Consider the following 112491-nt stretch of genomic DNA (forward strand, 5'->3'; position numbering starts at 1 on the left):
AAACACCGCCCGCATGCTCAACGTCAGTTACGAGACCTCCCTGCTGCCGCAGTCCGATGCCCAGGCGCAGGAGGGCTGGCGCGGGCTGCTGTCGATCAGTGAGCTGATTCCCGCCTACACCGCGCGGCAGGGCGCGATCACGGCCACGGGTGTGCTGCGGTTCATGGTGTGCGACGAGGGCAACCCGTCGTCCATCGCAGCGTGCCTGCGCGCCGCGCGCGAGAACGCGCGTGCTGTGCGCGGTGCCCTCACCACCGAGGTGTGGGAGACGTTGAACCAGACCTGGCTGGAGCTGTCACGCCAGCTGCGCGAGGGGGCCTTCGAGCGCGACCCTGGGCAGTTCTTCGAATGGGTCAAGTACCGCTCGCACCTGTCGCGCGGGGTCACGCTGGGCACCATGCTGCAGGATGAGGCGTTTCACTTCCTGCGCCTGGGTACCTTCCTGGAGCGCGCCGACAACACGGCGCGGCTGCTGGACGTGAAGTTCCATGCGGTGCAGAGCGATTTTCATGGGTTGGCGGGCGATGCCCGCCGTTCCACGCCCGAGGCCGACTTCTACCACTGGAGCGCCATCCTGCGCAGCGTTTCGGCGTTTGAGGTCTACCGCAAGGTATACCGCGACGTGATCACGCCCGAACGCGTGGCCGACCTGCTCATGCTGCGGCGGGACATGCCGCGTTCGCTGCATGCCAGCATGCACGAGGTGGTGGACAACCTGGCTGCCGTCGCGCATGAGCATTCGGGGGAGACCGAGCGGCGGGCCGGGCGCCTGCTGTCCGATCTGCGTTACGGCCGCATCGACGAGATCCTGGCCACCGGCCTGCATGCTTACCTCACGCAGTTCCTGGACCGCGTGAACGAACTCGGCGGCTGCATCAGCAGGGACTTTCTCGCGCCCGCGGCGGACTGACCGGCACTTCCGGGCCCGGGCTCGGGGGGTGTTTATTGGCCCTGTGCCATCTGGCGGCTCTGGGCATCGTGCGCGCAGTTCGCGCGCGCGCCTTGGCGGGCAGGGGGCACCAGGCCGTACTGGGCCAGCACGCTGGCCTCCAGCTCGCCCGACTCGCGCGCGCATTGCAGTTCGGCAATCACTTCAGCGCGTGTGCGACCGACAGCGTTGGTACGGTCGTGGGTGGAATGGGGCATGGCGGCCACCTGCGTCTGTGCCGCCGAGGGCGCGGGGGTGTGCTGCGGCACCTGGGCCAGCGCGCCCGTGGTGGCGGTGCCGGCCAGCGCCAGTACGGCACTGGCGATGGCGCCGCGCAGCAAGGGGCGGCGCGTGGAAGGGACCTGCGAGGTCAGCGTATGCAAGGCGTTCATGAGGGCTCCTGTGGGGACACTGCCGGCGGCACCATGCCGTCCGTGGAGCCACTGTGCCGGCCCGCCCGTCGGCGTTCCAGCGCATTGCGACGAACCGCGCGCCGGCGTGCGCCAGCTGCCGTGCACGTTCGCCAGTGCGGCCGTCCCCGCGGTCAACGCGATGCGTTGCGCCGCTGCTCGCGCAGCATGAACAGGTACAGGCCCTCGACCTTTTCGCGCGCCCATGGCGTCTTGCGCAGGAACTTGAGGCTGGAGGCGACGCTGGGGTCGCTCTGGAAGCAGCGCACGGGAATGCGGCTGGCCAGACCCTCCCAGCCGAAATACTGCTGCAGCGCCACGACCATCGCCTCCAGCGTGATGCCGTGCAGCGGATTGCGGGGCTGTGCGGGTGGTTGTGGGGCGGGCGCTGCAGGTTGGTCGGTCATGGACGGCGAGCATACGCGCTTGCCGCTCACGAACGTTGGTTTGAAAGAAATTGCCCTATAGCGCTTATTTGGTAAGCGCCAACAGCTATTAAAAATATAGCAATTGCCTCTACTGGTGTTGCAGCAGCGGCTCGTTGGCAAACAGCTCCGCAGCCCAGTCGACGAAGGCGCGTACCTTGGCGCTCAGATGGCGGTTGGGCGGATACACCACGTACACGGGCAGCACGGGGTGGGACCAGTCGGGCAGCACGCGCACGAGCTCGCCGCGCTCGAAGTGCTGCTGGGCCTGGAAGGTGGTGATCTGCCCCACGCCCTGGCCGGCGACGAGGGCATTCAGATAGGCGTTGCTCTCGTTCACGGCCAGGTGAGAGGGGCCCGAGGTTTCGATCACCTCGCCGTCCTTGTGAAACTCCAGCGGGTAGCGGCGCGCCGAGACGGGCGAGAAGTAGATCACGCTGCGGTGGCTGCGCTCCAGGTCCAGTGGGTGCGCGGGCATGCCAAAGCGCTCCAGGTAGGCGGGCGCGGCCACGGTGATGAATTCCAGGTTGCCGATGCGCCGCGCCACCAGGGACTGGTCGGCCAGCTCGCCGCCGCGGATCACACAGTCGACGTTGTCGCCGATGAGGTCCACGGTGCGGTCGCTGACGCCCAGGTCGATCTGGATGTCGGGGTAGCGCTCCTGGAACTGCGCCAGGTTTGGCACGATGAGCAGCCGCGCCACCGACGATCCCACGTCCACGCGCAGACGTCCGCGCGGGTTGGCGCGCGCCTGGCTCATGCTGGCTTCGATGTCGTCGAAGTCGGCCAACAGGCGCACGGTGCGGTCGTAGAACGCGGCGCCATCGGCCGTCACGGTGACGCGGCGCGTGGTGCGGTTGAGCAGCTTCACGCGCAGGCGCTCTTCCAGCGCCTGGACGTGCTTGGTCACGGTGCCCTTGGGCAGCTGCAGTGAATCGGCGGCGCGCGTGAAGGTGCCAGCTTCGACCACCCGCGCGAATATGCGCATGGCCTGTATCTGGTCCATGTGCTTCTCCTTCTCTTGTCCCTTGTGAGGCCGACGGATTTTCACACGCACCGTGCGCGCCGATTGTTCGGCATTCGGAAACAGTGCGGTGAAAGATGCACCATTTATCGGCGCTGCCCGCCTCGCTACATTTCCCATCAACCGGACTTGCCGGCCAACCCAACCATGATCCAGAGCACCCGTCCTTCATCGCCCTCCCTCTGCACCGACACCACCATTGAGGTGGCCACGGAGCAGCAGGTGGCCGTGCGCATGTACGGACGCAAGAAAGCTGGCGAGACGTCGCCGCTGGTAGTGCATTTCCATGGTGGCGCATTCGTGTCGGGTGACCTCGACAACGGTTGCACCGTGGGTGGGCTGCTGGAGGCCGCGGGCGCGCGGGTGGTGTCGGTGGCGTACCCGCTGGCACCGGCGCATCCGTTTCCCCAGCCGCTGGAGACTGGCTACGCCGTGCTCAAGTGGGCGTTCAAGCACCGCTCGCGCCTGGCGGGGCCGGGTGCGCTCGTGTATCTGGCGGGCGAGGAGGCGGGGGGCAACCTGGCGGCGGGCATCAGCATGATGGCGCGCGACCAGTCGCACCCACCGCTGGCCGGCCAGATCCTGCTGTCGCCCATGCTGGACCCGTGCGTGGGTACTCCGTCGCTGCGCGCCGCCACGGGCGAAGCGACGGCGTGCAAGTGGGCCGATGGCTGGCTGAAGTTTTTCCGCTGCGCGCGCGATGCCGAGCATCCCTACGCCGTGCCCGGTACCGCGCAGCGGCTGGCGGGGCTGCCGCCCACGCTGGTGCTGGTGGGCGACACCGACCCCCTGCGCGACGAGGCGCTGGCCTACGCCGCGCGCCTGGAAGCGGCGGGGCTTGCGGTCAAGCGGCATGTCTTCACCCAGGCGGCGCAGTGGCCCGACGCCCTGCTGCAACCCGGAACGAATCCCTGCCCCTGCGCGGTGCAGGTGCAGGAGCAGTTCCGGCTTTTCTTTGAGGCCACGCGATGTCCGGCATCGACCTGAGCCTTGTGATCCAGCCCCTGTACGGGCTTTAGGGAGGGGCGAGGCGCCTGATCCTCACCTGCGGTGAGTTTCCGCGCGCCGAGCCCGCTCCAGCGCCAACCCGGCGTTCCCGCCGCCCCTGTTGTTCCGGCTTTGCGTGCCGGAGGAGAAAGCCTTGCCTGAATCTGCCGCCGCGCACTGCGAGCGGCCTGTCGTTGATTGCCGAAAGGCCTGGAGGAATCACCATGAATTCACCATTTTTCTCGTCGTCCCGTCGCCGCTGGTGGACTGCCGCCGGCGTGTCCCTTGCCGTGGCCGTAGCCGGGGGAACCGTGCTGGGCCTGCAAAGTTCGCATGCCGAGGCGCCCGCCACCGGAACGGCCCCGCAGGCCATGCCGGTCTCTGTGGCGGCCGTGCTGCAGCAGGACATTGCGCTGTGGGACGAGTTCTCCGGCCGGCTGGAAGCCGTGCAGCGCGTGGACATTCGCCCCCGTGTGGCGGGCGCCGTGCAGGCGGTGCATTTCCGCGAGGGCGCACTGGTGAAGCAGGGCGACCTGCTCTTCACCGTGGACCCTGCGCCCTACGCGGCCGAGGTGGACCGGGCGGAGGCCCAGGTCGTCGCCGCGCAGGCCCGCGTGTCCTACACCCGCAGCGAGATGGAGCGCGCCACGCGCCTGTGGGAAGAGCGCGCCATTGCCCAGCGCGAGCACGACGAGCGTGCCAACGCCCAGCGCGAGGCCGAGGCCAACCTGCGCGCGGCCCAGGCGGCGCTGCAGACCGCGCGGCTGAACTTGGGCTACACGCAGGTGCGCGCGCCCGTCGCGGGGCGGGTGGGCCGCATCGAGGTCACGGTGGGCAACTTGGTGGCGGCGGGGGCCGGCGCGCCGGTGCTTACCACGCTGGTCTCGGTGAGCCCGATCTATGCGAGCTTCGACACTGACGAGCAGGTGGTTGCGCGTGCGCTGGAAGACCTGCGCACCAGCACGCGCTCCAGTGGCAACGCACGTGCCGCGGTGGACCGCATACCGGTGCAGATGGGCACGGGCACCACGGGTGGCACGCCGCACGTGGGGCACCTGCAACTCATCGACAACCAGGTGGACGCCCGCAGCGGCACGGTGCGCGTGCGCGCGGTGTTCGACAACGCCGACGGCACGCTCATGCCGGGCCAGTTCGCACGCATCCGCATGGGCCAGGCGCACCGCTCCTCGGCCGTGCTCATCAACGAGCGCGCCGTGGGCACGGACCAGAACAAGAAGTTCGTGATGGTGGTGGGCGAGGGCGACAAGGCCGAATACCGCGAAGTGCACCTGGGGGTGCACGTGGATGGGCTGCGCGTCGTCACCTCGGGCCTCAAGGCTGGCGAGCGCATTGTCGTGAATGGCCTGCAGCGCGTGCGCCCCGGCGTGCAGGTGGCGCCGCAGGAGGTGCCCATGGCCGCCAAGGCCGAACTGGACGGCAACGGCGCGCAGGCGCGCGCCACGCCCAAGCAGCCCGCTGCCTGAGGGGGCGGCGCAACGAAGGACCTTCACCATGAACCTGTCCCGTTTCTTCATCGACCGCCCGATCTTCGCGGGCGTACTGTCGGTGCTCATCTTTCTTGCCGGGCTGATCGCGCTGCGCGCGCTGCCGATCTCGGAATACCCCGAGGTCGCGCCGCCCTCCGTGGTGGTGCGCGCCACCTACCCTGGCGCCAACCCCAAGGTGATCGCCGAGACCGTGGCCATGCCGCTGGAGGAATCCATCAACGGCGTGGAGGGCATGCTCTACATGGGCAGCCAGGCCACGACCGACGGCGTGATGACGCTCACCGTGACCTTTGCCCTGGGCACCGACCCGGATAAGGCGCAGCAACTGGTGCAGAACCGCGTCTCGCAGGCCGAGCCGCGGCTGCCGGAGGAGGTGCGCCGCTTGGGGCTGACCACGGTCAAGAGTGCACCCGACCTGACGATGGTCGTGCACATGGTCTCGCCCAATGGCCGCTACGACATCGACTATCTGCGCAACTACGCCGTGCTCAATGTGAAGGACCGCCTCGCGCGCATCCAGGGCGTGGGGCAGGTGCAGATCTTTGGCGGCGGCGACTACTCCATGCGCGTGTGGCTCGACCCGCAGAAGGTCGCGCAGCGCGGCCTCTCGGCCAGTGATGTGGTGGCCGCCATCCGCGGTCAGAACGTGCAGGCCGCGGCCGGCGTGGTGGGCGCATCGCCGGGCCTGCCGGGCGTGGACCTGCAGCTGTCCATCAACGCGCAGGGGCGTCTCACGACCGAGGAAGAGTTCGGCGACATCATCGTCAAGACCGGCGAGGATGGCGCGGTGACCCGTCTGCGCGACGTGGCCCGGCTGGAGCTGGGCGCGGCCGACTACGCGCTGCGCTCGCTGCTCAACAACGACCCGGCCGTGGGCATGGGCGTGTTCCAGGCGCCGGGCTCCAACGCGCTGGACATTTCCACCAACGTGCGCGCCACCATGGCAGAGCTGCAAAAGAACATGCCCGAGGGCGTGGAGTTCCGCATCGCCTACGACCCCACGCAGTTCGTGCGGGCGTCGATCAAATCCGTCATCCAGACGCTGCTGGAAGCCGTGGCGCTGGTGGTGATCGTGGTGATCCTGTTCCTGCAGACCTGGCGCGCCTCCATCATTCCGCTGCTGGCCGTGCCGGTGTCGGTAGTGGGGACGTTCGCCGTGCTGCACCTGCTGGGCTTCTCGATCAACGCCTTGAGCCTGTTCGGACTGGTGCTGGCCATCGGCATCGTGGTGGACGACGCCATCGTGGTGGTGGAGAACGTGGAGCGCAACATCGAGGCGGGCCTGACGCCGCGCGAGGCCACCTACCGCGCCATGCGCGAAGTGAGCGGGCCCATCATCGCCATCGCGCTGGTGCTGGTGGCGGTGTTCGTGCCGCTGGCGTTCATCAGCGGCCTGACCGGGCAGTTCTACCGCCAGTTCGCGGTGACCATCGCCATCTCCACGGTGATCTCGGCGATCAACTCGCTCACCCTGTCGCCAGCGTTGAGCGCGCTGCTGCTCAAGGGCCACCACGAGCCCAAGGATGCGCTCACGCGCGGCATGGACCGTGCGTTCGGCGGTTTCTTCCGCCGGTTCAACCGCGTGTTCCACCGGGGCTCGCAGGCCTACAGCGGCGGCGTGCGCCGCGTGGTGGGACGCAAGGCGCTGATGCTGGCCATTTACCTGGCCCTGGTGGGCGTCACCTGGGGCCTGTTCAAGGCCGTGCCGGGCGGCTTTGTGCCGGCGCAGGACAAACAGTACCTGATCGGCTTTGCGCAGCTGCCCGACGGCGCCACGCTGGACCGTACCGACGACGTGATTCGCCGCATGGGTGAAATCATGAAGAAGAACCCCCACGTGGAAGACGCCATCGCGTTTCCGGGCCTGTCGATCAACGGCTTCACCAACAGCTCCAACGCGGGCATCGTGTTCGCCACGCTCAAGCCCTTCGCCGATCGCACGCGCGCCGACCAGAGCGGTGGGGCGGTGGCCGGGCAGCTGAACCAGGCATTCGGCGGCATCCAGGATGCGTTCATCGCCATGTTCCCGCCGCCGCCGGTGGCGGGGCTGGGCACCACGGGCGGGTTCAAGCTGCAGATCGAGGACCGTGCGTCGCTGGGCTACGAGGCCATGGACGCGGCCGTGAAAGCCTTCATGGCCAAGGCATACCAGACGCCCGAGCTGACGGGCCTGTTCACGAGCTGGCAGGTCAACGTGCCGCAGCTCTATGCCGCCATCGACCGCACCAAGGCACGCCAGCTGGGTGTGCCGGTCACGGACATCTTCGATACGCTGCAGATCTACCTGGGCAGCCTGTATGCCAATGACTTCAACCAGTTCGGCCGCACCTACAGCGTGCGCGTGCAGGCCGACGCGGCCTTCCGTGCCCGCGCAGAAGATGTGGCGCTGCTGAAGGTACGCTCCACGACGGGCGAGATGGTGCCGCTGTCGGCGCTGATGAGGATCGAGCCCAGCTTCGGCCCCGAGCGTGCCATGCGCTACAACGGCTTCCTGTCGGCCGACGTGAACGGCGGGCCGGCGCCCGGCTACTCGTCGGGCCAGGCGCGGGCGGCGGTGGAGCGCATCGCCGCCGAGACGCTGCCCCAGGGCATCTCCTTCGAATGGACCGAGCTGACCTACCAGGAGATCCTGGCCGGCAACTCTGCGGTGCTGGTGTTCCCCATCGCCATCCTGCTGGTGTTCCTGGTGCTGGCCGCGCAGTACGAGAGCCTCACGCTGCCGATCGCCATCATCCTGATCGTGCCCATGGGCCTGTTGGCCGCCATGACGGGCGTTTGGCTCAGCGGCGGGGACAACAACGTGTTCACGCAGATCGGGCTCATCGTGCTGGTGGGACTGTCGGCCAAGAACGCCATCCTGATCGTGGAGTTTGCGCGCGAGCTGGAGTTTTCCGGCCGCACGCCGGTGCAGGCCGCCATCGAGGCCAGCCGCCTGCGGCTGCGGCCCATCCTGATGACCTCGCTGGCCTTCGTGATGGGGGTGTTGCCCCTGGTGCTGTCCACCGGTGCGGGTTCCGAGATGCGCAGCGCGATGGGCGTGGCGGTGTTCGCCGGAATGATCGGGGTGACGGCCTTCGGTCTCTTCCTCACCCCCGTGTTCTACGTGGCGCTGCGCCGCATGGCCGGTAACCGGCCGCTGCAGCAGCACGGCAGCCATACCGCGCCATTGATCGAAGAGACCGGTGTTGGTGCCGCGGCGCGTCCCCTGCCGGCCGCGCCGCGCGGGCAGCACGAATGAAAAAGGAATTCCCCATGACGATGCTTTCCCTTGCTTTCCCCGCGCGGCTGGCGCCGCTGGCCGCGGCCCTGGTGCTGGCAGGCTGCATGGGCGCGCCGCTGGCGCCGCCGTCGGAACACGCGGGCGTTGCCGTGCCCGCCGCCTTCAGCGCAGCGGCGACGGAGGGTGCCCCGGCCTGGACGACCGCGGCGCCCGCGGAGGCACAGCCCCGCGGTGCCTGGTGGCTGGGTTTTCAGGACCCGGTGCTGAGCGATCTGGTCGAACGCGCTGGTCAGGCCAATACCAGCGTGCAGGAGGCTGCGGCCCGCCTGGCCGAGGCGCGCGCGCTGCTGCGCTCGGCAGATGCAGAGCGCGCGCCCCAGGTGGGCGCCAACGCCGGCGTCTCACGCCAGGCCGGTGTGACCACCACCAATGGCACGCAGCCTGCCACGCTCGCAACGGCGGGGCTGGGCGTGTCCTACGAGCTGGACCTGTTCGGCCGGCTGGCGCGCGCCAGCGATGCGGCGCGGCTGGACTCCCAGGCCCGCGCCGCGCTGCTGCAGAGCACGCGGCTGATGGTGCAGGCCGACGTAGCGCAGACCTATCTGCAACTGCGTGCGCTGCAGGCGGAGCGCGCGCTGGTGGATGAGAGTCTGGAAGCCTACCGCGGCACGCTGTACCTCACGCAGCGCCGCTACCAGGCGGGCGACGTGGCAGAGTTGGACGTGGCGCGCGTGCAGGCGGAGGTGGCGGCCACCGAATCCGAAGCACTGGCGCTGGAGCGCCAGCAGGCACAGCTACGGCATGCATTGGCCGTGCTGGTGGGCGACGTGGCCACGGGCTTCTCGCTGCCACCGGCGGCGGTCGAGGCCGCGCTGCCGGTGATTCCACCCGGCGTGCCCAGCACGGTCCTGGCGCGCAGGCCCGACGTGTCTGCGGCCCAGGCCGCGGTGCTGGCGGCGCAGGCACGCGTGGGCGTGGCGCAGGCGGCGTGGTTTCCCGCGCTGGCACTCACGGGCAGCGCAGGCTTTGCATCGCCCGAGCTGGGCGATCTGTTCAAGTGGTCGGCGCGTTCGTGGGGCATTGGCATGCTGCTGTCGCTGCCGCTCTTCGATGGCGGCCAGCGCGCCGCCCAGGAGGAGGGTGCGCGCGCCCGGCTGGAAGGGGCGCTCGCCGCCCACCGCGGCCAGGTGCTCACGGCCTTTCGCGAGGTGGAAGACCAGCTCAGCGCGCTGCGCCTGCTGGCCGGTCAGGCGCAGGCACAGGACCGCGCCGTGCAGTCTGCCGCGCGCGCTACGCAGCTGTCCGATTCGCGCTACCGCAACGGTCTGGTGAGCCAATTGGAGTTGCTGGATGCGCGCCGCAGCGAGCTGCGCAACCGCCGCCAGGCGCTACAGGTGCGCACAGCGCAGTACGTGGCCACGGTGGGGTTGGTGCGCGCGCTGGGCGGGGGTTGGGATACCACCAGCTGAGCGCGTGGGGATTCGCGCCCACGCGACTGCGCCGCGGGGCGTTGCACTCTATAGTGACCGGTTGCGGCCGGCGCGGGTCTTGCCCCTGCGCCTGGCGCCCGATTTTTCTTGACATGACATCCAGGAGCCCATTGCATGACCTATCCCGACACGCGCCTTTTCATCGCCGGCCAATGGCAGGACGCCGAGAGCGGCAAGACCATCGCCGTGCACAACCCGGCCACGGGCCAGGAAATCGGGCGGGTGGCGCATGCGGGCATTGCTGACCTGGACCGTGCGCTGGAGGCTGCGCAAAAGGGCTTCGAGGTGTGGCGCGACACGCCCGCCATCGAGCGCGCCAAGACCATGCGCCGGGCGGCCGCGCTGATGCGCGAGCGCGCCGATGCCATTGCAGCCATCCTCACGCAGGAGCAGGGCAAGCCCCGGGCCGAGGCGCGTGTCGAGGCCATGGCCGCGGCCGACATCATCGAGTGGTTTGCCGATGAGGGCATGCGCGTGTACGGCCGCATCGTGCCGTCGCGCAACCTCGCCGTGCGCCAGATGGTGGTGAAGGACCCGGTGGGGGTGGTGGCCGCGTTCACGCCCTGGAACTTCCCCATCAACCAGGTGGTGCGCAAACTGGGCGCGGCGCTGGCCGCGGGCTGCGCGGTGCTGGTCAAGGCGCCGGAGGAGACGCCCGCCAGCCCGGCCGAGCTGATCCGTGCATTTGCCGATGCCGGCGTGCCCGCCGGTGCGGTGGGCCTGGTGTACGGCAACCCGGCCGAGATCTCCAACTACCTGATCCCGCACCCCATCGTGCGCAAAGTCACATTCACCGGCTCCACCCCCGTGGGCAAGCAACTGGCGGGGCTGGCGGGCCAGCACATGAAGCGTGTGACCATGGAGTTGGGCGGCCACGCGCCGGTGATCGTCTGCGAGGACGCGGACATCGAACTGGCGGTCAAGGCCTCGGGCGGCGCCAAGTTCCGCAACGCGGGGCAGGTCTGCATCTCGCCCACGCGCTTTTTGGTGCACGAGAGCGTGCGCGCCGACTTCGTGGCCGCGCTCACGCGCCATGCCCAGGGCCTGAAGGTGGGTGACGGCCTGGCCGAGGGCACGCAGATGGGCCCGCTGGCCAACCCGCGCCGCGTGGCGGCCATGGCCGACCTGCTGGGCGATGCCGTGCAGCAGGGCGCCACGGTGCGCACGGGTGGCGAGCGGCTGGGCGAGGTGGGCAACTTCTTTGCGCCCACGGTGCTCGACAACGTACCCACACATGCACGCATCTTCAACGAGGAACCCTTCGGACCCGTCGCGGCCGTGCAGGGTTTCACGCAGCTCGAAGCGGCCATCGCCGAGGCCAACCGCCTCGCCTACGGCCTGGCGGGCTACGCGTTCACGCGCTCGCTCAAGAATGCCCACCTGCTGAGCCAGCGCGTCGAGGTGGGCATGCTGTGGGTCAACCAACCCGCGACGCCCTCGGCCGAGCTGCCGTTTGGCGGCATCAAGGATTCGGGCTACGGTTCCGAGGGCGGCCCCGAGGCGCTGGAGGCGTGCCTGAACACGCGCGCGATCTCCATCACCCACGTCTGACGCCGCCCTTCAGCACCACCAGCCCCGGCCTGCCGGGGCTTTTTTTACACCGCGCTCAGAAGCGGTAGGTGCCCGTCAGCAGCACGTTGCGGCGCTCGCCGTAGAAGCAGTCGCCGCGCGCCAGGCACTGGGTGATGTTGACCTTGTCCGTCAGGTTGTTGATGTTCAGCGCCAGACGCCAATCGCCCGCGTCGTAGGCCACCATGGCATCGGCCAGCAGCACCGACGGGGTGTCGATGGCCGGGGCGCCGGTCCACTGCGATCCGGTGTAGCGCACGCCGGCGCCCACCGTCCAGCCGCCGCGGCCCTGGGCCGCGAAGCGGTGCATGAGCCAGCTGGACGCCGTATGCCGCGGCACGCCCGCCACGCGCTGGCCCTGGTCGCCTGCGTTGCTGCGGCTGATGGTGGCGTCGGCATAGGCATAGCCCAGCGTCCAGTCCCAATGGCGCGCCAGGCTGGCGGTCATCTCGGCTTCGAGCCCCTTGATGGTGACCTCGCCGATCTGCAGGCTGTTGAGCGGGTTGCTCGGGTCGGTGGTCTTGCGGTTCTTCTCGCGCAGGTGGTAGAGCGCCGCAAAGGCCGAGATGCCGCGCCCTTCGGGCATCCACTTCACGCCGGCTTCCCACTGCTGGCCGCGCTGGGGTTTGTAGGGCGTGCCGTACACGTTGACGCCCCCCAGCGGTTGGAACGACTCTGAATAGCCCACATACGGTGCCCAGCCCCCTCCGGCCTGGTAGGTCAGGCCCAGGCGCTTGGTCCAGGCCTTGTCGTCCACCGCCGCGGCGGGGCGGCCTTCGGTGTCGGTCTTGGCGCGGTCATGGCGCAGGCCCAGCGTGGCGGTCCACGCACCCCAGCGCATCTGGTCCTGCAGGTACAGGCCCAACTGGCGCTGCGTCACGTCGGGCAGGGCCGTCAGGGCGGCGCTGCTGGGCGGGGTGAAGTTGCCGTACACCGGTGCATACACGTCGATGGCGGGCGCCACGGCGCGCCAATTGGACTGGCTGGTGTGGTTGCGTTGACCGTCCACGCCGACCAGCAGCGTGTGCTCCACCGCGCCCGCGCGCAGGCGCCCCTCCAGCTGCGTGTCGATGAGCAGCAGGCGGCTGGCGTTGCGTTGCCAGGCGGCGTCGCGCAGCACGGTGCGACCATTGGCGTCGAACACCGGACGCGCGGGTCGGCCGCTGGCGGCATTGGCAGTGAAGCTGGTGTAGAGCGTGCGGTAGTCCACGTCGCTCACGGTGCGGCGCAGGTTCTGGCGCAGCGTCCAGTCGCCGTTCAGGCGGTGGCTGAAGAGGTAGCCCCAGGAGGCGTTCTCGGTGTCGTAGGCGTCCCAGCCCGGCTCGCTGATGAAGGTGTTGGTGGGAATACGCCCGTAGGCACTCGGCAGCCGCGTGCCCTGCCAGGGGAAGAAGCCGATCAGCGAGCCGCTTTGGTCCTTCTGGTAGTGCGCCTGCAGCGTAAGCGAGGTGTCCGCGCTCGGCCGCCAGGTGAGCGATGGCGCGAACACCACGCGGTCATCGTCCACGTGGTCCACCTGCGTGCCGCTGTCGCGGCCCACGGCCACCAGGCGGTAGAGCCACTGGCCCTCGGCATCCAGCGGGCCGGTCAGGTCGGCGGCGATCTGCTTGCGCGCATGGCTGCCTACCTGCACCTGCACCTCGCGTTGGCGCTCGGCCAGCGGACGCTTGGACGTGAGGTTGAGCACGCCGCCCACGCTGCCCTGGCCGTAGAGCACCGAAGAGGGGCCGCGCAGGAATTCCACGCGCTCCAGCGTGTAGGGCTCTGCCTTGACATTGTTGTACGTGCCATAGGTGCGCAGCAGCCCGTCCAGGTACTGCGTCACATCGCCGCCGCGCGCCTTGAAACTGTCCACGCGGCTGTCGAAGTAGCTCGATACGATGCCCGCGCTGTAGCGCGTGGTCTCGCGCAGCGTCTGTACTCCCTGGGCTTCCATTTGGTCGCGCGTGACCACGCTGATGGCCTGGGGTGTCTCGATGAGCGGCGTGTCGGTCTTGGTGGCAGACAGCGCGCGGCGGGCCACGAAGCCCCGTACCGGTTCGGTGGCGCTTTGCTGCGCCGGGTCGGCGCTGATGGTGACCGCGGGCAGGGCGGCTTCGGTGGTCTGGGCATGCGCGGCGGCGCCGCACAGCAGCGCCACGGCGGCCTGTGCGGCGGCAGTGCGCGTGGCGGGGAAAGGGCGAAAGATCATGGTGCTATGAATAGTGAAGCTGGTTGCGCAGGATGGACGGACGCTGCAGCGTGTTTTGATAGAAATTGAGGTGCTCAGAACGTGTAGTCCAGCGTGACGTAGAGCGAGCGCGGCTCGCCCGGTGTGACGGCCGCAAAGCCCGCGGCCGTGGTGGATGCGTCCACGTAGTAGCGCCGGTTGGCGGCGTTCTTCAGGTTGGCCTGCAGTCGCACGCCGCCGCCGAACTGGTAGCCCAGCGCGAGGTCCACCACGGTGTAGCCGGGCAGGCGCCACCGGTTGTCGTTGGCGGTGAACTTGTCGCCCTGGTGGACCAGCCCGCCGCCGACCCACAGGCCGGGCACCCGGGGCAGGCGGTACTGGGTCCACAGCGAGGCGGTGCGCCGCGGGGCGAGCGCGACGCGGTGGCCCACGTTGGCGCCGGGCACGGTGTCGGCCAGCACCTTGGGGTCGAGGAAGGTGGCCTGCGCGGTGACGCTCCAGCCCGGGGTGATGCGGCCTTGGGCCTCCACTTCCAGCCCCTTGATGCGCTGGCGGCCCGTCAGCACCGAGTAGCCGGGGTGCTCGGGGTCGTTGGCCGGTGCGTTGGTCAGTTCCAGCGCGAAGGCCGACACGGTGGTGAGCAGGCGCTGGCCCAGCCATTCCTGCTTCCAGCCCACCTCCAACTGCTTGCCCTCGGAAGGCGGTGCCGCGCGGTCGCCCCACAGCAGCGTGCCCGAGTTCGCCTGGAACGAGCGCGCATGGCTCACATAGAACATGCTGGCGGGCAGGGGCTGCCAGCTCAGCGCGGCGCTGGGCTGGGTCTTGCTCAGATCCGTGGCGGGCTTGGTGTAAGCGTCCTTGAGCCGGTCGTGGCGCAGGCCCAGCAGCAGGCTGAAGTCGCCCAGGGCGAGCCGGTCCTGCACGAACAGGCCCGTGTTGCGCGTGTCCGAGGCCACGGCGGCCCTGCCGCCCGAAGCCGCGGGCGGCACCAGGCCCGTCACGGGCTGGTACAGGTCCACTGCACCCAGGTTGCCCGTGCCACGCGCACCGTACACGCCCTCGATGGCACGCCAATCCAGCCCGGCGAGCAGCGTGTGGCGCACGGGACCCGTCCGCACTTGTGCGCGCAGTTCGGCCAGCGCGGTGTCCGACGTGTAGTTCTGCCCCGGTGCCAGCCAGTAGCTGCGCGCCACCTGGCCGCCCGTCACCGGGCCGATGGGGTAGACCATGTTCACGTTGCGAAAGGTCTCGTTGCGCGACAGGTGCACCCGCCCTTCAAGGCTGTCTGTGAAGCGGTGCTGCAGCTCCGTGGAATAAAAGCGCAGGTGCCCGTCGGTGCGCAGCCAGGGCTCGCCATAGAAGGTGCCCACCGGGAGCACGTCCGCGCTGCGCGGGTTCTGCGGGTCGGGCACCGCCAGCCCCACGGTGGATACGCCTTCCAGGCTTTGGTACTCGGCCTGTGCGCGCCAGCGCGTGTCCGGCGTGAGCTGCCATTCCAGGCTGCCGGCCAGGCCCTGCTTGCGCGGCCTGTTGCCGTCCACGAAGCTGCCGCCGCGGCTCGCGCCGCCGTCCAGCCGGTAGCGCAGCGTGCCGTCGGCATTCAGGGGGCCGGTGAGGTCGAATTCGGCATTGCGCCAGCCGTGGCTGCCCGCACCGATCTTCACGCTGCGCAGCGGATCGGCCTGGGGCCGCTTGCTCACGTAGTTGACGAGGCCGCCCGGTGCCACCTGGCCGAACTCCAGCGCGGCCGGGCCCTTGATGACCTCGACGCGTTCGATGTTGAACAGCGGTGGATCGAGCAGGTGCACGAACTTGGCACCGTCACGCAGGTAGTTGTAGGTGTTGTTGGCCCACAACCCGCGGATCGCGAACTGCGAGTACGAGCCTGCGTATTCGCTGCGCGAGGACACGCCGGCCGCGTTGCGCAGCACGTCGCGCTCCGTGGTGGCCAACTGCTGCTCCAGCAGCGCGCTGTCGATCACGCTCACGGCGCGCGGCGTCTCCAGCACTGGCAGGCCCAGGCGCGAGCTGCTTTGCGCGCGGCGCGCGGGCGTGGCGGCGGCGCCCGCCGTGGAGTCGACCACGTCTACCTGGCGCAGGGTGGCGGTTGCCGCCGGCGCGCCTTGCGGGGCCTCGGCGGTCTGCGCGATCGCGCTGCCGCACAGCAGCCACAGCGCGGCCTGCGCGGCCAGGGCCACGGCCGTGCGCCGCGGCCGGGGAACAAGGGGAGGTTTCATGGCGGTAGGGGATGCAAGGGGCGGGACACCGCTCAGCGCGCCTTGGCGGGCGGTGCGGGCAGGGCGGGCAGGGCAGGCGATATGGCGCCGTGCGTCTGCACGAAGCTCAGCGTGGTCACGTAGCTCGCTTCGCCATAGGGCTGGCCCAGGTGCTCGCCGGGGGTCTTGTCGGTGTGCTGGACCTCGGCCACGTACCGGCCCTGCCATGGCAGGGCAAAGCGCACCGTGCCGTCTTCGCCGGTGGTGGCCTCGCGCGACCAGCCGGAGGGCGCCACCAGCGTCACCTTGGCCTTGGGCAGCGGGGCGCCCTGGAACACCACGCGCAGCGTGCCGTCCTGCCCCGTGGGCACGAGGTCCAGGGGCGCGGCGGCGTCCACCGGCTGCGCCAGGCTGGACACCCAGCGCGCCGCGGGGCGCCACAGCAGCGGCGGACGCTGCGTCTTGCTGCGGTCGATGAGCGGGTACGGGGCTTCCGCCCAGAGCGTGTCCACAGCGCTTTGCGGCGCATAGACGAAGGCCGTGGGCGTGCGGCGGCCTTCGGTCGACCGCGCTCCGGCCTGGCGTAGCACAGGCACTGCGGTGAATTTATCCAACAGGCCCGGCGAGGTCTCGCGCAGGTTATCGGCGTATTCACCGAAGTGCAGGCGCGTCTCGTTCGGTGCCTGCTCCAGCCAGACCTGGTGGGCCTGTGCAGCGCCGCCAGCCAGCAGCAGCGCACCGGCCAGCCGCGCGAGGGGGTGTCGAGGGATGAGGGACATGGGCGTGTTCTCCTGTGAATGGATGGATGTATGCGAGGAATGGCGTTTGCTATTGAATGGATAGCTGTCAGCGCTTTACGGATAAGCGCTGTGGCAGGTTTTTATGTGAAATACAGGCAGGCGCATGAAGGCTCTCGCAAGGGCGCCACGGGGCGCTTTTTGGATAACGCTGGCTGCCTGCGCCAGCCGGGCGGCTGGCGTGGGTGGCTCTGAAAGAAGTGCGTGTGCGTCGGCACACCGGCCCGCGATGCGGGCCATGCGGGCTCAGCCCGGCCCGGCGCCGGCGCAGCCCGTGGCCGCGGCCCCTACGAACAGCGCAGCCAGCAAGGCCGCCACGCCGGCGGTAGGCAGCCAGCGTGGTCGCCAGGTGGCCAGCGCCGTGGCGGCCAGCGCTGCCAGCGAGAGGGCTACGCCCCACCACACCAGGCCCATGGGCACGGTCGGGGCCGGCCGTCCCACGGCATGGGCCAGGGCCGCTGCCAGCAGTACCCAGCCCGCGCCGCGCAGGCGCTGCAGCGTGGGGGCGGTGGCGGATCGGCGCAGCGCGTCCTCGTGGTGCCGATCCATGCCCAGGGCCATGGCGCACCAGCCGGCCAGGCACAACAACAGTTCCGTCATCTCAGGCTCCCGCGCGGTGGCCGCGCGCGGCCGTTAGGTGTGCCGGCACGGCCGCTGGGGGCCTTGCGCCAGCGGTCGCCCGCAGGGGTCGCAGCCGGTAGGCCAGCGCCAGCAGCAACGCGCCGGTGGCGAGGAATGCCAGGTCCATGCCCGCCAAAACCCAGTCGCGGGCTGGCAGGCTGACGCCCAGGTGCGCGTGCGTGGTGGCTGCGTTCAACAGCGGCAGCAGCGCCCAGAGCGCCCCGGCCAGTGCCAGCAGGGCGCACCAGCCGCGCCGGCCCGGCGAGACGGCCGCGAGCAGCAGCGCTAGCGCCCATGCGCTGAAGAAACAGGCCAGCTCTGCATCGGCCCGCGCCGCCCAGTGCAGCGGCAGCAGCCGGTTGGCAGCGAGGTAGACCGCCAAAGCCAGCGGCAGGCCGGCCAGCGCCGCCAGGTTGAGGGTGGAAACCAGCCGCTCGCCGAAGGGCAGGCGCTGGGGCTGCCCGGCATGGGGACGCCGTGCCTGCGCTTGGCGTTTGACAGTCCACAGCACCAGGCCGGTGGCGATCATCAGGCTGCCCAGCACGCCGAAGCCGAACAGGGCCCAGCGCAGGCCGGGACCTGCGAACCGTGCAAGGTGCAGGCCGTAGAGCACGCCATAGGTCTGCCGTGCCGCGCCGGCGGGGGCGGCTTCGTGCAGCAACTGGCCACTGGCGCCATCGAACCACAGGCGTTCGGGACCGTACTGCAGGCGGTCGCCGTCATGGCGCGTGACCTCCAGGCGCACATCGCCGCCGGGGTCGCGCTGCGCGCGCAGGCGCTGCACGCGCCCTCCCTGCCAGTGGGCCTGGGCCTGCTGCATGGCAGCGGCCACGGCCAGCGGTGGCAGGGGCGCGGGCGGACCGGCCCGGGCGGAGCCCGCGCTGCGCGGGGCGTCCCCCTGCAGTTCTGCGAAGTAGCTGGCCGTGTCGGTGCCGCGTGCGCCGGGATACACGGCGGCAATGCCCGCCGGCAGGTACAGCGAGTGAAAGATCATGAGTCCGCTGAAGGTGATCACCAGGTAGAACGGCAGCGCCAGCACGCCGCTGACGTTGTGCGCATCCAGCCATGCACGCTGGCCGCCCTTGGCGGGGCGAAAGGTGAAGAAGTCCTTGAAGATGCGCCGGTGCGTGACCACGCCGGTGAGCAGCGCCACGAACATCAGCAGCGTGGCCACGCCCACGATCCAGCGCCCTTGCAGCACCCATCGGCCCTGGTGCGCAGTGCGCAACTCGAAATGGAAGCGGTAGAAGAAGTCTCCCCCCGCCGTGGCCCGTGGCGTGAGGATGTCGCCGGTGGCGGGGTGCACCAGCAGGGTCTGGAAGCGCTCGCGCGGCCCCGCGTGCCACAGCAGCGACACCTCAGGCTGGCGCTCGTCGGGCAGGCGCATGATCCACTGGGTGGCCTGCGGTGCGTGCTGCCGCAGCGCGGCCAGGGCGCGCTCGGCGACGGCTGCCGCGTCATCTGCCCTGGCGGGCGGCAGGGCCTGGAGTTCGGGGCGCATCCAGTGGTTGAACTCGGGCTTGAAATACGACAGCGTGCCCGTCACGAAGATGGCAAACAGCAGCCAGCCCAGCAGCAGCCCCGCCCAGGTGTGCAGCCAGGCCATGGCCTGGCGAAAGCCCTCGCGTGCGGGGGCGCGGGATGCGTCGGCGGGCGGGCTCATGCGGCACCCGCCAGCCATTGCGGCACTTGGGCGGCCAGCCCCAGCAGCATCGCAGGGCCCAGCACGCCGCACCAGGCCTGCCAGGCCGTGCGCGCAAAGAAAACCCAGGCGATGGCCAACGCATAGACCAGCCACGCCAGCAAGGTGGCGGCCAGCACGGCGTCCACGCGGGTGCTGCGTTGTGCCAGGGCCAGCGCGGCCGCAGCCGTGAAGGCCGCCGTGAGCGCGTAGCCTCCCGCCACCGCGGCCAGTGTGCGCGAGGCCACGGCGAGCCGGTAGCGCCACAACGGTTGCGTGGGCCTCATCGGACTCCCTCCTGTGCCGCGAGGGAGCGGGACGGCCGCACGGCGGCCGAGGCCTCGCCGTTGAACAGGGGCGGGGCAGTGTCGAGGCACGGCGTCAAGGCGGAGCAGGCGCGGATCACAGGCTACTTAAGATATGTCATGAGAACGATTCGCATTTAAGTATAGGTGAGAAATGCCTGCGTACGTGAAGGCCGTCCGCCGTTGCGATGCGTGCGCGCGACAGGTGCCGCTGCGCCGGCACCACAGGCAGGCCCAGGCACGGCGCCGGCTTGGCCGTGCACCGCAAAACGGGCTGTAACGTTGCGGAAGCGTCCGCGTGAGCGTCAGCCGCGCTCAACCGGCCGGCCGGGGTCGCTGCACCACTCGCTCCAGCTGCCGGCAAACAGGGCCGTGGGACCCAGGCCCGCGATTTCCATGGCCAGCAGGTTGGGCAGGGCACTCACGCCGCTGCCGCATTGATGGACGACGGTGGCGGGGTCGCGGCCATCCAGCAGGTTGGTGAACTCGGCACGCAGCTGCTCCGGGCTCTTGAAGTGGCCGTCCGTTCCCAGGTTCAGGCCGAAGGGGCGGTTGAGTGCGCCGGGGATGTGGCCCGCCACGGGATCCAGCGGCTCCACCTCGCCCCGGTAGCGCGGTGTGGCGCGCGCGTCGACCACCGTCTGGCCGGGTTGACCCAGTTGCGCCAGCACCTCCTGCGCGCTCACCAGCCGGCGCAGCGGCGCCTGCAGCCGAAAGTGCGACTGGAAACGCGCCGGCTCGTCGCCGCTGGCCACCGCGCCGCCGGCGGCCTGCCAGGCCTGCAGCCCGCCGTCGAGCACGGCCACGGCATCATGTCCCGCCCACTTGAGCATCCACCACAGGCGGCCGCAGTAGTTGGCGCCGTTGCGGTCGTACACCACGGCCTGCATGTCATTGGCAAAGCCGATGTCCGAGAGCCAGGTCGCAAATCGCTCGCGGTTGGGCAGCGGGTGGCGCCCGCCCGATGCGGGCTCGTCCGCCGCCGAGGCCACGACCGTGCCGCCCGCGCCGGGGGCGCCATGGCGGGCGCTCAGGTGCTTGTCTAGGTCGGCGTGGAAGGCGCCGGGGATGTGCGCCTCGCGGTATTGGCTGGCGCCCAGGGTGGGTTGGGTGAGGTCGAAGCTGCAGTCGAACACCATCAGCGGCTGGCCGCTGTGCAGGAGGGACTGCAGTTCAGGAACGGAGATCAGCGTGGTGTAGGGCATGGTCGGGCTCTGTGCGTATCGATCAGGCCCCATTGTCGCGGCGTTGGGCGCGCCAGCGCGTCAGTGTTCTTCGGCAGGCGTGTCCGGCGCGGCCCGGGCACGCAGTACGGTGGCCGTGATGCCGCTGCCCACGATGAGCGCCATGCCCGCCCAGCCGATGAGTGGCAACTGGTCGCCGAACAGCGCCACGCCGTAGATGCTGGCGAAGACGATGCCCGAGTACTGCAGGTTGGCCACCACCAGCGTGCCGCGGGCGGTGAGGGCGCGCGAGTAGGCACGTGTCATGCACAACTGCCCGCCCGCGGCCAGCAGGCCCAGCGGCAGCAGCCACAGCGCGGGCCACCCGGGCCAGTCGGACATGCCCGTGACCAGCATGGCCGCGCCGCCGGCTACGGCCGAGCCCACGGCGAAATAGAACACGGTGCGCGTCTCGGGCTCGCCCAGGCGCGACAGCGCCACCACCTGCATGTAGGCGAACGCGGCGGTCAGGCCCGAGCACAGGCCCACCAAGCCCGCGAAGGCCTGGTTGTCGTCGATGCTGGGGCGCAGCATCATGACCACGCCCGCGAACCCGACCAGCACGGTCAGCACCAAGGTCACTTGCAACGGCGGGCGCGGCTGCGCGCTGGAGGGGCGCCAGGCGAGCAGCGCGCCGCCGATCAGGAAGGCGGCGATCCACACGCTGCTCATGTAGTTGAGCGTCATCGCCGTGGGCAGTGGGAGGTAGGCGATCGCGTAGAACCACGCGCCCAGCGATGTCACGCCGATCAGGCTGCGCCAGGCGTGCATGCCGGGGTAGCGTGTGGCCAGCGCCACCTTTTGCGAGCGTGCCAGCGCCCAGAGGATGGCCATGCCGATGAAGCCGCGGTAGCAGACCAGCTCGGCCGCGTTGAAGTAGGCCGAGGCCATCTTCACGCAGACCCCCATGCTTGCGAACAGGAACGCCGCCAACACCATCCAGAGCGCTTGCATGGAAAACCTATGGGTATGAATAAAAATAGCTGCCAGCGCTTGTGTATCAAGCGCTGGCAGCTATTGTAATGGTAGCGTGGGGCGGCGGTGTGGGGCCTTAGCCGCGGGACACGGCGGCACCCATGCGACCGCGGTACCACTCGTGGAAGTGCTGCATGCCGTCCTCCATGGGGCTCTGGTAGGGGCCGACCTCGTTGTCGCCGCGTTCCATCAGGGCCTTGCGGCCCGCGTCCATGCGCTCGGCGATCTCGTCGTCCTCGATGCAGGTTTCCATGTAGGCCGCACGCTGCGCCTCGACGAACTCGCGCTCGAAGGCGACGATTTCCTCGGGATAGTAGAACTCCACCATGTTCAGCGTCTTGTCCACACCGATCGGGTGCAGCGTACTGACGGTAAGTACGTGCGGATACCACTCCACCATGATGTGCGGGTAGTAGGTCAGCCAGATCGCGCCGCGCTCGGGCATCTTGCCCTCGCGGTACTTCAGCAGCACCTCGTGCCACTTCTTGTACACGTCGGAGCCCGGCTTGCCGAACGTGGAGGCCACCCCCACGGTTTGCACGGAGTATTCCTTCTGGAACTCCCACTTCAGGTCGTCACAGGTGACGAAGTTGCCCAGGCCCGGATGGAACGGACCCACGTGGTAGTCCTCCAGGTAGACCTCGATGAAGGTCTTCCAGTTGTAGTTGCACTCGTGCAGTTCCACATGGTCGAGCGCATAGCCCTCGAACGACAGCTCACGCTGCGTGCCCATGCCGGCCAGGTCGGCGGCGATGTCGCGACCGTTGTCCTCGAACAGCAGGCCGTTCCATTCGCGCAGCTTGTAGTTGTTGAGATTCAGGCAGGGGTCGTGCGCGAAATGCGGCGCGCCCAACAGCTCGCCGCTGGTGGAATACGTCCAGCGGTGAATCGGGCAGACGATGTTGCCGCCCGCATGGCCCTTGCCTTGGGCCTGCAGGTTGCCGCGGCCCTTGAGCATCACTGCCTGGCGGTGCCGGCAGACGTTGGAGATCAGCTCCACCTGTCCCTGGGCATTGCGCACGAGGGCGCGGCCCTCCTTTTCCTGGGGCAGCGCGAAGTAGTCGCCCACCTCGGGGACGGCGAGTTGGTGCCCCACGTAGCGGGGCCCTCGCTGGAAGATCGTCTCCAGTTCGCGCTGCAGCAGCGCTTCGTCGAAATAGCTGGAAACTGGTAGTTGGCTTGCGGCCTGCTGCAGTTGAAGACTTAAATCAGACATGGATGACCTGACCTAAAGACTCCCCACAGGGAGGGTGCGCGTGCGCACGGGGCTATAGAAAAAACGAAACCGGCCCAGGGAAGTACTCCATAGCCGGTTCGTAGTGAAGGAATGGGATTATAGGTGGTGGGGTTATTTCCGCGGCGGGTGTACGTGTATTGCGCGCGCCCGGCAAGCCGCGTGCGGCGTCCGGGGCGGCGATCTCCCGCCGGCCGCGGGGGCATCCCCGCGGCCTTCGCCGGGCAGGCGCGGGGCCCTGCGCCTAAAATTGGCCGTTTCCACTTGCGCCCTTGGCGCTGCGTCTCCATGGCCAAGGCCCCCGCCGCCCCTTCATCCACCCAGCCCGATCCCGTCAGCTACGAAGCCGCACTGGAAGAGCTTGAGCAGCTCGTGGGCCGCATCGAGTCAGGCCAGCTGCCGCTGGACCAGATGCTGGCGGGCTACCAGCGGGGCGCGGTGTTGCTGAACTTCTGCCGCGCGCGCCTGGACGCGGTGCAGGACCAGATCAAGGTGCTGGACGAAGGCACGCTGCAGCCATGGACGCAGGAGTGACGCCCGCCATGTCCGCCGTACCTGTGTTCGATTTCGATGGCTGGATGCGCGCGCAGCTTGCGCGGGTCGAGGACGCCCTGTCCCACTGGGTGTGCCCCGATGCGCCCGCAGGCCTGGGCGAGGCCATGCGCTATGCCGTGCTGGATGGCGGCAAGCGCCTGCGCCCGCTGCTGGTGCTGGCCGCTTGCGAGGCCGTCGGCGGAAATGCGCAGGCCGCCCTGCGCGCCGCCTGCGCGGTGGAGCTGATCCACGCCTATTCGCTGGTGCATGACGACATGCCCTGCATGGACAACGATGTGATGCGCCGCGGCAAGCCCACGGTGCATGTGCGCTTTGGCGAAGCGCGTGCACTGCTGGCGGGCGACGCACTGCAGGCGCTGGCGTTTGAGCTGCTCACACCCGAGGAGGGGGTACCGTCGGCCATGCAGGCGCGGCTGTGCCGTGAGTTGGCCCGCGCCGCAGGTGCCGACGGCATGGCTGGCGGACAGGCCATCGACTTGGCCAGCGTGGGCCTGCAGCTGTCTGAAGACCAGTTGCGTCAGATGCACCGCCTGAAGACGGGTGCGCTGCTGCAGGCCAGCGTGGTGATGGGCGCGGTCTGCGGCCAGACCCCGGAGGGCACGCTGCGCGCGCTGAGCGACTACGGCGCAGCCATGGGCCTGGCCTTCCAGGTGGTGGACGACGTGCTGGACGTGACCCAGGACTCCGCCACACTGGGCAAGACCGCCGGCAAGGACGCCGCGAGCGACAAGCCGACCTATGTCTCGCTGATGGGGCTGGAGGCCGCGCGCGCGCATGCCGAAGCCCTGCGCGCGCAGGCACTGGCAGCGTTGGCCGCCAGCGGCCTGACCGACACGCGGGCGTTGACGGCGTTGGCCGACATGGTGGTGCGCCGTTCGCATTGATGATGGGCAAGGCTGCGCATGGCGGGGCTGGTGTCTTTTTATGAATCAAATTGGCCTCTAGCGCTTGTTCATCAAGCGCTAGCAGCTACTAAAAACATAGCATATGTCCACGACGAACTATCCGCTGCTTGAGCGCGTGAACGATCCCGCCGACCTGCGCCGGCTGCCCCGTGCCGAGCTCAAGGCACTGGCTACGGAGCTGCGCGCCTTCTTGCTGGAGAGCGTGTCCAAGACCGGCGGGCATCTGTCGTCCAACCTGGGCACGGTGGAGTTGACCGTGGCGCTGCACGCCGTGTTCGACACGCCGCGCGACCGGCTGGTGTGGGACGTGGGCCACCAGACCTACCCGCACAAAATCCTGACCGGGCGGCGCGACCGCATGCCCTCGCTGCGCCAGCTGGGCGGCCTGTCGGGCTTTCCGCAGCGCGCCGAGAGCGAATACGACACCTTTGGCACCGCGCACTCGTCCACCAGCATCTCCGCGGCGCTGGGCATGGCGCTGGCGGCCAAGCAGCGCGGCGACGAACGCCGCTGTGTAGCCATCATCGGCGACGGCGCCATGACCGCCGGCATGGCCTTCGAGGCGCTGAATAACGCCGGCGTGGCCGACGCCAACCTGCTGGTCATCCTGAACGACAACGACATGAGCATCAGCCCGCCCGTGGGTGCACTGAACCGCTACCTGGCGCAGCTCATGAGCGGACAGTTCTACGCCAAGGCGCGCGACGTGGGCAAGAGCGTGCTCAAGAACGCGCCGCCGCTGCTGGAGCTGGCCAAGCGCCTGGAGCAGCAGGCCAAGGGCATGGTGGTGCCGGCCACGCTGTTCGAGAAGTTCGGCTTCAACTACATCGGCCCCATTGACGGGCACGACCTGGACTCGCTGATTCCTACGCTGGAAAACATCCGCGGTCTCAAGGGCCCGCAGTTCCTGCACGTAGTCACCAAGAAGGGCCAGGGCTACAAGCTGGCCGAGGCCGACCCGGTGGCCTACCACGGCCCGGGCAAGTTCGACCCGCGTGTGGGCCTGGTGAAACCGGCCACGCCGCCCAAGCAGACCTTCACGCAGGTCTTTGGCCAGTGGCTGTGCGACATGGCCGAGAAGGACGAGCGCCTGGTGGGCATCACGCCCGCCATGCGCGAGGGGTCGGGCATGGTGGAGTTCCACCAGCGCTTTCCCGAGCGCTACTACGACGTGGGCATCGCCGAGCAGCACGCCGTGACCTTTGCCGCCGGTATGGCGTGCGAGGGGGTGAAGCCGGTGGTGGCGATCTACTCGACCTTCCTGCAGCGCGCCTATGACCAGCTCATCCACGACGTGGCGCTGCAGAGCCTGCCCGTGGTGTTTGCCCTGGACCGTGCGGGCCTGGTGGGTGCGGACGGCGCCACGCACGCCGGAGCGTATGACATCGCCTTCGTGCGCTGCATTCCCAACATGAGCATGGCCTGCCCGGCCGACGAGCGCGAATGCCGCCAACTGCTCACCACCGCCTACGAGCAAGACCACCCTGTGGCCGTGCGCTACCCGCGCGGCGCGGGCGTGGGCGTGGCGCCGCTGCCCGATCTGGAGGGGCTGCCCTTCGGCAAGGGCGAGGTGCGCCGCAAGGGCCGGCGCATTGCCATCCTGGCTTTCGGCACGCTGCTGTACCCGGCGCTGCAGGCGGCCGAGGCGCTGGACGCCACGGTGGTCAACATGCGCTGGGCCAAGCCACTGGATACGCAGCTGCTGCTTCAGGTGGCAGCGGAGCACGATGCGCTGGTCACCGTCGAGGAGGGCTGCATCATGGGCGGCGCCGGCAGTGCCGTGGCCGAGGCGCTGGCCGCCGCAGGCGTGCAGCGCCCCTTGCTGCAACTGGGCCTGCCCGACGCGTTCATCGAGCATGGCGACCCGGCCAAGCTGCTGGCCCTGCAGGGGCTGGACGCCGCTGGCATACAGCGCTCCATCACCGAGCGCTTCGGCGCATTGCCGGGCGAGCAGGCGCTGGCAGCGGCCTGACGCGTTTTCCTTCCCTTCACAACAATGCAGTCATCCCGCGGCAGCGTGCCGCTGGGATGCGTCGCGGCGCCTGTGCAGCCCATCGCGGAGGCCTGCGCTGCTCCTTGCCCGGCCGAGTAATACGCGCCATTCGCGGATTTTTCAGGGGAAACCCGCAACGGGGCCGGCAACCCACGTTTTTACAATTTACCTCCGCTCATCGGCGGGATTCAGCGGCGCGTACACTCAACCGCGTTACTGTTTGTTTGCTTCATCATTTCGGAGAATTTGTCCATGGATCGTCGCTCAATCATCAAGCAGGCCGGTTTGGCTGGCGTACTCGCAGCCGGGGTTGCACCCGCAGTGCATGCCCAGGCCGCCGTTCGCTGGCGCCTTGCCTCCAGCTTCCCCAAGTCGCTGGACACGATCTTTGGCAGTGCAGAAAAATTGTCCCAGGCCGTCAAGGCGATGTCGGGCGGCAAGTTCGAGATCTCCGTGCACCCCGCCGGCGAGCTGATGCCCGCGTTTGGCGTGGTGGATGCGCTGCAGGGCGACACCATCGATATGGCCCAGACGGCCGCCTACTACTTCACCGGCAAGGACCCCGTGTTCGCCTTCAGCTGCGCCGTGCCCTTCGGCCTGACCACGCTGCAGATGGCCGCCTGGAAGGACCACGGCAACGGCCGCAAGTACCTGGATGCCTTCTTCGAGAAATACAACTTCAAGACCGCCAGCGCCGGCAACACCACCACCCAGATGGGCGGCTGGTACCGCAAGGAAATCAAGACCGTCGCTGACCTCAAGGGCCTGAAGATGCGCCTGGGCGGCGGCGTGTTCGGCGAGGCCATGGCCAAGCTGGGCGTGGTGGCGCAGAACATGCCCGCCGGTGACGTGTACCAGGCGCTCGAGAAGGGCACGCTGGACGCCGTGGAGTTCGTTGGCCCGTACGACGATGAAAAGCTGGGCTTCAACAAGGTGGCGCCGTACTACTACTATCCCGGCTGGTGGGAAGGCTCCGCTGACCTGGAGTTCTTCATCAACATCAAGAAGTACAACGCCCTGTCGCCCGAGCACAAGGCGATCCTGGACGCAGCCACCCGCGTGGCCGCTGCCGACATGACCGCCAAGTACCAGGTGTTCAATCCGCGCGCCATCAAGAACCTGGTGGCCAACAAGACGCAACTCAAGGCGTTCCCCAAGGCGATCATGGACGCAGGCTTCAAAGCGTCGATGGAAGTGTTTGCCGAGCACGAGGCCAAGTCGCCCGAGTTCAAGAAGATCCACCAGGACATGCGCGCCTTCCAGCGTGACCAGATCCTGTGGAACCGCTTCTCGGAGTTCCCGTTCAACCAGTACATGAACAGCGTGAAGATCTGATCGCGTGGCGGGTTGCTGCCCTTGCGGCGGCGGCTTGCGACCAATCCAACGAGGCCGCAGTTCCCTGCGGCTTTTTTGTTGCCCGCGCAAAATAAAAAAAGCCCCGGCGTAGCGGGGCTTTTAGTGGGGGTGAGACGGCTTACTTGCTGTCCGAGCCCATGGCGTCCTGCAGCGCCTTGGCTGGGTCGTCCGAACCGTAGCCGCCGTCGGCAGGGGGTGCCAACTCGCCCTCCGGTGCCGGTGCCGGTGCCTGCTCGGCGTCTGGAGCGGGCTGCGATGCGAACGGGTCGTTGCCTGGGGCCCCGTAGCTCTCCGCATCCTGGAGCGCATCCATCATTTGCGCGCCCACCGCTTCCATGTTCACTTCCACCTTTTTGTCCAGGCTGCCCGTCACCAGGGACGGGAAGGTGATGAGCAGGCTCACCATGATCAGCTGGATCAGAACGAAGGGAATGGCGCCCTTGTAGATCTGCATGGTGGTCACGGGCTGGATGGCCTTGTGCGTTACCCGGTCGATGTAGGGCTTGTCCGGGGCCACCGAGCGCAGGAAGAACAGCGCGAAGCCGAAAGGCGGGTGCATGAACGAAGTCTGCATGTTCATCGCCAGCAGCACGCCGAACCAGATCAGATCGATGCCCATCTTGTCGGCGACGGGTCCCAGCAGCGGCACCACGATGAAAGACAGCTCGAAGTAGTCCAGGAAGAACGCCAGAAAGAAGATCATGAGGTTCACCACGATCAGGAAGCCCACCTGTCCGCCGGGCAGGCTGGCCAGCAGGTGCTCCACCCACTTCGGGCCGTCGGCCGCCTGGAACACCAGGCTGAACGTGGTGGCGCCGATCATGATGAACATCACGAAGCTGGCCAGGCGCGTAGTGGCGCCCAGCGCCTGCTTGAGCAGGGGCATGTCCAGGCGCCGGCGCGCGAAGCCCATGACCAGCGCCGCCATGGCACCCATGGCGCCGCCTTCGGTCGGTGTGGCAATGCCCAGGAAGATGGTGCCCAGCACCAGGAAGATCAGCAGCAGTGGCGGAATCAGCACGAAGGTCACGCGCTCGGCCAGACGGGAGAGCATGCCCAGCTTGAGCACGCGGTTGATGCTCGCGATGACGAACGCGATGAAGGTGCCGCCGCACATGGCGGTGACGACCTTCTCATCGGTCGGCACGTCCAGCACTTCGGTGCCTGTCCACCACGTATGCACGTCGGCCATGTGAGCGGCCAGGAAGATCGATGCTGCCGTGGAGATGCCCATCACGACGGCCAGCGAGGCATAGCCGGAGCTGCCATTGTCTTCACGGTAGATGCGCGCCTCGGGTGGCAGGGCGGGTACGGACTGGGGCTTGAAGATGGCCAGGATGACCACCCACAGCACGTAGAGGCCGACGAGGATGAAGGCGGGCACGAATGCGCCCTTGTACATCTCGCCCACGCTGCGGCCGAGCTGGTCGGCCATCAGGATCAGCACCAGTGATGGGGGAATGATCTGGGCCAGGGTGCCGGATGCGGCAATCACACCGCTGGCGAGCCGCCGGTCGTAGCCGTAGCGCAGCATGATGGGCAGCGAGATCAGGCCCATGGAGATCACCGAGGCGGCCACCACACCGGTGGTGGCCGCCAGCAGCGCGCCCACGAAAACCACCGCCAGCGCCAGGCCGCCGCGCAAAGGGCCGAACACCTGGCCCACCGTGTCGAGCAGGTCCTCCGCCATACCACTGCGCTCCATGATCAGGCCCATGAGCGTGAAGAAGGGCACCGCCAGCAGCGTGTCGTTGGCCATGATGCCGATCAGGCGCTGCGGCAGCCAGGCCATCACGGACGAAGGAAAGACCCCCAGCTCGATCCCCAGGAAGCCGAACAGCAGGCCGCAGGCGCCCAGGCTGAACGCCACGGGGAAGCCCAGCAGCAGGAAGATGATCAGGCCCCCGAACATGACGGGGGCGTAATTGCTTGTGATGAATTCCATGAAATGCTTTCCTGGGGCAGATCAGCGTTGCGCGGCGGGAGCGGCGGACAGGGCCTGCTCCTGCTTTCTCTCAGCTTCGGCGCGCAGCGCCTCGGCCAGTTCTTCTTCAGCGCTCTTGTCGCTGAGCTTGCCCATGGGATCGGGCCCCTGGCCACGCAGGAAAGCGATGCGCTTGATGAGTTCGGACCAGCCCTGCAGCATCAGCAGCGTGATACCGACGGGAATCGCCACCCATACGGGCCAGCGGATCAGGCCGCCAGGATTGCCGGACACTTCACCCGACTGGTACATCTGGATCACGACCGGCATGCTCAGGTACAGGATGGTGATGCACAGCGGGGTGAGAAAGAGCGCAAAGCCCACGATGTCGATCCACACCTGCACCTTCTTGGGCAAGCGGCTGTTGACCACGTCGATGCGCACGTGCTCGCGGTTGAGCAGCGTCCAGCCGGCGGCGATCAGGAAAGACCATGCGAACAGGTACCACTGCACTTCCAGAAAGGCGTTGGAACTCGTGTCGAACGCCTTGCGCACGATGGCGTTGGCGGCACTGATGAAAGTGGATGCGAAGATGAGCCAGATTGAATACTTGCCCACGAACGCGTTGAGCCTGTCGATGGCCCGCGACAGTGAAAGTAAAGCCTGCATGGTGTCTCCAAGAAGATGGCTGGGTGCGCGTGTCTGTCCGCACGCGGGGTGGGGCATGGGCCAGAACGATTTGCAGAACGCTGACGCTGCCGTCGGTAGGCAGGGCACGGTCGGCGGCGCCGCGCACACGTCCTTACAAAGGTGACATTCTACGAAGTCACGCAGCCTCGCCAGGTAAAGGGTTTAGCCTGCCCCCGCAGGGGGAGGGGCGTTGCGCTGCTATGAAAATGGGAGAAAACGGCGCACGCAATAGCGCAGGCGGTCCACGCGCTGCCGCACGAAGGGCGACGCATCGCCCGTGCGTCGCCAGGAGGGGATCGGGGCTTTCAGTCGCCCATGACCACGCCTTCGCGCCGCGGGTCCGCTCCGCCCAGCCACATGGGTTTGCCATGCACTTCGCTGCGCGTAATGGCCTGCAGGCCGCTGGTCATGTTCATCTCGCGCACTTCCGCGCCGCGTGCGCGCAGGTTGTCGATCGTGGTGGAGGTGAAGCGCTTTTCCTCCAGCAGGGTGGGGCCGTTGAGGTTGCCGAAGTTGGGCAGATTGATCGCCTGCTGCGGCGTCAGGCCCCAGTTGAAGATCCCGTAGATCGTCTTGGCGGTGTAGTGGATGATGAGCGCGCCGCCCGGGCTGCCGCCGCTCATCAGCAGGCGCCCGGACGCCTTGTCAAACACCAGTGTGGGCGCCATGGACGAGCGGGGGCGCTTGCCCGGCTCGACGCGGTTGGCGATGGGGCGGCCCTGGGCGTCGCGCGGCGCAAAGCTGAAGTCGGTCAGTTCGTTGTTGAGCAGGAAGCCCCCGCTGCGCGCGCTGCTGGTGCTGACCATCTGGCGGGAGCCGAACTGGTCTTCGATGGTGGTGGTCATGGCGACGGCATTGCCCCGGGCATCGACGACGCTGATGTGGCTGGTGCCGTACTCTGGCTGGTCGGGCATGGGCGCCATGCTGGTCTGCGCCCCACCGGGGGTTCCGGGCTGGGCCACCTTCATGCTCTGCGGCTGGATGAGGCGTGCGCGGCTGGCGAGGTAGGCCGGGTCCAGCAGGCTCATCCAGCTGCCGGCAGGGGGGCGCACGAAATCGGGGTCGGCCACGTATTGCGCACGGTCGGCGAAGGCCAGGCGGGCGGCTTCGTTGTACAGATAGAGCCAGTCGGCCGTGGGCAGCGGGCCCAGCGGGTCGGCGGAACCTTGGGGGCCCTCCTGCAACGGCATGGTCGTGGCATCTGTGTTCTTCAGGATGCCCAGGATCTGCGCCACGGCAATGGCGCCGGAACTGGGCGGCGGAAAGCCGCAGACGCGATAGGCTTTAGCGCCGATCTGGTAGTCGGAGCACAGGGCCTCTCGTTTCTTGGGCTGGTAGCCTGCCAAGTCGGCCAGGCTGAGCCCGCCGGGATTGCCTGCGTGGCCCTGAACCTTGGCCACGATGGCCTGGGCCACTTCCCCTTCAAGCAGCGCCTTGGAGCCGTTCCTGGCAATGGCACGCAGCACGCTCGCCAGCTCAGGATTCTTGAGCGTGTGCCCCACGGGCCAGGGTTGGCCGGCGGCATCGAAGAAATAGGCGCGCGCCACCGGGTCCTGCGCGAGGAACTTCTCATTGGCCAGCAAGGTGTGCAGGCGCGCACTGACCTTGAAGCCCTGTTCCGCCAACTGGATGGCGGGCTCGAACAGTGTGGCCCAGGCAAGCTTGCCGTGTTCCTTGTGGGCCTGCTCCAGCATGCGCACCGTACCCGGCACGCCGACCGAGCGCCCGCCCACCACAGCGTCATGGAAGGCCATGGGCTTGCCATTGGCGCCAATGAACAGGTTCTCCGTGGCGGCCGCGGGGGCGGTCTCGCGCCCGTCGTAGGCCTCGACCTTGCTGCCAGCCGCGTGCAGCAGGAACGCGCCGCCGCCGATGCCACTGGACTGCGGTTCCACGAGCGTAAGCACCATCTGTACCGCGATGGCCGCATCCAGCGCCGAGCCGCCTGCCTTCAGCACCTGGTAGCCGGCGTCGGTCGCCAGCGGATTGGCGGCTGCCACCGCGAAGCGCTCCGTAGCCCAGCCGGGCTTCTCCGTGTAGCCGGAAGAGCCCTCGGGCTGTTGCGGCACCTGGTAGTGGAATGCGGCGGGGGGGCTGGAACAGGCCGCCAGCGTCACCACCGCGAGGGCAGCGACGACAGAGGCGGTCATACGTTGGGCGCGCAGGTACGGTCGCATCGGGGTCTCCTTGGTGGTGGCGTGACCCGGGCCATCGTACTGGGCAGGAAGGTCACACGCTCCCGCTGTTACATGCTGGTACGCTGCTGTTGGCAGGTGGTGGATAAGTGTCATGCAGGATGGCGAAAATGGTTACGTTTTGACATACTCCGCGCACCCACTGGATCACGGCGCGCCACGCGTCTGTGACGCATCTTGCACCGACCCCCGAAGCACGGGGCTGATGGAGGTTTCCTTGAAAAGCTCCCCCCGATGTGTGGCTGCCCGCTCGGCCCCTTGGCAGGCATGACGGCCATGCCTGAGCGCAAGGAACGGCTGGCTGTTCTGCGCGATTCGCTGCGCGACCCACAGGGCCGGTGGTTGCGGGGCGCCGTATGGGTGCTCGTGCTGGCGGCGCTGGGTGCCTGGCTGGCAGTGGAAGCGATCGCGTTGGTGCGCTCGGAACAGCGCCAACACGAACGCAATCAGCTGCTGGAAGGCATGGAGCAGACGCTGCTGAGCGAGAGCAGCAACGGCCCGCTGCTGGGGATGGTTACCTTGCTTGGCTTGAGCGAGCCGTCGCTCAAGGCTGCCGCGCAGGGCTTTCTGCCCTACGATGCGCCGCCGGTGCTGGCGCGCCTGGGCGTCATCCGCGGCCGCTTCATGGTGGATGGTGCCTACGTGATCGCGCGCGACGGCACGGTGGTAGCGCATGACACCGCCGGCAACCGCACGACCGGTGCGCAGCTGGGACATCGGCCCTATTTTCAGCAGGCGTTGCAGGGCAATGCGTCCGTATATGCCGCCCTAGGCGGCACGTCGCAGGAGCGCGGCCTCTATTACGCAGCGCCGCTGTATGAGAGCGATACCCCGTCCAGTCCCATCATCGGTGTGGTTACCGTCAAGGTGGGGTTCTCCCATTTCGACCGCCTGCTCACGCGGGCGGGGCATCCCGTGCTGCTGATGTCGCCGCAGGGCGTGGTGTTCTCTTCCACCCGTCCGGAGTGGCTCTACGCCATGGCCGCCCCCCTGACGCAGGAACGCATCGACGCGGTGCGCAGCACGCGCCAGTTTGGCAGCCGTTTCGACAACGGGCTGGTGTCGGCCCTGCCGTTTTCCATCGACTCCCGCGAAGCGCTGATCGACGGCGTGCGCTATGCCGTGGGCCGCCGCGCCGTGGACTGGAAGGACCCTGCAGGCCCCTGGCAGCTGGTGTTGCTGGACGACATGAGCGCCATCATGCCCATGGGGTTGCGCTGGATGGTGGGAGGGGGCGCGTTCGCGCTCTTCGCGCTCGTGGGTGCCATGGCGCTGGACGCGCTGCGCAACCGGCGCCGCCTGGCGGAGAGCATGCAGCGCTTTTCCGTGCTGGGCGCGGCACTGGAGAACAGCCCCATTTCCATCGTCATCACCGATGCGGAAGGGGTGATCGCGTGGGTCAATCCCCAGTACGAACGCAACACCGGCTACACGCTGGGTGAAGTGCGCGGGCGCAAGCCGTCGATAGCCGCTAGCGAACACACGCCCGCCGGTACTTACCGGGACATGTGGAGCCGGTTGCTGGCCGGCCATTCCTGGCGCGGACGCTTCGTGAACCGGCGCCGGGACGGCACCCTCTACCACGAGGAAGCCACGCTGTCGCCGGTGTTCGACGCCAAGGGCCGGCGCATCGCGATCGTGGGGCTGCTGCAGGACGTGACCGCGCGCATCGAGGCCGCGCAAGAGCTGGAGCGGCGTGAGCGCCGCCTGAGCGAACTCCTGGAACAACAGACAGCGCTTTTTGACAACGCGCCGCCCATCGTGCTCGTCTGCGACGGGCAGATACGGCAGTTCAACCGCGCCCTGGCGGAACTGCTGCGCTCCTCGGACGAGGCCCTGGCGGGAACCCCGGTACAGGAGCTGTTCGGAGGCGAGGCCGGCTACGGCGCCTTCACCGCACGGACCGTTCCCATGCTTCTGGCCGGTGGCTCGGTGCGCGAGCAGGCCGTGCTGCGGCGTCCGGACGGCACGTCGTTCACGGCGCGCATGGCGGGCCGCGGCCTGAAGATGGAGGGCGTGCAGATCGCATCGCTGTGGGTGATCGAGGACGTGACCGAGGCGCAGCGCGCCGAGGCTGCCACGCGCGAAGCCAACGCGCGGCTGGAGCTGGCGCAGGAGGCGGGGCACATCGGCGTGTTCGACTACAACTTGCTGACGCAGCGCATGGTGTGGTCGCCCCAGCTGGAGCAGCTGTATGGCGCGGCGTCGCTGCCGGCACAAAAGGACGGGCATGCCGCAGAGAGGCCGTTCCAGGCGTGGGTGGATGTGATCCATCCCGAAGACCGTGCGCGCGTGCAAGGCCTGCTGGCGCAGGCACAGGCCGGCCAGGGCGGCGGCCGTCTGCGCGATTCCTGGCGCATCGTGCGCGCCGATGGCAGCACGCGCTGGATCCTGTGTACCGCGCGCGTGGTGCGCGACGAAGCAGGACAGGCCGCGCGCATCATCGGCGTGCAGGTGGATGTGCATGACCAGAAGATGTTGGAGGCGCGCGTGGCCGAGCAGCTCGCCTTCCAGCAGGCGCTGATCGATGCCATTCCGGTACCGCTCTTCTACAAAGACGCGCAGGGGCGCTACCTGGGTTTCAACCGGGCCTATGTCCAGGCCTTCGACATCCATACGGAAGACTTCATCGGCAAGACGGTGCTGGACCTGGAGTTCCTGCCCATGCTGGAGCGCGAACGCCTGCACGCGGATACCGAGGCCGCGCTGCGGGGCGCGCAGTCCGTGCACCGCGAGGTGGCCATGCCGTATGCCGATGGACTGGTGCACCACACGATGTTCTGGCTGCATGGGTTCAACCGCCCGGACGGCTCGGCGGGCGGAGTCATCGGCACCTTCGTGGACGTCTCCGACCGCCAGCGCGCCGAAGTGGAACTGCGCCGCGCCAAGGAACTGGCCGAGGAGACGGCGGCGCTCAAGTCGCGTTTCCTGGCCAACATGAGCCATGAGATCCGCACGCCGCTTAACGCGATCATCGGCATGTCGCACCTGGCCCTGAAGTCGGGGCTGGATGCGCGCCAAAGCGGCTACGTGGTGCGCATGCAGCAGGCGGGCCAGCATCTGCTGGGCGTGATCAACGACATCCTGGACTTCTCCAAGATCGAGGCCGGCAAGCTCGTGGTGGAGCGCAGCCCCTTCGCGCTGGACCGTATGCTGGAAGGCGTGGCCGACGTGGTGGGCTTCAAGGCGGCGGCCAAGGGGCTGGAGCTGGTGCTGGACGTGGCCCCCGACGTGCCGCAGCACTTGGTGGGCGACGCGTTGCGCCTGGGGCAGATCCTCATCAACTTTGCCAATAACGCCGTTAAGTTCACCGAGCAAGGAGAGATCCATCTGCTGGTGCGGCTGGAGCGCGACGAAGGCGCGCGCGTGCTGCTGCGATTCGAGGTGCGCGACACCGGCATCGGCATCGCGCCGCAGCAGATGCAGCGGCTGTTCCAGAGCTTCGAGCAGGCCGACACCTCCACCACCCGCCGCTACGGCGGCACGGGCCTGGGCCTGGCGATCAGCAAGAGCCTGGCCGAACTCATGGGCGGCGAAGTGGGCGTGCGCAGCGAACCAGGGCAGGGCTCGGCCTTCTGGATCATCATGCCGCTGGTGCGGGGCGAGCCCCTGCCCCGTGCGCTGCTGCGCAGCGATTGGCGCGGCAGCCGGGTGCTGGTGGTGGACGATAATCACACCGCCGCCCAGGTGCTGGTGGACATGCTGCAGACCATGGGCCTGCAGGCCACGCAGGTGCACTCGGGCGTGCAGGCGCTGCAGGCACTGCGCGACGCGGTGGCCGAGCAGCGCCCCTATGGCCTGCTGCTGCTGGACTGGCACATGCCGGGGATGGACGGCATCGAGTTGGCGCGCCGCATTCGCGGACTGGGCCTCGCGCATATCCCGCAGATGCTGATGGTCACGGCGCACGGGCGCGACGAGGTGGTGGACGCCGCGCGCAGCGAGGGGATCGACAACGTGCTCGTCAAGCCGGTGAGCGCGTCGGTGTTGTTCGACACGCTCATGCAGCCGCTGGCCCAGGCGTGGGACGTGCATCCGCTGCCGCGGTCTGCGTCCGGCGCCGCACCCGCCGTGCTGCGCGGCGCGGTGGTGCTGCTGGTGGAAGACAACGAGCTCAACCAGATCGTGGCGCAGGAACTGCTGCGCGATGCCGGCATGCACGTGGATGTGGCGTCCAACGGCCAGGAGGCCATCGCGTGCATCGACCGGCGCCGGTACGACGTGGTGCTCATGGACATGCAGATGCCCGTGATGGATGGCGAAACGGCCACGCGGCAACTGCGTGCCGACCCACGCCACGCCGGCCTGCCGATCATCGCCATGACTGCCAATGCCATGCAGGCCGACCGGGAGCGCTGCTTTGCCGCGGGCATGAACGACCACGTGCCCAAGCCCATCGACCCCGACGTGCTGTGGGCCACGCTGGTGCGCTGGCTGTCGCCGCGCCCCGAGGCGGCGTCGCACTCGCCCGCACCCCCGGCGGACTCGCCGCTGGCACCTGCATTCGCGCCTGCCCTGCCACAGGGCGTGCCGGGCCTGGATACCGCGCTGGGCCTGAAGCGGGCTTCGGGTAAGCCGGGGCTGTACGCCGAACTGTTGCAGCGCTTCGCGCTGAGCCAGAGTGACGTCGTCCAGAACCTGCAGGCGGCCATACAGGCGGAGGACTGGGCACTGGCCGAGCGCACCGCGCACACGCTGCGCTCGGTGGCCGCCAACCTCGGTGCGCAGCCGGTGTCGCGGCATGCGCAGGCACTGGAGCAGGCGCTGCGCTCTCAGGCGCCGGCAGAAACGCTCCAGCCCCTGCTGGCGGCCCTGGCAGGGCATATGGCGCCTTTGCTGCAGGCGTTGGGTGCCTGGGCCCGGCAGGCTCCGGGCGCGGACGCTCGCGAGGCCACCGTGCCGCCGCAGACGCCCGCCCAGCTGCTGCGCGGGCTGCGTACGCTGCTGCGCGCGGACGACCCGGCCGCAGGCGACTACCTCCAGCGCAACGCGGCTGGGCTTGCCGCCTTGCTGGGTGCGGACTTCGATGCGCTGGAGCGCAGCGTGCGCAGCTTTGCCTATGACGACGCGCTGCGGCGGCTGGAGGCATGCCCGGCGGCCCCGGCGGAATGACGCCCCATCCCACCAACTCTTTGGCAGGACTTCCCATGGATCAGCAACGCTACGTGAACGCCGCTCCGGACCGCCTGGTCGACAAGCCCATCGCCACCGTGCTGGTAGTGGACGACACGCCCGACAACCTGACGCTCATGGCCGGACTGCTGCAGGGGCATTACCGCGTCAAGGTGGCGGCCTGCGGTGAGAAGGCCCTGGTAATCGCGCAGTCCGACGCTCCGCCCGACCTGCTGCTGCTGGACATCATGATGCCCGGCATCGACGGCTACGAGGTCTGCCGGCGCCTCAAGGCCAACGGGGCCACGCGTCACATTCCGGTGATCTTTCTCACCGCACGTTCCGATCCCGACGACGAGCGCGAAGGCCTGGCGCTGGGGGCGGTGGACTACATCACCAAGCCCATCAGCCCCTCCATCCTGCTGGCGCGCGTGGCCACGCACCTGGCGCTCAAGGCCACGGCCGACTTCCTGCGCGACAAGAGCGCCTACCTGGAGCGCGAGGTGGCGATGCGCACGCTGGAGGTGCAGGCGATCCAGGACGTGACCATCATGGCGATGACTTCTCTGGCCGAGACGCGCGACAACGAAACCGGCAACCACATCCGCCGCACGCAGCTGTACGTCAAGGCCCTGGCTGAGCGTCTGCGCCACCACCCGCGCTTCGAGGCGGCCTTGAACGACCGCATGATCGATCTACTGTACAAGTCGGCGCCGCTGCACGACATCGGCAAGATCGGCATCCCCGACAGCATCCTGCTCAAGCCGGGCAAGCTCACGGTGGAGGAGTTCGAGATCATGAAGACCCACACCACGCTGGGGCGCAAGGCCATCGAGGATGCCGAGCAGCGCCTGGGCATGCGCGTGGCCTTCCTCAGCGTGTCCAAGGAGATCGCGTACAGCCACCAGGAGAAGTGGGACGGATCGGGCTACCCCGAAGGCCTCAAGGGCGACGCCATTCCCGTGTCTGCGCGCCTGATGGCCGTGGCCGACGTGTATGACGCACTCATCAGCAAGCGCGTGTACAAGCCGGCGTTCTCCCACGAACAGGCTTGCACCATCATCCTCAAGGGGCGGGGCACGCACTTCGACCCGGACATGGTGGATGCGTTCGTGGAACTGGCCGACGACTTCCGCGGCATCGCACAGCGCTACCCCGATCCCCATTGAAGTGCTGCAGCAGTTCAAATAAAAATAGCTGCTAAGGCGCTTGCAGCAAGCGCGAGCAGCTATTGTTTTGTGAGTGTGGGGGTTACGGCGCGGCCGGGGGGCGCGTGTGGGTGTCCTCGGCGGCGCTGTCCGGTGCGGTGGGCGTGGCGTCGTCTGGCGACCGCGCGGCCGCCTCGTCGCCGGCCACGTCAGCGACTTCCGTGACCTCGGCGGCCTGGCGCACCGCGGCCTTGTCGCCCGCGCTGGCGAACTTGCTGTATTTGCCCAGCAGAGTCACCAGCTGGCCATAGATGCGTGGCGCGCCGGCCAGGCATTCGCGCTGCTCCATGTAGTCGGCCTCGCCCGTGAAGTTGCCCACCAAACCTCCGGCCTCGGTCACCAGCAGACCGCCCGCGGCCACGTCCCAGATCGACAGGCCGCTCTCGAAGAAGCCGTCCGTGTAGCCGGCGGCCACATAGGCCAGGTCCAACGCGGCAGCGCCGGGGCGGCGCAGGCCGGCGGTGCGGGGCATCACCTCGGCCATCATGTTCAGGTATTGCTTGAAGTTGTCGCCGGGGCGGAAAGGGAAGCCCGTGGAGATCAGGCATTCGCCCAGGCGCGTGCGCTTGCTCACGCGGATGCGGCGCTCGTTCAGGAAGGCGCCGCGCCCGCGCGTGGCGGTGAAAAGGTCGTTGCGCGAGGGGTCGTACACCACGGCCTGCTCGACCTTGCCGCGCACGGCCAGGGCGATGCTCACGCAGTACACGGGAAAGCCGTGGATGAAATTGGTGGTGCCGTCCAGCGGGTCGATGATCCAGACGTATTCGGAATGCTTGGAGCCGTGCTCGGAACCCGATTCCTCGGCCAGGATGCCGTGGCCGGGGTAGGCGGTGAGCAGCGTCTCGATGATGGCCTGCTCGGCGGCATGGTCCACCTCGGTCACGAAGTCGTTGATCTGCTTTTGCGAAATACGCACGGCCTCCACGTCAAGGGCCGCGCGGTTGATGATGGCGCCGGCGGCGCGAGCGGCCTTGATGGCCACGTTGAGCATGGGGTGCAGATTGGACGACATTGGATTGTGACGAAGGAGCGGGGCGGCTGGTGGCCGCGGGGCGCGCAGCCGGCGATGCGGGCGCAAAACGGGCATTTTACCCATCACCCTCCGGGCTTGCACGCGCGGGCCTTCGGGCGCTTTGCAGCAGCGGCGACAATGGCAGGCTTGCTCCCGAGTCACTTCGCGCCATGAGAACCCGCTTCATCCTGATCCAGACCAGCCATGCCGGCAACGTGGGCGCCACGGCCCGCGCCATGAAGACCATGGGTTTTGATGACCTGGTGCTGGTCGCACCGCGCTGGCCCAACGTGCTGCGCAAGGAGGAGACCATCCAGCGGGCCAGCGGCGCGCTGGACGTGCTGGCCCATGCCCGCATCGTCGCCACGCTGGACGAGGCGCTGGAGGGCGTGAGCCACCTGTGTGCCACGGCGATGACGCCGCGCGACTTCGGCCCGCCCACGCGCACGCCGCGCCAGCATTTCGAGATGCTATTGAATAATGAGCTGCCCGCGCTTGATGGCAAAGCGCCAGGGGCTGATTTGGCTAGAAACCCGTCGCCGGAAACTGGCGTGGCCTTCCTGTTCGGCTCCGAGCGTTTTGGCATGGCCAACGAGGATGTGTACCGCTGCCATGTGGCGCTGAGCATTCCCGCCAATCCGCAGTTCGGCTCGCTCAACCTGGGCGCGGCGGTACAGGTCATCGCCTATGAATGGCGGCAGGCCCTTGCCACCCGTGGGGACGGCTTTGCGGTGCAGGAGTCCGCCCCTCAGGGCGAGCGCGCGGACGCCGCGCAGGTGGCCGGCATGCTGGCGCACTGGGAGCAGGCGCTCACGGGCATCGGCTTTCTGGACCCGGCCGCGCCCAAGAAGCTCATGCCGCGCTTGAACCAGCTTTTCAACCGCGCGCAACTCACGCAGGAGGAAATCCACATCCTGCGCGGTGTCGCCAAATCCATGCTGCAGGCCGCGCAGGCAAACCGCTAGACTGCCAAGCTTCTCGTTACACCATTGCCCTTCATGCTTGCCCGCCTGCGATCCGACGTCCAGTGCATCCTCGAACGCGACCCGGCTGCGCGCAGCACCTGGGAGGTCATTACCTGCTATCCCGGCCTGCACGCCATCTGGCTGCACCGGCCGGCGCACTGGTGCTGGACGAACGGTTTCAAGTGGCTGGGGCGCTTCATCTCGCACTTTGCGCGCTGGTTCACGGGCATCGAGATCCACCCGGGCGCCAAGATCGGCGAGCGGGTTTTCTTCGACCACGCCATGGGGGTGGTGGTGGGCGAGACCGCCGAGATCGGCGACGGCTGCACCATCTACCAGGGCGTGACGCTGGGCGGAACCTCGCTCTACAAGGGCACCAAGCGCCATCCCACGCTGGGCAAGAACGTGGTGGTGAGCGCGGGCGCCAAGGTGCTGGGCGGCTTCGAGGTGGGCGATGGGGCCAAGATCGGCAGCAACGCCGTGGTCATCAAGCCGGTGCCAGCGGGTGCCACGGCCGTGGGCATCCCCGCGCGCATCATTCCGTCCAAGGAAGGCCAGAGCGCCGACGTGACCGAGCCGCACAAGCCCGAGGAGGCCAAGTTCAGCGCCTACGGCGTGACCTCCCTGCAGGACGACCCGCTGACCCAGGCCATGCGCGGCCTGATCGATTCCGCCGCCACGCAGGAGCACCAGATCGCACTGTTGTGGCAGGCCATTGAAAAGCTCTCCAGGTCCACCCCGCAAAGCGGCGGCTGCGTACCCGACGAGGCTGTGCGCTGCGAGCAATTCCAGGCGGCCAAGCTCAACGACATCATTGGCAAGTAAACAACCCCATGGAAGTTACCCAGGCCCTGCGTGCGCGCCGCTCGGTGCGCGCCTTCCTGCCCGACGCGCCCCCCGCGGCGACGGTGCAGACGATTCTTCAAGAAGCCGCACAGGCGGCCTCCGGCGGCAATCTGCAGCCCTGGCGCGTGGTGGCCCTCACGGGCGCGCCGCTGCAGGAGTTGTTGGCGGTCGTCGCCCAGGCGCAACCCGAGGAAGGACCGGACAACCAGTCCTACCCGCCGGGCCTGTGGGAGCCCTACCGCACACGCCGCTTCGCCAACGGCGAAGACCTGTACCGCAGCATCGGCATTCCGCGCGAGGACAAGGCCGGGCGCCTGCAGCAGCTGGCCAAGAATGCCGAGTTGTTTGGCGCGCCCGTGGGCATCTTCGTCTGCGTGGACGAGCGCATGGGTCAGCCGCAATGGGCTGATCTGGGGATCTACCTGCAGTCACTGATGCTGCTGGCGGTGCAGCATGGGCTGGCCACCTGCGCCCAGGGCTTCTGGCGCCGCTATGCCGGCACGCTGCAGCAGCAGCTGGGACTGCCCGAGCCTTACCGCGTGGCCTTTGGCGTGGCGCTGGGCTATGAGGATGCGGCGGCGCCCATCAATACCCTGCGCTCCTCGCGGGCTCCCTGGGGCGAGTGGGGCGAGATGCGCGGTTTCTGAGCCCGAGGAAGGGCCGCCGGGGCCTTTCGTTAAGTGAATGCTCCTAATTCAATAGCTGCCAGCGCTTGATGTATAAGCGCTAGCGGCCTATTTTCTCTTTATGGGCGTTGGCTCGCCTCAGTGAGGCTTGATGGCGATCTTGAGCACCCCGTCGCGCTGGTGCGCAAACAGGTCGTAGGCCTCCACGATGTCGTCCAGCTTGCGCTGGTGCGTCACCAGCAGCCCCAGGTCCAGTCGGCTGGCGGCGATCACGTTCATCAGGCGGCGCATGCGCTCCTTGCCGCCGGGGCACAGCGCGGTGCGGATGGTGTGGTCGCCCAGGCCGGCAGCGAACTGCGCCAGCGGGATCGACAGATCTTCCGAGTACACCCCCAGGCTGGACAGCGTGCCGCCGGGCTTGAGCACCTTCATGGCCTGGGCGAACGTGGCCTGCGTGCCCAGTGCCTCGATGGAGCCGTCGGCGCCCTTGCCGCCGGTGAGCTTCATCACCTCCTCCACCACATCCACGTTGCGGAAGTTCAGCGTCACGTCGGCGCCCATCTTCTTCGCAACCGCCAGGCGGTCGTCGTTGCCGTCCACGGCGATGATGGTGGTGGCACCCAGCAGGCGCGCGCCGGCGGTGGCGCACAGGCCGATGGGACCTTGTGCGAACACCACCACGGTGTCGCCGATCTTGATGTTGGCGTTCTCCGCGCCCTTGAAGCCGGTGGACATGATGTCCGGGCACATCAGCACCTGCTCGTCGGTCAGCCCGTCGGGAATCGGCGCCAGATTGGCCTGGGCATCGGGCACCAGCACGTACTCGGCCTGGGTGCCGTCGATCAGATTGCCAAAGCGCCAGCCTGCCGTGGCCTTGTAGCCGTGGCAGCCGCACAGACCACGCGGCACCAGGTAGCTGCCGTCCTGGCTGGGATAGCCGTCCTGCGCCGCGTAGCTGTTGAAGTTGGGGCAGATGGCGCCGGCGATCACGCGCTGGCCTTCCTGGTAGCCCTGCACGGCGCTGCCCAGTTTCTCGATCACACCCACGGGTTCATGGCCCACGGTCAGGCCCTTGGCCACCGGGTATTCACCCTTGAGGATGTGCACGTCGGTGCCGCAGATGGTGGTGGTGGTGATGCGCACCAGCGCGTCGTTGGGGCCCACGTCGGGAATGGGCTTGTCGGCCAGTTCGATGCGGCCTTTTTCGACGAAGACAGCGGCTTTCATCATGGCGGTCATGCGGGGCTCCTTTGTGGGGTGAAGCCGCCACATTACGCCGGGTACGCGGCGGCGGGGCTACGGTTGAGTGGACTGCTCGGGTATGGCCATGCCCTGTGCCGCGCCCACGGCGTCGTCCACGCTCCAGAACAGCGGAATATGCGTGAGCCCGGCGCGCTGAAGCGCGGCACGCGGGTGGTCCTTGATGCGCGCGAGCAGCAGGGCCAGTCCCCGGCGCGCCAAATGGGCCTGCAACTCCTGCAGGGCCTCCAGCGTGGTCACGTCCATGTCGTCGCTGGACTCCACGCTCAGCACCACGGCGCGCACGCCCTGGGCTCCTGCGTGCGTGGCCACGATATGCGCCATGGCCTCGGCATTGGCAAAGAACAGCGGTTCGTCCGGCCGCAGCACCAGCACGCCCGGCGTGCGCTGCGCCTGCGGGTGCAGCTTGAGCGCGACGAAATCATGCGTGCCCGGCAGGCGGCCCAGCTCACTGGCGGCCGGCTGCGCAAAGCGGCGCAGCGCCAGCAGCAGCGAAAGCCCCACCGCGAGCAGCATGCCGAACAGCACGCCCAGCCCCAACACGCCGGCCGCGGCGGCCAATGCCATCCAGGCGTCGCCATTCCAGCGCAGCGTGGCCCACAAGGGGCGCGGGCCCAGCTTGTGCGACAGGATGCCGATCACCACCGCACACAGCACGGGTAGCGGCACAAGCGCCAGTGCGCCTTGCGCCAATCCCAGCGCCAACGCAATCGCCGCTGCGGCGACGAGGCCCGTCCAGCGGCTGTGCCCCCCAGCCTCGTAGTTGGCCGACGAAGCCGAGAAGCCTGCGCCCACGGGCAGGCCCTGCAGCAGGCTGCTGCCGATGTTGGCGGCGCCCAGGGCCAGCATCTCGCGCCGCGCGTGCACGCGGTCGCCCGCTTGCAGGGCCAGGGAGCGGGCCGATCCCCACGACTCGGCGAACAGGATCATCATCAGCGCCGGCGCCATCTGGGCGGCGCGCACCCAGTGGTCCCAGTCCAGCCGCGGCCAGCTCCTCTGCAGCCCCTGCAGCGTGACAGGCCCCACCAGAACCACGCCGTGCGCCGCCAAAGGCAGCGCCGCGGACAGCGCGATGCCCAGCGCCAGCACCAGCACCGAGGGCTGCACCCAGGCATGCCGCGCCTGGGCGCGCTGTAGCGCCAGCCACAGAGCCAGCGCGCCGCAGCCCAGCGCTGCCGTCAGACCCTGTGCGTTGCCAAGCCTGCCCAGCCAGTCCCACAGCAGGCCGGGCGTGTGCGTGCCCTGGGCCGGAACGCCCGTGAGGCCGGGCAGTTGCTTGACGACGATGGTGACCGCGAGCGCCCACGCAAAGCCGCGCAGCACGGGGCGCGAGACGAACGCCGCCAGGAAGTCGGCGCGCGCGAGCGCCGCCACGATGAACAGTCCGCCGGTGACACCGACCAGCGCAAACGCGCCGCCCGTGCCTTCCGCAGCCACGACGGACGCGAAGATCGCCGCGGCCGACGACGTGGCCGAGAGCGTGGCGAAGCGGCTGGTGCCGATGAACGGATAGACGAGCAGCCCGACGAGCGCCGCCACCAGCGCATGGGCCGGCGGTACGCCGGCGATGGCGGCGTACGCCACCGCTTCGGGAACCAGCAGGCCGGCGATGGCCAGGCCGGCCAGGAACGTGTGGCCTGCGCGGGGGCGCGAAGGCGCGGCAGGACGATTGGTGGGCAGCATGGCACGGCCCCGTGGCGGGGCGGCGCGCTCAGCGCTGGGGGCGCACGGCGGTCTTGGGGCGGAAGGCCTTGCAGACCTCGGGGCGTGTCTCCAGGTAGGGCCCGCCGATCAGGTCGATGCAGTAGGGCACGGCGGCGAAGATGCCCGGCACGCGCTGTGCGCCGCTGTCGTCCTTGAGGCCCTCCAGCGTCTCGGCAATCGCCTTGGGCTGGCCCGGCAGGTTGATGATGAGGCTCTGGCCGCGAATCACCGCCACCTGGCGCGACAGGATGGCCGTGGGCACGAACGTCAGCGAGATCTGGCGCATCTGCTCGCCAAAGCCCGGCATCTCCTTGTCGGCCACGGCCAACGTGGCCTCGGGCGTCACGTCGCGCAGCGCGGGGCCAGTGCCGCCGGTGGTCAGCACCAGGCTGCAACCAGCGTCCACCAGTTCGACCAGCGTGGCGCTGATGCGCTCTTTCTCGTCGGGAATCAGGCGTGGCTCGAAAGCAATCGGGTTGTGCAGCGCGCGCTTGAGCCAGTCGTGCAGGGCGGGCAGGCCCTTGTCTTCGTACGTGCCGCTGCTGGCGCGGTCGCTGATGGAGACGATGCCGATCTTGACCGGCTCGTAGGACGGGGCTTTGTGGGTATCAGGCATCGTCTTCGCGCTCCTCATGCACGGCCAGGGCGGCCGCTTCGGTCATCTGGTGGCGCACCAGTTGGAACAGTTCGCGGTAGGCACGTCCCTTGCGCGGGGCCTCGCCCTGCGACTGGGCCACCCGGGCCTCATGGTCGGACTGCGCATCCTTGCGCGCCTGGCGAATCAGCGCGCGGATCTGTTGCGTGTCCGTGCGCGGAAACTGCTCCAGCCATGCCGCCAGCGCATTGTCGTCCGCAATGAGGCGGTCGCGCCAGTGCTCGGCCTGGTGCAGGGCCAGCTTTTCGGCGGCGGAGCCGTTGCGCTGCTCGTCCAGCGCGGCGTGGATGGCCGCCACCGTGCCTTCTTCCAGCTTGCGCATGAGCTTGCCCACGAACTGCATCTGCCGGCGCTTGCCCTCGAAGTTGGTGATGCGGCGGGCCTCGGCCAATGCATCCTGGAGCTTTTCGGGCAGGTCCAGGCGCGCGAACAGGTCGCTGCGCAGCGTGAGCAGCTCGGAGCCCAGGTCCTGCAGCGCCTCCATCTCGCGCTTGAGGTCGGTCTTGGTGGCACCGTCGGTGCCTTTGAGTTCGGCCTTGAGCTGTAGGTCCATCTCGCTGCCTTCGGCAACGAAATGGCCCTTCACAAAATAGCCTTTTTTGGGTTTGCGTGACATGGGTGTGCTGGGGGCGGAAACAGGCCCTGCGCGGCGCAGCGGCAATGGCGCCTGCCGCGCGGCGGCGCGGGTCGGCAAGTATCATAGCCGCCGCTATGAATACATCCAGCAACCGCGCCGCCAGCGGCACTTCTTCCCAGCCCGACAGCGGCTTCAGCTATACCCGAGAGTTCTTTGAAGGCCTGGTGGACCATGCCCTGGCCCATGCCAAGAAGTTGGGTGCTACCGACGCGGGGGCGGACGCCTCGGAAGGCTGCGGCCTGTCGGTGAACGTACGCAAGGGCGAGCTGGAGACGGTGGAGCGCAACCGCGACAAGTCGCTGGGCGTGACGGTGTATGTGGGCCACCGCCGTGGCAATGCGAGCACGTCCGACTTCTCGTTGGCCGCCGTGGAGCGCACGGTGCAGGCGGCGTACGACATCGCCCGCTTCACCGCCGAGGACCCGGTGGCCGGCCTGCCCGACGCGGCCGACATCGCGCCACAGGAAACGCACCGCGACCTGCAACTGTTCCACCCCTGGGCCATCACCAGCGAAGAGGCCGCGCTTCTCGCGCTGGAGTGCGAGGCCGCCGCCTTCAAGACCCACAAACGCATCACCAACAGCGAAGGCGCGGGCGTGTCGGCGCAGCAGAGCCATTTCTTCAGCGCCCACACACGCGGCTTTCGCGGCGGCTACGCCAGTTCGCGCCACAGCATCTCGGTGGCGCCCATCGCCTCGCTGCCAGGGCGCAATGCCGAGATGCAGCGCGACGCCTGGTACAGCTCCATGCGCGACGCGCGCGAACTGGCCGCGCCCGAGGCCGTGGGCCGCTACGCCGCCCAGCGCGCGTTGAGCCGCCTGGGCAGCCGCAAGATCCCCACCACCGAATGCCCGGTGCTGTTCGAGTCGCCCCTGGCCGCCGGCCTGCTGGGCGGCTTCGTGCAGGCCGTGAGCGGCGGCGCGCTGTACCGCAAGAGCAGCTTTCTCGTCGATTCGCTGGGCAAGCAGGTGTTCGCCAAGCACATCGACGTGGCCGAGGACCCCTTCATCCTGGGCGGCAAGGGCAGCTCGCCGTTCGACGATGAGGGCGTGCGCGTGGCGCCGCGCCAGGTGGTGGAGGCGGGCCGCGTGCAGGGCTATTTCCTCAGCACCTATTCGGCGCGCAAGCTCGGCATGCCGACCACCGGTAACGCCGGCGGCTCGCACAACCTGGTGCTGTCGTCGCGCCTTACGAAGCCCGGCGACGACCTGGACGCCATGCTGCAAAAGCTGGGCACGGGCCTGTTCGTGATCGAGCTCATGGGCCAGGGCGTGAACTACGTGACGGGCGACTACTCGCGCGGCGCCAGCGGCTTCTGGGTGGAGAACGGCCGCATCGCTTATCCGGTGCACGAGATCACCATCGCCGGCAACCTCAAGGACATGCTGCGCGGCATCGAGGCCGTGGGCGCCGACGCCTACACCTATGGCGCCAAGACGGTGGGCTCCATCCTCATCAACCGCATGAAGGTGGCGGGCAGTTGAGCCGCGCCGCGCTGGCAGTCCGCGCATGAGCACGTCGCTGTCGCGGGCCGACTGGGCCAAGGCGCTGGTGGTGGTTGTGGTCTGGGGGCTGAACTTCGTCGTCATGAAGTGGGGCCTGGCCACGCTGTCGCCGCTGGTGCTGTGCGCGCTGCGCTTCCTGGCGGCGTCGCTGCCGTTCCTGCTGTTCGTGCGCCCGCCGCGGCACCTGTCCTGGGGCGTGATGGCGGCCTATGGCTTGGTGCAGGGTGTGGGACAGTTCGGCCTGCTGTTCACCGGCATGCAGCTGGGCATGCCGGCGGGCATGTCCTCGGTGGTGCTGCAGACGCAGGCATTCATCACCATGCTCATGGCAGCAGCCTTGTTGGGCGAGACGCCACACCGCTGGCAGTGGCTGGGCCTGTGCATCGCCATCGGCGGGCTGGCGTTCATCGGCGCGGCGCACGGCGACGGCGCCTCCGGCATGACCCTGGCGGGCTTCCTGCTCACCGTGGGGGCCGCGGCCATGTGGGCCGGCTCCAACCTGCTCACGCGCGTCGCAGCGCGCCAGGGGCCGTACGAGCCCGTGTCCTTCATTGTCTGGAGCAGCGTGTTCCCCATCGTGCCGCTGTTGCTGCTGGCCTGCGTGGTGGACGGCACGGAGGCCGTGGTGCAGCAGCTGCGCGGCCTGGGCGGGCGCGAGTTGGGCGTGGTGGCCTATCTGGCGCTGTTGTCTACCCTGCTGGGCTATGGCCTGTGGACGCGCCTGCTGCAGCGCTACGCCGCCAGCACCGTGGCGCCGCTGTCGCTGCTGGTGCCGGTGGTGGGGCTGCTGTCGGCCATGCTGCTGCTGGGCGAGCGCCCCACGGCCTGGCAATGGATGGGCACGCTGGGCGTGCTGGCGGGCATGGTGATCAACCAGTTCGGCGGGCTGTGGGCCAAGCGCCGCCGTGGGGCTGCATCTATATAGAAATTGGCTCTAGCGCTTGCCAGTCAAGCGCTAGATGCTCCTGAAAATGTAGCAAAACACGCGTTCAACGCGGCAACTTGCCTCTCAGCCGCCGCGCACCATGGAGAGGATCTTGGCCGTGTCGAGCTGGCGCGCGGTCGCCTGCATCTGCGGCAGGTAGCGCGCCTGCAGTTGCTGGCCGTCCTGCATCACGTGCTGGTAGGCGTCCTTGAGCATGTCGGTGGACAGCGTGCGCCCGCCCGCGTAGTACTGGTTGGCCACATGCCCCAGCGCATAGGTGGCGGCAAAGCTCATGCCGCTGCTCACCGCCTGGCGCCCCAGGCCGCCCAGCAGGCCCTTGCCGGCCTTGCCCAGCAGGCCGCTGAGCAGCTTGCGGCCTGCCTGCTCCAGGTACTGCGAGGTGAGCCCCACGCCCAGCGTCGCGAGGAAGTCCTTGATGTGCCCGCGGTCCAGCTCATAGCCGTAGCTTTGGCCGATCTGGTAGACCAGCCGCATTTGCAGCGGAATGATGGCGAGGGTGGACAGATTCTCGGGCAGCAGTTCGATGGCGCCGTTCATGATCGACGCCTGCAGGATCTTGCGGTCCATCTCGGCGGGCGGCAGGCTGCCGGGGCGGCGCTGCGCGGCGGTGGAGGGCAACGCGTCCGCAGCGGCGGGGTGGGGGGCCGGTGTCGCAGGCGCAGTGGATGCGTCCAATGGCGTTTGCAGAGGCGCTTGCAGAGGCGCTTGCAAAGGGGCGTCGGCCACGGCCTGGGCCTCGGCATCGAATCCCCCTGTGGTAAGCGCGCCCCCCAGGCCCCAGGCCTGGCGCACCTGGGCCAGGAAGGCGTCTTCCTTGGCGCTGGTGTGGCCGTCGGCTTCGCACACGCACACGGCCATCTCATAAGCCAGCTGGCGCGACTCGGGAGAGGCCAGGCGGCCCAACACTTCTGGTAGCTGCACACGGCGCAGCAGCACGTCCTGGTACAGGCCGGGCAGGTTGATTTGCGCGTCGCCCGCAAGGCCTTGCGCGACCTCGCGGATCTGCTCACGCTCGCGGTCGTGCTTCTCGCCGTCGGCGTACGAGGCCATCAGGCACAAGGTGAGGGTGGCGCGGATTTCTTCTGCGGTCATGGTGCTCCTGAGGCGGTGAAGAGATGCAGATGGGAGTGCAAGGCGGCAGCGGGGTTCCCTGCCGCGCTGGCCCTTTACCCGTTGGAAAAACAAAAACCGCCCGAGGGCGGTTTTTGTCACGGACGGTTCACATCGCGAGGCCGTCAGGCGGCCACCATGGGCACGACCTTGTATTCGCCCGCGGCGATTTTCTTTTGCCACTCGGCCGGGCCGGTGATGTGGGCGCTGGTGCCACCCGCGTCCACGGCCACGGTGACGGGCATGTCCACCACGTCGAACTCATAGATGGCTTCCATGCCCAGGTCCGCAAAGCCCACTACCTTGGCGTTCTTGATAGCCTTGCTGACCAGGTAGGCGGCGCCGCCCACGGCCATCAGGTAGGCGCTCTTGTGGTTCTTGATGGACTCGATGGCGACCGGGCCGCGCTCGGCCTTGCCGATCATGGCGATCAGGCCGGTCTGCTCCAGCATCATGTCGGTGAACTTGTCCATGCGCGTGGCGGTGGTGGGGCCGGCGGGGCCCACGGCCTCGTCCTTCACCGGGTCCACGGGGCCCACGTAGTAGATCACGCGGTTGGTGAAGTCCACGGGCAGCTTCTCACCCTTGGCCAGCATGTCCTGGATGCGCTTGTGCGCGGCGTCGCGGCCGGTGAGCATCTTGCCGTTCAGCAGCAGCGTCTGGCCAGGCTTCCAGCTCGCGACCTCTTCCTTGGTCAGCGTGTTGAGGTCCACGCGCTTGCTGGTCTCGGTGTTGGGCGCCCAGTCCACCTTGGGCCACAGGTCCAGGCTCGGCGGGTCCATGTAGACGGGGCCGGAGCCGTCCATCACGAAGTGCGCGTGGCGCGTGGCCGCGCAGTTGGGAATCATGGCCACAGGCTTGCTGGCAGCGTGCGTGGGGTACATCTTGATCTTCACGTCCAGCACGGTGGCCAGGCCGCCCAGGCCCTGGGCGCCGATGCCGAGGGCGTTGACCTTCTCGTACAGCTCCAGGCGCAGCTCTTCTACCTGGTCCAGCTTCTCGCCGCGCTGGCTCTTGGCCAGCAGCTCGTACATGTCCAGGTCTTCCATCAGGCTTTCCTTGGCCAGCAGCACGGCCTTTTCCGCCGTGCCACCGATGCCGATGCCCAGCATGCCCGGCGGGCACCAGCCGGCGCCCATGGTGGGCACGGTCTTGAGCACCCAGTCCACCAGGTTGTCGCTGGGGTTCATCATGACCATCTTGGACTTGTTCTCGCTGCCGCCGCCCTTGGCGGCCACGGTCACGTCCAGCGTGTCACCGGGCACGATCTGCACGCTGATGACGGCGGGTGTGTTGTCCTTGGTGTTCTTGCGAGCGAACTGCGGGTCGGCGACGACCGACGCACGCAGCGTGTTGTCGGGGTGGTTGTAGCCGCGGCGCACGCCTTCGTTGATGGCGTCCTCCAGGCTCTGGTCGGCGGCGAAGCCCTCGAAGCGCACGCCCATGCCCACCTTCAGGAACACGTTCACGATGCCCGTGTCCTGGCAGATCGGGCGGTGGCCCGTGGCGCTCATCTTGCTGTTGGTGAGGATCTGCGCCATCGCATCCTTGGCCGCGGGGCTCTGCTCGCGCTCGTAGGCGCGGGCCAGGTGCTGGATATAGTCGGCGGGGTGGTAGTAGGAGATGTACTGCAGCGCGGCAGCTACGGACTCCACAAGGTCGTTGTACCGGATGGTCGTGGTCATGTGGGGGAGGATTCTTGTGAAACGGACGCCCGCGATTATCGCCCTGCACCTTGCACGAGCCTGATGCAAGGGCAAAAGCAAGGGTAAAAGTCCCGCCCGCCGTGGCGGCAGGGGCTTTCAGTGGCCGTGCGGCCATTTGCGGTGAAATCGCACCCGTTGCTCCTTCCCGGATCAGAAAGGCCTTTGCATGACTTCCAGCACCCGTATCGAACGCGACACCTTCGGCCCCATCGAGGTACCGGCCGACAGGCTCTGGGGCGCGCAGACGCAGCGCTCGCTGCAGAACTTCGCCATTTCGGGTGAACGACAGCCGCAGGAACTCATCCGCGCGCTGGCGCAGGTCAAGCGCGCGTCGGCCCGGGTCAACCACGCGCTGGGGCTGCTGGGTGCGGACAAGACGCGCGCCATCGTCGCCGCGGCCGACGAGGTGCTGCTGGGCGAGCACGACGACGAGTTCCCGCTGGTGGTCTGGCAGACCGGCTCGGGCACCCAGACCAACATGAACGTCAACGAGGTGCTGGCCAACCGCGCCAGCGAGCTGTTGGGCGGCGAGCGTGGCGAGGCACGGCTCGTACATCCCAACGATGACGTGAACAAGAGCCAGTCCAGCAACGACGTGTTCCCCACCGCCACGCATGTGGCCGCGGTGCAGGCGCTGGTGCACCGGCTGTTGCCCGCCATGGAGGAGCTGCGCGCCACCCTGCAGACCAAGGCCGAGGCGTTCGACGACATCGTGAAGATCGGCCGCACCCATCTGCAGGATGCGACACCGCTCACGCTGGGGCAGGAGATCTCGGGCTGGGTGGCGCAGCTTGCCCATGGGGAGCGCCACGTGCGCGCGGCGCTGCCGCACCTGCATGAACTGGCCCTGGGCGGGACGGCCGTGGGCACGGGCCTGAATGCGCCCGAGGGCTACGCCGAACGTGTGGCGCAGGAGCTGGCCCAGTTCACCGGCCAGCCCTTCGTGACCTCGCCCAACAAGTTCGAATCGCTCGCATCGCAGGACGCGCTGGTGCATGCCCACGGCGCGCTGAAGACGCTGGCGGCCAGCCTCACGAAGATCGCCAACGACGTGCGGTGGCTGGCCAGCGGCCCGCGCAGCGGCATCGGCGAGATCACCATCCCTGAGAACGAGCCCGGCTCGTCCATCATGCCCGGCAAAGTGAACCCCACGCAGTGCGAGGCGCTGACCATGCTGTGCGCCCAGGTGCTGGGCAACGATGTGGCCATCAACATCGGCGGGGCCAGTGGCAACTTCGAGCTGAACGTGTTCCGCCCGCTGGTGGCGCACAACTTCCTGCAGAGCGTGCGGTTGCTGGCCGATGGCATGGTGAGCTTCAACGAGCACTGCGCCGTGGGGATAGAGCCCAACCGCGCGCGCATCGCGGAGCTGGTGGAGCGCTCGCTGATGCTAGTGACGGCGCTCAACCCGCACATCGGCTACGACAAGGCCGCGGCGATTGCCAAGAAGGCGCACAAGGAAGGCAGCACGCTGCGCAAGGCCGCGCTGGCGCTGGGCCACGTGACGCCCGCGCAGTTCGATGAGTGGGTGGTGCCCGCCCGGATGGTGGGACGCTAGAGATTCGGCGAGCGCGGGGGCGTGCGCCGCGAGAGGGGAGCGCCTTACTCGTCGCCTCGGCCATCCGCGGCGGCCTGGTCCACCAGCGTCTGCAGGCCGGTGGCGTCCAGGATCTCGATGCCGCGGGGGCGCACGCTGATCAGGCCCTCGCGTTCCAGCCATTTCAATTCCACGTTCACGCGCTGGCGCGAGCCGCCGAGCAGGCAGGCCAGCTCGTCTTGCGCCAGCGACAGGCCCAGCGGCACGCTCTCGCCCGGCTCGGTGCGCTGCGGGCCGAAGCGCTGCAGCAGCTGTAGCAGTTGCTTGGCCAGGCGCGCGCGCAGCGGCAGCGTGGCCATGTCTTCCATCATGCAGTACAGCGACCGCATGCTCCATGCCTGCAGCGTGAGCAGCGCCTCGCCGAACGAGGGATGCTCCTGCAGCAGCGTGCGGAAGGTGGGTTCGGGCACGCTCAACAGCGTGGTGGGGCCATGGGCATGCGCGTCGTAGGTGCAGGGACGGCCGTAGAGCACCTCGGCCTCACCCACCCAGATTCCGGGCTCCACATAGGCCAGCGTGACCAGCTTGCCGGAGGGCGTGGTGCGTTGAAAGCGCAGCGCGCCACTGGCGCAGGTGAACCATTCGCGGATGGGACGGCCCTGCTCGACGATCAGGTCGCCGTGTGCGTGGCGCGTCACATGGCCCAGGCGGAAGATGTCGTGCCGCAGCGAGGGCGAGAGGGTGGAGAACCAGGGGCTGCGGTCCAGGGCCTCGCGCTCGCGCGCCGACAACAGGGGACGTTGCAGCGACACGTCGGCACAAAAGCGCAGGGGAGCGGGCATGGTGGTTCGTCGGTGAGGGCGCCGGGCGCGGGAACAGAGGCTGCGGCATTCTAGGCGCCGTCACGCTCGGTAACAAACCCTTGTCCCCACCCGGCGTAGGCCGCTGTGGCTGCCCGGGTGCGTTTAAAGCAAAAAGTGCCCTAAAGGCGCTTGTGGTAAGCGCAAGCAGCTATTAAAAAAGGAGCTAGCTCAGTCCTGAGCGTCCTGAGGCGCCGCGGGTGGGTCGAAGGCAAAGCCCACGCCATAGACCGAGCGTATCCAGTCGTGCCCGGCGGGGTCGGCGCTGCGCAGCTTGCGGCGCAGATTCTTGATGTGGCTGTCCACGGCGCGCTCGTTGGGCTCCTGCGGCGAGTCCGGGTAGGCGTGCTGCAGCAACTGGGCGCGCGACAGCACGCTGCGCGGGTGTGCCAGCAGGGTGCGCAGCAGATGCCATTCGCGCGGTGTCAGCGCCACGAGGGTACCGTGCAGCGTGGCTTGCAGCTGGGCCTCGTCCAGCACCAGCGCGCCGTAGGCCAGCTCCGCCTGCGCGGCGGCTTGGGCCAGCGGTGCGCGCCGGCGCAGCACGGCCTTCACGCGCGCCACCACCTCGCGCGGCGAGAAGGGCTTGCAGATGTAGTCGTCCGCGCCCAGTTCCAGGCCGATGAGGCGGTCCACCTCTTCCACGCGGGCAGTGATCACCACGATGGGGTTGTCGGTGTGGCGGCGCGCCTGGCGCAGCACCTCCAGCCCGTCGATGCCGGGCAGCATGACGTCCAGCAGCGTCAGGTCCGGCGGCTGGGGGGCGGTGAGGGCCTGCAGGGCCGTGCGGCCGTCAGCCGCGTGCTCCGGGGCGTAGCCCGCGTGGCGCAGGTAGTCCAGCAGCACGTCTGCAATGTCCTGCTCGTCCTCCACGACGAGGATGCGTGCGGGCGTGGTCATGGCGAGGGGTTCTCCAGTAGAGGCAGCGTGAGGGTGATGCGCAGGCCACCCAGCGGCGAGGCGCTGGCTTCGATCTGGCCGCCGTGCGCCTGCACGATGGTGCGGCAGATGGCCAGGCCCAGGCCCGAGCCGCCCAGGTCGCCCGAGGCGCGGCGGCGCGAGGCCTCGGCACGGTACAGGCGCTCAAACAGGTGCGGCAGCTCGTGCGGCGCCACGCCGGGCGCCGTGTCGTCCAGGCGCAGCGTGAGGCGCGGCGGGCCGCCATTGCGCAGCACGCAGGCCGACACCTGCAGCTGCCCGCCGGGGTCGGTGTAGCGCAGGCTGTTTTCCAGCAGGTTCAGGAACACGCGGTGCAACTGCTGTGCGTTGCCGTGTACCTGCAGCGGCTGCTTGGCGAGCGTGGCCAGGTCTGGCGCGGCCTGCAGCGCGACACCCGTCTGGTCGAAGCGCGACTGCATGCCGGCCATGGCCTCGCGCAGCAGCGCAAGCGGCTGCACGGCGCTCATGACGGGCGGGGGCTGGTCGCCTGCCATGTCCACGCTGGCGCGCAGATCGCCCACGAGCTGGATCAGCCGCATGACTTGGCGGTGCAGGCGGCGCGCGGTCTTTTCGTCGAACGGGCGTACGCCGTCCTGCACGGCCTCGATCTCGGCGCGCATCGCGGCCAGCGGCGTGCGCAGTTCATGCGCGGTGTCCCCGATCCATTGGCGGCGCGAGGCCTCGACGCTCGCAAGCTGCTCGGCCATGGCGTTGAAGGTGTGGATCAGGCGGGTGAATTCCTCGCTGTCGGCCTGTTCGGGCACGCGGGTGTGCAGCTCGCCTGCCGCAATGGCCTGCGCGCCGGTCACCAGCGTGTCGATGGGGCGCAGCCAGCGCCGCGCCAGCCACCAGGACAGCAGCAGTGCCAGCGCCAGGCCCGTCACGCCGCTCCACACCACGAAGCCGAGCTGCTTGGACAGGAAGGCGCGGTCCGCATCGCGCTCCAGCCCGTCAAGCGGCGCCAGCACCAGGTGGCCGATCAGGCGCCCCTCGCCGTCGCGCAGCGCGGTCCGCGCACCGCCGGGCACGGGTGCGGCGCCGGCGACCACGCGGCCCTGCGTATCCACTACGCCCAGGCGGCGCGACAGCGCGTCCACCGGCGGCGGGGCCGTGCCGGGCGTGACCTGGGGTAGCAACAGGGGCTCGGGCGCAGGCACGGGAGCGGGTCCGAAGGTCGGCATCTGGACGTTGCGCGGACGGCGCAGCTCGCGCCACAGGCCGGGCTGCTCGCGCAGTGTCTGCCAGCCGCCCTGCTGTTCATACGCGGCCTGCAGGCGGAACACCAGCCAGTCCATGCGCGCCAACTCCACCTCGGCCACGTAGGGACCCAGCCCCCGCTGCAGCCCCAGCAGCGAGAAGCCCACGAACAGCACCAGCATCACCCCCAGCAGCGCCGACAGGGCTGCAAAGGCCTTGCCTTGGAGGGTGAGACGCGGAAGTTGCATGAAGTGGGGAGCCGCTTGGCCGTGGTGAAACGCCGAGGATGGCACGGCCGGGCCACCCCCGGGGCCTGGCCGCGGTGGCACGAAGCGCGCCAAATGCAACCAATGGCAACGCCTCGCCCGCAGGCATGGGCGGGGCGAAAGCCCGCTCCGCCCGATTCTGGTGCTACTTAAAAGATAGCTGCTCGCGCATGAGGGACAGGCGTTATCTCCTGTTTTTATGCAAATTGTTGCAAAGGCACCCGTCAGCGGGCCGCGGCCAGCGCCTGCTGCACCCAGCCGTCAAAGGTCTTCTGGTGTGCCTTGATCCAGCCGTTCACATGGCGTTCGATGTCGGCGGCCTTGTTCTGGCCCCGGCTCATCAGGTGGTTCTGGGCGTTGATGTCGGCCACGGGCAGCTGCATCACTTCGAACAGCTTGGCGGCGGCGGGGTTGGCCTCGGCCCAGGCCTTGTTGGCCACGATCTGCTGCTGGTTCACCACGAAGCCGTAGTTCTTGCCGTTGGGCAGGCGCGTGTCCAGGCCTTTTTGCTCACCGGGCAGGGAGGAGAAGGGCACTTCCAGCCAGACCACGTCCTTGCCGGGCTTGAGCTCGTTGCTCACCCAATACGGCGTCCAGGTGTAGTACAGGACGGGCTTGCCCGCGCGGTAGCGCGTGATGGTGTCGGCGATCAGCGCGGAGTAGGTGCCCTGCTGGTGCGTGACGGTGTTGCGCAGGCCGTAGGCGTCCAGGTGGTGCTCGATCATGGCCTCGCAGCCCCAGCCGGGCGTGCAGCCCGTCAGGTCGGCCTTGCCGTCGCCGTTGGTGTCGAACAGCTGGGCAATTTTCGGGTCCTTGAGCTGCTCGACGTTGGTGATGCCATGCGCGTCGGCGGTCTTCTTGTCGATCAGGTAACCCTGCGCCGCGTTGCCCGAGTAGGTGCCGCGCCGGTAGAGCTTCGCGTCGCCGCCGGCGTTCTTGTAATAGTCGGCATGCAGCGGGTTCCAGTGGTCGGCCATGAACGTGGCGTCGCCATTGCCGATGGCGATGTGGGCCGTGGGGTACTCCACCTCCTGGATGGGCTGCACGTCGTAGCCGAGTTTTTCCAGGCCCTTCATGACCAGCAGTGTCTGGAAGGTCTCCTCGGCGATCGAGCTCTTGAGAGGCAGCACCTTCACGCCCTTGCCGGGCAGGGCGGTGGGCTGGGCCAGCGCAGCGGTGGCGCCCAGCGCCAAGCCCAGACCCGCGGCAACGGAGGCCAGCGGCGCGCGCAGGCGGCGGGCGAGGGCGGCGCATGCGCCGGAACGTGCAGTGTGTGTGGGAGAGGTCAGCGACAGAAGAGTCATCCGGGGTTTCCTTTCTGGTGGTGAACGGGAGTGGTGTCAGGCCGCGGAGTTGCGGGGGGTGGCAAGCGGGGCGGCTTGCGGCGCGGGCGCTGCGGGCTTGCCGCGCAAGGCGCGCAGCACCAGGCCCGCGGGGCCGGTGTGCCACCAGCGCGCACTGGCGCGCCGCGGCTGGCCCATGGCCTGGGTGAGGCGGTCCAGCACGATGGCCAGCAGCACGATCCCCAGGCCGCCCACGGTGGCCAGGCCCATGTCCAGCCGGCCGATGCCGCGCAGCACCATCTGGCCCAGGCCGCCCACGGCGATCATCGAGGCGATGACCACCATCGACAGCGACAGCATCAGCGCCTGGTTGATGCCGGCCATGATCGAGGGCATGGCCAGCGGCAGCTGCACCTTCCACAGCAATTGCAGGGGCGAAGCGCCATAGGCGCGGCTGGCCTCGATCAGATCAGGGCGCACCTGGCGCAGGCCCAGGTTGGTCAGGCGGACCAACGGCGGCAGCGCAAACACGATGGTCACGATCACGCCCGGCACGTTGCCGATGCCGAACAGCATCACCACCGGCACCAGGTACACGAAGGCGGGCGTGGTCTGCATGGCGTCCAGCAGCGGGCGCGTCCAGCGCTGTGCGCGTTCGCTGGCCGCCAGCACGATGCCCATGGGCAGGCCGATGACGACGCAGAACAACAGCGATGTGAGCACCAGCGCCAGCGTCACCATGGCGTCGGGCCAGATGCCCAAGAGCGCCACCAGCCCCAGCGACAGCGCCGCGCCCACGGCCAGGCCGCGGCCGGCGAACTGCCAGGCCAGCAGCGTGACCAGCGCGATGAGCGCGGGCGCGGGCACGGCCAGCAGCAGGTCGGTCACGCCGGTGAGCGTGGCGTCGATGGGCGCGCGCACCGCCTGGAAGAACGGGCGGAAGTTCTCCACCACCCAATGCAGGCCCTCGTTGATCCATCCCTGCACGGGCAGGCCGTCCGTGGCGATCTGCTGCCACAGGCCGGCCAGGCCGGCGTCGGGCTCGGGCATCGGCGCCGCCGCGGTGTCAAGCCAGTCCACGCCGGCCGCGGCATCGGTGCCGGCGGTGCCGCCAGCGCCCCACGGATCGGCATCCGCGGGTTGCAGCGTCGTGTCGGCGGCCCAGGGGTCGCTGGCTTGTGCTTGCGCCTGAGTGGGCGCGGCGTCGGCGGGTGCCCAGGGATCGTCGATGGCGGCGGTCTCTTGCGTTGTGTCGTTCATGCGTGTCCTCTCCTTGGGTTGTTCTTAGCGGGGCGCTGCCACCGGCGTGCTGGCTTGCGCCGGGAAGTGGGGGTTGAGCTGGATGGGTGGCACCTCCGCCTGCGGCGGCGGCACGGGCGGCGTGTCGCGGTCCAGGAACTTCATCAGCGTGGTGCGGCTGATCACGCCCTGGTAGATGCCGTCCTCGTCCACCACCGGCAGCGGGCAGGGCGCACTGCTCATGGGGCCGAACAGGTCCGCCACCGGCGTGGAGGCATCCAGCGGCTGGGCATTGGGTAAGAAGGCGTGGTGCAGGCCCAGCGCGCCCTGGCGGCCGTGCAGCGCTTCGCGCAGCGACTGCGACGACACCACGCCCAGCAGGCGCTTGCGGCTGTTGAGCACGTACGCGTGGTCGCGGTCCGAGTCCTCCAGCAGGCGCAGTGCCGCGCGGCAGCCGCGGTCGTCGTGCTCGGACACCACGGTGAGCGCCTGGCGCGCGATGTCGGCCGCCTTGAACACCGCCGCAGCGTCCACGCCGCGCACGAAGCTGCGCACGTAGTCGTTGGCAGGCGCGCGCAGGATCTCGTCGGGCGTGCCCACCTGCACCACGTGGCCGTCCTTCATGATGGCGATGCGGTCGCCGATGCGCATGGCCTCGTCCAGGTCGTGCGAGATGAAGACGATGGTGCGGCGCTTGATCTGCTGCAGGCGCAGCAGCTCGCTTTGCATCTCGGTGCGTATGATCGGGTCCAGCGCGGAGAACGCCTCGTCCATGAGCAGGATGGACGGGTCGGCTGCCAGCGCGCGCGCCAGCCCCACGCGTTGCTGCATGCCGCCCGAGAGTTCGTCGGGGTAGCTGGCGCCCCAGGCGCCCAGGCCCACCTGCTGCAGGGCCTCCTGCGCTGCCTGCTGGCGCTCGGCACGGTCCACTCCGGCGAGTTCCAGCCCGAAGGCGGCGTTGTCCAGCACCGTCATGTGCGGCATCAGGGCGAACGACTGGAACACCATGCTGATGTCCTTGCGCCGCAGCGCGCGCAACTCGCGGTCGCCCAGACGGTTGATGTCTTGGCCGTCCACCAGGATGCGGCCGCTGGTGGGCTCGATCAGGCGGTTGAGCATGCGCACCAGCGTGGACTTGCCCGAGCCCGATAGGCCCATGACGACGAAAATTTCGCCGGCCTCGATGGTGAAGCTGGCATCGAACACGCCGATGGAATGGCCCGTGCGCTCCAGGATCTGCTGCTTTCTCAGGCCCTGCTGCACCAGGCGCAGCGCTTCCTGCGGCGAGTCGCCGAAGACCTTGAAGACATGGTCGATGATGATTTGCTTGGCCACCGTGTGGGTCCTTCCTCGGTTGTGACGGGTTGAACGGGCCCCTGCCGCACCAATGGCGGCAGGAACGCAAAGGCCAAAGCGGCACACACGACCCCGATGCGGCGTCCCCGCGAGGGCACGCGCGTCGCCAATCGACGGGCGCGGCCTGCAGGGCCGGGAAGAGGGCGGACACGAAAAGTGACCAGATCGGCCCGAATGGCACGCGAACGGTGCGCAAGGGCCTGGGTGCGCGGCGCAAGAGGTCTGGCTGAGGACTTGCGCAGTCACGCGGGTACCGTGCGCCGCGCATTGGCGGCAGGGCACCCTGGGGCATCAGGGGCGAATACTTCGGCCTGTGTGCCAGGGCCGCCAGCAGTGGGAGGCGCGTTGGCACGGGGCGCTCTCGGGCAACGCAGCCACAAAGAGCGAATTACCTGCGTGGCAGGTTGTAAAACACCGTGAAAGTATAGATATTCGGTATTTTTTAGTCAAAAAACGGGTTTTTTGATTTGTGCTATTCCGCGCGTGGACGGATGGCAGGCTCGCCGGTTGCTGCAAAATTAATAGCTGCTCGCGCTTGCTGCATGGGCACTAGATGGCTTTTGAAGCAAAAAACCCATGGAGCGCGGGCGTTCCATGGGTTTGCGGGCGATTGGCCGGGTGCCCGGCCGCATGCCTCAGTGCTTGTCCTCGGAGGTGTGCAGCAGCCGGTCGGTGAGTGCGATGGCCAGCGCGCTGAACAGGAAAGTGACGTGGATGATGGTCTGCCACATCAGCACCTTCTCGCTGTAGTTGGCGGCGTTGATGAAGGTCTTGAGCAGGTGGATCGAACTGATGCCGATGATCGACAGGCCCAGCTTCACCTTGAGCACCGAGGCGTTCACATGGCCCAGCCACTCGGGCTGGTCGGGGTGGCGGTCCAGGCCAAGGCGGCTCACGAAGGTCTCGTAGCCTCCGACGATCACCATGATGAGCAGGTTGGAGATCATCACCACATCGATCAGCGCCAGCACCACCAGCATGATCACCGTCTCGTTGAGCGAGGTGACGGGCGCGTCCGGCTTGTAGCCGATGCTGGTGATGAGCGCCTGCAGCGCGGCCTCATGGCCGAAAGCCGCTTCCACCAGGTGCCACAGTTCCAGCAGGAAATGCCAGACATAGACGCCCTGGGCGGCGATCAGGCCCAGGTACAGGGGCAGTTGCAGCCAGCGGCTGGCAAAGATCAGGGCAGGCAGGGGGCGCAGCGGGGCGTTTGCCATGTGGGCGGAATGGGGGGAAGGGGAAGTCATGGTGACGGGAAATGCGTCGGGAAGGTGAGGCGCGCGATTTTAGGGGCAGCCCGTTTCGCCCCGAAGACATGCCACCGTCAGGCATTTCACGCATGCCAGGGCATGGCGCTGGAGCGCTGCCGTATGCTGTGGCGCTCCGTCAGTGGCCTGTAAGTACCAGGGCTGAAAGTACCACTCAAAATTCTTAGCTTCAGGAGACAAACCCATGAGTGCATCGTCCAATGCCATCGAGTCCGTATTGGTGGAGAACCGCGTCTTCCCGCCTGCCGATAGCGTGGTGAAGGCGGCCCGCGTGTCGGGCATGGCCGGCTACGAGGCCCTGTGCGCCGAAGCCAACAAGGATCCCGAGGGCTTCTGGGCGCGCCTGGCGCGCGAGCACCTGCAATGGACCAAGCCGTTCACGCAGACGCTGGACGAGTCCAAGGCGCCGTTCTACCAGTGGTTTGCCGACGGCGAGCTCAACGCCAGTGCCAACTGCCTGGACAAGCACATGGGCACGCCGGTCGAGAACAAGGCCGCCATCCTCTTCGAGGCCGACGACGGCACCGTCACCCAGGTCACTTACCGGCAACTGCTGGAGCGCGTGAGCCAGTTCGCCAATGCCCTGAAGGCGCACGGCGTGCAGCAGGGCGACCGCGTGCTCATCTACATGCCGATGGGCGTGGAAGGCGTGGTGGCCATGCAGGCCTGCGCGCGCATCGGCGCCACGCACAGCGTGGTGTTCGGCGGTTTCTCTGCCAAGGCGCTGAACGAGCGCATCATTGATGCGGGTGCCGTGGCGGTGATCACGGCCAACTACCAATTGCGCGGCGGCAAGGAACTGCCCCTGAAGGCCATCGTGGACGAGGGCCTGTCCATGGGCGGCTGCGACAGCATCAAGAATGTCTTCGTATACCAGCGCACGGCCACGGCCTGCGACATGGTGGCGGGGCGTGACAAGACCTTCTCCGAGATCCTGGCCGGGCAGAGCACCGAATGCCCACCCACGCCCGTGGGCGCGGAGCATCCGCTGTTCATCCTCTACACCAGCGGCTCCACGGGCAAGCCCAAGGGCGTGCAGCACAGCACCGGCGGCTACCTGCTGTGGGCCAAGGTGACGATGGAGTGGACCTTCGACATTCGCCCCGACGACGTGTTCTGGTGCACGGCCGATATCGGCTGGATCACGGGCCACACCTACGTGGCCTACGGTCCGCTGGCTGCGGGTGCCACACAGGTGGTGTTCGAGGGCGTACCCACGTACCCCAACGCCGGGCGCTTCTGGCAGATGATCGAGCGCCACAAGGTCACGGTGTTCTACACGGCGCCCACCGCCATCCGCTCGCTCATCAAGGCGGCCGACTCCGATGAGAGCGTGCACCCCAAGAATTGGGATCTGTCGAGCCTGCGCATCCTGGGCAGCGTGGGCGAGCCCATCAACCCCGAGGCCTGGATGTGGTACTACCGCCATGTGGGCGGCGAGCGCTGCCCCATCGTGGACACGTTCTGGCAGACCGAAAACGGCGGCCACGTCATCACCCCGCTGCCGGGTGCCACGCCGCTCGTGCCGGGTTCGTGCACCTTGCCGCTGCCGGGCATCCAGGCCGCCATCGTCGATGAAACCGGCAAAGACCTGCCCAACGGCGCGGGCGGCATGCTCGTGATCAAGCGGCCCTGGCCCTCGATGATCCGCACCATCTGGGGCGACCCCGAGCGCTTCAAGAAAAGCTACTTCCCCGAAGAGTTGGGGGGCACCACCTACCTGGCCGGCGACGGAGCCGTGCGCAGTGCCGACCGTGGCTACTTCCGCATCACGGGCCGCATCGACGACGTGCTGAACGTGTCGGGCCACCGCATGGGCACGATGGAGATCGAGTCCGCCCTGGTCGCCAAGACGGACCTCGTGGCCGAGGCAGCCGTGGTGGGCCGCCCCGACGACCTGACGGGCGAGGCGATTTGCGCCTTCGTGGTGCTCAAGCGCTCGCGCCCCACGGGCGAGGAGGCCAAGCAGATCGCCACCGAACTGCGCAACTGGGTCGCCAAGGAGATCGGCCCCATCGCCAAGCCCAAGGACATCCGCTTCGGTGACAACCTGCCCAAGACCCGCAGCGGCAAGATCATGCGCCGCCTGCTGCGCTCGATCGCCAAGGGCGAACCCATCACCCAGGACACCAGCACCCTGGAAAACCCCGCAATCCTGGATCAGTTGGCGCAGTCCAACTGATGCAGGAGGCGCCGCAAGGCGCCGGCGCGCAGCGCTTGCGGGGTTGGACGGCACTCATATCTGCGCAGCAGATGTGACGTGCTGGCAAAAACATTGGATCAGTTGGCGCAGTCCAACTGATGCAGGAGGCGCCGCAAGGCGCCGGCGCGCAGCGCTTGCGGGGTTGGACGCACTCCTATCTGCGCAGCAGATGTGGAGTGCCGGCAAAACCTGCATCGGTGGGCCCAGCCCTGCGGGTGAAGGGGTGCCGCGAGGCGTCGTCGTCCAGACTTTGCAGACCCAAGCCGCTTCTTGCCAGGCGGCTTTTTCATTTCGGGCGAAGCAGCTTTGAACCCTGGCGTTGTAGGAGCAGGGCGCAAATACCGGGTTGGGCCATGACGGGCATGCCGCCATGGGGTACAACCCGCGCATTGGCCGCACATCCCGTGGATTGAAAACAGATAGCGGTTCAGCTGGCCATCAGGAGTCCCTTGCATGAAGCTCAAAACCCTCATCCTTTTATTGATCGTCGTGGCCATCGGTGCGTTGGGAGCACTCAATTGGGCGACGCTCTCGGTGCCTACCGTCGTTTCATTGGGCGTGGCCACGGTGCAGGCGCCCCTGGGGCTCATCATGCTGGGGCTGACCGTCCTGCTGGGGGCCTTTTTCTTGGCCTATGTGCTGACGCTGCAGGGCTCCGTGCTCATGGAGACGCGCCGCCATGCCAAGGAGATGGCGGCGCAGCGCGAGCTGGCCGACCGGGCGGAGGCATCGCGTTTCACGGAGCTGCGCCAGTTCCTGGAAACCCAGCACCGCACGGGCTACGACGCCCTGATGGCGCGCCTGGACGCGCTGGAGGCGCGCCTGAGCGCGCGGGCGCAGGAATCGGACAACATCACTGCCGCCTACGTGGGACAGTTGGAAGACCAATTGCACCGCCGGGGCGAGCCGAAAGCCGTGCAGCCCGTGCCGCCGGTGCGCACCGAACCGGAACTCAGGCTCTGACGGCCCTTGCGCCATAAAAAAGGCCGCAGAGCGTGAGCGCTGCGGCCTTTTTACAGGGCGCGCCGCGAAGGCGCTTGCCCTCTGGATTATTTGAGCGACAGGACCCAGGTCGCCAGCTTCTTGGCGTCGGCGGCGTTCACCTGGGCGTTGGCGGGCATGGGCACGGGGCCCCACACACCGGAACTTCCCTTCATGATCTTCTCGGCCAGTTTGTCTGCGGCGCCTGCTTGGCCCGCGTATTTGGCGGCAACGTCCTTGTAGGACGGGCCCACCAGCTTCTTGTCCACGGCGTGGCAAGCCATGCAGTTCTTGGAGGTTGCCAGGGCCTGGTCGGCGAATGCAGGGGCTGCAACCGACAGCGTCATGGCGAGGGTGATCAGTGTGCGCTTCATCGCGGGGTTTCCTCTAGGGTTGGGGTACATTTAGCCTTCAATGGGATTGTAGTGTTCGCCGTTGACGGGCTCCAGGCCAAAGCTCGCGCGGCACCAAAGGATGTGACCATGTATGCGCTGCTTTTAGGCATCTTGTTGATACTTCTCAAATATCTGGAGATCGGCCCTGTGGCGAATTGGTCATGGTGGTGGGTGTTGTCTCCTTTTGCGGTAGCTGCGGCCTGGTGGGCCTGGGCGGATGCCACCGGCTACACCAAGCGCAAGGCCATGGAAAAGATGGACCAGCGCCGCAAGGACCGCATCAACAAACAGAAGGAATCCATGGGCATGGGTCCGCGCCGACCGCGCTGAGGGCTTCTTCCCTGTCCAGACAACCCGCAGCGGTGCACGCGCCCTGCGGGTTTTTCTTGGGCGGTGATGGCGCAGCAATGATCCTGTTTTGATAGCTGCTGGCGCTTATTGGATAAGCGTTGGCGGCATTTTTCATGAAAAGTCATCCAGCACCGCACCCTTGCTGGCGCTGGAGGCGTTGAAGGCAAACTTGGCCTGCACGCCCCGCATGTAGCGCGGCGTGGGTGGCTGCCAGGCGGCGCGGCGCTGTGCCAGCGTGGCGTCGTCCACGTGCAGCTGCAGCAGCAGTTGGTGGGCGTCGATGGTGATCGTGTCGCCCTCATGCACCAGCGCAATAGTGCCCCCCGCAGCCGCCTCGGGCGCGACGTGGCCCACCACCATGCCCCAGGTGCCGCCTGAGAAGCGCCCGTCGGTGATCAGGCCCACGCTCTCGCCCAGGCCCGCACCGATCAGCGCGCCCGTGGGGGCCAGCATCTCCGGCATGCCCGGGCCACCCTTGGGGCCGAGGTAGCGCAACACCATCACGTCGCCCGCGACGATCCTGCCGTCCAGGATGGCCTGCAACGCCGACTGCTCGTCGTCGAACACACGCGCGGGCCCGGTGATGACGGGGTTCTTCAGCCCGGTGATCTTGGCCACGGCGCCCTCGGGACTCAGGTTGCCCTTGAGGATGGCGAGGTGCCCCTCGCGGTACAGCGCCTTGTCGATTGGGTGAATCACGTCCTGGTCCGGCCGTGGCGCGTCGGGTACGTCGGCCAGGGTTTCGGCGATGGTTTTGCCGGTGATGGTCATGCAGTCGCCGTGCAACAGGCCGGCATTCAGCAGCACCTTCATCACCTGGGGAATGCCGCCCGCGCGGTGCAGGTCGACGGCCAGGTACCGGCCGCTGGGCTTGAGGTCGCAGATCACTGGGACCTTCTTGCGCATGCGCTCGAAGTCGTCGATGGACCACTCCACACCCGCCGCGTGCGCGATCGCCAGGAAGTGCAGCACCGCGTTGGTGGAGCCGCCCGTGGCCATGATCACGGCCACGGCGTTCTCGATGGCCTTGCGCGTGACGATGTCGCGTGGCTTCAAGTCCTTGCGGATGGCCTCGATCAGCACCCGGGCGGATTCGCGGGCCGAATTCATTTTTTCGTCGTGCGGATTGGCCATGGTGGAGGAGTAGGGCAGGCTCATGCCCAGCGCCTCGAAGGCCGAGGACATGGTGTTGGCCGTGTACATGCCGCCGCACGAGCCCGTGCCCGGGATGGCGTGCTGCTCGATGTCCTTGAGCTCCTGGTCGGTCATCCTGCCTGCCGCGTTCTGGCCCACGGCTTCGAACACGCTCACGATGTTCAGGTCCTGCCCCTGCCAGCGGCCCGGCAGGATGGTGCCGCCATACACGTAGATCGCCGGCACGTTGGCGCGCAGCATGCCCATCAGGCCGCCGGGCATGTTCTTGTCGCAGCCGCCGATGACGACCACGCCGTCCATCCACTGGCCCTGCACGCAGGTCTCGACGCAGTCGGCAATCACCTCGCGGCTCACCAGGCTGTACTTCATGCCCTCGGTACCCATGGCCATGCCGTCGCTGATGGTGGGCGTGCCGAAGACCTGGGCGTTGCCGCCCGCTTCCTCGATGCCTGCGATGGCCGCGTCGGCCAGGCGTTGCAGGCCGCTGTTGCAGGGCGTGATGGTGCTGTGCCCGTTGGCCACGCCCACCATGGGCTTGGCGAAGTCGCCCTCCTGGTAGCCCATGCCGTAGAACATGGAGCGGTTGGGCGCGCGCGCCTTGCCCTGCGTGATGTGGGCGGAGCGGCGGTTCAGCGGCAGCGGGTCGGTCATGGCGGGTCCTGCTTCTGCGGTGGCGAGACGGCCGAGTGTGGACGCCGCCGCAGCGGCTGTCCATGCGGGTGAATGCGGGGCCAGGGCGCCAACGTGGGTACCGGGGCTACGACATAATCAAACGGTTTTGCCTAGGGCGGGGCTCAAGAGGTTTCCGCTGCGGCGCGCGCAGGCCCCCAAGCGCACGGGCCCATCGACTTTCCTGAGCCACTCATCTCCCGCAACCACGATGCCCGCATACCGTTCCAAGACCTCCACCGCCGGCCGCAACATGGCAGGGGCCCGCTCCCTGTGGCGCGCCACCGGCATGAAAGACGCCGATTTCTCCAAGCCCATCATTGCGGTGGTCAACTCGTTTACCCAGTTCGTGCCCGGCCATGTGCACCTGAAGGACCTGGGCCAGCTCGTGGCGCGCGAGATCGAGGCCGCCGGCGGCGTGGCCAAGGAATTCAACACCATCGCCGTGGATGACGGCATCGCCATGGGCCACGACGGCATGCTGTATTCGCTGCCCAGCCGCGACATCATTGCCGACAGCGTGGAATACATGGTGAACGCGCACTGTGCCGACGCCATGGTCTGCATCAGCAACTGCGACAAGATCACCCCCGGCATGCTCATGGCCGCCATGCGGCTGAACATCCCGGTGATCTTCGTCTCCGGCGGCCCCATGGAGGCCGGCAAGGTGCAGCAGACCGTGCCCGGCACCAGCACCATCCAGATCAAGAAGCTGGACCTGATCGACGCCATGGTGATGGCCGCCGACGACAAGGTGAGCGACGCCGACCTGGCCGAGGCCGAGCGCAATGCCTGCCCCACCTGCGGCTCCTGCTCGGGCATGTTCACCGCCAACTCCATGAACTGCCTGACCGAGGCGCTGGGCCTGTCCCTGCCCGGCAACGGCACCGTGGTGGCCACGCACGCCGACCGCGAGCAGCTGTTCAAGCGCGCGGGCCGGCGCATCGTGGAGCTGGCGCGCCAGCACTATGAGCAGGACGATGAGCGCATCCTGCCGCGCTCGGTCGGCTTCAAGGCCTTCGAGAACGCGATGACGCTGGACATCGCCATGGGCGGCTCCACCAACACCATCCTGCACCTGCTGGCCATTGCGCAGGAGGCCGGCATCGACTTCAGCATGGCCGACATCGACCGCCTGTCGCGCAGCGTGCCGCAGCTGTGCAAGGTCGCACCCAACACCGACAAGTACCACATCGAGGACGTGCACCGCGCCGGCGGCATCTTCGCCATCCTGGGCGAGCTGGAGCGTGCGGGCAAGCTGCACACCGACGTGCCCACCATCCACGCGCCCACACTGGGCGAGGCGCTGGAGCAGTGGGACGTGACGCGCACGCAGGACGAAGCCGTCCAGACGTTCTACAAGGCCGGCCCCGGCGGCGTGCCCACGCAGGTCGCCTTCAGCCAGAGCGTGCGCTGGCCCAGCCTGGACCTGGACCGCGCCGCGGGCTGTATCCGCTCCGCGGAGCACGCCTTCAGCAAGGAAGGCGGTCTGGCGGTGCTCACCGGCAACATCGCCAAGGACGGCTGCGTGGTCAAGACCGCGGGCGTTCATGAATCCATCCTGGTCTTCGAAGGCCCGGCGCATGTGGTCGAAAGCCAGGACGAGGCGGTGGAGAACATCCTGGCCGACAAAGTGAAGGCCGGCGACGTGGTGGTGGTGCGCTACGAGGGCCCCAAGGGCGGCCCCGGCATGCAGGAAATGCTCTACCCCACGAGCTACATCAAGTCCAAGGGCCTGGGCAAGGTCTGCGCGCTGCTGACCGACGGGCGCTTCTCGGGCGGCACCTCGGGCCTGTCCATCGGCCACTGCTCGCCCGAGGCGGCAGCCGGCGGCGCGATCGGCCTGGTGCGCGATGGCGACCGCATCCGCATCGACATTCCCAACCGCACCATCAACGTACTGGTGAGCGACGAGGAGTTGGCCCAGCGCCGCGCCGAGCAGGACGCCAAGGGCTGGAAGCCCGCCCAGCCACGTCCGCGCAAGGTCTCGGCCGCGCTCAAGGCCTATGCCAAGCTCGTGACGTCGGCCGACAAGGGCGCCGTGCGCGACGTGTCGCTGCTGGACTGACGTAGTGTGGTGCACGCCCGTGCCGGGCGTGCGCTCCTGATTTGTGAGCTGCTCGCGCTGGGCGGACGCGATTTACAGGTGCATTTGAGCTTTAAATGACCGTGCGGTCAGCGCCAACAGCTCCTCTTGTTGTAGCAACGGAATGCCATCGCCCATGAACGATTTCCAGCAACGCATCGCAGCCAGCTTCGCGGCACAAGGTTTGATGGCCACCCTCGGCGCCCGCCTGGCGCTGGTGGCCGAGGGCGAGGTGCATATCGAGATGCCGTTTTCCACCCACCTGTCGCAGCAGCAGGGCTTCGTGCACGCGGGGGCCATCACCAGCATCGTGGACAGCGCCTGCGGCTACGCGGCGCTGACCCGCTCGCCCCCCGGCTGCGAGATCGTCACGGCGGAATTCAAGACCAACTTCATGCGGCCCGCCATGGGTACGCGCTTCCTGGCCGTGGGCAAGGTGCAAAACGCCGGGCGCATGCTCACCGTGTGCACCGGCGAAGTGCGCGCGTACACGGGCGACGGGCCCGACTACAAGGTGGTGGCGTTGATGCAGGCCACCATGGTCAACGTGCCGGCCGGCGCCTGAGAGCGCCGCAGCCTCACGAGCCCGAAGGGCCGCCCGCCTGGGTCTGCAGGTAGTTGGGCAGGCCGATCTTCTCGATCAGGCCGAGCTGCTTTTCCAGCCAGTAGGCGTGGTCTTCCTCGGTGTCGCGCAACTGGGCCAGCAGCATGTCGCGGCTCACGTAGTCGCGGTGGGATTCGCACAGGGCCATCGCAGCCTTCAAGCCGGCCTGCACGGTGTATTCGGTGTCCAGGTCCTTGCGCAGCATCTCCTGCGCGGACTCGCCGGGCGTGAAGTCGTGCGGGCGCATATCGGGGCGCCCGCCCAGCATCAGGATGCGGCGCAGGATGGCGTCGGCATGCTGGGTTTCCTCCTCCATCTCGTGGCCCATGCGCTCGTACAGGCGGGTGAGGCCCTGGTCCTCGTACTGGCGGGAGTGGATGAAGTACTGGTCGCGCGCGGCCAGCTCGCCGCGCAGCAGATCCTTGAGACAGTCGATGACTTCCGGGTGGCCGTGCATGTTGTTGTTCTCGTGGGGGTGGTGATGGCGTGAGTATCCGGCGCCTTGCGCGCCGGTTCAATGGCGGCCGTCAATTCCCGGGCGCGGGCGCCCTGGATGCGGGCCGTACGCAGGCGCATTCTCATCCTGGCAGCGTTGGACGGGCGCGGGCGTGTCACGGCCCTGCGGCACAATGCCCGCCATGCTGATGTACCCCCAAATCGACCCCGTGGCCCTGCAGGTCGGGCCTTTGTCCATTCACTGGTACGGCCTGACCTATCTGGCCGGTTTTGCGCTGTTTATGTTCCTGGGCATGCGCCGCCTGAGCCACCAGCCCTACGCATCCCTGCGTGGCGACCAGGCGTGGTCGCGCAAGGACGTGGAGGACATCCTGTTCCTAGGCGTGCTGGGCGTGGTGGTGGGCGGGCGGCTGGGGTACTGCCTGTTCTACAAGCCGGGCTACTACCTGAGCCACCCGCTGGAGATCTTCTACGTGTGGCAGGGCGGCATGAGCTTTCACGGCGGGTTGCTGGGCGTGATCGGTTCCATGCTGTGGTTTGCGCATTCGCGCCGCAGGCCCTGGCTGCAGGTGGCCGATTTCGTGGCGCCCTGCGTGCCCACGGGGTTGGCGGCCGGGCGCATCGGCAACTTCATCAACGGCGAACTGTGGGGGCGCTTCGCGCCGCCGGATCTGCCCTGGGGCATGGTGTTCCCGCAAAGCGGCTCCATGCTGCCGCGCCATCCGTCGCAGATCTACCAGTTCCTGCTCGAAGGCCTGCTGCTGTTCGTGCTGCTGTGGCTGTATGCGCGCCAGCCGCGCAAGCGTGGCGAGGTAGCGGCGGCGTTCCTCGTGGGCTATGGCGTGCTGCGCTTCACGGCCGAATACTTCCGCGAGCCCGACAGCTTCCTGGGCCTGTTGTCGCTGGGCATGAGCATGGGCCAGTGGCTGTGCATCCCGATGGTGGCGGCCGGGGTGGCGATGTGGGTCTGGGCGCAGCGGCAGAACGCTCCTGAGGGATTTGCATAAAAGAAGGCGCCAGCGCTTGTCCAGCAAGCGCTGGCAGCTCTCATTTTTGATTGTTCCTTGCGGGCGGCGCGGTGGCGGAGTGTTGCCGCGTTGCGTCAATATGCCCCGCTAGGGATAGTCCCCATCCCGGCGGCTTGGCATGCTTTCATAATTATTGAAAATTACGCGAAATGATGCAGTTTCGCGACCACTTGTGTGCCATTCGTGACGTCATAACGCCTGCCGCCCATTCACCATGCGCCGTCCGCCCGCCAATTCCCTGCACCACCAGGCCGCCGAGATGCTGCGTCAGCAGATCTTTGCGGGCGAACTGGCGCCGGGCAGCTTCGTGGACGAGGCCGCGCTGTGCGAGCGGCTGGCCGTGTCGCGTACGCCGCTGCGCGAGGCGCTCAAGGTGCTGGTGGCGGAAGGGCTGCTGCGCCATGAGCCGCGCCGCGGCTGCTTCGTGGCCGAGATCACGGAGCGCGATCTGCAGGAGATCTTCCCCGTGATCGCGCTGCTGGAGGGCCGTGCGGCCTATGAGGCCACCGAGCACGCAGGCCCCGCCGACATCGACGCGCTGCAGGTGCTGCACCAGCGCCTGCAGGACCATGCCGAGGCGGGGCGCATCACCGAATACTACGAAGCCAACTACGCCATCCACGAGGCCTTCATCACCCTGGCGGACAACCGCTGGCTGGCCCAGGTGATCGGCGACCTGCGCAAGATCCTGCGCCTGGCGCGGCACCAGACGTTGCAGGTGCCCGGCCGGCTGCAGCAGAGCCTGTCGGAGCACCGGCAGGTGTTCGCCGCACTCCAAAAGGGCGACGCCGCCGAGGCTGAGCAGGCCATGCGCAACCACCTTCTGGCGCAGCGCGACGCGCTGCGCGAGCTTGCACGCAACCACCCCTCACGGATCACACCATGAACGCCGCCTCCACCTGGATCTCGCGCAACGTGGACCGCCTGCGGTCCGCAGACAGCAAAGCCGCCAGCAAGAACAAGGACAAGGACGGCGCAAGCGCCGCGCCGCCCAAGCCTGCGGCCGAACGCTCCACGCACGAGCGCCTGCAGGCCACGCTGCGCAGGAGCGGCGAGGCGCTGTCGCCCCGCGTGCTGCGCCGGTTGCTGACCGACCTGCAGGAAGTGGTGGCCCCGCGCGTGAGCGAGATCGAAGGCGGGCGCCGCGCGCAGGCCATTGCCGCGTGGTACGCCGAGGCCACGCCCGAAGAGCGGCGCGACCTGTGGTTGCTGATGTGCGAGCAGTTCGCGCCCGATGCCACGCGTTTCAAATCGGCCCAGCAGCGCTACGAGGCCGCCGCCGGCACCGATGATGCGCCCCAGGCCGAAGCCCACCTGCGCCGCGCCATGGTGTCGCCGCGTACACGGCTGCTGCAGCGCTTTGCGGTGTTTCCGGAAGGCATGCGCTTCCTCGTGGACTTGCGCGCCGAGCTGCTGCCCCTGCTCAAGAGCGACAAGCGCCTGCTGCCGCTGGACGCGGAGCTGGAGCAATTGTTCTCCACCTGGTTCGATGTGGCGTTCCTCGAACTGAGGCGCCTGTCGTGGGATTCGCCCGCCTCGCTGATCGAAAAGCTCATCAAGTACGAAGCGGTGCACGACATCCGCAGCTGGGCGGACCTGAAGAACCGACTGGACAGCGACCGCCGCTGCTACGGGTTCTTTCACCCCCGCCTGCCCAATGAGCCGCTGATCTTCGTGGAGGTTGCGCTGGTCAACGAGATTTCGTCCAGCATCACCCCGCTGCTGGACGAGGCCGCCGAGGCCGCCGACATCCAGCGTGCCACCACGGCGATCTTCTACTCGATCAGCAGCACGCAGACGGGGCTGCGCGGCGTGAGCTTCGGCGATTCGCTCATCAAGCACGTGGCCGAGACGCTCACGCAGGAATTCCCGCGCCTGCGCACTTTCGCCACGCTCTCGCCGATCCCGGGCTTTCGTTCCTGGCTGTCCAAGAACTGCGCCGCGCAGCTGGAGCAGCTCGACGAGAAGCGCCTGGCCGAACTGGGCCGCGCCGTGGGCTTCGAGCCGCCGCAGGCCGCGCATGTGCTGGCCGCGGCCGACAAGGCGCTGGAGCTGCCGCCCAAATCACCCGTGCGCCAGCTGCTCATGCAGTGCGCGGCGCGCTACCTGGGACGCGAGCTGCACGACGGCAAGCCGGTGGACCCGGTGGCGCGCTTTCACCTGGGCAATGGCGCGCGCGTGGAGCGGTTGAACTGGGCGGGCGACCCGTCGGCCAAGGGGCTCAAGCAGTCCTTCGGGCTGATGGTCAACTACCTGTATGACCTCAAGCGCATCGACAAGCACCACGGCCTGCTTGCGCAGGGGCGCGTGCCCGTGTCGGGCGATATCGACAGCCTGTGCCGTGACTGACGGCGCGCTGCCTCGGCGCCAGCGGGCGTGGCGGGCCTTGTATGCTCGCGCCCAGCTGCCCTCGGCGGCCTTGGCCGAGCGGGCGCGCCGCGCCTGAGCACCTGCCAACCCACCCTTTTCACAACAGAAAGACAGGAGACAACGCCATGCGAGAGAGAGAGAACTTGAGCCAGATCGCCACCGCCGCGCTGCAACGCCGTGACATGCTGCGCGCAGCCGGCGCTGCGGGCCTGGCGCTGGCCACGGGCGGTGCCTGGGCGCAAGGCGCCAGCGGCTGGCCGACCAAGCCGGTCAACATGGTGGTGCCGTTCCCCGCGGGCGGCGGCACGGATGCCTTTGCGCGCCCATTGGCTGCGCAGTTCGCCAAGTCCACGGGCAAGACGCTGGTGATCGACAACCGCGGCGGCGCGGGCGGCACCGTGGGTGCCAGCGTGGCGGCCAAGGCGCCAGCCGATGGCTACAACCTGTTCATGGGTGGCGTGCACCATGTGATTGCGCCGTCCATGTACCCCAAGCTGGACTACGACCTGGAAAAGGACTTCGTGCCGCTGGCCTTGGTGGCCAACGTGCCGCAGGTGCTGGTGGTGAACCCGCGCAACGTGACGGCCACCAACATGAAGCAGTTCATGGACTTCGTGAAGGCCAACCCCGCCAAGCTGAACTATGCGTCGGCCGGCTCGGGCACCTCGCACCACCTGGCGGGCGAGCTGTTCAAGCTGCAGACGGGGACTTTCATCACCCACATCCCCTATCGCGGCGCGGGCCCTGCGCTGCAGGACCTGATCGGCGGCAACGTGGACATGCTGTTCGACGGCCTGGGCTCGTCGGCCTCGCACATCAAGGGCGGGCGCATCAAGGCGCTGATGGTGTCGGGCTCCAAGCGCAACCCGGCCTTCCCCGACGTGCCCTGCGCGGCAGAGGTGGGCCTGCCGGACTACACCGTGTCCACCTGGTATGGCCTGTGGGCACCCAAGGGCACGCCGGCCGATCTGCAGGCGCGCATCGTCGAGGAGATCCGCAAGCTCGGCCAGGCCGAGGAGCTCAAGGCCATCTGGGCCGGCAACGGCGCGGAGTTCGGCACGCTGTCGCAGGCGGACTTCGCCAAGATGGTCAGCAGCGAGATCAAGCGCTGGGCGCAGGTGGTGAAGGCCTCGGGCGCCAAGCTGGAGTGATGTAGTCCCCCACTGCGGCGCCCCTCCAGTGGCGCCGCCGCCACCCCCACGAAGAGAGTCCGATCGCATGCCAGGTGAAGTTGTCGCGGCCATGGCCGCAGGAGAGGCCGCCGGCCGCGGCGTGGTGCGCGTGACGCTGCGCCACGAGGGCCGGCTCAACGCCATGTCGCGCGCCATGTGGCGCCAGTTGCGCACGGTGTTCCAGGACATCCAGCGCAGCGATGGCGTGCGCTGCGTGCTCATCGAGGGGGCAGGGGAGGCGTTCTGCGCGGGGGGGGATATTTCCGAGTACCCCGCCTTTCGCTTCGACCCCGCGCAGCTGCGCGACTTCCACGAGAGCGATGTCTGGGGCGGGCTGGCGGCCATGCTGGACTGCGACGTGCCCATCGTCGCGCGCATCGCAGGCGCCTGCATGGGCGCGGGCGTGGAGATCGCCAGCTGCTGCGACATCCGCATTGCCGCTGCCGGCGCGCGTTTCGGCGCGCCCATCGCCAAGCTGGGCTTTCCGATGGCGCCGCGCGAGGCTGCCTTGGTGGCGGGCGCCGTGGGCGACGTGACGGCGCGCCAGATGCTGTTGGAGGCGGCCACCTTCAGCGCCGCCGAGATGGCGCAGCGGGGCTTTCTGAGCCGCGTGGTCGACACCGAGCAGCTGGACGCGCAAGCCCTGGGCACGGCGCTGCGCATCGCGGCCCTCGCGCCCGGTGCGGCGCGGCTCAACAAGCAGACCTTGCGCGCTATACGAAAAAATGTGCCGCTAGCGCCCGACCAGCAAGCGCAAGCAGCTTCTGATTTGATAGCAAATAACGCACTGGCCGACCCCTACGTCTATGCCGACAGCGCCGAACACCGCGAGGGCATCAACGCCTTCCTGGCCAAGCGCGCTCCCGTTTTCTGAATCCTTTGTGTGTGCACCACCATGAGCTCCTCCTCCCAGAACCTGTTTTCCGCGCTGCGCGCCGCCTTTCCTGCTGACCTGGACCAGACCGCCGTCGAGGCCGCCTCGGCCGCGGGTGCGCCGCTGCTCTACACCTGGCGCGACCTGGACCGCGCCAGCGCCCGCATCGCCAACCTGCTGGCATCGCTGAAGCTGCCCGAGGGGAGCCGCATCGCCGTGCAGGTGGAAAAGTCGGTCGAGGCCATGCTGCTGTACCTGGCCACGCTGCGCGCCGGCTACGTGTTCCTGCCGCTGAACACCGCCTACCAGAGCGCAGAGATCGAGTACTTCATCGGCAATGCCGAGCCGGCCGTGGTGGTCTGCACGCCGGGCAACTTCGGCTGGGTGTCGAAGATCGCCTTTACCGCCGGCACGCAACATGTGTTCACGCTGGGCGACGACCGCACCGGCAGCCTGCTGGAGCGCGCCGCGCACTTCGGCGACGAGCACCGCGCCGTCCCGCGCAAGGCTGACGACCTGGCTGCCATCCTCTACACCAGCGGCACCACGGGACGCAGCAAGGGCGCGATGCTCACGCATGGCAACCTGCTGTCCAATGCCCAGGTGCTCAAGGACTACTGGGGCTGGAAGCCCGGCGACGTGCTGATCCACGCGCTGCCCATCTTCCACGTGCACGGCCTGTTCGTGGCCATCCATGGTGCGCTGATCAATGGCAGCAAGATGATCTGGATGGCGAAGTTCGACCCCAAGGCGGTGATCGCCGCCATGCCGCGCGCCACGGTGTTCATGGGCGTGCCCACGCTCTACGTGCGCATGCTGGCCGAGCCGGCGCTGACCCAGGCCGCGGCCAGCCACATGCGGCTGTTCATCGCGGGTTCGGCGCCGCTGCTCATCGAGACTTTCAAAGAATGGCAGGACCGCACGGGCCACACCATCCTGGAGCGCTACGGCATGAGTGAGACCATCATGCTCACCAGCAATCCCTACGCGGCCGACGCGCGCCATGGCGGGCAGGCGGAGCGCCGCGGCTCCACCGTGGGCTTTCCGTTGCCTGGCGTGGGCCTGCGCGTGGTGGACGATGCCGGCAAGCCGGTGCCCGTGGGCGAGATCGGCAACATCCAGGTCAAGGGCCCCAACGTGTTCAAGGGCTACTGGCGCATGCCCGAGAAGACCAAGGAAGAGTTCAGCGCCGACGGCTGGTTCAAGACCGGCGACGTCGGCAAGGTGGATGAGCGTGGCTATGTCAGCATCGTGGGCCGCAGCAAGGACCTGATCATCAGCGGTGGCTACAACGTCTACCCGGCCGAGATCGAGGGCTACATCAACGAGATGCCCGGCGTGGCCGAGAGCGCCGTGGTCGGCGTGCCGCACCCGGACTTCGGCGAAGTGGGTGTGGTGGTGGTCATCCCCAAGCCCGGTGCAAAGGTGGATGGCGACGCGGTCATCGCATCGCTTAAGAGCCAACTGGCCAACTTCAAGATTCCCAAGCGCTGCTTCGTCACCACCGAACTGCCGCGCAACACCATGGGCAAGGTGCAAAAGAACCTGCTGCGCGACCAGTACAAGGGGCTGTTCGCCTGAGCCGGCGCGGCATTGCAATGCAAAAAGGCGGCCTGGGCCGCCTTTTGCTATTTAGATGATAGCTGTTAGCGCTTGATAGTCGGGCGCTAGAGCCTTATTTGATGCTTAGCGCAGCACCAGCACCGGAATGTGCGAGTGCGTCAGCACGTGCTGCGTCTCGCTGCCCAGCAGCAGGCGCTTGATGCCCTTGCGGCCGTGCGAGGCCATCACGATCAGGTCGCACTTGTGCTTCTTGGCGGCGGCGATCACGGCTTCGGCGATCAGGTCGGACTTGGCGACCACGGTCTTCACAGTCACGCCTTCGTCGGTGCCCTGCACCTTGACCTTGTCCACCAGTTCCTGGGCCGCATCCGCCCACTGCTTCTCGATGCGCTTGATGTCCGCGGCGTCCACGGGCAGGCCACCTTCGAAATAGCTGCGCGGATACCGGGGGACGACCTTCAGGGCGACCACCGACGCACCTGTGAGCCCCGCCAGCGAGAGCCCGCTTTCCACGGCCTTTTGCGACAGGGGGGAACCGTCGGTGGCGATCAGGATGCGTTTGTACATGTGCAGCTCCTCATTTCGTTAAGAACGGTAAAAGCATAGGATAGTTCGTGGTCCATGTCTTGATTCAAGTCAATGAGTCCTTCGCGCAATCCGAATAGTCTTGAGGCTATGTCAAATCCTGATGCCGACCCGTGGGCGTCGCCCCTCTCCACGGCTGCACCGGATGAGGTCGCGCTGCTTGATGACCCCCAGGAATGGTCGGCCTTTGGCAAGCCCTGCACATCTACCCCCGCAGGTGCGGATGCCCAGGCGGGTCCGTGGGAGTCGCATGTGGTGCTCGACGGAATGCACTGCGCCGCCTGCGCCCTGACCATCGAGGAAGCCCTGCGGCGTGTGCCCGGCGTGGCGGAAGCGGACGTGAGCGCCGCCACCCGCCGCGCACGCGTGGTATGGGACCCGCGACGAGTGCGCCCGTCGCAGTGGATGGGCGCGGTCCAGAAGGCCGGTTACCGCGCGCTGCCTGCCCTGGATGCGCTGGCGCGGGAGCAGCGCCAGCGCGAGAACCGCAAGGCGCTGTGGCGCTGGCTGGTGGCGGGTTTTTGCATGATGCAGGTCATGATGTACGCATGGCCTGCCTACCAAGCCATGCCCGGCGACCTGACCATGGAAATGGAACAACTGCTGCGCTGGGCCTCCTGGGTCATCAGCCTGCCGGTGGTGCTGTTCGCCTGCGGGCCTTTCTTCTCCAGCGCGCTGCGCGATATCCGGCAGCGGCGGGTCAGCATGGATCTGCCCGTGGCGCTGGGCATGCTCATCACCTTCGTGGTCAGCATGGCGGGCACGTTCGATCCGACCGGCCCCTTTGGCCGCGAGGTCTACTACGACTCGCTGACCATGTTCGTCTTTTTCCTGCTCACGGGCCGCTGGCTGGAGCTGCGCCTGCGCGATCGCACGGCAGGGGCGCTGGAAGCCGTGATGAACCGGTTGCCCGACAGCGTGGAGCGGCGGGCGGAAGACGGTAGCTTCACGCGCGTGGCCACGCGCCGTCTGCAGGCCGGCGACGTGGTGCGCGTGTTGCCCGGGGAGGCCTTTCCCGCGGATGGCCGCATCCTTTCAGGCGGTACCCAGGCCGACGAGGCGCTGCTCACCGGTGAATCCACGCCTGTGGACCGACCCGAAGGCAGCCGCGTGACGGCGGGCAGCTACAACCTGCGCGCACCGGTCACGGTGGAGGTTTTGGCGCTGGGCAGTGAGACGCGCTTTGGGCAGATCGTGGCATTGATGGAGAGCGCGTCTTTGCAAAAGCCCCGCCTGGCGCAGCTGGCGGACCGGGTGGCCCGGCCTTTCCTGGTGGCGGTGTTGTTGGCCGCGGTGCTGGCGGCAGTGTGGTGGTGGCCGAGCGACCCCAGCCATGCTCTGATGGTGGCGGTGGCGGTGCTCATCGTTACGTGCCCCTGCGCGCTGTCTCTGGCCACGCCGGTGGCCATGCTGACGGCTGCGGGCACCTTGGCGCGGCGGGGCGTGCTGGTGCGCAATCTGCAAGGGCTGGAGGCGCTGGCCGCGGTGGATACGGTGGTCTTCGACAAGACGGGCACGCTGACCCGCGATGGGCTTGCGCTACATGCCGTGCATGTGGCGCCAGGGGCCGGCTGGGGCGAGGGCGAGGCGCTGGCCCTGGCTTCGGCGCTGGCGGCGCATTCACTGCATCCCGCCTCGCGCGCGCTGGCATCCGCGGCGAAGTCTGCCGCGGCGCCCGCGGGCTGGACGGTCCATGCCGTGCAGGAGCTGCCGGGTGCAGGCCTGGTGGCCCGTGCATCGTCACCGTCACACGCCCAGGAAACGATTCTGCGCCTGGGCTCTGCGGCCCATGCCCGCGTGCCTGCCGTGGACGGCGATGCGGGGCCGCAGGTCGTGCTGTCGATGGAATGCGAAGGCGCGGCGGTGGAAATCGCGCGGTTCGTGCTGAGCGAACAACTGCGCCCCGAGGTCGCGGCGGCCGTGCGCGGGCTGCGCGCCGAGGGCGTGGCGGTCGAGCTGCTGTCCGGCGACCGGGCCGAGTCCGTGCAGCGGGTGGCTGCCCAGGCGGGCATCGGCCAGGCCCGGGGAGACTGCACCCCGCAGGACAAGCTCGCGCATCTGCAGACGTTGCAGGCGCAAGGACACCATGTGGCGATGGTGGGCGACGGGCTCAACGACGGCCCCGTGCTGGCCGGTGCGCATGTCTCGTTTGCGTTCGGTCGCGCCGTGCCCCTGGCCCAGTCTCGGTCCGACTTCGTGGTTATGGGCGAAAATCTCGCCCTTGTTGCGCAGGCGCTCTGGCTGGCGCGGCGCACCTTGCGCATCGTCCGCCAGAACCTGTGGTGGGCGGCTGCATACAACGCGCTGTGTGTGCCCCTGGCGATTGCGGGCTACATGCCGGCTTGGCTCGCGGGCCTGGGCATGGCGCTGAGTTCACTGCTCGTCGTGCTCAACGCGGCCCGCCTGGCGCGCCTGCCGGACCCGCTCAGCCACGAGAGTTCCGGCGACTGCGCTGGTGCCCCACGTGCCGTGAGCACGCCCTTGGAGGTCGTCTGATATGGACATCCTGTATTTGTTGATTCCGCTCTCCGTCGTACTGGTGCTGTTTGTACTGGCGGGACTGTGGTGGGCCGTCTACCGTGGCCAATTTGAGAACGTCGATCAGGAGGGGGAGCGCATTCTGAGGGACGGTTGATGTTCGTCAATAGGCCTACTGCGAGCCTGGTTAAAACTTTTTACTGCAAATACTAGAGGTGCCCGATGGATTCTTCACAAACAAGAGTTGCGCACTACGACGACACCGTAGTACGCCAGTTTTCTATCATGGCTGTCGTATGGGGGGTGGTCGGCATGCTGGTGGGCGTGTTCATCGCCGCCCAGCTGACCTGGCCTGAACTCAACTTCGGCATTCCATGGCTGAGCTATGGCCGGCTGCGTCCGCTGCACACCAATGCCGTGATCTTCGCATTCGGCGGCTGCGGCCTGTTCGCCACCAGCTATTACGTGGTGCAGCGCACTTGCCAAGCGGGGCTGTTTCTGCCCAAGTTGGCGGCGTTCACCTTCTGGGGCTGGCAACTGGTCATCGTAGCGGCGGCCATCAGCCTGCCGCTGGGCTATACCTCCGGCAAGGAATATGCCGAGCTGGAATGGCCGATCGACATCCTGATCGCTGCCGTGTGGGTCTCTTATGCGGTGGTGTTCTTCGGAACCATCGGCCAGCGCAAGGTGAAGCACATTTACGTGGCCAATTGGTTCTTCGGTGCGTTCATCATCGCCGTGGCGCTGCTGCACATCGTCAACAGTGCGGCCATTCCGGCGGGCTTCATGAAGAGCTACTCCGCCTACGCAGGCGTGCAGGACGCCATGGTGCAGTGGTGGTACGGCCACAACGCCGTGGGCTTCTACCTCACGACCGGCTTCCTGGGCATGATGTATTACTTCATCCCGAAGCAGGCTGGCCGTCCGGTGTACAGCTATCGCCTCTCCATCGTCCACTTCTGGGCGCTGATCTTCACGTACATGTGGGCGGGTCCGCACCACCTGCACTACACCGCGCTGCCTGACTGGACGCAATCTGTGGGCATGGTGTTCTCGCTGATCTTGCTGGCGCCCAGCTGGGGCGGCATGATCAACGGGATCATGACGCTGTCCGGTGCCTGGCACAAGCTGCGTGACGACCCCATCCTGCGCTTTCTGATCGTGTCGCTGTCGTTCTACGGCATGTCCACGTTCGAAGGCCCGATGATGTCCATCAAGACCGTCAACGCGCTCTCGCACTACACCGACTGGACTGTGGGCCACGTGCATGCAGGCGCTTTGGGCTGGGTGGGTCTGATCACCATGGGTTCGCTGTATTACCTGGTGCCTCGCCTGTTTGGCAAGGAGAAGATGCACTCCATCAAGGCAATTGAACTGCACTTCTGGATGGCCACCATCGGCATCGTGCTGTACATCGCCGCCATGTGGATTGCTGGCGTGATGCAAGGTCTGATGTGGCGCGCCGTGAACCCCGACGGCACGCTGACCTATACCTTCGTGGAAGGCGTCAAGGCGACCTATCCGTTCTACGCGATCCGCTTCTTTGGCGGTCTGCTGTACCTCGGCGGTATGTTGGTGATGGCATGGAATGTCTGGGTGACGGCGATCTCCGGACGCTCCGTCAAGGTGGCCATTCCCGCCGTGAAACCCGCTCACGCCTGAAGTTCGGAGGGTCAACTACATGTCCAATACGCATAACAAAGCATCCACCGGCTTCACGCACGAGAAGGTCGAAACCAGTAACTTCCTGATGATCGTGCTGATCTTGCTGGTTGTGGCCGTCGGCGGCCTGGTGGAAATCGTTCCTCTGTTCTTTCAAAAATCGACGACTGAGGCCGTTCAAGGCGTGAAGCCTTACACGGCAGTGCAATTGATCGGACGCGATATCTACCTGCGCGAGGGTTGCTACAACTGCCACTCGCAGATGATCCGTCCGTTCCGTGCGGAAACCCTGCGTTATGGCCACTACTCGGTGGCTGGCGAGTTCGTCTACGACCATCCCTTCCAATGGGGTAGCAAGCGCACTGGGCCCGACCTGCATCGCGTGGGTGGAAAGTACAGCGATGAATGGCATCGCATTCACCTGAACAATCCGCGCGACGTGGTGCCCGAATCCAATATGCCCGCCTATCCCTGGCTGGAAAAGAACCAGATCGATCCTTCCGTCGTCGCTCCTCGCATGAAGGCATTGCGCACGGTCGGCGTCCCGTATACGGATGAGGAGATCGCCAGCGCCGCCGAGCAGGTCAAGGGCAAGACAGAGATGGATGCCGTGGTGGCCTATCTCCAGGTTTTGGGCCGTGCGCTCAAGTAATCGAGGAACTGGTCATGGACATCACCACCATGCGTATCGTGGCCACGCTGGCGTCGCTGGCGTGTTTCGTGGGCATCTGGTTCTGGGCCTTCATGCGCCGCAACCGGGCCCGGTTCGAGGAGGCAGCACAGTTGCCCTTCGCCGAGGACTGAAGAAGTCTCCACAAGAAAAGAGATAACCCATGAGCGATTTCACGAGTAACTTCTGGTCCTTCTACGTGGCCGGAATCACCATCATCGGTATCGTGGCCTGCGGCTTGCTGCTGTGGATCACGTCCCGCAAGAAGGTCGAGGCTACGGCCGACAACACCACCGGTCACGTCTGGGACGAAGACCTGACGGAAATGAACAACCCCATGCCCCGTTGGTGGATGTGGCTGTTCATCATCACGCTGGTATTCGGTGCTGGCTATCTGGCTGCCTATCCCGGATTGGGGACCTTTAAGGGTAAGTTGGGCTGGACGCAGCTGGGCGAGTACCAAGCCGAAGTGGACAAGGCTAACGCAGAGTTGCAGCCCCTGTATGCGCGGTTCGAGGCCATGCAGCCCCAAGAGATGGCGGCCGACACAGCGGCCATGGCAATTGGTGAGCGTCTGTTCATGAACAACTGCGCGCAGTGTCATGGTTCCGATGCCCGCGGCAGCAAGGGCTTCCCCAACCTGGCCGACGGTGACTGGCTGCACGGCGGTGCGCCTGATCAGATCCAGAAGACCATCCACGATGGGCGCATTGGCGTCATGCCTCCCATGGCGGCCGCCGTGGGCTCGCCGGAAGATGTGCGCAACCTCGCCCACTATGTCCTGAGCCTTTCGGGAAGCCCGCATGACTCCCTGAAGGCGTCTCTGGGCAAGTCGAAGTTCACTGCGTGCGCTGCATGCCACGGGATGGACGGCAAGGGCAATGTGGCCCTGGGTGCCCCTAATCTGACGGATGACATCTGGCTGCATGGCTGGGGCGAAGCTGCCATCACCGCTATGATCAACAATGGCAAGACCAACGAGATGCCTGCCCAAACGGGCAAGTTGACCGATGCACAGATCAAGGTGTTGACGGCATACGTATGGGGTTTGTCCAATAAGGCCGGCGCCCCGCGCTGATGCTCCCTGTGCGGCCGGCTCCCCGTCGAGGGGCGCCGGCCGTTTTGCGTTTTGGAAGTTGCACTTCCTTTTTGAGATTCCACCATGAAGCCAGCCGAAGGTCAGCCCCGTAAGGTGATTCCTATCACGCCAGTGGGGGCCGAAAGTTCGCAGACCGAGGTCATTTCGCTCTATGAGGCGCAAAAGAAAATCTATCCACGCTCGATAAGTGGAGTGTTCGCTCGTTGGCGTTGGGCGATGGTGTTTCTGACACAGCTGGTTTTCTATGGCCTGCCATGGCTGGAGTGGGGTCAGCGCCAGATGGTGCTCTTTGACCTCGGAGCACGCCGTTTCTATATTTTTGGTTTGGTGCTTTACCCGCAGGACTTCATTTATCTGACGGGTTTGCTGATTATTTCCGCGCTGTCGCTTTTTCTGTTTACTGCAGTGGCGGGACGCCTGTGGTGCGGCTTCTCCTGTCCCCAGACCGTATACACGGAAATGTTCATGTGGATCGAGCACAAAGTCGAAGGCGACCGCAGTGCCCGTATGCGCCTGGACAATGGTCCGTGGACATTTGAGAAGATCTGGAAAAAATCTGTCAAGCAAGCCATTTGGATTGCGGTCGCATTCTGGACCGGCTTCACCTTCGTGGGCTATTTCGTTCCGATTCGCGAGCTGGGGGGAGAGTTGCTGGCCCTGCAAGGAGGGTGGCAGATATTCTGGGTGATCTTCTATGGGTTGGCCACGTACGGCAACGCAGGGTTCCTGCGCGAGCAGGTGTGCAAATACATGTGCCCTTATGCGCGTTTCCAAAGCGCAATGTTCGACAGGGACACGCTGGTCGTCTCTTACGATCCCGAGCGCGGCGAGCCTCGCGGGCCCCGTAACAAGACGGTAGACCACAAAGCTGCGGGACTGGGTGACTGCATCGATTGCACGCTATGTGTCCAAGTCTGCCCAACGGGTATCGATATTCGCAACGGACTGCAATACGAATGCATTGGTTGCGGTCTCTGCGTGGACGCTTGCAATACCGTGATGGATAAGATGAAGTATCCGCGCGGGCTGATTCGCTTCTCAACGCAGAACGGCGTCAAGAACCACTGGACCCAGTCGCAAATGCTCAAACGCGTGCTGCGACCCCGTGTGTTGTTCTATTCAGCGGTGCTGGTGGTGTTGTGCATCGGCATGCTGGCCAGCTTGGTGGTACGCACCCCGTTGAAGGTGGACATCGTGCGCGATCGCGCTGCGCTCTCGCGCATCGTGTCGGGAGGCAAGCTGGAAAATATCTACCGGCTGCAGATCATGAACGCTACGGAGGGGGCGCAGCGCTACACCATCAGCGCCCACGGCATGGAAGGGTTGGAAGTGGCGTCCGAGACCGCAATTGACATTGGACCGGCGGAATCCCGATGGGTGGTTGTCCGTCTTCAAATTCCGTATGGCTCAGCATCTCCTGGATCGCATACGGTGTATTTCGATATTCAAGCGCAGGGTGATAAAGCCCAAGTGGCAGAGAAATCCGTATTCCTCGTACCCCGCTGAAGGCGGTCGTGGAATACAAATGAACAAGCTGTGCTCATAAATGAGCGAGGAGTTAATATAAATGTTGAGTAATTCCCCCATGAAACTGGACGACGACGGAAAGCCTTGGTGGACGTTTGGCCATGTCTGGCTTGTCATCGCGGGGCCGGTGATTGTCATCATTGCGGGCTTCGTGACCCTCTGGCTGGCCGTGAGCAAACCCGACCCCGTCATCGCGGAAGACTATTACCAACGGGGCTTGAACATCAACGAGACCCTGAAGGAGTCTGGGGGCGACATGACGCCTGCCATGAAGGGGCGCAACCATGCAGCTACTCCGCTGGAGGATCAACCGCGCTGACCGGCAGGGCGAGTCCTCTTTGCATGCCGGAGAACAGATGCTAGGCTGTCAACTACACTTGCTAGGAGATGGGCGAATGTGGATGCAACGATTGATGTGGATCGCGTGGCCGGCCTTTTTGATGGCGGGCGTCATGGAAATGGTAGTGTTCGCCTTCGTGGATCCAGAAGCGCTGCAGTGGTTTGATCAACCCCTGCATCTCTCGCGCGAAGGTGTGTATACCATCGCCTTCTTCACGTTCTGGTTCGTACTCATGGCTTCCAGCGCATTGACGACGCTGTTGTCACTCTCGCCCTTTGAGTTGAATCGCTGCCCCGTGCCCAAAGGGGCGCGGCCGGCTGATTGCGCCAAATACGTTTCCTGATCTTTCCGCCGATCAGTTATGAATGAACAAAAAACCGAGGCTTAATGGCAGGCTTGCTGGCTGTTGACAATGCGCTTCAGCGCATCGGTATCGACGATGCGCACATGGCGCTGTTTTACTTCCACAATACCTTCTTCCACGAACTTGGAAAACGTGCGGCTGACGGTTTCCAGTTTCAATCCCAGGTAGCTGCCGATCTCTTCGCGTGTCATGCGCAGCACCAATTCGGATTGTGAGAAACCCCGGGCATGCAAGCGTTGTACGAGATTCAACAGGAATGCGGCAAGGCGTTCCTCGGCACGCATACTCCCCAGCAACAGCATGACCCCATGCTCACGAACAATCTCGCGGCTCATGATCTTGTGCACATGGTGCTGTAGTGCCGTTACTTCGCGCGACAACTCTTCAATACGGTCGAAGGGCATGACGCATACTTCGGCGTCTTCAAGCGCCACCGCATCGCAAGTGTGGCGGTCGCTCACGATGCCATCCAGGCCGATGATCTCGCCCGCCATTTGAAAACCCGTCACTTGATCGCGACCGTCTTCGGTGGCGACACAGGTCTTGAAGAATCCGGTGCGGATGGCAAAAAGGGATGTGAAGGGTTCACCGTTCCGGAAAAGCGTGCCGCCACGCTTGATCTTGCGTCGTACAGCAACAATGTCATCGATGCGCTTGAGTTGCTGGTCGTCCAGACCCACGGGCATGCACAGCTCACGCAGATTGCAGTTTGAGCAGGCAACTTTGATGGTCTGGAGATTCGTATGCATGGGAACCCTGTTCATGGCTTGAGCTTACCTCTGAACGGCTGGGAGACATGGAATGCCGTAGGCCGTTGGACGACTTTGAGCCGAAGTCAAATTGTCGCCACAAGGACCTTATGGGCGCTTGATCAACGTCAAGGACTCATGGGGGACTCTACGGCACAGTGATATGAAAGTGCAAGGAATCCCGTCATGACCGTTGTTACAACAGAGCTCCTGCGTCGCTTTGACGTCCCAGGGCCGCGCTACACCTCTTATCCGACTGCTGATCGTTTTGTCGAGGCTTTTGGCGAGCGGGAATACATCCTTGCGCTGCAGCAGCGTCGCGTGGGTTCGGTAGCCAAGGCGATGCCTTTGTCGCTTTATGTCCACATCCCGTTTTGTGAATCGCTGTGCTATTACTGCGCGTGTAACAAGATCATTACCCGGCATCCAGAGCGGGCAGAGGTCTACTTGCGTTACCTCAGCCGTGAGATCGACCTGCATACGGCGCACTGCGGTGTGGGTCAGCATGTGAGCCAGCTGCATTTCGGCGGAGGCACGCCTACTTTTCTGACGGATGACGGTTTGCGCGAACTGATGGGCATGCTGAGGCGCAGTTTCGTCCTCGTTCCGGGGGGGGAGTACTCCATAGAAGTGGACCCCCGGACCGTGGATGAAGCGCGGCTGGGATTGTTGGCGGAGCTGGGTTTCAATCGCCTGAGCTTTGGCGTGCAGGATTTCGACCCTGAAGTACAAAAGGCCGTGCACCGCATTCAGCCTGCCGAAAAGGTGTTCGCGTTGGTCGATGCGGCTCGGAAGCTCGGGTTTGAATCGGTGAACGTGGATTTGATCTACGGGCTGCCGCGACAGACACCGGAGTCGTTTGATCGCACCTTGGAGCAGGTAGCCGAGCTGCGGCCAGACCGGATCGCGCTGTATGCGTACGCTCACTTGCCAGAACGCTTCAAGTCGCAGCGACGCATCATCACGGCCGAGTTGCCCATGGCTTCGGCCAAGGTGTCCATGCTGGCCCGGTCACTTGATGTGTTCCAGGAAGCCGGCTACGTCTACGTGGGCATGGACCATTTTGCGCTGCCTGACGATGCGCTGGCGGTGGCCAAGCGGCAAGGCAGGCTGCACCGCAATTTCCAAGGCTATAGCACGCAGCCCGATTGCGACCTGATTGGTCTGGGCGTTTCTGCCATCGGGCGCGTGGGCGCTACTTACAGCCAAAATGTGAAAACGCTGGACGAGTATTACGACTGCATTAACCAGGGGCATTTGCCTGTGGTGCGCGGGCTGGCGTTGACCAAGGACGACTTGGTGCGCCGCGCAGTCATCATGGCGTTGATGTGCCAAGGTGAATTGCTGTTTGAGCCGTTGGAACAGTCTTGGCTGATTGATTTCCGCAGTTATTTCGATGCGGAATTACAGCAACTGCAAGAAATGGCGGCTCAGGGCTTGGTGAAAATCAGTGATGAGGGCGTTGAAGTCACGCCCATGGGATGGTATTTCGTGCGCGGCGTGGCCATGGTGTTCGACAAGTATCTGCAGGCTGACCGTAACCGCGCTCGCTTTTCCCGGATTATTTGACCCATGCTGTGGGCGCTGGCCACGACGGCCTTCCTGATGGGGCTGATGGGAGGGGCTCACTGTTTGGCGATGTGTTCTGTTCCCTGCGCGGCGCTTACGGGGCTGGGTGGCACGCCGGACGCCACCCACACCATTCAATGGGCGTCCCGCCGCGGAATCCTCCAACGGGTAGCGCAGTTTCACGTGGGGCGCCTGATCGGTTACGGCGCCGCAGGGGCGGTGGTTGCGCTGGCCATGGAGCAACTCGCATGGCTGGGGCAAAGCACCTCGGCATTGCGCCCCCTTTGGACGCTGATGCATGTGCTCATCCTCGCGTGGGGCGGGATGATGATGGTGCAAGCGCAGCAGCCCTTGTGGGTTGAGCGGGCGGGGCGTGCTGCCTGGGCGAAGGTCAAGCCCTTGGTCTCTCGGCCTGGCGGGCTCCTGACCGCGGGTGTGGCCTGGGCGCTCCTGCCATGCGGCCTTCTGTATACCGCACTGTTGACTGCCGCTCTCAGCGGAAGCGTGCTCCGCGGAGCCTTGTGCATGGTCCTGTTTGGCGTAGGAAGCGGTGTATGGCTGGTGCTGGGGCCGTGGACTTTTGGCCGCATTCGCGCTTGGATCGGCGTGAAGGGTGGGGCGTGGGGGTCTCGGCTGGCAGGTGGCGTGCTTTTTTCCCTGGGTGCATGGGCGCTGTGGATGGAGGTTGTCCATGGGCAGCCGGCGCCGTGGTGCGTGCCCTGAAAACAGCGTTTTTTGGAACCACAGCGACTCCGCGAAGCATGCCGTGGCAAGCGAATGGCGCAAACCGAGGCGCTCAGGCGTGACGTATCGCTGTCAGATCTATACCAGCGGAAGTGACGAGTCTGTTCTCATCGACGTGGAGAAATCCAGCTACACATCGCTGCCTTACTGGATGCGCCATCGTGCGTATGAGGGCGCGCTGCGTGTCGGCGTGATTGCCGAAGGACTGGGAAACGCCCGAACCACGCCAGGATATTTGCCATCGGTGCGACGACTACCAAGGTCTGCTCTGTGCCTTGCAGATGGGTGGGTTGCGCGCGCTGGCCGCGGAGCGCCGGATTTTCTGAGCAGGTATTGAGGTCGCTGGCACTCACCCGGAGCGAGGGCGCAAGCGATTACCGGAGAAAAGGTGTCTGCGAATGCCACCGGACCGGCATCCTGAACCGGGGGTTCAGGTGGGCGAGGGCAGCCAGGCGTTGGGTTCATCTGACGCGAGATGATCACGCTCACCGGGCGATGTACCAAGCCCGTGCTCAATGAGCATTGGTTCAAGGAAATATAAAGCCCGGCAGCACCGCAGACATGTTCATTGTAGTGGGCCGCCCGTGTGCAGCCAGGGGCCAGGCTTTTACCGTAATGGTTATAGGAGGCGCCCATCCTCGCCCAGCGCCTCGTCCAGGCGCAGGAGCAACTGCTGCACGCGCTCATCGCTGTCGTGCACGTGCGGCGCGACCGGGGTGGGGACGATGCGCGCAGGGGCTGAGGCGGCTGCCAAATCGGCGGCTTCGCGGTCGGCGATCTCGAAAGCCAGGTTGAGGGCCGCCAGCACGGCGATGCGCTCACGCGCGCGTACTTTGCCCGCGTCACGGATGCGCGTCATGGCGGTATCCACGCGCTCGACCGCCTCCAGCAGGCGCGACTCCTGGCCGTCCGGGCAGGCCAGGAGATAGCTTTGCTGGAGGATCTGTACCTCGATCTGCTTCATGGCGCGTCTTTCGTCTCGGCAGTGCCGGGGAGTTCGGGCTCGGCAGGCAGGCGGTCCAGCAATGCGTTCACGCGCGCACGGGCAGCCTGCAGGCGGGATTGGAGGGAATCGCGCTCCTGGGTGAGCGCCGCGACCTGTTGCGCCAACAGGGCATTGGTGCGCTGCAACTCGGCATGGCGCAGCAGCAGCCGCTCAACGCGCTCGGCGATCTGGTCGATGGAAGAGGGGGAGGCCATACGCTGCCGATTGTAGGGATCGGCGTGCGAACCATCGTAAAATTGCGCAGTTGGTGCTCGCGGCGTGGTTCACATGCCGCAGTTCAACGGGAAGCAGGGAGGGACTCTCCGCCATGGAGTGTGTCCTGTGCCTGCGCTGCCCCCGCAACGGTCAGCGGATGAGCCGTACCTCGGCTCCCTCTTCATTGACAAGCCACTGAGCGCCTTGAACAAGCGTTTGGGAAGGCGATGCAGAGCGTTCCGCCAGCCCGGATACCGGCCAACGAGGTGGCTCCGCGTTTCCTTTTGTGAAACCTGGGCCGTTATGCCCAGGTGCCGACGGGGAGGTCGGCCGTGGCGATCTCTCTGTTTGCCCCACATGACAAACACCCGTCCGTTCAATGTGCGCTTGAGTGCGCTTTCCGTGCACGCGCGCGTCGCCGTGCTGCCGCTGGCGCTGGCCGCCGCTTTCCCCGCCGTGTCCCAGACCCTGCTGGCCCAGGCAGCCACAGAACCCCAACTGCGTGAAACCGTCATCACGGCAACCCGCGTGGCCCGGCCGCTGGCCGACATCGTGTCCGATGTGTCCGTCATCGACCGTGAAACCATCGAGGCCAGCGGCGCGGTAGGCGTCATTGACGTGATCTCGCGCCTGCCAGGCGTGCAGATCACGCGCAATGGCGGCCAGGGCAGCAATGGCAGCGTCTACCTGCGCGGCGCGGAGTCGCGCTTTACCGCCGTGTACCTGGACGGCGTGCGCCTGGACTCGCAATCCACCGGCGGCGTGGTGTGGGAGCAAATCCCGTTGTCGCAGATCGACCGCATCGAGGTCGTGCGCGGGCCAGCGGCTGCTGTGTACGGCTCGGATGCCATGGGAGGCGTGATCCAGCTCTTCACCAAAAAGGGCGAGGGTGCGCCGGCGCCCTACGTGGGCGTGGGCCTGGGCAACCAGGGCACGCGGACGGTGCAGGCCGGCGTGAGTGGCGGCACCGAGCAGGTGGACTATGCGCTGGGGCTGTCGCATGAGCGCGCCGATGGCTTCAGTGCCCGCGTAGGCTCCGCCTACAACCCGGACGAAGACGGCTACCGCCGCACCTCTGCCAATGCCCGACTGGGCGTGCAGTTGGACACGACCCATCGCCTGGAGGGCACGCTGCTGGCCAGCAACCTCAACTCGCAGTACGACGGCAGCAAAACGGCCGACGACCGCAATCACCACCAGTTGCGCACGGCCAGCCTGGCATGGCTGGCCAAGTGGAGCGACGTATACAGCACGCGCTTGCAGGTCACGCAGGGGCAGAGTGAATACAGCACCCGGCCCAACTTCTACATGACCGAGACCACGCTGCACAATTACCTGCTGCAAAACGAGTGGCGCCTGGGCGCGCATCTGTTCACAGCCGCGCTGGAGCGCCGCGAGGACGAACTGCACAACCCCGCCACCGAGTTCGTGGGCGACCTCCAGCGTGACCGCTCACAGAACGCGCTCGCGCTGGGCTATGGCCTGAACCAGGGCGCCCATACGCTGCAGGCCAACCTGCGCTATGACGACGACAGCGAGTTCGGCGGCAAAAGCACGGGCAGCCTGTCCTATGGCTACGCAATTACGCCGCAGTGGCGCGTCACCGCAGCGGCCGGCACGTCCTTCCGTGCACCCACGCTCTACCACCGCTTCAGCGAATACGGCGCGCCCGACCTGCAGCCCGAGAAGGGGCGCAACGTGGAGCTGGGCGCGCGGTGGACGCAAGGAGAGAGCAGCGTGGGTGTCGTGGCGTACCGCAACCGCGTCAGCAACCTCATCAATTTCGGCGCCGCGGGCCGCTGTGATTCCAGCTTCGGCTGCTACGAGAACGTGGGCCGCGCCGAGTACAAGGGCGTGACGCTGTCGGCCGCGCACCGCATCGCGGGCGTGTCGCTGCATGGCTCCATCGACTGGCAGAACCCGCGTGACCTGGACAGCGGCAAACTGCTGGCGCGCCGTGCCAAGCGCTACGCCACGCTGGGTGCCGACACCCTGGTGGCAGGCTGGACGCTGGGGGCAGAGCTCTACGCATCTGCGCGCCGGTACGACAACGCGGCCAACACCAACGTACTGGGCGGCTACACCACGCTCAACCTCTACACCAGCAAGCGCGTGGCGCGCGACGTGACGCTGCTGGCCCGCGTCGACAACCTGGCCGACAAGGACTACCAGTTGGCGCGCACCTACGCCACCGGCGGCCGCACGTTCTACGTGGGCCTGAAGTGGGCGCCGCAGTAACGCCATCACCGACTGCCACACCATGAGCCGCTGTCCCGCCCTGGTCATCGCCGCGCCCGCCTCTGGGCAGGGCAAGACCACCGTCACCGCCGCTTTGGCGCGCCTGCACACACGCCAAGGCCGGCGCGTGCGGGTGTTCAAGTGTGGGCCCGACTTCCTGGACCCGCACTGGCACCAATTGGCCAGCGGCGCCCCCGTGCACCAGCTCGATCTGTGGATGACCGGCGCGGCAGATTGCGCGCAGCGCCTGCGCGCCGCGGCGGCCGAAGCAGACCTGCTGCTCATCGAAGGGGTGATGGGGTTGTTCGACGGCGAACACAGCGTGGGCGACCTGGCGCAGCGCTTCGGCATACCGGTGCTTGCGGTGGTGGATGCCTCTGCCATGGGGGGCACGCTGGGCGCCATCGTGCATGGGCTGCGGCACTACCGTGCGGGCCTGCCATGGGCCGGTGTCTTGGCCAACCGCGTGGCGGGCGACCGCCATGCGCAGATGCTGCGGGACGGCTTGGCCGACGCTGCGGACTGGCTGGGTGCGCTGCCACGGGTCGTGGGTGACGCTGCGGGCGGGAGGGAGCCTGGTGGCCTTCTGCCCGAGCGGCACCTGGGACTGGTGGCAGCGCACGAACTGCCCGATGCCCTGCAGCGGCTGGACGCCGTGGCCGATGTGCTGGCCGGCACGCCCCTGGGCCGCATGTCCGCCGCGGACCTGCAGCGCTGGGCGGTGGACTTCGGCGGCACGCCCGTGGGCCGTGCCGCCATCACGCCGCTGCTGGCCGGCCGCACCGTGGCCGTGGCGGCGGATGAGGCTTTCTGCTTCATCTACGAAGCCAATATCGACACCCTGCAGCAGCTGGGCGCGCGCGTGGTGCGCTTTTCGCCGCTGCGCGACGCTGCGCTGCCGGCCTGCGACGCGCTGTGGCTGCCCGGCGGCTACCCCGAGCTGCACGCCGATGCGCTGGCCACCAATACGGCCATGCGCGACGGCCTGCAGGCGCACGTGGCGGCGGGTCGGCCCGTGTGGGCGGAGTGCGGCGGCATGATGGCGCTGCTGGAGTCCATCATCCTGGCCGACGGGCGCCGCGTGCCCCTGTGGGGGCTGCTGCCGGGTCATGCCACCATGCAGCGGCGCCTGGCCGCGCTGGGGCCGCGCGCGCTGCGCATGGGCACGCATGAGTTGCGCGGCCACACCTTTCACTACTCGGTCACCGACAGCCCGGCCGCCGTGTGCGCACACGCCCAGCGTCCGGACCATGCAGGGGCACCGGACGGCGGTGAAGCCGTGTACCGCCACGGCAGCATCCACGCGAGTTACTTCCACGCATGGTTTGCGTCCAGCCCGCAGGCGACCGCAGCCTTGCTGGGTGCGGAGGCGGGGCCATGAACGCGGCGCCGCAGACCATCGCCCGCAGTGAACTCATCCTGGGTGGACAAAAGAGCGGCAAGTCGCGCCGCGCCGAACTGCTGGCGCGCCAGTGGCTGCAGGCCGCGCCGGCACACCGCGCGCTGCTGCTGGCCACCGGCCAGCCGTGGGACGACGAGATGCGTGCGCGCATTGCCCGCCACCAGCGCGAGCGTGCCGAGCGTGTGCCCGGCCTGCAGACCGTGGAAGAGCCGCGCGATCTGGCCGGCGCCCTGGCGTGCCACAGCACCCCACAGACCCTGATCGTCGTGGACTGCCTCACCCTGTGGCTCACCAACTGGCTCATGCCGGCCGACCCCCAAGATGTAGAGCAAAAACAGCCTCTAGCGCGCGATTGGCAAGCGCAGGCAGCTCACTTTTTTGAAGCGTTGACGCACGCGCCCGGCCCCGTGGTGCTGGTGGGCAACGAGATCGGCCTGGGCGTGATCCCCCTGGGGCGCGAAGTGCGCGCCTTCGTGGACGCGCTGGGCGCCCTGAACCAGCGCGCGGCGGCAGCCTGCCAGCGCGTCACGCTGATGGCGGCGGGCCTGCCGCTTACCCTGAAGGACGCACCATGATGCCTCTTCGCTGGCGCCGCCAGCTTGCTGCCGCCGGCTGGATGCTGGGCCTGCTGCTGGCCTTGCCCAGCGCCCACGCGGTAACCATCACCGACGACCGGGGCCGCGCGCTGCGGTTCGACCAGCCGCCCCAGCGCATCGTGAGCCTGCTGCCGTCGCTGACCGAGAGCGTGTGCGAGCTGCAGCGCTGTGAGCGCCTGGTGGGGGTGGACCGCTACTCCAACTGGCCCGCGTCCGTGCGGCGCCTGCCCCAGGTGGGTGGCGGGCTGGACCCGAACATCGAGGCCATCGTCGCGCTGCGCCCGGACGTGGTACTGCTGTCGGTCAGCAGCCGCGTCAGCGACCGGCTGGAGGCGCTGGGCGTGAAGGTGCTGGCGCTGGACCACAAGACCCATGCGGACGTGCGCCGCGTGCTGGGGGTGCTGGGTGAACTGCTGGCCGTGCCGCCGGAGCACGGCGCGGAGCGCGTGTGGCGCGTGATCGATGCCGCCGTGCAGGCCGCCGCGCAGTCGCTGCCGCAGCGCGCGCGCGGGGCGCGGGTGTTCTTCGAGGTCAGCCGCGGCCCCTATGCGGCGGGGGCCAGTTCGTTCATCAGCGAGACGCTGGTGCGCCTGGGCGCGCGCAACGTGGTCCCGCCCGAGCTGGGGCCCTTTCCGCGTCTCAATCCCGAGTTCGTCCTGCGCGCACAGCCCGACGTACTGATGGTGGCCAACCGCAGCATGCAACCCATGACCCAATACCCGGGGTGGAACCACCTGGCCGCGGTCAAGGCGGGCCGCGTGTGCGACTTCGGCCCCGAACTGTCAGACGTGGTGGTGCGCCCCGGCCCGCGCATGGCCGAGGCCGCGCGCATCATGGCCCGCTGCCTGGCGGAGAAGTACGAATGAGCGCGCGCCTCCCGCAGCCCTCTACCATGGTGGCGACCACCGCCATGCCAGCAACCTATGCCACCTCCTTGCACCCCGACGCCAGCGGCCGCCGCGCGCGCTGGCTGGGCCTGTGGCTGCTGGCCGCCAGCGTGGCGCTGCTGCTGCTCGGCGCCAGCGTCGGCAGCACGGGCTTTGGCAGCTTGCTGAACCTGCGGGGCGACCCGCTGGCGCAGCAGATCGTGTGGGACATCCGCCTGCCGCGCACGCTGGGCGCATGGCTGGCCGGAGCGCTGCTGGGGCTGGCGGGCGCCATTGCCCAGGGGCTCTTTCGCAACCCGCTGGCCGACCCGTACCTGCTGGGCAGCGCGTCGGGCGCGGCGCTGGGCGGCGCCGTGGCCATGGCCGTTCTGGGCGTGTCGCCCAGCACGGCGAGCTGGCTGGCGCGACTGGGCGTGACGGGCTTGGCCTTCGCGGGCGCTGCGGGCGCCGTGCTGCTGACGCTGGTGTTGGCCCGTGGTGTGCAACACACGCTGCGCCTGCTGCTGGCGGGCGTGATCGTGGGCGTGGTGCTTGGCGCTGCGCGCGACCTGATCCAGGTGGCGCAGCCCGCCATTCTGGAGCCGATGCAGGTCTTCACCATGGGCAGTTCGGCCTTCGTGGGCTGGCAGGCCTGCGCCATCATGGCTGGCGGCTGGCTGCTGTGTGCCGCCACGGCCTGGGGGTTGTCGCGGCTGCTGGACGGGTTGATGCTGGGCGAAGCCACGGCCGCCAGCCTGGGCCTGCCCATCGTGCCCATGCGCGCTGGGCTGGTGCTGGCGCTGGCCCTGGCCACCGGCACGGCCGTGGCGCACACCGGGCTGATTGCCTTCGTCGGGTTGGCAGCGCCGCACCTCGTGCGCTCGATCGCGCGCGTCACCCACCAGTGGCATGTATGGCTGTCCAGCCTGATGGGCGCGGTGCTGCTGCTGGCCGCCGACATCCTGGCGCGTTGGGTGGTGGCGCCGCAGGAACTGCCCGTGGGCGTGCTCACCGCCGCGCTGGGCGGCAGCTACCTGCTGTGGCTCATGCACCGCCGGGTGTTGGGAAGCTCGCTATGAAGAACATAGCTGTTAGCGCACGCCAGATAAGCGCCAGCATCGCAAATGCCTCTATCTTGCGCGACATTGACCTGGACCTGCCCGCTGGCCGCTGGACCAGCGTGGTCGGCCCCAATGGTGCGGGCAAGTCCACGCTGCTCAAGGTGCTGGCAGGCCTGCTGCGCCATGCGCGTGTGCAAGGGCGGGTGCAGTTGCTGGGCCGCGCGCTGGCCGACATTCCCCCGCGCGAGCGCGCCCGCCAACTGGCCTGGCTGGGCCAGAACGAGTCCGCCGCCGAAGACCTGCCCGCCTACGACGTGGCCATGCTCGGCCGCCTCCCGCACCGTGCCTGGATGGCGCCGGCCAGCGATGCCGACCATGCCGCCGTGCAGCAGGCGCTGCACACCACCCAGGCGTGGGACTGGCGCGACCGTCCGCTGTCGGAACTGTCGGGAGGCGAGCGCCAGCGCGTGCTGCTGGCGCGCGCGCTGGCCGTGCAGGCGCCGGTGCTGCTCATGGACGAACCCCTGGCCAACCTGGACCCGCCGCACCAGACCGATTGGCTGCACACCGTGCGCGACCTGGTGGGGCAGGGCGGTACCGTGGTCAGCGTGCTGCACGAGGTATCCATCGCGCTGCAGGCCGACGACATGCTCATCATGGCCGCCGGCGGCGTGGTGCACCACGGGCCATGCCAGAGCGCGGCCACGCACGCCGCGCTGGAGCAGGTGTTCGAGCGGCGCATCCAGGTGCGCGAGATCGACGGCCTGTGGATGGCGCTGCCCCGCATGGAGCGGTGAACGCGCTGCGCCCCTTTTCCCTTGAACCCCTTGCGACGGGCGGCCAACCGCAGAGGGCATGGAGTGTGAACGCATGAATTTGGACGCCGGTTTTCCCCAGGTCGCGCAGGTGCTGCTGTGGCCCGCGCCCGTGCGGGTGGCGCTGGCCTTTCTCCGTGTCCTATGGATGCGCGGCGCCATGCTCATGCAAGCCTGGCAGCGCTGGCGCCTGCCGCATTACCGTTCTGCGCGTGCCACCCGGCCTCTCGATGGAGGAGCTGGCGCTGCAGTTGGTGCGCCACATGCGGCCTTCCAGGCGCGGCGTGCTCCATCGTTTCACGTGACGGCTTGATTTCCCAAAACTTCTTCTTGAGGCATTGCATGCAGATTGAAACTCCCCCCACCGAGAAACGCTACGACAAGGCCGAAGGCGAGCGCCGGGGCCTGGTCATCGTCAACACCGGCGACGGTAAGGGCAAGAGCACGGCGGCTTTCGGCCTGGCGCTGCGCGCGCATGGCCGGGGCAAGGCCGTGAAGGTCTTCCAGTTCATGAAGGTGCCCAGCGCCCGCTTCGGCGAGCACCGCATGTTCGAGCAGATCGGCCTGCCCATCGAAGGCCTGGGGGACGGCTTCAGTTGGAAGAGCAAGGACTTGGACCACTCCGCCCAACTGGCGCGCGACGGCTGGGCCAAGGCCCGTGCAGCCATCCTGTCGGGTGAGAACTTCCTCGTTGTGCTCGACGAAATCACCTATCCCCTGATCTATGGCTGGCTGCCACTGCAGGAGGTGCTGGACACCCTGGCGGCGCGGCCCAAGGACGTGCACGTATGCCTGACGGGCCGCCGCTGCCCCGAGGAAATCATCGCCATCGCCGACACGGTGACGGAGATGAAGCTCATCAAGCATGCGTTCCAGGCGGGCATTCCCGCGCAGCGCGGCATCGAGGACTGAGGGGGCGCCGCGCCATGCTGTATGCTCAGACCGTGCCTACCCCGCTGGGCGAGATGCTGGCCGTGGCTTCGGACCGGGGGCTGTGTCTGCTGGAGTTCCTGGGGCAGCCGGGTGTGGAGCGTGAATTGGCCCAGGTGCAGGCCGCTCGCGGTGAGGCCCTGCAGGAGAAGGGCAATGCGGTCACCGTGCTGCTGGCCAGTGAGTTGGCGGAATACTTCGGGCGCCGCCGCCGCGTGTTCGGTGTGCCGCTGGACCTGGTGGGCACGCCATTCCAGATCGCCGCGTGGCAGGCGCTGCTGGCCATCCCTTACGGCGAGACGCGCAGCTATGCACAGCAGGCGCGGACCATCGGCCAGCCCACGGCCACGCGCGTCGTCGCTGCGGCCAACGGGCAGAACAAGGTCTCCATCGTCGTGCCCTGCCACCGGGTCATCGGCAGCAACGGCAGCTTGACCGGCTTTGGCGGCGGCCTGCCGCGCAAGCGTGCGCTGCTGGCGTTGGAAGAAACTTCCGCGCAGCGCGATTGGTTGAACGAGACGCCATAACGGCCCCCACGCCCACACCGCCGCCGAACGCGCGGCCTTTTATCGCGCCGTTGGCGCGCACCGCCAGCGCCGTCCAGAACCTCTGTCTGCAGCGCGAGCGCGGCCGCGTGCCGCTGGCACCGGTTGGTCCATGACGGCGAATGGGGGGTGCCCGGCGACCGGTGGCGTTGATGGAGCAGTGAGCGCCGCAGAATGCGCTCGCCGCGTGGCACCACAGGTGTCGATGGTAGAAAGGCGCAGCAACGCTTCCTGTCGAGCGGCGGTACTTCCATGAGGTGCCAGGACGTTCTGGCATTGCGTACAAGACGCTGCACTGGAACGGTACTCCGCCACGGGCCTGTAACCGGGCTGGCGTACGTTGCCGGTGGGCGGGGTTTTTATCTACCTTTGGGGAGTCACCATGCAACCTTCGACTGTGGCTGTTTTCTGCATTGCTGCGCTGGCGCTGCTTTTGTTTCTGAGCGGCCTGTACGTCAGTGCGACCCGCGCTCGGTTTCGGATTCTGTGCGCAGGGGCAGACGATCCAGCCCATGCGCTGACCAAGGCGGTGCGTGCCCACGGCAACACTGCCGAATATGCAGCCATGCTGGCGCTTCTGATCTACCTGCTGGGTCAGCGGAGTTCGGCGGAATGGGTCAGCTGGGTGATGGTGGGCGTGACCGCGTCGCGCTATCTGTTGGTGATGGGCGTGTTGGCTTCTGCCACGCTGGCGCGTCCCAACCCTTTCCGTGCCGTGGGGGCGCTGGGCACCTATGTTGGCGGTACCGTACTCGCATTGGCGTTGCTTTTTGCAGCGGCATAGATGTGGTGCGCAACGGTCTTGGGGCCGTTGTGTTTCGGGAGGGGCACCACGCACCGGCCATGAAAGAAGTGGTTCCAGGCGCACGCGAACCATGTCACTCGGCACACGCGCCCCTGAAGCTGCTGGAGGCGCTACCGGCGAGTCATTGCGCACCATGTTGTGAATGCAGGGCTACAGGCAGTTGTCCCATCACGGGTTGGTATGTGAACCTGGAAAACCCGCTTCATCCGCCCCCGAATGGACATAAAAAAAAGCGCCCTCGCGAGGCGCTGATTTTTCTGGCGGTGGCGGAGACTGTGAGATTCGAACTCACGGACGGTTGCCCGTCGGCAGTTTTCAAGACTGCTGGTTTAAACCACTCACCCAAGTCTCCGCGAAGCCGCCTATTGTAAGCGGGTGGCGGGGCGGCGCGGTGCTTGTGGTGTGGCCCTGTAGGGGCTCGTAGTCAGCGCTTTAGCGCAGCCGCCAGTTGGGCTTTGTTCATCTTGGAACGCCCGGGGATGCCGCGTCGGCGGGCGTCCTCGTAGAGTTGCTCGCGCGTGCGGCCTTGCGGGCCCTGGTGCGACCGCTGGCCTCCGCGTACCGGGGCAGGCGTGTCCTGCAGTGTGTGGGGATCGGCCTGCTTGGCCTCGCCGTGCTGGGCACGTTCCTTGTTCACGGTGCGTGCGGCGATTTCTTCGGCGGTGTCCCGCTTTTCGCCGCGCTCCAGCAGGCTGTCCTTGATGTGCTCGTATTGGCGCTCGCGTTTGGCGCTCCAGGTGCGTTGGGGCATGGTGGCACTCCGCTGTGGAAATGGCTTCCAGCCTAGAAGGCGTGTGCGGGCGCGCCGTCGGCACCAGGCCTCCTTTGTCGTAGGACGCGGGCGGACTATGAGTAAAAATAGCTGCTAGCGCTTTACGGATAAGCGCTAACAGCTATATTTTCAATAGCAAAATGATGCTACATGCCGAGTGACCGGAGCAGCGCCTCGGTGTCGGCATCCGTTGCGCTGGCAGGGGCTACCGCTGGCGCGGGTGCTGCCGCCTGCGCCATGAGTGCGTCGGGGTCGGGCGCGTCCTGGGGTTCGAAGTCGTAGAGCTTGATGAACTGTGTGCGGTCGATCGCCAGTTCCAGATAGAAGATGTTGTTGCTGCCCGTGTAGAAGGTCACGCGGCGGGCCTCGGGCTGGTCGAGGTTGGCGTCCACGCTCAGCACCACCTGTTGGTTCAGCACCAGCATCTTGGGCTGGTTCTGCGTGATGTGGGTCTGCAGTTCGCGGCGCACCTTGCCGGTGAAGTCACCCACCACCTGGTTCATCAGTTCGCCCATGACGTTGCTGACTTCGTCAGAGGTGAAAGAACTGGCCAGTTCCTGCGCCGACATCCCCATGCTGAGCATGTAGCGCTCGTAGATCTCCATGGCTGCGGCGGCCGAGAAATTGATGATCACCAGCCCCGAGAAGCCGCCGTCGAACAGCACGAAGCAGCCGATGTCGGGCTTCAGGCAGGTCTTGGTGATGCGCTGCACCATGCCTGAGTAGTGCACGGGGCCCTGGGTGGCGACCGACAGCACACGGGTCACGGAGTTGCACAGCGAGACCAGCACGTCTTCGGTGCCGTAGACGACGGAAGTGGAGGGAGGAGTCATGGGGATGCGGTGAAAGTGCGGCGACGGCGAACGCAAAGGTGGCGAAGGCCAATGCGCGAATCATGACATGCCCTGCTGCGCACGCGGGTGCGCGAGGGCCCCTGTCCAACGTGGTTAACCGCTGTCGTTCATAAATTTTGAATCGAAACATCAATACGGTTGAAACTTACCGCACGGAGCGCACTCTAGACTGCGTCACTTCAACAGAGCGACGTCTCTGCTGCGGGTCCCATCCGCACAATCGCCGCGCGCTGTTCCTCTACCGCCACCATTCCGTATGACCACCGCTTCCGCACCACGCCCCGCGCGCTACGGCGCCACCGCCATCGCCTTGCACTGGATCCTGGGCCTGTCCATCGTGGCCGTGATTTGTGTCGGCTGGTACATGACGGGGCTGCCGTTTTCGCCCCAGCGACTGAAGCTCTACAACTGGCACAAGTGGGCGGGCGTGGCCATCCTTGCGCTGTCGGTGCTGCGGCTGCTGTGGCGCCTGACCCACCGTCCGCCCGCCTTGCCTGCGGCGGTGCTGGCAGCCATGCCGCGCTGGCAGCAGGCCGCGCATCATGGCGTGCATTACCTGATGTATGCGCTGTTCCTCATCGTGCCGCTGGTGGGTTGGGCCTACAGCTCGGCCGCGGGCTTTCCCATCGTTTTCCTCGGCGTGGTGCCGCTGCCTGACTTTGTGCCGGTCAGTCCTGCACTGGCGGAGGCCATCAAGCCCCTGCATGCCATCAGCGCCTACGCCTTGACCGCCCTGGTCGTGTTGCACGTGGCGGCAGCCGTCAAGCACCAGCTCATCGACCGTGACGGCCTGGTAGGCCGCATGCTGCCGGCGCGTGGCTGAGCCCGTTTCTCTTCCTGTCCTGATCCATGAATGGAGCATTCACCATGATGCAGTCGTCCCTTCCCCGTCTTGCTGGCATGGCACTGGCCGGCGCCGCGCTGCTGGCCGCAGGCAGCGCCTTCGCGCAGCAAAAGCTCGTGCCCGAGCAGAGCGAGATCGTCTTCGTGAGCAAGCAGATGGGCGTGCCCGTCGAGGGCCGCTTCAAGAAGTTTGATGCCCAGGTCGCGTTCGACCCCGCCAAGCCCGCCACCAGCAAGGTGGCGTTCACCGTGGATACCGGCAGTGCCACGCTGGGCGTGAAGGAAACCGATGCCGAGCTGCCCAAGCCCGTGTGGTTCAACGTGCCCAAGTTCCCGCAGGCCACGTTCCAGTCCAGCGCCATCAAGGCCGTGGGCGCGGGCAAATACGAAGTGGCCGGCAAGCTCAGCATCAAGGGCGCGGCGCAGGACGTCGTGGTGCCCGTCACCCTGACCCAAAGCGGCGCCATCACCACCGCGGCGGGCAGCTTCGCCATCAAGCGCCTGGCGTTCAAGATCGGCGAGAACGAATGGGCCGATACGTCCATGGTGGCCGACGAGGTGCAGGTCAAGTTCAAGCTGGCCCTGACCGGCGTGCCCAAGCTTTAACGCTTCCCCCTTTTTAATCACCAACCTCTACTACGGAGAAACCGACATGCGTTCCACCTTCCTGACCATTGCTGCCGCCGCTGCCCTGACCGCGGGTGCCGTGCACGCCCAGCCCGCCACGTACGCCGTGGACCCCACGCACACTTTCGCCACGTTCGAGATCAGCCACTTCGGCGCCAGCGTGAACCGCGGCCGCTTCGACAAGAAGGAAGGCACCGTGCAGTTCGACAAGGCCGGCAAGACCGGCAAGGTGGAGCTGACGCTGCACATCGACTCCGTCAATACCGGTACCGCGCCGTTCGACAAGCACCTGCAGAGCGCGGACATCTTTGACGCCGCCAAATTCCCCACCGCCAAGTTCGTGGGCGACAAGTTCACCTTCGAGGGCGACAAGCTCACGGCCGTGTCGGGCAACCTGACCATCAAGGGCAAGACGCAGCCCGTCACCCTGAAGGCCAACCAGTTCGCCTGCTACGACAGCCCGATGCTCAAGCGTGAAGTGTGCGGCGGCGACTTCGAGACAACGATCGACCGCACGGCCTTCGGCGTGGACTACGGCGTGCAGTACGGCTTCCCCAAGAACGTGCGCATCGTGGCGCAGATCGAAGCCGTCAAGCAGTAAGCCGGCAAAAACACGGGCCCGGCTGTCCAGGTCCGTCCTCCTGCCTCAAGGGCTGGTGCCGTCAGGTGCCAGCCCTTTTTTCATTGCGCACGCAAAACAGCCTTTACGCCCCCAACTGGTCCGCCAAGTCCAGCAAATCGCGCGCGTGCAGGTCGTTGCCTGGGCGTGGCGAGACATCCTTGGCGTGGCCCGCACCGAACTCCAGCGGCCGCTCGATATAAGCCGTGCGCAGGCCGCAGGCGCGCGCGCCCGCCAGATCGTCGTGGTGGGCGGCCACCAGCATCACCTGCTGCGGTGGCAGGTCGAACACGCGGGCCACGCCCAGGTAGGTGGCGGGATCGGGCTTGTAGGCGTGAAAGACCTCGGCGCTCAGGATGCAGTCCCAGGGCAGGCCGGCGCGTTTGGCCATGTGGGTGAGCAACCCGATGTTGCCGTTGGACAGCGTGGTGATGGTGTAGCGGCGCTTGAGCCGCGTCAGCCCCGCCACGCAGTCGGGCCACGGGGAGAGCCGGTGCCACACGCGGTTCAGGTGCACGCGCTCTTCCTCGCCCAGGTGCGCCAGGCCAAAGCGCGGCAGGATTTCGTCGAGGATCTGGCGGTGCAGGGCGTCGATCAGCGTCCAGCCCTGCGCGCCGCTCATCACCCGCGCCATCGCTGGCTGGTAGCCCGCGCGCCAGGCCCGGGCGAAGGCGTCGGCGTCCACGCGGGGGTGGTGCTGCTGCATTTCGCGCACGATGCTGCCGTGCCAGTCCACCACCGTGCCAAAGGTGTCAAAGGCCAGCACCTGCACGGTGCGGGCGATCTCCTGAAAAGCGGAATCAGCGTTCATGGTCGGCCCTGTGATGGCATTGCGCCGCAGCGTAGCAGCTGTATCGCGTACGTGCAGCCGCCCCAAGCCCGTGCGCCGGCGGGGAAGGGCCATGCGTGCTATGGTCGCGCGCCCTGGGGGGTTAACCCTGGTTTTCGATCTTTCCATGACTGTTTCTGCCACGCCCACTTCCAGCACCGCCACACCCCCCGCCGGTGCCGATGCCGCCAGCCCCGCGGACGAGCGCACGCTGGTGCGCGCCGTGCTGGCCATGGGCGTGGGAGGCTTTGCCATCGGCACCGGCGAATTCGTCATCATGGGTCTGCTGCCCGAGGTGGCGCTCGACCTGGGCGTGAGCATTCCGCAGGCCGGGCACGTGATCAGCGCCTACGCGCTGGGCGTGGTGGTGGGCGCGCCGGTACTGGCCGTGCTGGCGGCGCACTGGGGCCGGCGGGCGCTGCTCATGGCGCTGATGGCGGTCTACGCCCTGGGCAACTTTGCGTCGGCGCTGGCGCCAGGTTATGCGTCGCTGGGGCTGCTGCGGCTGGTCAGCGGCCTGCCGCACGGCACCTACTTCGGCGTCGCGGCGCTGGTGGCCGCGGCACTGTCACGGCCGGGCCAGCGCGCCCGGGCCGTGGGCTGGGTGATGCTGGGGCTGACCAGCGCGACGCTGGTGGGCGTGCCCATCGCGGCGGCGCTGGGCAGTCTGCTGGGCTGGCGCGCGGCCTTCGTGTTTGTGGGGGCCGTCGCGCTGGCGGCGGTATTCATGGTGCGGCGCTGGGTGCCCGACATGCCCGCGCCGCAGGGCGCCAGCCCCTGGCGCGAACTGGGCGCGCTGGCGCGGGGCCAGGTGTGGTTCACGCTGGGCATCGGCGCTATCGGCTTCGGCGGCATGTTCGCGGTGTTCAGCTACATCAAGCCCACGCTGCTGGAAGTGGCCGGCATGCCGGCGGCGCTGGTGCCGTTCACGCTGTCGCTGTTTGGCCTGGGCATGGTGGCGGGCAACCTGGTGGGCTCGCGCATGGCGGACCGCGCACTGATGCCCACCGTGGGCAAGCTGCTGTGGTGGTCGGTGGCGGTGATGGTGGTGTTCGTCGCGGCGGCGCACCACCCGCTGACGGCGGCGCTGTCCGTCTTCCTGCTGGGTACGGTGGTGGCCATCGGTCCCGCGCTGCAGATCCGTCTGATGGACGTGGCGGGCGATGCGCAGACCCTGGCGGCCGCGCTCAACCATTCGGCCTTCAACGCTGCGAATGCGCTGGGGGCCTGGCTGGGCGGTGTGGCCATCGCAGCGGGCGGCGGCTGGACTTCCACCGGCTGGGTGGGGGCGCTGCTGGGCCTGGGCGGCCTGGCTGTGTTCACAGCGGCGCTGGCCAGCGAGCGGCGGACACGGGCTCGCTGATCTGTTGTTTTGCTATCAAAAAAGAAGCTGCTGGCGCTTGTTGGACGGGCGCTAGGGGCCTTTTTTGCCTTAAGTCACTGCGCGCGGCCATGGTGGCGCGCAAGGTACACCCTCTCGTCCAGCGACGACAGCACCAGCGCCAACACAATCCCTACCGCCGCGCCCAGGGTGGTATCGAAGATGCGTGACAGTGCCATTTCCGTGGCTTCGCCATGGTGCGCCATGTTCGTCATCAGCAGAGCCATCGGCGTCACGAAAATCTGGCCCAGTGCGTAGTTGAACCCGATCACCGCCTCGGTCAGCACCTGCAGCACGGCCACGGCCAGCAGCAGCGTCCAGAACGATGGCTCGGACGAGAGGATCGCCCAGGCGATGCCGGCGCCCACCACAGTGCCCAGCGTGCGCTGCCAGCCGCGGTGCACCGTGCCCGGCAGGTGCGCACCTTGCAGCACGGCCACCGCGCCAATCGACGCCCAGGCCGGGTGCGCCCAGCCTGCGGCGTGTGCCAGCAGGGCGGCCAGCGCGGCGCACAGCGCCACGCGTGCCGACTGCACGGGTGCGTAACCCGGCGTGAGGGGCTTTGGGGCACGTGCCCCCGCCGTTGCCTGGACGGGTGTTGCGGCAGGCGGTGCTACTTCCAGGTCGCGCAGGCGGTCGGTCAGCAGGCACAACAGCCAGGCGGCGGCCACGCCCAGGGCGGTGGCACCGGTGCGCCCGGCCAGTGCCAGCGCGCTGTCAACTGGACTGATCGCGGCGCTGGCTGCGAAGATGAAAATCACCGCTCCCGGCGCGCCCATCTGCATGCGGTGGGCCAGCGATGCCAGCAGCCCTGCCATGCCCGACAGGGCCAGCAGCATGGCTACCGGTCCCAGCCCCGACCAGGCCAGCAGCGACAGCAGCGCCACGGGCATGACCAGCAGTGCCCCGGCCGTGAGGACGACGCCGAGGCGGCGGGCCAGCGGCGCGAAGCGCCCGAACAGTGCCGCCAGAGCGCCCAGGCCGCCGAAGCCCGCCACCTGTGCCCAGGGCGAGACATGCAGCAGCCCGGCAACCAGGATCACCGCCAACGCCACCTGCACACCGGCGATCGTGGCGTTGCGCAACGAGGCAGGGCGCTGCAGCGACAGGCTCTCCCGCAGCCGCGCGGATGCCAACGCCTGGCGCAGAGCGTGGCCGTGGGAGCTGGGAAGAAGAGGGCCGGTTGGCAACGCCATCGCATCAGTCCTCGTGCTGGGCGCTGGCAATGCGCGCTTCGATCTGCTCGAAGGCCTGCAGCAGGGTGCGGGCGGTGGCCTCGTCCAGATCGGCCAGCAACTCATCCTCGATGGCGGCAAGGCGCTTGCGGATGCCGTTGGCCGTGCGCTTGCCAGCGGCAGTGAGGCGCACGAGCTTGATGCGGCGGTCGCTCGCGTGCGCCTGGCGCTCGACCAGTCCCTGGGCAGCCAATGCGTCCAGCAGCCGTACCAGGCTGGAGCCGTCCAGCCCCACGGCGGCTGCCAGCTCGGTCTGCGAGATGCCGTCGCCCAGGCGGTGCAGGTGCACCAACGGCGTCCAGACGGCGTCGCTCAGGCCTTCGGCGGCCAGTTGTGCGTCCAGCGTCTTGCGCCAACGCCGGCCCAGGCCCACGAGCCGCACGCCCAGCAGGCGCTTGGGGTTGGCGGGGCGGGTGGCATCGGATGGTGAGGCAGCAGTCATTTTGTTATTCTAACAAATCATTTGAATTCAAATGATTTGTCAAAAAATAAGGGCCGCGCACCATGGCCTGGTGCGCGGCCCTGCTGTGCGCTGCGCTTACTTGCGGCGCGCGGCGCTGCTGGCGACGGCCAGTGCGGTCATGTTCAACACCCGGCGTACGGTGGCTGCGGGCGTGAGGATGTACGCCGTGGCCGAGGTACCCATGAGGATCGGACCGACGGTGACACCGCCGCTGGTCGTGGTCTTGAGCACGTTGTAGAGGATGTTGGCCGAGTCGATGTTCGGGCAGATCAGCAGGTTGGCCGAGCCGGTGAGCGTGGAGTCCGGCAGGTAGTTGTTGCGGATCTTGGGCTCCAGCGCGGCGTCTCCATGCAGCTCGCCATCGCATTCGATCTCGGGATGGCGGGCCACGAACAGGTCGCGCGCTGCGCGCATCTTGCGTGCCGAGGCGCGCTTGGACGAGCCGAAGCTGGAGTGCGACAGGAACGCCACCTTCGGCGGAATGCCAAAGCGCTGCACTTCCTGCACCGAGGACCAGGCGATGTCGGCCAGCTGCTCTGCCGTGGGGTCTTCGTTGACGTAGGTGTCGGCGATGAACAGCGTGCCGTTGTTGGTCGTCATCAGCGCGTTCAGCGCCGCGTATTGCTGCACGCCGGGTGCATGGCCCAGGATGCTGTGGATGCGTTCCAGGTGCGTCTCGTAGGTGCCCACCAGGCCGCAGATCATTGCGTCGGCATCGCCCAGCTTCACCATCAGCGCGGCGATGATGGTGTTGGAGCGGCGCACGGCTGCCTTGGCCACCTCGGGCGTGGCGCCGTCACGCTTCATGAGCTGGTGGTAGGCCTCCCAGTACTGGCGGAACCGCGGGTCGTCCGAGGGGTCGCAGATCTCCACGTCCTTGCCCGGCTGCATGCGCAGGCCGGCCTTGGCGATGCGTGCGGCGATCACCGCCGGGCGTCCGATGAGGATCGGGTGGGCGATACGGTCGTCGATCGCAAACTGCGCGGCGCGCAGCGCACGCTCGTCCTCGCCGTCGGCATAGGCCACGCGTTTTTGCGCGTCGGGCAGCGTCTTGGCGGCGTTGATCACCGGGCGCATCAGGATGCCGGTCTGGTACACGAAGCGCGACAGGCTCTCCTTGTACGCCTCCATGTCCTCGATGGGACGGCTGGCCACGCCCGACTCCAGCGCTGCCTGCGCCACGGCGGGGGCGATCTTGAGGATCAGGCGCGAATCGAACGGCGTGGGGATCAGGTAGTCGGGGCCGAAGGTCAGCTCCTGGCCTGCATAGGCGGCAGCCACTTCCTCGCTGATGTTCTCCTTGGCCAGCGCGGCGATCTGGCGCACGCAGGCGAGCTTCATGGCCTCGGTGATCTTGGTAGCGCCGCAGTCCAGCGCGCCGCGGAAGATGTAGGGGAAGCACAGGACGTTGTTGACCTGGTTGGGGTAGTCCGAGCGGCCGGTGGCGATGATGCAGTCCGGGCGCACGGCCTTGGCCAGTTCGGGGCGGATCTCGGGCTCGGGGTTGGCCAGCGCCAGGATGATGGGCTTGTCCGCCATGGTCTTGACCATCTCGGCCGTGAGCACGCCGGGGGCCGAGCAGCCCAGGAATACGTCGGCGCCGTTGACTGCGTCGGCCAGCGTGCGTGCATCGGTCTTCTGTGCGTAGCGTGCCTTGGATTCATCGAAGCCGCCGGGGCGACCTTCGTAGATCACGCCCTTGGAGTCGCACATGAAGATGTTTTCCACCTTCACGCCCAGGCCCACCATCACGCCCACGCAGGCAATGGCGGCGGCACCCGCGCCCGAGACGGCGACCTTGACCTGGTCGATCTGCTTGCCCACCAGTTCCAGGCCATTGAGCAGCGCGGCGCTGGAGATGATGGCCGTGCCATGCTGATCGTCATGGAACACCGGAATGTTCATGCGCTTGGACAGCTCGCGCTCGATGTAGAAGCACTCGGGCGCCTTGATGTCTTCGAGGTTGATGCCGCCCAAGGTGGGCTCGAGCGCTGCCACGATCTCGATGATCTTGTCGGGGTCGCGTGCGTCCAGTTCGATGTCGAACACGTCCACGCCGGCGAACTTCTTGAACAGGCACCCCTTGCCCTCCATCACCGGCTTGCCGGCCAGCGGGCCGATGTCGCCCAGGCCGAGCACGGCCGTGCCGTTGGTGATCACACCGACCAGGTTGCCGCGCGAGGTGTAGTCGAACGCCTTGGTCGGGTCGGCCTGGATGTCCAGGCAGGGATAGGCCACGCCAGGCGAGTAGGCCAGCGACAGGTCGCGCTGGTTGGACAGGGGCTTGGTGGGCGTGACGGCGATCTTGCCGCGCGTCATGTTGCGGTGGTATTCGAGCGCGGCTTCGCGCAGTGCCGCTTCAGCGGCAGACAGGGGCTGGGTCATACGAAATACGAATGGTGCGGTGCACGAAAAAACAGGCCAACACGGGCCGGACAAGCTTACTGCATGCTGACGGAGGGCCTGCACGGCAGCCTGCGTGGACGTCAACAAACCTTCCGCGCCCCCGTACGCCATACGGCACGCGGGGCGCGATCCTTCGGGTGGAAGGCGCGGGGCAGGGCGACGTTCAGTGGGCGTCGGCCTGCCGGGCGGCGAGCACGGCCGCAGAGGTGTCGCGGCTGGCTCCATTGAAGAAGATGTTCAGGACCACGGCAGTGATCGAGGCCAGCAGAATACCGGATTCGATCAGCGGATGGATGGCATGGGGCATCCACTGGCGGAAGTTGGGTGCGATCAGCGGGATCATGCCCACCCCGATGGACACCGCCACGATCATCGCGTTGTTGCGGTTCTTCTGAAAGTCCACGTTCGACAGGATGCGGATGCCCGTGGCCGCCACCATGCCGAACATCACCAGCCCCGCGCCGCCCAGCACCACGGTGGGCAGCGACTCGATCAGCGCCGCCATCTTGGGCAGCACGCCCAGCACGATCAGGATCATGCCGCCCGCCACGCACACCCAGCGGCTCTTGACGCCGGTGACGGCCACCAGCCCCACGTTCTGCGAGAAGCTGGTGTAGGGGAAGGTGTTGAAGAGGCCGCCGATCAGCGTGCCCAGGCCGTCGGTGCGCAGGCCGCGCGTGAGGTCGTCGCGCGAGATCTCGCGCCCCGTCATCTCGCCCAGGGCCAGGAACATGCCGGTGGACTCGATCATCACGACGATCATCACCAGCGTCATGGTCAGGATCAGGATGGGGTCGAACACCGGCAGCGCGATCTCGAATGGCAGCACCATATCGAACCACTGGGCCTGGGCCACCTTGTGAAAGTCCATCAGCCCCATGGACGCAGTGACCACCCCGCCCACGATGATGCCCAGCAGCACCGAGATGTTGGCCCAGAAGCCCTTGCCAAAGCGCGCTACCAGCAAGATGGTGAGCAGCACGACGCCCGAGATGCCCACGCCTGTCAGGTCGGCATAGCGCGGGTTGGGCAGCGTGGGCACCACGGCGAAGCCCTTGGGCACTGGCGGCAGCGAGGAGCCGGGCGCGCCGGCGGCGGCCTGGGCCTCGGCCAGCCACTTGAGGTGCTCCGGGTTGGGAACGGCCGGGGCCGTGGGCCCCACGGGGTTGCCGAAGATCCAGTTGATGCCCACGCGCATCAGGCTGATGCCGATCACCGCGATGATGGTGCCCGTGACCACCGGCGGAAAGAACCGCAGCAGGCCGCTGATGACCGGTGCGATGAGCATCGAGACCACGCCCGCCCCGATCACCGCGCCAAAGATCAGCCCCGCGCCCGCCTGACCGCCCGTGGCTTGCGCCATGGACACCATGGGCGCCACGGCCGCGAAGGTCACGCCCATCATCACCGGCAGCTTGATGCCGAACCACTGCGTGGCCCCCCAGGCCTGGATCAGCGTGACCAGCCCGCAGACGAAGAGGTCGGCAGAGATCAGGTGCGCTACCTGCTCGGGCGGCAGGTTGAGCGCGCGCCCCACGATGAGCGGCACGGCCACCGCGCCTGCGTACATCACCAGCACATGTTGCAGACCCAGCGTGGCCGCGCGGCCCCAGGGCAGCTTTTCGTCAACCGGATGAACGTTTGTGGACATGGGTGTTCCTTGGAATCCTGGCTTGCTGTTCAAGGGGCTTCTGCCGTGCCGGACAGGGCTGCCATTGCGCACAGCAATCCATACAAAAACTGTATACAAAGTATGCGGAATTGCCTGTCGTAAGGCGACCCCGATCAAGGTCGAATTGCTAGGGGTTTGCCCTTGCTGCTTGCCAAGCGGCGGTGTCGGCTACCAACGGCGCAGCTACGCCCGGCGGTTGCTCGCCACCAGTCGGCGCGATGGGATCGGCGCAGGGCGTAAAAAAGCCCGGCATGGGCCGGGCTGGAGCATTGGTGCGGCTGTGCGTCAGGCCATCAGGTCTGCCAGGCTGCGCGCTATGACCTTGGTGGCGCGGCGCAGGTCTTGCAGCACCACGCGCTCGTCGGCGCGTTTGGCGTGCGATTCAAGCACCGTGCGCGGGCCCGCGCCGTAAATCACGCCGGGGATGCCGCGCTCCACATAAAGGCGCACATCGGTGTACAGCGGCGTGCCCACGGCGGGAGGCTTCTCGCCAAAGACTGCCTCGCCGTGTTGCTGGATGGCCTCCACCAGCGGCTGATTGCCGGGCAGCGGCGTCATGGCGTTGGCCAGCAGCAGGCGTTTAATGTCCACGCGTAGGGCGTCTGCGCTCCCGTAGCCGCGCTCGGTATTGAAGCCTTCCACCGCCTGGGTGATCACGGCGCGGATGCGCGCCTCGACCTCGGCGGGGTTCTCCTCCGGGATCATGCGGCGGTCGAGCTTCAGCACCACCTTGCCGGGCACCACGTTGGTGTTGGTGCCACCCTCGATGCGGCCGATGTTCAGGTACGGGTGCTGGATGCCCGGAACGTTGGACGTCACCTGCCGGTACTGCACATTCTCGGCATACAGCGCGTTCATGATGGCCACCGCGCCCTGCAGTGCGTCCACGCCCGTGTGCGGCACCGCGGCATGGGCCATCTTGCCGTGCACGGTGACCTCCATCTGCAGGCAGCCGTTGTGCGCGGTGACCACCTCGTAGCTGAAGCCCGCGGCGATCAT

The 112491-nt window shown here is 67.3% G+C and carries 98 protein-coding genes, 1 tRNA gene, 1 other RNA gene and 1 riboswitch (1 of these 101 only partly in view); of the genes, 54 read left to right on the forward strand and 46 right to left on the reverse strand.

All coding sequences use genetic code 11. The features are described 5' to 3' along the window. On the forward strand, positions 1-910 hold a 910-nt coding region (locus tag AC1PPL_RS13460; RefSeq protein ID WP_479973503.1), incomplete at its 5' end, for an alpha-E domain-containing protein. Positions 911-942: 32 nt separating this feature from the next. On the opposite strand, the gene AC1PPL_RS13465 is transcribed toward AC1PPL_RS13460, so the two are convergent. The 3 genes from AC1PPL_RS13465 to AC1PPL_RS13475 all read right to left on the reverse strand — a co-directional run bounded on the left by AC1PPL_RS13465 (position 943) and on the right by AC1PPL_RS13475 (position 2769). Further along, positions 943-1320 (reverse strand): hypothetical protein, encoded by a 378-nt coding sequence (locus tag AC1PPL_RS13465; protein ID WP_196995077.1) that lies wholly within the window; start codon positions 1318-1320, stop codon positions 943-945. A gap of 152 nt (positions 1321-1472) precedes the next feature. Beyond that, positions 1473-1745 carry a VF530 family protein gene (locus AC1PPL_RS13470; RefSeq protein WP_088887451.1) on the reverse strand — a complete coding sequence of 91 codons (273 nt, stop codon included), beginning with the start codon at positions 1743-1745 and terminating at the stop codon, positions 1473-1475. A gap of 109 nt (positions 1746-1854) precedes the next feature. Next, positions 1855-2769: a LysR family transcriptional regulator gene (locus tag AC1PPL_RS13475; RefSeq protein ID WP_479973504.1), complete on the reverse strand. Its 915-nt coding sequence runs from the start codon at positions 2767-2769 to the stop codon at positions 1855-1857. A gap of 165 nt (positions 2770-2934) precedes the next feature. Between AC1PPL_RS13475 and AC1PPL_RS13480 the strand changes: the two genes are divergently transcribed. The 5 genes from AC1PPL_RS13480 (at position 2935) to AC1PPL_RS13500 (ending at position 11543) form a co-directional block, all read left to right on the forward strand. After that, a complete protein-coding gene (locus AC1PPL_RS13480; protein ID WP_123675135.1) occupies positions 2935-3774 on the forward strand; it encodes an alpha/beta hydrolase in 840 nt (279 codons plus the stop codon). A 224-nt stretch (positions 3775-3998) separates the two neighbouring features. After that, the gene (locus tag AC1PPL_RS13485; RefSeq protein ID WP_287744640.1) at positions 3999-5258 is read left to right on the forward strand and encodes an efflux RND transporter periplasmic adaptor subunit; all 1260 of its coding nucleotides are present in this window, start codon (positions 3999-4001) and stop codon (positions 5256-5258) included. Positions 5259-5286: 28 nt separating this feature from the next. Next, entirely contained in the window at positions 5287-8520 is a 3234-nt protein-coding gene (locus AC1PPL_RS13490) for an efflux RND transporter permease subunit (RefSeq protein ID WP_479973505.1), read from the forward strand. Between the two features lie 14 nt (positions 8521-8534). After that, entirely contained in the window at positions 8535-9971 is a 1437-nt protein-coding gene (locus tag AC1PPL_RS13495) for an efflux transporter outer membrane subunit (RefSeq protein ID WP_479973506.1), read from the forward strand. 135 nt (positions 9972-10106) lie between these two features. Further along, a complete protein-coding gene (locus AC1PPL_RS13500; RefSeq protein ID WP_088887446.1) occupies positions 10107-11543 on the forward strand; it encodes an NAD-dependent succinate-semialdehyde dehydrogenase in 1437 nt (478 codons plus the stop codon). Between the two features lie 55 nt (positions 11544-11598). Here the strand turns inward: AC1PPL_RS13500 and AC1PPL_RS13505 are convergent, their stop codons facing one another. The 9 genes from AC1PPL_RS13505 to AC1PPL_RS13545 form a co-directional block, all read right to left on the reverse strand. Further along, positions 11599-13752: a TonB-dependent siderophore receptor gene (locus AC1PPL_RS13505; RefSeq protein WP_088887445.1), complete on the reverse strand. Its 2154-nt coding sequence runs from the start codon at positions 13750-13752 to the stop codon at positions 11599-11601. A 74-nt stretch (positions 13753-13826) separates the two neighbouring features. After that, positions 13827-15968 carry a TonB-dependent siderophore receptor gene (locus AC1PPL_RS13510; protein WP_088887444.1) on the reverse strand — a complete coding sequence of 714 codons (2142 nt, stop codon included), beginning with the start codon at positions 15966-15968 and terminating at the stop codon, positions 13827-13829. A 32-nt stretch (positions 15969-16000) separates the two neighbouring features. Continuing rightward, positions 16001-16726 (reverse strand): DUF4198 domain-containing protein, encoded by a 726-nt coding sequence (locus AC1PPL_RS13515; protein ID WP_479973507.1) that lies wholly within the window; start codon positions 16724-16726, stop codon positions 16001-16003. A 264-nt stretch (positions 16727-16990) separates the two neighbouring features. Further along, entirely contained in the window at positions 16991-17344 is a 354-nt protein-coding gene (locus tag AC1PPL_RS13520) for a DUF3325 domain-containing protein (protein ID WP_088887442.1), read from the reverse strand. Position 17345: 1 nt separating this feature from the next. After that, positions 17346-19028, reverse strand: coding sequence for a PepSY-associated TM helix domain-containing protein (locus tag AC1PPL_RS13525; protein WP_479973508.1), 1683 nt, complete (start codon positions 19026-19028; stop codon positions 17346-17348). Further along, positions 19025-19333 (reverse strand): DUF3649 domain-containing protein, encoded by a 309-nt coding sequence (locus AC1PPL_RS13530; RefSeq protein WP_047349607.1) that lies wholly within the window; start codon positions 19331-19333, stop codon positions 19025-19027. The genes AC1PPL_RS13525 and AC1PPL_RS13530 overlap by 4 nt, the downstream gene beginning before the upstream one ends. A gap of 323 nt (positions 19334-19656) precedes the next feature. Next, on the reverse strand, positions 19657-20556 hold the full coding sequence (locus AC1PPL_RS13535) for a sulfurtransferase (RefSeq protein ID WP_088887439.1): 900 nt from the start codon (positions 20554-20556) through the stop codon (positions 19657-19659). Between the two features lie 60 nt (positions 20557-20616). Beyond that, complete coding sequence (locus AC1PPL_RS13540) at positions 20617-21528, reverse strand: DMT family transporter (RefSeq protein ID WP_015912681.1); 912 nt, start codon at positions 21526-21528, stop codon at positions 20617-20619. Positions 21529-21625: 97 nt separating this feature from the next. Beyond that, on the reverse strand, positions 21626-22765 hold the full coding sequence (locus AC1PPL_RS13545; protein ID WP_015912682.1) for an aromatic ring-hydroxylating oxygenase subunit alpha: 1140 nt from the start codon (positions 22763-22765) through the stop codon (positions 21626-21628). A 306-nt stretch (positions 22766-23071) separates the two neighbouring features. Here AC1PPL_RS13545 and xseB point away from each other — a divergent pair, with 306 nt between their 5' ends. The 4 genes from xseB (at position 23072) to AC1PPL_RS13565 (ending at position 27571) form a co-directional block, all read left to right on the forward strand. Then, a complete protein-coding gene (xseB, locus tag AC1PPL_RS13550; protein ID WP_015912683.1) occupies positions 23072-23317 on the forward strand; it encodes an exodeoxyribonuclease VII small subunit in 246 nt (81 codons plus the stop codon). An 8-nt stretch (positions 23318-23325) separates the two neighbouring features. Further along, positions 23326-24222, forward strand: coding sequence for a polyprenyl synthetase family protein (locus tag AC1PPL_RS13555; protein ID WP_479973509.1), 897 nt, complete (start codon positions 23326-23328; stop codon positions 24220-24222). Positions 24223-24325: 103 nt separating this feature from the next. Continuing rightward, on the forward strand, positions 24326-26215 hold the full coding sequence (gene dxs / locus AC1PPL_RS13560) for a 1-deoxy-D-xylulose-5-phosphate synthase (protein ID WP_479973510.1): 1890 nt from the start codon (positions 24326-24328) through the stop codon (positions 26213-26215). Between the two features lie 273 nt (positions 26216-26488). After that, complete coding sequence (locus tag AC1PPL_RS13565) at positions 26489-27571, forward strand: TRAP transporter substrate-binding protein (RefSeq protein WP_011804476.1); 1083 nt, start codon at positions 26489-26491, stop codon at positions 27569-27571. 139 nt (positions 27572-27710) lie between these two features. Here AC1PPL_RS13565 and AC1PPL_RS13570 read toward each other — a convergent pair whose 3' ends face one another. The 3 genes from AC1PPL_RS13570 to ggt all read right to left on the reverse strand — a co-directional run bounded on the left by AC1PPL_RS13570 (position 27711) and on the right by ggt (position 32383). Next, positions 27711-29537, reverse strand: a complete 1827-nt coding sequence (locus AC1PPL_RS13570) for a TRAP transporter large permease (protein ID WP_313146694.1) — start codon at positions 29535-29537, stop codon at positions 27711-27713. A gap of 21 nt (positions 29538-29558) precedes the next feature. Beyond that, entirely contained in the window at positions 29559-30185 is a 627-nt protein-coding gene (locus AC1PPL_RS13575) for a TRAP transporter small permease subunit (RefSeq protein WP_047349613.1), read from the reverse strand. Positions 30186-30511: 326 nt separating this feature from the next. After that, a complete protein-coding gene (gene ggt, locus AC1PPL_RS13580; RefSeq protein ID WP_011804479.1) occupies positions 30512-32383 on the reverse strand; it encodes a gamma-glutamyltransferase in 1872 nt (623 codons plus the stop codon). Positions 32384-32677: 294 nt separating this feature from the next. Here ggt and AC1PPL_RS13585 point away from each other — a divergent pair, with 294 nt between their 5' ends. Then, positions 32678-37513, forward strand: coding sequence for a response regulator (locus tag AC1PPL_RS13585; RefSeq protein ID WP_479973511.1), 4836 nt, complete (start codon positions 32678-32680; stop codon positions 37511-37513). A 35-nt stretch (positions 37514-37548) separates the two neighbouring features. Further along, a complete protein-coding gene (locus tag AC1PPL_RS13590; RefSeq protein WP_479973512.1) occupies positions 37549-38682 on the forward strand; it encodes an HD domain-containing phosphohydrolase in 1134 nt (377 codons plus the stop codon). Between the two features lie 82 nt (positions 38683-38764). Here the strand turns inward: AC1PPL_RS13590 and AC1PPL_RS13595 are convergent, their stop codons facing one another. Beyond that, positions 38765-39733 (reverse strand): inositol monophosphatase family protein, encoded by a 969-nt coding sequence (locus AC1PPL_RS13595; protein ID WP_287984582.1) that lies wholly within the window; start codon positions 39731-39733, stop codon positions 38765-38767. 170 nt (positions 39734-39903) lie between these two features. Here AC1PPL_RS13595 and AC1PPL_RS13600 point away from each other — a divergent pair, with 170 nt between their 5' ends. Genes AC1PPL_RS13600 through AC1PPL_RS13610 form a run of 3 tightly spaced genes read left to right on the forward strand, consistent with a single transcriptional unit; the run spans position 39904 to position 42191 of the window. Beyond that, positions 39904-40698: an RNA methyltransferase gene (locus AC1PPL_RS13600; RefSeq protein ID WP_479973513.1), complete on the forward strand. Its 795-nt coding sequence runs from the start codon at positions 39904-39906 to the stop codon at positions 40696-40698. 33 nt (positions 40699-40731) lie between these two features. After that, positions 40732-41523, forward strand: coding sequence for a serine O-acetyltransferase (gene cysE, locus AC1PPL_RS13605; protein ID WP_047349618.1), 792 nt, complete (start codon positions 40732-40734; stop codon positions 41521-41523). Positions 41524-41531: 8 nt separating this feature from the next. Then, positions 41532-42191, forward strand: coding sequence for a nitroreductase (locus tag AC1PPL_RS13610; RefSeq protein WP_313562800.1), 660 nt, complete (start codon positions 41532-41534; stop codon positions 42189-42191). A 117-nt stretch (positions 42192-42308) separates the two neighbouring features. Here AC1PPL_RS13610 and AC1PPL_RS13615 read toward each other — a convergent pair whose 3' ends face one another. Genes AC1PPL_RS13615 through yjgA form a run of 4 tightly spaced genes read right to left on the reverse strand, consistent with a single transcriptional unit; the run spans position 42309 to position 46405 of the window. After that, a complete protein-coding gene (locus tag AC1PPL_RS13615; protein ID WP_479973514.1) occupies positions 42309-43409 on the reverse strand; it encodes an NAD(P)-dependent alcohol dehydrogenase in 1101 nt (366 codons plus the stop codon). A 57-nt stretch (positions 43410-43466) separates the two neighbouring features. Next, positions 43467-45113, reverse strand: coding sequence for a SulP family inorganic anion transporter (locus AC1PPL_RS13620; RefSeq protein ID WP_479973515.1), 1647 nt, complete (start codon positions 45111-45113; stop codon positions 43467-43469). 28 nt (positions 45114-45141) lie between these two features. Continuing rightward, positions 45142-45750, reverse strand: coding sequence for a molybdopterin adenylyltransferase (gene mog, locus AC1PPL_RS13625; RefSeq protein ID WP_011804487.1), 609 nt, complete (start codon positions 45748-45750; stop codon positions 45142-45144). After that, the gene (yjgA, locus tag AC1PPL_RS13630; protein ID WP_479973516.1) at positions 45743-46405 is read right to left on the reverse strand and encodes a ribosome biogenesis factor YjgA; all 663 of its coding nucleotides are present in this window, start codon (positions 46403-46405) and stop codon (positions 45743-45745) included. Before yjgA ends, mog begins: the two co-directional genes overlap by 8 nt. A 95-nt stretch (positions 46406-46500) precedes the next feature. Here yjgA and pmbA point away from each other — a divergent pair, with 95 nt between their 5' ends. Together pmbA and AC1PPL_RS13640 are read left to right on the forward strand one after the other, a co-directional pair. Then, positions 46501-47910: a metalloprotease PmbA gene (gene pmbA, locus AC1PPL_RS13635; protein ID WP_015912698.1), complete on the forward strand. Its 1410-nt coding sequence runs from the start codon at positions 46501-46503 to the stop codon at positions 47908-47910. Between the two features lie 25 nt (positions 47911-47935). Then, positions 47936-48856 (forward strand): EamA family transporter, encoded by a 921-nt coding sequence (locus tag AC1PPL_RS13640; RefSeq protein WP_313562453.1) that lies wholly within the window; start codon positions 47936-47938, stop codon positions 48854-48856. Positions 48857-48940: 84 nt separating this feature from the next. On the opposite strand, the gene AC1PPL_RS13645 is transcribed toward AC1PPL_RS13640, so the two are convergent. Then, positions 48941-49969 carry a YcjF family protein gene (locus AC1PPL_RS13645; protein ID WP_479973517.1) on the reverse strand — a complete coding sequence of 343 codons (1029 nt, stop codon included), beginning with the start codon at positions 49967-49969 and terminating at the stop codon, positions 48941-48943. Positions 49970-50112: 143 nt separating this feature from the next. Next, positions 50113-51672: a fumarate hydratase gene (locus tag AC1PPL_RS13650; RefSeq protein ID WP_015912701.1), complete on the reverse strand. Its 1560-nt coding sequence runs from the start codon at positions 51670-51672 to the stop codon at positions 50113-50115. 187 nt (positions 51673-51859) lie between these two features. On the opposite strand from AC1PPL_RS13650, the gene fumC reads away from it, so the two are divergent. After that, positions 51860-53251: a class II fumarate hydratase gene (gene fumC / locus AC1PPL_RS13655; RefSeq protein WP_479973518.1), complete on the forward strand. Its 1392-nt coding sequence runs from the start codon at positions 51860-51862 to the stop codon at positions 53249-53251. A 44-nt stretch (positions 53252-53295) separates the two neighbouring features. On the opposite strand, the gene AC1PPL_RS13660 is transcribed toward fumC, so the two are convergent. From AC1PPL_RS13660 to AC1PPL_RS13690, 7 genes are all read right to left on the reverse strand, one after another. Then, positions 53296-54072 (reverse strand): Crp/Fnr family transcriptional regulator, encoded by a 777-nt coding sequence (locus AC1PPL_RS13660; RefSeq protein ID WP_011804494.1) that lies wholly within the window; start codon positions 54070-54072, stop codon positions 53296-53298. Positions 54073-54261: 189 nt separating this feature from the next. Beyond that, a complete protein-coding gene (locus AC1PPL_RS13665) occupies positions 54262-54990 on the reverse strand; it encodes a response regulator (RefSeq protein ID WP_015912703.1) in 729 nt (242 codons plus the stop codon). Next, complete coding sequence (locus AC1PPL_RS13670; RefSeq protein WP_479973519.1) at positions 54987-56474, reverse strand: ATP-binding protein; 1488 nt, start codon at positions 56472-56474, stop codon at positions 54987-54989. Before AC1PPL_RS13670 ends, AC1PPL_RS13665 begins: the two co-directional genes overlap by 4 nt. 242 nt (positions 56475-56716) lie before the next feature. Then, positions 56717-57796 carry a glycine betaine/L-proline ABC transporter substrate-binding protein ProX gene (proX, locus tag AC1PPL_RS13675; RefSeq protein ID WP_287924774.1) on the reverse strand — a complete coding sequence of 360 codons (1080 nt, stop codon included), beginning with the start codon at positions 57794-57796 and terminating at the stop codon, positions 56717-56719. A gap of 36 nt (positions 57797-57832) precedes the next feature. Beyond that, on the reverse strand, positions 57833-59035 hold the full coding sequence (gene proW, locus AC1PPL_RS13680; RefSeq protein ID WP_479973520.1) for a glycine betaine/L-proline ABC transporter permease ProW: 1203 nt from the start codon (positions 59033-59035) through the stop codon (positions 57833-57835). Positions 59036-59059: 24 nt separating this feature from the next. Next, a complete protein-coding gene (proV, locus tag AC1PPL_RS13685) occupies positions 59060-60349 on the reverse strand; it encodes a glycine betaine/L-proline ABC transporter ATP-binding protein ProV (RefSeq protein WP_479973521.1) in 1290 nt (429 codons plus the stop codon). 656 nt (positions 60350-61005) lie between these two features. Continuing rightward, positions 61006-61587: a TIGR00645 family protein gene (locus tag AC1PPL_RS13690; protein ID WP_041835925.1), complete on the reverse strand. Its 582-nt coding sequence runs from the start codon at positions 61585-61587 to the stop codon at positions 61006-61008. Between the two features lie 235 nt (positions 61588-61822). Between AC1PPL_RS13690 and acs the strand changes: the two genes are divergently transcribed. Together acs and AC1PPL_RS13700 are read left to right on the forward strand one after the other, a co-directional pair. Continuing rightward, positions 61823-63820, forward strand: coding sequence for an acetate--CoA ligase (gene acs / locus AC1PPL_RS13695; RefSeq protein ID WP_015912709.1), 1998 nt, complete (start codon positions 61823-61825; stop codon positions 63818-63820). 474 nt (positions 63821-64294) lie between these two features. Next, positions 64295-64804: a Signal transduction histidine kinase gene (locus tag AC1PPL_RS13700; protein ID WP_088887422.1), complete on the forward strand. Its 510-nt coding sequence runs from the start codon at positions 64295-64297 to the stop codon at positions 64802-64804. An 86-nt stretch (positions 64805-64890) separates the two neighbouring features. Here AC1PPL_RS13700 and AC1PPL_RS13705 read toward each other — a convergent pair whose 3' ends face one another. Next, positions 64891-65196, reverse strand: coding sequence for a c-type cytochrome (locus AC1PPL_RS13705; protein ID WP_011804504.1), 306 nt, complete (start codon positions 65194-65196; stop codon positions 64891-64893). Between the two features lie 108 nt (positions 65197-65304). Here AC1PPL_RS13705 and AC1PPL_RS13710 point away from each other — a divergent pair, with 108 nt between their 5' ends. Beyond that, positions 65305-65547 carry a TIGR04438 family Trp-rich protein gene (locus AC1PPL_RS13710; protein ID WP_011804505.1) on the forward strand — a complete coding sequence of 81 codons (243 nt, stop codon included), beginning with the start codon at positions 65305-65307 and terminating at the stop codon, positions 65545-65547. A 132-nt stretch (positions 65548-65679) separates the two neighbouring features. On the opposite strand, the gene ilvD (AC1PPL_RS13715) is transcribed toward AC1PPL_RS13710, so the two are convergent. Beyond that, a complete protein-coding gene (gene ilvD / locus AC1PPL_RS13715) occupies positions 65680-67374 on the reverse strand; it encodes a dihydroxy-acid dehydratase (protein ID WP_047350769.1) in 1695 nt (564 codons plus the stop codon). Between the two features lie 229 nt (positions 67375-67603). Between ilvD (AC1PPL_RS13715) and ilvD (AC1PPL_RS13720) the strand changes: the two genes are divergently transcribed. Continuing rightward, entirely contained in the window at positions 67604-69460 is a 1857-nt protein-coding gene (ilvD, locus tag AC1PPL_RS13720) for a dihydroxy-acid dehydratase (protein WP_479973522.1), read from the forward strand. A gap of 154 nt (positions 69461-69614) precedes the next feature. Beyond that, positions 69615-70043, forward strand: coding sequence for a PaaI family thioesterase (locus AC1PPL_RS13725; protein ID WP_287925174.1), 429 nt, complete (start codon positions 69615-69617; stop codon positions 70041-70043). A gap of 13 nt (positions 70044-70056) precedes the next feature. On the opposite strand, the gene bfr is transcribed toward AC1PPL_RS13725, so the two are convergent. Next, positions 70057-70539, reverse strand: a complete 483-nt coding sequence (gene bfr, locus AC1PPL_RS13730; RefSeq protein WP_479973523.1) for a bacterioferritin — start codon at positions 70537-70539, stop codon at positions 70057-70059. A 181-nt stretch (positions 70540-70720) separates the two neighbouring features. On the opposite strand from bfr, the gene lgt reads away from it, so the two are divergent. The 6 genes from lgt (at position 70721) to AC1PPL_RS13760 (ending at position 77563) form a co-directional block, all read left to right on the forward strand. Beyond that, positions 70721-71545: a prolipoprotein diacylglyceryl transferase gene (gene lgt, locus AC1PPL_RS13735; RefSeq protein WP_479973524.1), complete on the forward strand. Its 825-nt coding sequence runs from the start codon at positions 70721-70723 to the stop codon at positions 71543-71545. A gap of 235 nt (positions 71546-71780) precedes the next feature. Continuing rightward, entirely contained in the window at positions 71781-72452 is a 672-nt protein-coding gene (locus AC1PPL_RS13740) for a GntR family transcriptional regulator (RefSeq protein WP_479973525.1), read from the forward strand. Beyond that, positions 72449-73915: a malonyl-CoA decarboxylase gene (locus AC1PPL_RS13745; RefSeq protein ID WP_252101170.1), complete on the forward strand. Its 1467-nt coding sequence runs from the start codon at positions 72449-72451 to the stop codon at positions 73913-73915. The genes AC1PPL_RS13740 and AC1PPL_RS13745 overlap by 4 nt, the downstream gene beginning before the upstream one ends. Positions 73916-74061: 146 nt before the next feature. After that, complete coding sequence (locus tag AC1PPL_RS13750; protein WP_088887419.1) at positions 74062-75087, forward strand: Bug family tripartite tricarboxylate transporter substrate binding protein; 1026 nt, start codon at positions 74062-74064, stop codon at positions 75085-75087. 67 nt (positions 75088-75154) lie between these two features. Then, the gene (locus AC1PPL_RS13755) at positions 75155-75982 is read left to right on the forward strand and encodes an enoyl-CoA hydratase/isomerase family protein (RefSeq protein WP_479973526.1); all 828 of its coding nucleotides are present in this window, start codon (positions 75155-75157) and stop codon (positions 75980-75982) included. A 21-nt stretch (positions 75983-76003) separates the two neighbouring features. Further along, positions 76004-77563, forward strand: coding sequence for a malonate--CoA ligase (locus AC1PPL_RS13760; protein WP_015912716.1), 1560 nt, complete (start codon positions 76004-76006; stop codon positions 77561-77563). Between the two features lie 105 nt (positions 77564-77668). Here AC1PPL_RS13760 and AC1PPL_RS13765 read toward each other — a convergent pair whose 3' ends face one another. Continuing rightward, on the reverse strand, positions 77669-78112 hold the full coding sequence (locus tag AC1PPL_RS13765) for a universal stress protein (RefSeq protein ID WP_011804516.1): 444 nt from the start codon (positions 78110-78112) through the stop codon (positions 77669-77671). Between the two features lie 108 nt (positions 78113-78220). On the opposite strand from AC1PPL_RS13765, the gene AC1PPL_RS13770 reads away from it, so the two are divergent. From AC1PPL_RS13770 to AC1PPL_RS13810, 9 genes are all read left to right on the forward strand, one after another. Further along, on the forward strand, positions 78221-80626 hold the full coding sequence (locus tag AC1PPL_RS13770; protein ID WP_479973527.1) for a heavy metal translocating P-type ATPase: 2406 nt from the start codon (positions 78221-78223) through the stop codon (positions 80624-80626). A gap of 1 nt (position 80627) precedes the next feature. Next, positions 80628-80765 carry a cbb3-type cytochrome oxidase assembly protein CcoS gene (gene ccoS, locus AC1PPL_RS13775; RefSeq protein WP_011804518.1) on the forward strand — a complete coding sequence of 46 codons (138 nt, stop codon included), beginning with the start codon at positions 80628-80630 and terminating at the stop codon, positions 80763-80765. 65 nt (positions 80766-80830) lie between these two features. Continuing rightward, positions 80831-82270, forward strand: a complete 1440-nt coding sequence (ccoN, locus tag AC1PPL_RS13780) for a cytochrome-c oxidase, cbb3-type subunit I (RefSeq protein ID WP_011804519.1) — start codon at positions 80831-80833, stop codon at positions 82268-82270. 19 nt (positions 82271-82289) lie between these two features. Continuing rightward, on the forward strand, positions 82290-82922 hold the full coding sequence (ccoO, locus tag AC1PPL_RS13785) for a cytochrome-c oxidase, cbb3-type subunit II (RefSeq protein WP_011804520.1): 633 nt from the start codon (positions 82290-82292) through the stop codon (positions 82920-82922). A 14-nt stretch (positions 82923-82936) separates the two neighbouring features. Further along, a complete protein-coding gene (locus tag AC1PPL_RS13790; RefSeq protein ID WP_011804521.1) occupies positions 82937-83074 on the forward strand; it encodes a cbb3-type cytochrome oxidase subunit 3 in 138 nt (45 codons plus the stop codon). A gap of 29 nt (positions 83075-83103) precedes the next feature. Beyond that, positions 83104-84018 (forward strand): cytochrome-c oxidase, cbb3-type subunit III, encoded by a 915-nt coding sequence (gene ccoP, locus AC1PPL_RS13795; RefSeq protein WP_015912718.1) that lies wholly within the window; start codon positions 83104-83106, stop codon positions 84016-84018. Between the two features lie 84 nt (positions 84019-84102). Beyond that, complete coding sequence (gene ccoG / locus AC1PPL_RS13800; RefSeq protein WP_479973528.1) at positions 84103-85545, forward strand: cytochrome c oxidase accessory protein CcoG; 1443 nt, start codon at positions 84103-84105, stop codon at positions 85543-85545. Between the two features lie 61 nt (positions 85546-85606). After that, positions 85607-85885, forward strand: a complete 279-nt coding sequence (locus tag AC1PPL_RS13805) for a FixH family protein (RefSeq protein WP_088887415.1) — start codon at positions 85607-85609, stop codon at positions 85883-85885. Between the two features lie 76 nt (positions 85886-85961). After that, entirely contained in the window at positions 85962-86249 is a 288-nt protein-coding gene (locus AC1PPL_RS13810; protein WP_015912721.1) for a hypothetical protein, read from the forward strand. 41 nt (positions 86250-86290) lie between these two features. Here the strand turns inward: AC1PPL_RS13810 and fnr are convergent, their stop codons facing one another. Then, on the reverse strand, positions 86291-87034 hold the full coding sequence (fnr, locus tag AC1PPL_RS13815; RefSeq protein ID WP_011804526.1) for a fumarate/nitrate reduction transcriptional regulator Fnr: 744 nt from the start codon (positions 87032-87034) through the stop codon (positions 86291-86293). Between the two features lie 171 nt (positions 87035-87205). Here fnr and hemN point away from each other — a divergent pair, with 171 nt between their 5' ends. Both hemN and AC1PPL_RS13825 read left to right on the forward strand, forming a co-directional pair. Then, on the forward strand, positions 87206-88588 hold the full coding sequence (gene hemN, locus AC1PPL_RS13820; protein WP_011804527.1) for an oxygen-independent coproporphyrinogen III oxidase: 1383 nt from the start codon (positions 87206-87208) through the stop codon (positions 88586-88588). Between the two features lie 3 nt (positions 88589-88591). After that, the gene (locus AC1PPL_RS13825; RefSeq protein ID WP_088887414.1) at positions 88592-89311 is read left to right on the forward strand and encodes a sulfite exporter TauE/SafE family protein; all 720 of its coding nucleotides are present in this window, start codon (positions 88592-88594) and stop codon (positions 89309-89311) included. Between the two features lie 406 nt (positions 89312-89717). On the opposite strand, the gene ssrS is transcribed toward AC1PPL_RS13825, so the two are convergent. The 3 genes from ssrS to AC1PPL_RS13840 form a co-directional block, all read right to left on the reverse strand. Next, a non-coding RNA gene (ssrS, locus tag AC1PPL_RS13830) (6S RNA) lies at positions 89718-89897 on the reverse strand. Between the two features lie 54 nt (positions 89898-89951). Next, positions 89952-90296, reverse strand: coding sequence for a cell division protein ZapA (locus tag AC1PPL_RS13835; protein WP_123675170.1), 345 nt, complete (start codon positions 90294-90296; stop codon positions 89952-89954). Then, complete coding sequence (locus AC1PPL_RS13840; protein WP_015912724.1) at positions 90293-90532, reverse strand: hypothetical protein; 240 nt, start codon at positions 90530-90532, stop codon at positions 90293-90295. The genes AC1PPL_RS13835 and AC1PPL_RS13840 overlap by 4 nt, the downstream gene beginning before the upstream one ends. A gap of 34 nt (positions 90533-90566) precedes the next feature. Continuing rightward, positions 90567-90810, forward strand: a riboswitch (cobalamin riboswitch). Positions 90811-90890: 80 nt separating this feature from the next. Here AC1PPL_RS13840 and AC1PPL_RS13845 point away from each other — a divergent pair. The 10 genes from AC1PPL_RS13845 to AC1PPL_RS13890 all read left to right on the forward strand — a co-directional run bounded on the left by AC1PPL_RS13845 (position 90891) and on the right by AC1PPL_RS13890 (position 99770). Continuing rightward, complete coding sequence (locus tag AC1PPL_RS13845) at positions 90891-92771, forward strand: TonB-dependent receptor domain-containing protein (RefSeq protein ID WP_312564327.1); 1881 nt, start codon at positions 90891-90893, stop codon at positions 92769-92771. 22 nt (positions 92772-92793) lie between these two features. Next, complete coding sequence (locus tag AC1PPL_RS13850; RefSeq protein ID WP_479973529.1) at positions 92794-94152, forward strand: cobyrinic acid a,c-diamide synthase CobB; 1359 nt, start codon at positions 92794-92796, stop codon at positions 94150-94152. Beyond that, on the forward strand, positions 94149-94748 hold the full coding sequence (locus AC1PPL_RS13855; RefSeq protein ID WP_479973530.1) for a bifunctional adenosylcobinamide kinase/adenosylcobinamide-phosphate guanylyltransferase: 600 nt from the start codon (positions 94149-94151) through the stop codon (positions 94746-94748). The genes AC1PPL_RS13850 and AC1PPL_RS13855 overlap by 4 nt, the downstream gene beginning before the upstream one ends. Further along, entirely contained in the window at positions 94745-95635 is an 891-nt protein-coding gene (locus tag AC1PPL_RS13860; RefSeq protein WP_015912728.1) for an ABC transporter substrate-binding protein, read from the forward strand. The genes AC1PPL_RS13855 and AC1PPL_RS13860 overlap by 4 nt, the downstream gene beginning before the upstream one ends. A 44-nt stretch (positions 95636-95679) precedes the next feature. Then, on the forward strand, positions 95680-96714 hold the full coding sequence (locus AC1PPL_RS13865; RefSeq protein WP_172209182.1) for a FecCD family ABC transporter permease: 1035 nt from the start codon (positions 95680-95682) through the stop codon (positions 96712-96714). Beyond that, the gene (locus AC1PPL_RS13870; protein WP_479973531.1) at positions 96711-97493 is read left to right on the forward strand and encodes an ABC transporter ATP-binding protein; all 783 of its coding nucleotides are present in this window, start codon (positions 96711-96713) and stop codon (positions 97491-97493) included. The genes AC1PPL_RS13865 and AC1PPL_RS13870 overlap by 4 nt, the downstream gene beginning before the upstream one ends. Before the next feature lie 73 nt (positions 97494-97566). Next, positions 97567-97824, forward strand: coding sequence for a hypothetical protein (locus AC1PPL_RS13875; protein ID WP_479973532.1), 258 nt, complete (start codon positions 97567-97569; stop codon positions 97822-97824). Positions 97825-97853: 29 nt separating this feature from the next. Continuing rightward, a complete protein-coding gene (gene cobO, locus AC1PPL_RS13880; protein WP_287985896.1) occupies positions 97854-98423 on the forward strand; it encodes a cob(I)yrinic acid a,c-diamide adenosyltransferase in 570 nt (189 codons plus the stop codon). Positions 98424-98437: 14 nt separating this feature from the next. Continuing rightward, the gene (locus tag AC1PPL_RS13885; RefSeq protein WP_479973533.1) at positions 98438-98968 is read left to right on the forward strand and encodes a methylated-DNA--[protein]-cysteine S-methyltransferase; all 531 of its coding nucleotides are present in this window, start codon (positions 98438-98440) and stop codon (positions 98966-98968) included. A 400-nt stretch (positions 98969-99368) separates the two neighbouring features. Further along, entirely contained in the window at positions 99369-99770 is a 402-nt protein-coding gene (locus tag AC1PPL_RS13890; RefSeq protein WP_312791143.1) for an MAPEG family protein, read from the forward strand. 285 nt (positions 99771-100055) lie between these two features. Here the strand turns inward: AC1PPL_RS13890 and AC1PPL_RS13895 are convergent. From AC1PPL_RS13895 to AC1PPL_RS13905, 3 genes are all read right to left on the reverse strand, one after another. After that, positions 100056-100143, reverse strand: a tRNA-Ser gene (locus tag AC1PPL_RS13895). A 72-nt stretch (positions 100144-100215) separates the two neighbouring features. Continuing rightward, positions 100216-100542 (reverse strand): hypothetical protein, encoded by a 327-nt coding sequence (locus AC1PPL_RS13900; protein ID WP_015912735.1) that lies wholly within the window; start codon positions 100540-100542, stop codon positions 100216-100218. Positions 100543-100709: 167 nt separating this feature from the next. Continuing rightward, positions 100710-101396 carry a DUF3334 family protein gene (locus tag AC1PPL_RS13905; protein ID WP_479973534.1) on the reverse strand — a complete coding sequence of 229 codons (687 nt, stop codon included), beginning with the start codon at positions 101394-101396 and terminating at the stop codon, positions 100710-100712. Positions 101397-101673: 277 nt separating this feature from the next. Here AC1PPL_RS13905 and AC1PPL_RS13910 point away from each other — a divergent pair, with 277 nt between their 5' ends. Genes AC1PPL_RS13910 through AC1PPL_RS13920 form a run of 3 tightly spaced genes read left to right on the forward strand, consistent with a single transcriptional unit; the run spans position 101674 to position 103488 of the window. Beyond that, positions 101674-102240 (forward strand): cytochrome b, encoded by a 567-nt coding sequence (locus AC1PPL_RS13910; RefSeq protein ID WP_088887404.1) that lies wholly within the window; start codon positions 101674-101676, stop codon positions 102238-102240. A gap of 47 nt (positions 102241-102287) precedes the next feature. Then, on the forward strand, positions 102288-102866 hold the full coding sequence (locus AC1PPL_RS13915) for a YceI family protein (RefSeq protein WP_287965303.1): 579 nt from the start codon (positions 102288-102290) through the stop codon (positions 102864-102866). Positions 102867-102912: 46 nt separating this feature from the next. Further along, positions 102913-103488 (forward strand): YceI family protein, encoded by a 576-nt coding sequence (locus AC1PPL_RS13920; protein WP_088887402.1) that lies wholly within the window; start codon positions 102913-102915, stop codon positions 103486-103488. 103 nt (positions 103489-103591) lie between these two features. Here AC1PPL_RS13920 and AC1PPL_RS13925 read toward each other — a convergent pair whose 3' ends face one another. After that, on the reverse strand, positions 103592-104317 hold the full coding sequence (locus tag AC1PPL_RS13925; RefSeq protein ID WP_479973535.1) for a haloacid dehalogenase type II: 726 nt from the start codon (positions 104315-104317) through the stop codon (positions 103592-103594). Positions 104318-104462: 145 nt separating this feature from the next. Here AC1PPL_RS13925 and AC1PPL_RS13930 point away from each other — a divergent pair, with 145 nt between their 5' ends. Then, positions 104463-105698, forward strand: a complete 1236-nt coding sequence (locus tag AC1PPL_RS13930) for an MFS transporter (protein ID WP_479973536.1) — start codon at positions 104463-104465, stop codon at positions 105696-105698. A gap of 74 nt (positions 105699-105772) precedes the next feature. On the opposite strand, the gene AC1PPL_RS13935 is transcribed toward AC1PPL_RS13930, so the two are convergent. From AC1PPL_RS13935 to AC1PPL_RS13955, 5 genes are all read right to left on the reverse strand, one after another. Then, positions 105773-106912 carry an FUSC family protein gene (locus AC1PPL_RS13935; protein ID WP_479973537.1) on the reverse strand — a complete coding sequence of 380 codons (1140 nt, stop codon included), beginning with the start codon at positions 106910-106912 and terminating at the stop codon, positions 105773-105775. A 4-nt stretch (positions 106913-106916) separates the two neighbouring features. After that, a complete protein-coding gene (locus AC1PPL_RS13940; protein ID WP_196995115.1) occupies positions 106917-107393 on the reverse strand; it encodes a MarR family winged helix-turn-helix transcriptional regulator in 477 nt (158 codons plus the stop codon). A gap of 96 nt (positions 107394-107489) precedes the next feature. Beyond that, positions 107490-109799 (reverse strand): NADP-dependent malic enzyme, encoded by a 2310-nt coding sequence (locus AC1PPL_RS13945; protein ID WP_011804545.1) that lies wholly within the window; start codon positions 109797-109799, stop codon positions 107490-107492. Positions 109800-109983: 184 nt separating this feature from the next. Next, complete coding sequence (locus tag AC1PPL_RS13950) at positions 109984-111471, reverse strand: nucleobase:cation symporter-2 family protein (protein WP_015912744.1); 1488 nt, start codon at positions 111469-111471, stop codon at positions 109984-109986. A gap of 306 nt (positions 111472-111777) precedes the next feature. Then, positions 111778-112491, reverse strand: the 3' portion of a protein-coding gene (locus tag AC1PPL_RS13955; protein WP_479973538.1) for a M20 family metallopeptidase. The gene runs 576 nt beyond the window's last position; 714 of the gene's 1290 nt are visible here — the last part of the coding sequence; its start codon lies off the right edge, out of view — the gene reads right to left on this strand; the stop codon is at positions 111778-111780.

The organism is Diaphorobacter sp. B2A2W2 (assembly GCF_056730635.1).

Excerpts from the sequence above, each read along its gene's own strand:
- AC1PPL_RS13465 (WP_196995077.1), bottom strand. The coding sequence starts at position 1,320 with ATGAACGCCTTGCATACGCTGACCTCGCAGGTCCCTTCCACGCGCCGC.
- AC1PPL_RS13470 (WP_088887451.1), bottom strand. The coding sequence starts at position 1,745 with ATGACCGACCAACCTGCAGCGCCCGCCCCACAACCACCCGCACAGCCC.
- AC1PPL_RS13475 (WP_479973504.1), bottom strand. The coding sequence starts at position 2,769 with ATGGACCAGATACAGGCCATGCGCATATTCGCGCGGGTGGTCGAAGCT.
- AC1PPL_RS13480 (WP_123675135.1), top strand. The coding sequence starts at position 2,935 with ATGATCCAGAGCACCCGTCCTTCATCGCCCTCCCTCTGCACCGACACC.
- AC1PPL_RS13485 (WP_287744640.1), top strand. The coding sequence starts at position 3,999 with ATGAATTCACCATTTTTCTCGTCGTCCCGTCGCCGCTGGTGGACTGCC.
- AC1PPL_RS13490 (WP_479973505.1), top strand. The coding sequence starts at position 5,287 with ATGAACCTGTCCCGTTTCTTCATCGACCGCCCGATCTTCGCGGGCGTA.
- AC1PPL_RS13495 (WP_479973506.1), top strand. The coding sequence starts at position 8,535 with ATGACGATGCTTTCCCTTGCTTTCCCCGCGCGGCTGGCGCCGCTGGCC.
- AC1PPL_RS13500 (WP_088887446.1), top strand. The coding sequence starts at position 10,107 with ATGACCTATCCCGACACGCGCCTTTTCATCGCCGGCCAATGGCAGGAC.
- AC1PPL_RS13505 (WP_088887445.1), bottom strand. The coding sequence starts at position 13,752 with ATGATCTTTCGCCCTTTCCCCGCCACGCGCACTGCCGCCGCACAGGCC.
- AC1PPL_RS13510 (WP_088887444.1), bottom strand. The coding sequence starts at position 15,968 with ATGAAACCTCCCCTTGTTCCCCGGCCGCGGCGCACGGCCGTGGCCCTG.
- AC1PPL_RS13515 (WP_479973507.1), bottom strand. The coding sequence starts at position 16,726 with ATGTCCCTCATCCCTCGACACCCCCTCGCGCGGCTGGCCGGTGCGCTG.
- AC1PPL_RS13520 (WP_088887442.1), bottom strand. The coding sequence starts at position 17,344 with ATGACGGAACTGTTGTTGTGCCTGGCCGGCTGGTGCGCCATGGCCCTG.
- AC1PPL_RS13525 (WP_479973508.1), bottom strand. The coding sequence starts at position 19,028 with ATGAGCCCGCCCGCCGACGCATCCCGCGCCCCCGCACGCGAGGGCTTT.
- AC1PPL_RS13530 (WP_047349607.1), bottom strand. The coding sequence starts at position 19,333 with ATGAGGCCCACGCAACCGTTGTGGCGCTACCGGCTCGCCGTGGCCTCG.
- AC1PPL_RS13535 (WP_088887439.1), bottom strand. The coding sequence starts at position 20,556 with ATGCCCTACACCACGCTGATCTCCGTTCCTGAACTGCAGTCCCTCCTG.
- AC1PPL_RS13540 (WP_015912681.1), bottom strand. The coding sequence starts at position 21,528 with ATGCAAGCGCTCTGGATGGTGTTGGCGGCGTTCCTGTTCGCAAGCATG.
- AC1PPL_RS13545 (WP_015912682.1), bottom strand. The coding sequence starts at position 22,765 with ATGTCTGATTTAAGTCTTCAACTGCAGCAGGCCGCAAGCCAACTACCA.
- xseB (WP_015912683.1), top strand. The coding sequence starts at position 23,072 with ATGGCCAAGGCCCCCGCCGCCCCTTCATCCACCCAGCCCGATCCCGTC.
- AC1PPL_RS13555 (WP_479973509.1), top strand. The coding sequence starts at position 23,326 with ATGTCCGCCGTACCTGTGTTCGATTTCGATGGCTGGATGCGCGCGCAG.
- dxs (WP_479973510.1), top strand. The coding sequence starts at position 24,326 with ATGTCCACGACGAACTATCCGCTGCTTGAGCGCGTGAACGATCCCGCC.
- AC1PPL_RS13565 (WP_011804476.1), top strand. The coding sequence starts at position 26,489 with ATGGATCGTCGCTCAATCATCAAGCAGGCCGGTTTGGCTGGCGTACTC.
- AC1PPL_RS13570 (WP_313146694.1), bottom strand. The coding sequence starts at position 29,537 with ATGGAATTCATCACAAGCAATTACGCCCCCGTCATGTTCGGGGGCCTG.
- AC1PPL_RS13575 (WP_047349613.1), bottom strand. The coding sequence starts at position 30,185 with ATGCAGGCTTTACTTTCACTGTCGCGGGCCATCGACAGGCTCAACGCG.
- ggt (WP_011804479.1), bottom strand. The coding sequence starts at position 32,383 with ATGCGACCGTACCTGCGCGCCCAACGTATGACCGCCTCTGTCGTCGCT.
- AC1PPL_RS13585 (WP_479973511.1), top strand. The coding sequence starts at position 32,678 with ATGCCTGAGCGCAAGGAACGGCTGGCTGTTCTGCGCGATTCGCTGCGC.
- AC1PPL_RS13590 (WP_479973512.1), top strand. The coding sequence starts at position 37,549 with ATGGATCAGCAACGCTACGTGAACGCCGCTCCGGACCGCCTGGTCGAC.
- AC1PPL_RS13595 (WP_287984582.1), bottom strand. The coding sequence starts at position 39,733 with ATGTCGTCCAATCTGCACCCCATGCTCAACGTGGCCATCAAGGCCGCT.
- AC1PPL_RS13600 (WP_479973513.1), top strand. The coding sequence starts at position 39,904 with ATGAGAACCCGCTTCATCCTGATCCAGACCAGCCATGCCGGCAACGTG.
- cysE (WP_047349618.1), top strand. The coding sequence starts at position 40,732 with ATGCTTGCCCGCCTGCGATCCGACGTCCAGTGCATCCTCGAACGCGAC.
- AC1PPL_RS13610 (WP_313562800.1), top strand. The coding sequence starts at position 41,532 with ATGGAAGTTACCCAGGCCCTGCGTGCGCGCCGCTCGGTGCGCGCCTTC.
- AC1PPL_RS13615 (WP_479973514.1), bottom strand. The coding sequence starts at position 43,409 with ATGACCGCCATGATGAAAGCCGCTGTCTTCGTCGAAAAAGGCCGCATC.
- AC1PPL_RS13620 (WP_479973515.1), bottom strand. The coding sequence starts at position 45,113 with ATGCTGCCCACCAATCGTCCTGCCGCGCCTTCGCGCCCCCGCGCAGGC.
- mog (WP_011804487.1), bottom strand. The coding sequence starts at position 45,750 with ATGCCTGATACCCACAAAGCCCCGTCCTACGAGCCGGTCAAGATCGGC.
- yjgA (WP_479973516.1), bottom strand. The coding sequence starts at position 46,405 with ATGTCACGCAAACCCAAAAAAGGCTATTTTGTGAAGGGCCATTTCGTT.
- pmbA (WP_015912698.1), top strand. The coding sequence starts at position 46,501 with ATGAATACATCCAGCAACCGCGCCGCCAGCGGCACTTCTTCCCAGCCC.
- AC1PPL_RS13640 (WP_313562453.1), top strand. The coding sequence starts at position 47,936 with ATGAGCACGTCGCTGTCGCGGGCCGACTGGGCCAAGGCGCTGGTGGTG.
- AC1PPL_RS13645 (WP_479973517.1), bottom strand. The coding sequence starts at position 49,969 with ATGACCGCAGAAGAAATCCGCGCCACCCTCACCTTGTGCCTGATGGCC.
- AC1PPL_RS13650 (WP_015912701.1), bottom strand. The coding sequence starts at position 51,672 with ATGACCACGACCATCCGGTACAACGACCTTGTGGAGTCCGTAGCTGCC.
- fumC (WP_479973518.1), top strand. The coding sequence starts at position 51,860 with ATGACTTCCAGCACCCGTATCGAACGCGACACCTTCGGCCCCATCGAG.
- AC1PPL_RS13660 (WP_011804494.1), bottom strand. The coding sequence starts at position 54,072 with ATGCCCGCTCCCCTGCGCTTTTGTGCCGACGTGTCGCTGCAACGTCCC.
- AC1PPL_RS13665 (WP_015912703.1), bottom strand. The coding sequence starts at position 54,990 with ATGACCACGCCCGCACGCATCCTCGTCGTGGAGGACGAGCAGGACATT.
- AC1PPL_RS13670 (WP_479973519.1), bottom strand. The coding sequence starts at position 56,474 with ATGCAACTTCCGCGTCTCACCCTCCAAGGCAAGGCCTTTGCAGCCCTG.
- proX (WP_287924774.1), bottom strand. The coding sequence starts at position 57,796 with ATGACTCTTCTGTCGCTGACCTCTCCCACACACACTGCACGTTCCGGC.
- proW (WP_479973520.1), bottom strand. The coding sequence starts at position 59,035 with ATGAACGACACAACGCAAGAGACCGCCGCCATCGACGATCCCTGGGCA.
- AC1PPL_RS13690 (WP_041835925.1), bottom strand. The coding sequence starts at position 61,587 with ATGGCAAACGCCCCGCTGCGCCCCCTGCCTGCCCTGATCTTTGCCAGC.
- acs (WP_015912709.1), top strand. The coding sequence starts at position 61,823 with ATGAGTGCATCGTCCAATGCCATCGAGTCCGTATTGGTGGAGAACCGC.
- AC1PPL_RS13700 (WP_088887422.1), top strand. The coding sequence starts at position 64,295 with ATGAAGCTCAAAACCCTCATCCTTTTATTGATCGTCGTGGCCATCGGT.
- AC1PPL_RS13705 (WP_011804504.1), bottom strand. The coding sequence starts at position 65,196 with ATGAAGCGCACACTGATCACCCTCGCCATGACGCTGTCGGTTGCAGCC.
- AC1PPL_RS13710 (WP_011804505.1), top strand. The coding sequence starts at position 65,305 with ATGTATGCGCTGCTTTTAGGCATCTTGTTGATACTTCTCAAATATCTG.
- ilvD (WP_047350769.1), bottom strand. The coding sequence starts at position 67,374 with ATGACCGACCCGCTGCCGCTGAACCGCCGCTCCGCCCACATCACGCAG.
- ilvD (WP_479973522.1), top strand. The coding sequence starts at position 67,604 with ATGCCCGCATACCGTTCCAAGACCTCCACCGCCGGCCGCAACATGGCA.
- AC1PPL_RS13725 (WP_287925174.1), top strand. The coding sequence starts at position 69,615 with ATGAACGATTTCCAGCAACGCATCGCAGCCAGCTTCGCGGCACAAGGT.
- bfr (WP_479973523.1), bottom strand. The coding sequence starts at position 70,539 with ATGCACGGCCACCCGGAAGTCATCGACTGTCTCAAGGATCTGCTGCGC.
- lgt (WP_479973524.1), top strand. The coding sequence starts at position 70,721 with ATGCTGATGTACCCCCAAATCGACCCCGTGGCCCTGCAGGTCGGGCCT.
- AC1PPL_RS13740 (WP_479973525.1), top strand. The coding sequence starts at position 71,781 with ATGCGCCGTCCGCCCGCCAATTCCCTGCACCACCAGGCCGCCGAGATG.
- AC1PPL_RS13745 (WP_252101170.1), top strand. The coding sequence starts at position 72,449 with ATGAACGCCGCCTCCACCTGGATCTCGCGCAACGTGGACCGCCTGCGG.
- AC1PPL_RS13750 (WP_088887419.1), top strand. The coding sequence starts at position 74,062 with ATGCGAGAGAGAGAGAACTTGAGCCAGATCGCCACCGCCGCGCTGCAA.
- AC1PPL_RS13755 (WP_479973526.1), top strand. The coding sequence starts at position 75,155 with ATGCCAGGTGAAGTTGTCGCGGCCATGGCCGCAGGAGAGGCCGCCGGC.
- AC1PPL_RS13760 (WP_015912716.1), top strand. The coding sequence starts at position 76,004 with ATGAGCTCCTCCTCCCAGAACCTGTTTTCCGCGCTGCGCGCCGCCTTT.
- AC1PPL_RS13765 (WP_011804516.1), bottom strand. The coding sequence starts at position 78,112 with ATGTACAAACGCATCCTGATCGCCACCGACGGTTCCCCCCTGTCGCAA.
- AC1PPL_RS13770 (WP_479973527.1), top strand. The coding sequence starts at position 78,221 with ATGTCAAATCCTGATGCCGACCCGTGGGCGTCGCCCCTCTCCACGGCT.
- ccoS (WP_011804518.1), top strand. The coding sequence starts at position 80,628 with ATGGACATCCTGTATTTGTTGATTCCGCTCTCCGTCGTACTGGTGCTG.
- ccoN (WP_011804519.1), top strand. The coding sequence starts at position 80,831 with ATGGATTCTTCACAAACAAGAGTTGCGCACTACGACGACACCGTAGTA.
- ccoO (WP_011804520.1), top strand. The coding sequence starts at position 82,290 with ATGTCCAATACGCATAACAAAGCATCCACCGGCTTCACGCACGAGAAG.
- AC1PPL_RS13790 (WP_011804521.1), top strand. The coding sequence starts at position 82,937 with ATGGACATCACCACCATGCGTATCGTGGCCACGCTGGCGTCGCTGGCG.
- ccoP (WP_015912718.1), top strand. The coding sequence starts at position 83,104 with ATGAGCGATTTCACGAGTAACTTCTGGTCCTTCTACGTGGCCGGAATC.
- ccoG (WP_479973528.1), top strand. The coding sequence starts at position 84,103 with ATGAAGCCAGCCGAAGGTCAGCCCCGTAAGGTGATTCCTATCACGCCA.
- AC1PPL_RS13805 (WP_088887415.1), top strand. The coding sequence starts at position 85,607 with ATGTTGAGTAATTCCCCCATGAAACTGGACGACGACGGAAAGCCTTGG.
- AC1PPL_RS13810 (WP_015912721.1), top strand. The coding sequence starts at position 85,962 with ATGTGGATGCAACGATTGATGTGGATCGCGTGGCCGGCCTTTTTGATG.
- fnr (WP_011804526.1), bottom strand. The coding sequence starts at position 87,034 with ATGAACAGGGTTCCCATGCATACGAATCTCCAGACCATCAAAGTTGCC.
- hemN (WP_011804527.1), top strand. The coding sequence starts at position 87,206 with ATGACCGTTGTTACAACAGAGCTCCTGCGTCGCTTTGACGTCCCAGGG.
- AC1PPL_RS13825 (WP_088887414.1), top strand. The coding sequence starts at position 88,592 with ATGCTGTGGGCGCTGGCCACGACGGCCTTCCTGATGGGGCTGATGGGA.
- AC1PPL_RS13835 (WP_123675170.1), bottom strand. The coding sequence starts at position 90,296 with ATGAAGCAGATCGAGGTACAGATCCTCCAGCAAAGCTATCTCCTGGCC.
- AC1PPL_RS13840 (WP_015912724.1), bottom strand. The coding sequence starts at position 90,532 with ATGGCCTCCCCCTCTTCCATCGACCAGATCGCCGAGCGCGTTGAGCGG.
- AC1PPL_RS13845 (WP_312564327.1), top strand. The coding sequence starts at position 90,891 with ATGACAAACACCCGTCCGTTCAATGTGCGCTTGAGTGCGCTTTCCGTG.
- AC1PPL_RS13850 (WP_479973529.1), top strand. The coding sequence starts at position 92,794 with ATGAGCCGCTGTCCCGCCCTGGTCATCGCCGCGCCCGCCTCTGGGCAG.
- AC1PPL_RS13855 (WP_479973530.1), top strand. The coding sequence starts at position 94,149 with ATGAACGCGGCGCCGCAGACCATCGCCCGCAGTGAACTCATCCTGGGT.
- AC1PPL_RS13860 (WP_015912728.1), top strand. The coding sequence starts at position 94,745 with ATGATGCCTCTTCGCTGGCGCCGCCAGCTTGCTGCCGCCGGCTGGATG.
- AC1PPL_RS13865 (WP_172209182.1), top strand. The coding sequence starts at position 95,680 with ATGCCAGCAACCTATGCCACCTCCTTGCACCCCGACGCCAGCGGCCGC.
- AC1PPL_RS13870 (WP_479973531.1), top strand. The coding sequence starts at position 96,711 with ATGAAGAACATAGCTGTTAGCGCACGCCAGATAAGCGCCAGCATCGCA.
- AC1PPL_RS13875 (WP_479973532.1), top strand. The coding sequence starts at position 97,567 with ATGAATTTGGACGCCGGTTTTCCCCAGGTCGCGCAGGTGCTGCTGTGG.
- cobO (WP_287985896.1), top strand. The coding sequence starts at position 97,854 with ATGCAGATTGAAACTCCCCCCACCGAGAAACGCTACGACAAGGCCGAA.
- AC1PPL_RS13885 (WP_479973533.1), top strand. The coding sequence starts at position 98,438 with ATGCTGTATGCTCAGACCGTGCCTACCCCGCTGGGCGAGATGCTGGCC.
- AC1PPL_RS13890 (WP_312791143.1), top strand. The coding sequence starts at position 99,369 with ATGCAACCTTCGACTGTGGCTGTTTTCTGCATTGCTGCGCTGGCGCTG.
- AC1PPL_RS13900 (WP_015912735.1), bottom strand. The coding sequence starts at position 100,542 with ATGCCCCAACGCACCTGGAGCGCCAAACGCGAGCGCCAATACGAGCAC.
- AC1PPL_RS13905 (WP_479973534.1), bottom strand. The coding sequence starts at position 101,396 with ATGACTCCTCCCTCCACTTCCGTCGTCTACGGCACCGAAGACGTGCTG.
- AC1PPL_RS13910 (WP_088887404.1), top strand. The coding sequence starts at position 101,674 with ATGACCACCGCTTCCGCACCACGCCCCGCGCGCTACGGCGCCACCGCC.
- AC1PPL_RS13915 (WP_287965303.1), top strand. The coding sequence starts at position 102,288 with ATGCAGTCGTCCCTTCCCCGTCTTGCTGGCATGGCACTGGCCGGCGCC.
- AC1PPL_RS13920 (WP_088887402.1), top strand. The coding sequence starts at position 102,913 with ATGCGTTCCACCTTCCTGACCATTGCTGCCGCCGCTGCCCTGACCGCG.
- AC1PPL_RS13925 (WP_479973535.1), bottom strand. The coding sequence starts at position 104,317 with ATGAACGCTGATTCCGCTTTTCAGGAGATCGCCCGCACCGTGCAGGTG.
- AC1PPL_RS13930 (WP_479973536.1), top strand. The coding sequence starts at position 104,463 with ATGACTGTTTCTGCCACGCCCACTTCCAGCACCGCCACACCCCCCGCC.
- AC1PPL_RS13935 (WP_479973537.1), bottom strand. The coding sequence starts at position 106,912 with ATGGCGTTGCCAACCGGCCCTCTTCTTCCCAGCTCCCACGGCCACGCT.
- AC1PPL_RS13940 (WP_196995115.1), bottom strand. The coding sequence starts at position 107,393 with ATGACTGCTGCCTCACCATCCGATGCCACCCGCCCCGCCAACCCCAAG.
- AC1PPL_RS13945 (WP_011804545.1), bottom strand. The coding sequence starts at position 109,799 with ATGACCCAGCCCCTGTCTGCCGCTGAAGCGGCACTGCGCGAAGCCGCG.
- AC1PPL_RS13950 (WP_015912744.1), bottom strand. The coding sequence starts at position 111,471 with ATGTCCACAAACGTTCATCCGGTTGACGAAAAGCTGCCCTGGGGCCGC.